111 protein-coding genes, 1 other RNA gene, 1 pseudogene and 2 other annotated features (2 of these 115 running past the window's edge) are annotated in these 115,343 nt (G+C 38.8%); of the genes and pseudogenes, 82 read left to right on the top strand and 31 right to left on the bottom strand.

Annotated features, from left to right (window positions below):
* Positions 1–375: the end of an asparagine synthase (glutamine-hydrolyzing) gene (asnB, locus tag AC3A54_RS04545; RefSeq protein WP_335544161.1), read on the top strand. The gene continues 1,530 nt to the left of window position 1, outside the view; only the last 375 of its 1,905 coding nucleotides appear in the window; the start codon falls outside the window, past its left edge; its stop codon occupies positions 373–375.
* A gap of 244 nt (positions 376–619) precedes the next feature.
* Here the strand turns inward: asnB and AC3A54_RS04540 are convergent, their stop codons facing one another.
* A complete protein-coding gene (locus AC3A54_RS04540; protein ID WP_335544160.1) occupies positions 620–1,132 on the bottom strand; it encodes a gamma carbonic anhydrase in 513 nt (170 codons plus the stop codon).
* A gap of 139 nt (positions 1,133–1,271) precedes the next feature.
* Between AC3A54_RS04540 and AC3A54_RS04535 the strand changes: the two genes are divergently transcribed.
* Together AC3A54_RS04535 and AC3A54_RS04530 are read left to right on the top strand one after the other, a co-directional pair.
* Positions 1,272–2,075: a lysophospholipase gene (locus AC3A54_RS04535; protein WP_487653462.1), complete on the top strand. Its 804-nt coding sequence runs from the start codon at positions 1,272–1,274 to the stop codon at positions 2,073–2,075.
* Between the two features lie 18 nt (positions 2,076–2,093).
* Positions 2,094–3,176, top strand: coding sequence for a tetraprenyl-beta-curcumene synthase family protein (locus tag AC3A54_RS04530; RefSeq protein ID WP_487653461.1), 1,083 nt, complete (start codon positions 2,094–2,096; stop codon positions 3,174–3,176).
* Positions 3,177–3,201: 25 nt separating this feature from the next.
* Here the strand turns inward: AC3A54_RS04530 and mnmM are convergent, their stop codons facing one another.
* Both mnmM and mnmL read right to left on the bottom strand, forming a co-directional pair.
* A complete protein-coding gene (gene mnmM, locus AC3A54_RS04525; RefSeq protein ID WP_487653460.1) occupies positions 3,202–3,774 on the bottom strand; it encodes a tRNA 5-(aminomethyl)-2-thiouridylate-methyltransferase MnmM in 573 nt (190 codons plus the stop codon).
* A gap of 3 nt (positions 3,775–3,777) precedes the next feature.
* A complete protein-coding gene (gene mnmL / locus AC3A54_RS04520) occupies positions 3,778–4,737 on the bottom strand; it encodes a tRNA modification radical SAM protein MnmL/YtqA (RefSeq protein ID WP_487653459.1) in 960 nt (319 codons plus the stop codon).
* Positions 4,738–4,947: 210 nt separating this feature from the next.
* Here mnmL and AC3A54_RS04515 point away from each other — a divergent pair, with 210 nt between their 5' ends.
* From AC3A54_RS04515 to AC3A54_RS04475, 9 genes are all read left to right on the top strand, one after another.
* Positions 4,948–5,211 (top strand): YtzC family protein, encoded by a 264-nt coding sequence (locus tag AC3A54_RS04515; RefSeq protein ID WP_308082832.1) that lies wholly within the window; start codon positions 4,948–4,950, stop codon positions 5,209–5,211.
* 14 nt (positions 5,212–5,225) lie between these two features.
* Complete coding sequence (locus AC3A54_RS04510) at positions 5,226–5,405, top strand: glycogen biosynthesis protein GlgD (RefSeq protein ID WP_308082833.1); 180 nt, start codon at positions 5,226–5,228, stop codon at positions 5,403–5,405.
* Between the two features lie 353 nt (positions 5,406–5,758).
* Positions 5,759–6,583 (top strand): hypothetical protein, encoded by an 825-nt coding sequence (locus AC3A54_RS04505; RefSeq protein WP_487653458.1) that lies wholly within the window; start codon positions 5,759–5,761, stop codon positions 6,581–6,583.
* Between the two features lie 60 nt (positions 6,584–6,643).
* A complete protein-coding gene (locus tag AC3A54_RS04500) occupies positions 6,644–7,156 on the top strand; it encodes a NapC/NirT family cytochrome c (RefSeq protein WP_308082835.1) in 513 nt (170 codons plus the stop codon).
* A gap of 2 nt (positions 7,157–7,158) precedes the next feature.
* Positions 7,159–8,607 carry an ammonia-forming cytochrome c nitrite reductase subunit c552 gene (locus AC3A54_RS04495; protein WP_487653457.1) on the top strand — a complete coding sequence of 483 codons (1,449 nt, stop codon included), beginning with the start codon at positions 7,159–7,161 and terminating at the stop codon, positions 8,605–8,607.
* A 407-nt stretch (positions 8,608–9,014) separates the two neighbouring features.
* Positions 9,015–10,205: an MDR family MFS transporter gene (locus tag AC3A54_RS04490; protein ID WP_487653456.1), complete on the top strand. Its 1,191-nt coding sequence runs from the start codon at positions 9,015–9,017 to the stop codon at positions 10,203–10,205.
* 444 nt (positions 10,206–10,649) lie between these two features.
* Positions 10,650–10,870, top strand: a binding site (T-box leader).
* A gap of 235 nt (positions 10,871–11,105) precedes the next feature.
* Complete coding sequence (gene leuS / locus AC3A54_RS04485; RefSeq protein ID WP_487653455.1) at positions 11,106–13,526, top strand: leucine--tRNA ligase; 2,421 nt, start codon at positions 11,106–11,108, stop codon at positions 13,524–13,526.
* 70 nt (positions 13,527–13,596) lie between these two features.
* Positions 13,597–13,902, top strand: coding sequence for a rhodanese-like domain-containing protein (locus tag AC3A54_RS04480; RefSeq protein ID WP_487653454.1), 306 nt, complete (start codon positions 13,597–13,599; stop codon positions 13,900–13,902).
* A gap of 118 nt (positions 13,903–14,020) precedes the next feature.
* Positions 14,021–14,296 carry a hypothetical protein gene (locus AC3A54_RS04475; protein ID WP_487653453.1) on the top strand — a complete coding sequence of 92 codons (276 nt, stop codon included), beginning with the start codon at positions 14,021–14,023 and terminating at the stop codon, positions 14,294–14,296.
* An 81-nt stretch (positions 14,297–14,377) separates the two neighbouring features.
* Here the strand turns inward: AC3A54_RS04475 and AC3A54_RS04470 are convergent, their stop codons facing one another.
* From AC3A54_RS04470 to AC3A54_RS04455, 4 genes are all read right to left on the bottom strand, one after another.
* Positions 14,378–15,919 (bottom strand): IS200/IS605 family accessory protein TnpB-related protein, encoded by a 1,542-nt coding sequence (locus tag AC3A54_RS04470; RefSeq protein WP_487653452.1) that lies wholly within the window; start codon positions 15,917–15,919, stop codon positions 14,378–14,380.
* A 177-nt stretch (positions 15,920–16,096) separates the two neighbouring features.
* Entirely contained in the window at positions 16,097–16,423 is a 327-nt protein-coding gene (locus tag AC3A54_RS04465; protein ID WP_487653451.1) for a ferric reductase-like transmembrane domain-containing protein, read from the bottom strand.
* A complete protein-coding gene (locus AC3A54_RS04460; RefSeq protein ID WP_487653450.1) occupies positions 16,410–16,769 on the bottom strand; it encodes an FAD:protein FMN transferase in 360 nt (119 codons plus the stop codon). The genes AC3A54_RS04465 and AC3A54_RS04460 overlap by 14 nt, the downstream gene beginning before the upstream one ends.
* 158 nt (positions 16,770–16,927) lie before the next feature.
* A complete protein-coding gene (locus tag AC3A54_RS04455; protein ID WP_487653449.1) occupies positions 16,928–17,170 on the bottom strand; it encodes a hypothetical protein in 243 nt (80 codons plus the stop codon).
* A gap of 147 nt (positions 17,171–17,317) precedes the next feature.
* Here AC3A54_RS04455 and AC3A54_RS04450 point away from each other — a divergent pair, with 147 nt between their 5' ends.
* The 4 genes from AC3A54_RS04450 to AC3A54_RS04435 all read left to right on the top strand — a co-directional run bounded on the left by AC3A54_RS04450 (position 17,318) and on the right by AC3A54_RS04435 (position 21,766).
* Complete coding sequence (locus tag AC3A54_RS04450) at positions 17,318–17,503, top strand: sporulation protein Cse60 (RefSeq protein ID WP_308082843.1); 186 nt, start codon at positions 17,318–17,320, stop codon at positions 17,501–17,503.
* Positions 17,504–17,857: 354 nt separating this feature from the next.
* Positions 17,858–19,411: a spore germination protein gene (locus tag AC3A54_RS04445; protein WP_487653448.1), complete on the top strand. Its 1,554-nt coding sequence runs from the start codon at positions 17,858–17,860 to the stop codon at positions 19,409–19,411.
* A 33-nt stretch (positions 19,412–19,444) separates the two neighbouring features.
* Entirely contained in the window at positions 19,445–20,650 is a 1,206-nt protein-coding gene (locus tag AC3A54_RS04440; protein WP_487653447.1) for a Ger(x)C family spore germination protein, read from the top strand.
* Complete coding sequence (locus AC3A54_RS04435; protein WP_487653446.1) at positions 20,651–21,766, top strand: GerAB/ArcD/ProY family transporter; 1,116 nt, start codon at positions 20,651–20,653, stop codon at positions 21,764–21,766.
* Positions 21,767–21,839: 73 nt separating this feature from the next.
* Here AC3A54_RS04435 and AC3A54_RS04430 read toward each other — a convergent pair whose 3' ends face one another.
* Positions 21,840–23,114, bottom strand: coding sequence for a BaiN/RdsA family NAD(P)/FAD-dependent oxidoreductase (locus AC3A54_RS04430; protein ID WP_487653488.1), 1,275 nt, complete (start codon positions 23,112–23,114; stop codon positions 21,840–21,842).
* 218 nt (positions 23,115–23,332) lie between these two features.
* Here AC3A54_RS04430 and AC3A54_RS04425 point away from each other — a divergent pair, with 218 nt between their 5' ends.
* Complete coding sequence (locus tag AC3A54_RS04425; protein WP_487653445.1) at positions 23,333–24,961, top strand: putative polysaccharide biosynthesis protein; 1,629 nt, start codon at positions 23,333–23,335, stop codon at positions 24,959–24,961.
* The gene (locus AC3A54_RS04420) at positions 24,958–25,677 is read left to right on the top strand and encodes a pseudouridine synthase (RefSeq protein WP_487653444.1); all 720 of its coding nucleotides are present in this window, start codon (positions 24,958–24,960) and stop codon (positions 25,675–25,677) included. The genes AC3A54_RS04425 and AC3A54_RS04420 overlap by 4 nt, the downstream gene beginning before the upstream one ends.
* Positions 25,678–26,058: 381 nt before the next feature.
* On the opposite strand, the gene AC3A54_RS04415 is transcribed toward AC3A54_RS04420, so the two are convergent.
* A complete protein-coding gene (locus tag AC3A54_RS04415) occupies positions 26,059–27,318 on the bottom strand; it encodes a TolB family protein (RefSeq protein WP_487653443.1) in 1,260 nt (419 codons plus the stop codon).
* Between the two features lie 155 nt (positions 27,319–27,473).
* Between AC3A54_RS04415 and speD the strand changes: the two genes are divergently transcribed.
* A complete protein-coding gene (speD, locus tag AC3A54_RS04410; RefSeq protein ID WP_308082853.1) occupies positions 27,474–28,280 on the top strand; it encodes an adenosylmethionine decarboxylase in 807 nt (268 codons plus the stop codon).
* A 33-nt stretch (positions 28,281–28,313) separates the two neighbouring features.
* Here speD and AC3A54_RS04405 read toward each other — a convergent pair whose 3' ends face one another.
* Positions 28,314–29,060, bottom strand: a complete 747-nt coding sequence (locus tag AC3A54_RS04405; RefSeq protein WP_487653442.1) for an AAA family ATPase — start codon at positions 29,058–29,060, stop codon at positions 28,314–28,316.
* A gap of 135 nt (positions 29,061–29,195) precedes the next feature.
* Here AC3A54_RS04405 and AC3A54_RS04400 point away from each other — a divergent pair, with 135 nt between their 5' ends.
* From AC3A54_RS04400 to AC3A54_RS04390, 3 genes are all read left to right on the top strand, one after another.
* Positions 29,196–29,621 (top strand): DUF2935 domain-containing protein, encoded by a 426-nt coding sequence (locus AC3A54_RS04400; protein WP_335529946.1) that lies wholly within the window; start codon positions 29,196–29,198, stop codon positions 29,619–29,621.
* A 172-nt stretch (positions 29,622–29,793) separates the two neighbouring features.
* Positions 29,794–30,219, top strand: a complete 426-nt coding sequence (locus AC3A54_RS04395) for an SRPBCC family protein (protein WP_487653441.1) — start codon at positions 29,794–29,796, stop codon at positions 30,217–30,219.
* Positions 30,220–30,549, top strand: a complete 330-nt coding sequence (locus tag AC3A54_RS04390) for an ArsR/SmtB family transcription factor (RefSeq protein WP_487653440.1) — start codon at positions 30,220–30,222, stop codon at positions 30,547–30,549.
* 53 nt (positions 30,550–30,602) lie between these two features.
* On the opposite strand, the gene AC3A54_RS04385 is transcribed toward AC3A54_RS04390, so the two are convergent.
* Complete coding sequence (locus tag AC3A54_RS04385) at positions 30,603–31,946, bottom strand: amino acid permease (RefSeq protein WP_487653439.1); 1,344 nt, start codon at positions 31,944–31,946, stop codon at positions 30,603–30,605.
* Between the two features lie 213 nt (positions 31,947–32,159).
* Entirely contained in the window at positions 32,160–32,381 is a 222-nt protein-coding gene (locus tag AC3A54_RS04380) for a DeoR family transcriptional regulator (RefSeq protein WP_307286019.1), read from the bottom strand.
* 642 nt (positions 32,382–33,023) lie between these two features.
* Between AC3A54_RS04380 and pepV the strand changes: the two genes are divergently transcribed.
* The gene (gene pepV, locus AC3A54_RS04375; protein WP_487653438.1) at positions 33,024–34,445 is read left to right on the top strand and encodes a dipeptidase PepV; all 1,422 of its coding nucleotides are present in this window, start codon (positions 33,024–33,026) and stop codon (positions 34,443–34,445) included.
* Between the two features lie 23 nt (positions 34,446–34,468).
* A complete protein-coding gene (gene dat / locus AC3A54_RS04370; protein ID WP_487653437.1) occupies positions 34,469–35,341 on the top strand; it encodes a D-amino-acid transaminase in 873 nt (290 codons plus the stop codon).
* Between the two features lie 48 nt (positions 35,342–35,389).
* On the opposite strand, the gene cysK is transcribed toward dat, so the two are convergent.
* Positions 35,390–36,319, bottom strand: a complete 930-nt coding sequence (gene cysK, locus AC3A54_RS04365) for a cysteine synthase A (RefSeq protein ID WP_487653436.1) — start codon at positions 36,317–36,319, stop codon at positions 35,390–35,392.
* Positions 36,320–36,484: 165 nt separating this feature from the next.
* On the opposite strand from cysK, the gene thpR reads away from it, so the two are divergent.
* The 4 genes from thpR to AC3A54_RS04345 all read left to right on the top strand — a co-directional run bounded on the left by thpR (position 36,485) and on the right by AC3A54_RS04345 (position 41,177).
* Entirely contained in the window at positions 36,485–37,054 is a 570-nt protein-coding gene (gene thpR, locus AC3A54_RS04360; RefSeq protein WP_487653435.1) for an RNA 2',3'-cyclic phosphodiesterase, read from the top strand.
* A 24-nt stretch (positions 37,055–37,078) separates the two neighbouring features.
* Entirely contained in the window at positions 37,079–38,032 is a 954-nt protein-coding gene (locus AC3A54_RS04355) for a diacylglycerol/lipid kinase family protein (protein ID WP_335544248.1), read from the top strand.
* A 15-nt stretch (positions 38,033–38,047) separates the two neighbouring features.
* Positions 38,048–40,183 (top strand): type I pullulanase, encoded by a 2,136-nt coding sequence (gene pulA, locus AC3A54_RS04350; protein ID WP_487653434.1) that lies wholly within the window; start codon positions 38,048–38,050, stop codon positions 40,181–40,183.
* Positions 40,184–40,403: 220 nt separating this feature from the next.
* The gene (locus AC3A54_RS04345) at positions 40,404–41,177 is read left to right on the top strand and encodes a phosphotransferase (protein WP_335544250.1); all 774 of its coding nucleotides are present in this window, start codon (positions 40,404–40,406) and stop codon (positions 41,175–41,177) included.
* Between the two features lies 1 nt (position 41,178).
* Here the strand turns inward: AC3A54_RS04345 and AC3A54_RS04340 are convergent, their stop codons facing one another.
* Positions 41,179–41,457, bottom strand: a complete 279-nt coding sequence (locus AC3A54_RS04340; RefSeq protein ID WP_308082865.1) for a YtzH-like family protein — start codon at positions 41,455–41,457, stop codon at positions 41,179–41,181.
* A 160-nt stretch (positions 41,458–41,617) separates the two neighbouring features.
* On the opposite strand from AC3A54_RS04340, the gene trmB reads away from it, so the two are divergent.
* Together trmB and AC3A54_RS04330 are read left to right on the top strand one after the other, a co-directional pair.
* Positions 41,618–42,265, top strand: coding sequence for a tRNA (guanosine(46)-N7)-methyltransferase TrmB (gene trmB / locus AC3A54_RS04335; RefSeq protein ID WP_487653433.1), 648 nt, complete (start codon positions 41,618–41,620; stop codon positions 42,263–42,265).
* 100 nt (positions 42,266–42,365) lie between these two features.
* Entirely contained in the window at positions 42,366–43,202 is an 837-nt protein-coding gene (locus AC3A54_RS04330) for a YtnP family quorum-quenching lactonase (RefSeq protein ID WP_335544252.1), read from the top strand.
* Between the two features lie 48 nt (positions 43,203–43,250).
* On the opposite strand, the gene AC3A54_RS04325 is transcribed toward AC3A54_RS04330, so the two are convergent.
* A complete protein-coding gene (locus tag AC3A54_RS04325) occupies positions 43,251–43,562 on the bottom strand; it encodes a PepSY domain-containing protein (RefSeq protein ID WP_487653432.1) in 312 nt (103 codons plus the stop codon).
* 309 nt (positions 43,563–43,871) lie between these two features.
* On the opposite strand from AC3A54_RS04325, the pseudogene AC3A54_RS04320 reads away from it, so the two are divergent.
* From AC3A54_RS04320 to murC, 9 genes and pseudogenes are all read left to right on the top strand, one after another.
* Positions 43,872–44,003: pseudogene (locus AC3A54_RS04320) on the top strand (transposase); the annotation flags it as partial.
* Positions 44,004–44,018: 15 nt separating this feature from the next.
* The gene (locus AC3A54_RS04315) at positions 44,019–45,503 is read left to right on the top strand and encodes a nuclease/transposase family protein (RefSeq protein WP_487653431.1); all 1,485 of its coding nucleotides are present in this window, start codon (positions 44,019–44,021) and stop codon (positions 45,501–45,503) included.
* Positions 45,504–45,848: 345 nt separating this feature from the next.
* Positions 45,849–46,922, top strand: a complete 1,074-nt coding sequence (locus tag AC3A54_RS04310; protein WP_487653430.1) for a M42 family metallopeptidase — start codon at positions 45,849–45,851, stop codon at positions 46,920–46,922.
* A gap of 54 nt (positions 46,923–46,976) precedes the next feature.
* Complete coding sequence (locus AC3A54_RS04305; RefSeq protein ID WP_487653429.1) at positions 46,977–47,489, top strand: DUF84 family protein; 513 nt, start codon at positions 46,977–46,979, stop codon at positions 47,487–47,489.
* A gap of 81 nt (positions 47,490–47,570) precedes the next feature.
* A complete protein-coding gene (locus AC3A54_RS04300) occupies positions 47,571–48,128 on the top strand; it encodes a hypothetical protein (RefSeq protein ID WP_487653428.1) in 558 nt (185 codons plus the stop codon).
* A 15-nt stretch (positions 48,129–48,143) separates the two neighbouring features.
* Positions 48,144–48,458 carry a thioredoxin family protein gene (locus AC3A54_RS04295; protein WP_335544257.1) on the top strand — a complete coding sequence of 105 codons (315 nt, stop codon included), beginning with the start codon at positions 48,144–48,146 and terminating at the stop codon, positions 48,456–48,458.
* A gap of 276 nt (positions 48,459–48,734) precedes the next feature.
* Positions 48,735–49,529, top strand: a complete 795-nt coding sequence (locus AC3A54_RS04290) for a DUF1444 domain-containing protein (RefSeq protein WP_487653427.1) — start codon at positions 48,735–48,737, stop codon at positions 49,527–49,529.
* Positions 49,530–49,690: 161 nt separating this feature from the next.
* Positions 49,691–52,099, top strand: coding sequence for a DNA translocase FtsK (locus AC3A54_RS04285; RefSeq protein WP_487653426.1), 2,409 nt, complete (start codon positions 49,691–49,693; stop codon positions 52,097–52,099).
* Positions 52,100–52,335: 236 nt separating this feature from the next.
* A complete protein-coding gene (gene murC, locus AC3A54_RS04280) occupies positions 52,336–53,637 on the top strand; it encodes a UDP-N-acetylmuramate--L-alanine ligase (RefSeq protein WP_487653425.1) in 1,302 nt (433 codons plus the stop codon).
* 201 nt (positions 53,638–53,838) lie between these two features.
* Here murC and AC3A54_RS04275 read toward each other — a convergent pair whose 3' ends face one another.
* Entirely contained in the window at positions 53,839–54,954 is a 1,116-nt protein-coding gene (locus AC3A54_RS04275) for an aminopeptidase (RefSeq protein WP_309860092.1), read from the bottom strand.
* Positions 54,955–55,175: 221 nt separating this feature from the next.
* On the opposite strand from AC3A54_RS04275, the gene AC3A54_RS04270 reads away from it, so the two are divergent.
* The 5 genes from AC3A54_RS04270 to ccpA all read left to right on the top strand — a co-directional run bounded on the left by AC3A54_RS04270 (position 55,176) and on the right by ccpA (position 59,164).
* A complete protein-coding gene (locus AC3A54_RS04270; RefSeq protein ID WP_487653424.1) occupies positions 55,176–55,640 on the top strand; it encodes a DUF948 domain-containing protein in 465 nt (154 codons plus the stop codon).
* A gap of 18 nt (positions 55,641–55,658) precedes the next feature.
* Positions 55,659–56,141, top strand: coding sequence for a YtxH domain-containing protein (locus AC3A54_RS04265; RefSeq protein ID WP_487653423.1), 483 nt, complete (start codon positions 55,659–55,661; stop codon positions 56,139–56,141).
* Between the two features lie 119 nt (positions 56,142–56,260).
* Entirely contained in the window at positions 56,261–56,593 is a 333-nt protein-coding gene (ytxJ, locus tag AC3A54_RS04260; protein ID WP_335529874.1) for a bacillithiol system redox-active protein YtxJ, read from the top strand.
* A gap of 224 nt (positions 56,594–56,817) precedes the next feature.
* Positions 56,818–57,939 (top strand): bifunctional 3-deoxy-7-phosphoheptulonate synthase/chorismate mutase, encoded by a 1,122-nt coding sequence (locus tag AC3A54_RS04255; protein ID WP_308082878.1) that lies wholly within the window; start codon positions 56,818–56,820, stop codon positions 57,937–57,939.
* Between the two features lie 226 nt (positions 57,940–58,165).
* Complete coding sequence (gene ccpA, locus AC3A54_RS04250; RefSeq protein WP_487653422.1) at positions 58,166–59,164, top strand: catabolite control protein A; 999 nt, start codon at positions 58,166–58,168, stop codon at positions 59,162–59,164.
* Positions 59,165–59,192: 28 nt separating this feature from the next.
* Here ccpA and AC3A54_RS04245 read toward each other — a convergent pair whose 3' ends face one another.
* From AC3A54_RS04245 to AC3A54_RS04235, 3 genes are read right to left on the bottom strand one after another with little or no spacing between them, the layout of a single operon-like run.
* Positions 59,193–60,374, bottom strand: coding sequence for an acetoin utilization protein AcuC (locus AC3A54_RS04245; protein ID WP_487653421.1), 1,182 nt, complete (start codon positions 60,372–60,374; stop codon positions 59,193–59,195).
* Positions 60,371–61,018, bottom strand: a complete 648-nt coding sequence (locus AC3A54_RS04240) for an acetoin utilization AcuB family protein (RefSeq protein WP_335544740.1) — start codon at positions 61,016–61,018, stop codon at positions 60,371–60,373. The genes AC3A54_RS04245 and AC3A54_RS04240 overlap by 4 nt, the downstream gene beginning before the upstream one ends.
* A gap of 39 nt (positions 61,019–61,057) precedes the next feature.
* On the bottom strand, positions 61,058–61,690 hold the full coding sequence (locus AC3A54_RS04235; RefSeq protein WP_308082883.1) for a GNAT family N-acetyltransferase: 633 nt from the start codon (positions 61,688–61,690) through the stop codon (positions 61,058–61,060).
* 343 nt (positions 61,691–62,033) lie between these two features.
* Here AC3A54_RS04235 and acsA point away from each other — a divergent pair, with 343 nt between their 5' ends.
* Positions 62,034–63,752, top strand: coding sequence for an acetate--CoA ligase (gene acsA, locus AC3A54_RS04230; RefSeq protein ID WP_487653420.1), 1,719 nt, complete (start codon positions 62,034–62,036; stop codon positions 63,750–63,752).
* A 225-nt stretch (positions 63,753–63,977) separates the two neighbouring features.
* Here the strand turns inward: acsA and AC3A54_RS04225 are convergent, their stop codons facing one another.
* Positions 63,978–66,752 (bottom strand): transglycosylase domain-containing protein, encoded by a 2,775-nt coding sequence (locus AC3A54_RS04225; RefSeq protein WP_487653419.1) that lies wholly within the window; start codon positions 66,750–66,752, stop codon positions 63,978–63,980.
* 146 nt (positions 66,753–66,898) lie between these two features.
* Positions 66,899–67,122, top strand: a binding site (T-box leader).
* A gap of 41 nt (positions 67,123–67,163) precedes the next feature.
* Here AC3A54_RS04225 and tyrS point away from each other — a divergent pair.
* Positions 67,164–68,420: a tyrosine--tRNA ligase gene (gene tyrS, locus AC3A54_RS04220; RefSeq protein ID WP_487653418.1), complete on the top strand. Its 1,257-nt coding sequence runs from the start codon at positions 67,164–67,166 to the stop codon at positions 68,418–68,420.
* A 92-nt stretch (positions 68,421–68,512) separates the two neighbouring features.
* On the opposite strand, the gene rpsD is transcribed toward tyrS, so the two are convergent.
* Positions 68,513–69,115 carry a 30S ribosomal protein S4 gene (gene rpsD, locus AC3A54_RS04215; RefSeq protein ID WP_308082887.1) on the bottom strand — a complete coding sequence of 201 codons (603 nt, stop codon included), beginning with the start codon at positions 69,113–69,115 and terminating at the stop codon, positions 68,513–68,515.
* A 400-nt stretch (positions 69,116–69,515) separates the two neighbouring features.
* On the opposite strand from rpsD, the gene AC3A54_RS04210 reads away from it, so the two are divergent.
* Both AC3A54_RS04210 and megL read left to right on the top strand, forming a co-directional pair.
* Positions 69,516–70,919 carry a sensor domain-containing diguanylate cyclase gene (locus AC3A54_RS04210; RefSeq protein WP_487653417.1) on the top strand — a complete coding sequence of 468 codons (1,404 nt, stop codon included), beginning with the start codon at positions 69,516–69,518 and terminating at the stop codon, positions 70,917–70,919.
* A gap of 100 nt (positions 70,920–71,019) precedes the next feature.
* A complete protein-coding gene (gene megL / locus AC3A54_RS04205; protein ID WP_487653416.1) occupies positions 71,020–72,204 on the top strand; it encodes a methionine gamma-lyase in 1,185 nt (394 codons plus the stop codon).
* 28 nt (positions 72,205–72,232) lie between these two features.
* Here megL and AC3A54_RS04200 read toward each other — a convergent pair whose 3' ends face one another.
* Positions 72,233–72,715: a GAF domain-containing protein gene (locus AC3A54_RS04200; RefSeq protein ID WP_335549226.1), complete on the bottom strand. Its 483-nt coding sequence runs from the start codon at positions 72,713–72,715 to the stop codon at positions 72,233–72,235.
* A 157-nt stretch (positions 72,716–72,872) separates the two neighbouring features.
* On the opposite strand from AC3A54_RS04200, the gene refZ reads away from it, so the two are divergent.
* The 7 genes from refZ (at position 72,873) to rarD (ending at position 80,946) form a co-directional block, all read left to right on the top strand.
* Complete coding sequence (refZ, locus tag AC3A54_RS04195; protein ID WP_335549227.1) at positions 72,873–73,505, top strand: forespore capture DNA-binding protein RefZ; 633 nt, start codon at positions 72,873–72,875, stop codon at positions 73,503–73,505.
* A 169-nt stretch (positions 73,506–73,674) separates the two neighbouring features.
* Positions 73,675–75,363, top strand: a complete 1,689-nt coding sequence (gene ezrA, locus AC3A54_RS04190) for a septation ring formation regulator EzrA (protein WP_487653415.1) — start codon at positions 73,675–73,677, stop codon at positions 75,361–75,363.
* A 119-nt stretch (positions 75,364–75,482) separates the two neighbouring features.
* Positions 75,483–76,625 carry a cysteine desulfurase family protein gene (locus AC3A54_RS04185; protein ID WP_487653414.1) on the top strand — a complete coding sequence of 381 codons (1,143 nt, stop codon included), beginning with the start codon at positions 75,483–75,485 and terminating at the stop codon, positions 76,623–76,625.
* Positions 76,626–77,840 (top strand): tRNA uracil 4-sulfurtransferase ThiI, encoded by a 1,215-nt coding sequence (gene thiI, locus AC3A54_RS04180; protein WP_487653413.1) that lies wholly within the window; start codon positions 76,626–76,628, stop codon positions 77,838–77,840.
* Between the two features lie 101 nt (positions 77,841–77,941).
* Positions 77,942–78,148 carry an alpha/beta-type small acid-soluble spore protein gene (locus AC3A54_RS04175; RefSeq protein ID WP_335529817.1) on the top strand — a complete coding sequence of 69 codons (207 nt, stop codon included), beginning with the start codon at positions 77,942–77,944 and terminating at the stop codon, positions 78,146–78,148.
* Between the two features lie 147 nt (positions 78,149–78,295).
* Positions 78,296–79,882: an acyl-CoA synthetase MbcS gene (mbcS, locus tag AC3A54_RS04170; protein ID WP_487653412.1), complete on the top strand. Its 1,587-nt coding sequence runs from the start codon at positions 78,296–78,298 to the stop codon at positions 79,880–79,882.
* Between the two features lie 131 nt (positions 79,883–80,013).
* Positions 80,014–80,946 carry an EamA family transporter RarD gene (gene rarD, locus AC3A54_RS04165; RefSeq protein WP_487653411.1) on the top strand — a complete coding sequence of 311 codons (933 nt, stop codon included), beginning with the start codon at positions 80,014–80,016 and terminating at the stop codon, positions 80,944–80,946.
* Between the two features lie 232 nt (positions 80,947–81,178).
* Here the strand turns inward: rarD and AC3A54_RS04160 are convergent, their stop codons facing one another.
* A complete protein-coding gene (locus tag AC3A54_RS04160; RefSeq protein WP_487653410.1) occupies positions 81,179–81,982 on the bottom strand; it encodes an NAD kinase in 804 nt (267 codons plus the stop codon).
* A gap of 239 nt (positions 81,983–82,221) precedes the next feature.
* Between AC3A54_RS04160 and AC3A54_RS04155 the strand changes: the two genes are divergently transcribed.
* The 7 genes from AC3A54_RS04155 (at position 82,222) to AC3A54_RS04125 (ending at position 88,264) form a co-directional block, all read left to right on the top strand.
* Entirely contained in the window at positions 82,222–82,914 is a 693-nt protein-coding gene (locus AC3A54_RS04155; RefSeq protein WP_487653409.1) for a DUF2953 domain-containing protein, read from the top strand.
* Between the two features lie 17 nt (positions 82,915–82,931).
* Positions 82,932–83,426 (top strand): GerW family sporulation protein, encoded by a 495-nt coding sequence (gene ytfJ, locus AC3A54_RS04150; protein ID WP_487653408.1) that lies wholly within the window; start codon positions 82,932–82,934, stop codon positions 83,424–83,426.
* A 157-nt stretch (positions 83,427–83,583) separates the two neighbouring features.
* Entirely contained in the window at positions 83,584–84,084 is a 501-nt protein-coding gene (gene tpx, locus AC3A54_RS04145) for a thiol peroxidase (protein WP_430114619.1), read from the top strand.
* A gap of 106 nt (positions 84,085–84,190) precedes the next feature.
* Positions 84,191–85,174 carry a class I SAM-dependent methyltransferase gene (locus AC3A54_RS04140; RefSeq protein ID WP_335543988.1) on the top strand — a complete coding sequence of 328 codons (984 nt, stop codon included), beginning with the start codon at positions 84,191–84,193 and terminating at the stop codon, positions 85,172–85,174.
* A 430-nt stretch (positions 85,175–85,604) separates the two neighbouring features.
* Positions 85,605–86,792 carry an acetate kinase gene (locus AC3A54_RS04135; protein ID WP_487653407.1) on the top strand — a complete coding sequence of 396 codons (1,188 nt, stop codon included), beginning with the start codon at positions 85,605–85,607 and terminating at the stop codon, positions 86,790–86,792.
* A 120-nt stretch (positions 86,793–86,912) separates the two neighbouring features.
* Positions 86,913–87,755, top strand: coding sequence for an EcsC family protein (locus AC3A54_RS04130; protein WP_487653406.1), 843 nt, complete (start codon positions 86,913–86,915; stop codon positions 87,753–87,755).
* Entirely contained in the window at positions 87,752–88,264 is a 513-nt protein-coding gene (locus AC3A54_RS04125; RefSeq protein WP_487653405.1) for a MogA/MoaB family molybdenum cofactor biosynthesis protein, read from the top strand. Before AC3A54_RS04130 ends, AC3A54_RS04125 begins: the two co-directional genes overlap by 4 nt.
* 36 nt (positions 88,265–88,300) lie before the next feature.
* Here the strand turns inward: AC3A54_RS04125 and AC3A54_RS04120 are convergent, their stop codons facing one another.
* Positions 88,301–88,615 (bottom strand): hypothetical protein, encoded by a 315-nt coding sequence (locus tag AC3A54_RS04120; RefSeq protein WP_487653404.1) that lies wholly within the window; start codon positions 88,613–88,615, stop codon positions 88,301–88,303.
* A gap of 136 nt (positions 88,616–88,751) precedes the next feature.
* Positions 88,752–89,198: a universal stress protein gene (locus AC3A54_RS04115; RefSeq protein WP_309860153.1), complete on the bottom strand. Its 447-nt coding sequence runs from the start codon at positions 89,196–89,198 to the stop codon at positions 88,752–88,754.
* Between the two features lie 107 nt (positions 89,199–89,305).
* Between AC3A54_RS04115 and AC3A54_RS04110 the strand changes: the two genes are divergently transcribed.
* The 3 genes from AC3A54_RS04110 (at position 89,306) to ald (ending at position 91,480) form a co-directional block, all read left to right on the top strand.
* Entirely contained in the window at positions 89,306–89,494 is a 189-nt protein-coding gene (locus AC3A54_RS04110; protein ID WP_487653403.1) for a hypothetical protein, read from the top strand.
* Between the two features lie 353 nt (positions 89,495–89,847).
* Positions 89,848–90,165: a hypothetical protein gene (locus AC3A54_RS04105; RefSeq protein ID WP_487653487.1), complete on the top strand. Its 318-nt coding sequence runs from the start codon at positions 89,848–89,850 to the stop codon at positions 90,163–90,165.
* Between the two features lie 193 nt (positions 90,166–90,358).
* Positions 90,359–91,480 (top strand): alanine dehydrogenase, encoded by a 1,122-nt coding sequence (gene ald / locus AC3A54_RS04100; protein WP_487653402.1) that lies wholly within the window; start codon positions 90,359–90,361, stop codon positions 91,478–91,480.
* 395 nt (positions 91,481–91,875) lie between these two features.
* Here the strand turns inward: ald and ssrS are convergent.
* Positions 91,876–92,072, bottom strand: a non-coding RNA gene (gene ssrS, locus AC3A54_RS04095) — 6S RNA.
* A 56-nt stretch (positions 92,073–92,128) separates the two neighbouring features.
* Complete coding sequence (locus AC3A54_RS04090) at positions 92,129–93,226, bottom strand: M24 family metallopeptidase (RefSeq protein ID WP_487653401.1); 1,098 nt, start codon at positions 93,224–93,226, stop codon at positions 92,129–92,131.
* A 172-nt stretch (positions 93,227–93,398) separates the two neighbouring features.
* Between AC3A54_RS04090 and AC3A54_RS04085 the strand changes: the two genes are divergently transcribed.
* From AC3A54_RS04085 to AC3A54_RS04075, 3 genes are all read left to right on the top strand, one after another.
* Positions 93,399–94,082 (top strand): metal-dependent hydrolase, encoded by a 684-nt coding sequence (locus AC3A54_RS04085; protein WP_335543994.1) that lies wholly within the window; start codon positions 93,399–93,401, stop codon positions 94,080–94,082.
* A gap of 88 nt (positions 94,083–94,170) precedes the next feature.
* Positions 94,171–94,407, top strand: coding sequence for a hypothetical protein (locus AC3A54_RS04080; RefSeq protein WP_308082911.1), 237 nt, complete (start codon positions 94,171–94,173; stop codon positions 94,405–94,407).
* A gap of 124 nt (positions 94,408–94,531) precedes the next feature.
* Positions 94,532–95,851, top strand: coding sequence for a DRTGG domain-containing protein (locus tag AC3A54_RS04075; RefSeq protein ID WP_335543996.1), 1,320 nt, complete (start codon positions 94,532–94,534; stop codon positions 95,849–95,851).
* Positions 95,852–95,921: 70 nt separating this feature from the next.
* On the opposite strand, the gene AC3A54_RS04070 is transcribed toward AC3A54_RS04075, so the two are convergent.
* The gene (locus AC3A54_RS04070; RefSeq protein WP_308082913.1) at positions 95,922–96,233 is read right to left on the bottom strand and encodes a YtpI family protein; all 312 of its coding nucleotides are present in this window, start codon (positions 96,231–96,233) and stop codon (positions 95,922–95,924) included.
* A gap of 87 nt (positions 96,234–96,320) precedes the next feature.
* Between AC3A54_RS04070 and AC3A54_RS04065 the strand changes: the two genes are divergently transcribed.
* Complete coding sequence (locus AC3A54_RS04065) at positions 96,321–97,265, top strand: DHH family phosphoesterase (RefSeq protein WP_487653400.1); 945 nt, start codon at positions 96,321–96,323, stop codon at positions 97,263–97,265.
* A gap of 37 nt (positions 97,266–97,302) precedes the next feature.
* On the opposite strand, the gene ytrI is transcribed toward AC3A54_RS04065, so the two are convergent.
* Positions 97,303–97,803, bottom strand: a complete 501-nt coding sequence (gene ytrI / locus AC3A54_RS04060) for a sporulation membrane protein YtrI (protein ID WP_487653399.1) — start codon at positions 97,801–97,803, stop codon at positions 97,303–97,305.
* On the bottom strand, positions 97,800–98,138 hold the full coding sequence (gene ytrH / locus AC3A54_RS04055; protein WP_308082916.1) for a sporulation membrane protein YtrH: 339 nt from the start codon (positions 98,136–98,138) through the stop codon (positions 97,800–97,802). The genes ytrI and ytrH overlap by 4 nt, the downstream gene beginning before the upstream one ends.
* A gap of 170 nt (positions 98,139–98,308) precedes the next feature.
* Here ytrH and dnaE point away from each other — a divergent pair, with 170 nt between their 5' ends.
* The 8 genes from dnaE (at position 98,309) to AC3A54_RS04015 (ending at position 109,513) form a co-directional block, all read left to right on the top strand.
* Entirely contained in the window at positions 98,309–101,671 is a 3,363-nt protein-coding gene (gene dnaE, locus AC3A54_RS04050) for a DNA polymerase III subunit alpha (RefSeq protein ID WP_487653398.1), read from the top strand.
* A 122-nt stretch (positions 101,672–101,793) separates the two neighbouring features.
* The gene (ystJ, locus tag AC3A54_RS04045) at positions 101,794–103,032 is read left to right on the top strand and encodes an NADP-dependent malic enzyme (protein ID WP_487653397.1); all 1,239 of its coding nucleotides are present in this window, start codon (positions 101,794–101,796) and stop codon (positions 103,030–103,032) included.
* A 56-nt stretch (positions 103,033–103,088) separates the two neighbouring features.
* Entirely contained in the window at positions 103,089–103,667 is a 579-nt protein-coding gene (locus AC3A54_RS04040; protein WP_487653486.1) for a FadR/GntR family transcriptional regulator, read from the top strand.
* Positions 103,668–103,861: 194 nt separating this feature from the next.
* Positions 103,862–104,740, top strand: a complete 879-nt coding sequence (gene accD / locus AC3A54_RS04035; protein ID WP_308082919.1) for an acetyl-CoA carboxylase, carboxyltransferase subunit beta — start codon at positions 103,862–103,864, stop codon at positions 104,738–104,740.
* A complete protein-coding gene (accA, locus tag AC3A54_RS04030) occupies positions 104,734–105,711 on the top strand; it encodes an acetyl-CoA carboxylase carboxyl transferase subunit alpha (RefSeq protein WP_487653396.1) in 978 nt (325 codons plus the stop codon). The genes accD and accA overlap by 7 nt, the downstream gene beginning before the upstream one ends.
* Before the next feature lie 546 nt (positions 105,712–106,257).
* On the top strand, positions 106,258–107,217 hold the full coding sequence (gene pfkA, locus AC3A54_RS04025; RefSeq protein WP_335545667.1) for a 6-phosphofructokinase: 960 nt from the start codon (positions 106,258–106,260) through the stop codon (positions 107,215–107,217).
* A gap of 41 nt (positions 107,218–107,258) precedes the next feature.
* Positions 107,259–109,022 (top strand): pyruvate kinase, encoded by a 1,764-nt coding sequence (gene pyk, locus AC3A54_RS04020; RefSeq protein WP_487653395.1) that lies wholly within the window; start codon positions 107,259–107,261, stop codon positions 109,020–109,022.
* Positions 109,023–109,126: 104 nt separating this feature from the next.
* On the top strand, positions 109,127–109,513 hold the full coding sequence (locus AC3A54_RS04015; protein WP_487653394.1) for an FxsA family protein: 387 nt from the start codon (positions 109,127–109,129) through the stop codon (positions 109,511–109,513).
* A 40-nt stretch (positions 109,514–109,553) separates the two neighbouring features.
* Here the strand turns inward: AC3A54_RS04015 and ytvI are convergent, their stop codons facing one another.
* A complete protein-coding gene (gene ytvI, locus AC3A54_RS04010) occupies positions 109,554–110,669 on the bottom strand; it encodes a sporulation integral membrane protein YtvI (RefSeq protein WP_487653393.1) in 1,116 nt (371 codons plus the stop codon).
* 210 nt (positions 110,670–110,879) lie between these two features.
* Between ytvI and AC3A54_RS04005 the strand changes: the two genes are divergently transcribed.
* The 5 genes from AC3A54_RS04005 to AC3A54_RS03985 all read left to right on the top strand — a co-directional run.
* Complete coding sequence (locus AC3A54_RS04005; RefSeq protein WP_487653392.1) at positions 110,880–111,341, top strand: DUF441 domain-containing protein; 462 nt, start codon at positions 110,880–110,882, stop codon at positions 111,339–111,341.
* A gap of 349 nt (positions 111,342–111,690) precedes the next feature.
* The gene (citZ, locus tag AC3A54_RS04000; RefSeq protein ID WP_308082925.1) at positions 111,691–112,809 is read left to right on the top strand and encodes a citrate synthase; all 1,119 of its coding nucleotides are present in this window, start codon (positions 111,691–111,693) and stop codon (positions 112,807–112,809) included.
* A gap of 146 nt (positions 112,810–112,955) precedes the next feature.
* The gene (gene icd / locus AC3A54_RS03995; protein ID WP_335545661.1) at positions 112,956–114,224 is read left to right on the top strand and encodes an NADP-dependent isocitrate dehydrogenase; all 1,269 of its coding nucleotides are present in this window, start codon (positions 112,956–112,958) and stop codon (positions 114,222–114,224) included.
* A 93-nt stretch (positions 114,225–114,317) separates the two neighbouring features.
* Positions 114,318–115,256 (top strand): malate dehydrogenase, encoded by a 939-nt coding sequence (gene mdh / locus AC3A54_RS03990; protein ID WP_335545659.1) that lies wholly within the window; start codon positions 114,318–114,320, stop codon positions 115,254–115,256.
* Between the two features lie 80 nt (positions 115,257–115,336).
* Positions 115,337–115,343, top strand: partial view of a MaoC/PaaZ C-terminal domain-containing protein gene (locus tag AC3A54_RS03985; RefSeq protein ID WP_335545657.1) — the start only. 470 nt of this gene lie beyond the right edge of the window; the window shows 7 of its 477 coding nt (coding positions 1–7); its start codon is at positions 115,337–115,339; its stop codon lies off the right edge, out of view.

Genomic DNA, 115,343 nt, shown 5'->3' with positions numbered 1-115,343 from the left:
AAAATTCCGACAAGCTTGAAAACTGCTAATGGCACAACGAAGTATATCTTGCGCAAGGCAGCTGAAGGTGTTGTTCCAGAGCATGTTCTTAACCGTAAGAAGCTTGGATTCCCTGTTCCAATTCGTCATTGGCTAAAAAATGAGATGAACGATTGGGCGAAAAAAATAATCCGTGAAAGTAATACGGATCATTTAATCAATAAAACGTATGTATTGCAATTGCTTGAAGACCACTGTCAAGGTAAGGCGGACAACAGCCGTAAGATTTGGACGGTTCTTATGTTCATGGTGTGGCATCAAGTGTACGTTGAAGATGTTTATTCTTTTCAACGTGACTTTGCACAGAAAAAAGTATTAGAATCACTAAAACATTAATATTTAGAGGCTGACTCTTGAGCATCGAGTCAGCCTCTTTTTATTTTTAGGCTCTGTTAAACTTGCCTGTTGATTTCCGCTCCAGGCACTTCGCTTTCCGTGGGTGTTTCGGCGAGCCTCCTCGGCGCTTGCGCCTGCGGGGTCTCCCCTGAACCATACTCCCACAGGAGTCTTCGTGCCTTCCGCTCCAATCAACAGGGTGTAAATATCAACACTGTTCTTTAACGCAGCCTATTTTTAAAATTTATGATTGAAGTGACTTATAATATTGGGCCTTTTCTGCATATTCTGTATAGATTCTTGTCATATCTTTTATATCTTCTTCTGTTAATTCTCTAATAACTTTTGCTGGTCTGCCAAATGCTAAGGTATTAGGTGGAATTATTTTACCTTGAGGAACAAGGCTGCCTGCACCTATAAAGGCACCTTCACCAATTTCCGCTTGATCGAGGATAATGGAGCCCATGCCAATTAAAGCTCGTTTTCTAATGATGCAGCTGTGAAGGATGACCTGATGACCGATGGTTACCTCATCTTCTAAAATTAGCGGGTTATTAGGGCTTTGGTGTAAGATAGAGTTATCTTGGATATTTACCTTATTACCAATTCGGGTGGGGGCAACATCCCCTCTAATCACTGAGTTAAACCAAACACTGGACTGCTCACCAATTTCAACATCACCAGTTATCGTTACATAATCGGCAATAAACGCGCTTTCAGCAATTAATGGATATTTATCTTTATAAGGGTAAATCATTCTGTTCGCTCCTTTTACAATGATATCTCTATTGTAGCGAATGCTCGAACAGAAATTCAAAAAATTCATCTTTTTTAATGACTATAGTAAAATAAACTTTTCAACAAATAGCAATTACATTTTTCTAGGGGGAAAATATATGTGGAAATGGGAAGCGGAAGGGGAGGCAAAAGCAGTCATCGTGATGGTTCATGGTGCAATGGAACATCACGGGCGATATGGCTGGCTGATTGAAATGTGGCGTTCATCGGGCTTTCATGTAATTATGGCCGATCTTCCCGGTCAGGGTATGACAACGAGGGCGAACCGTGGCCATATCGATTCCTTCGACGAATACATTTATGAGGTAAAGGATTGGATTCAGGCGGCTTACCGATATGATTTACCTGTATTTTTATTAGGACATAGTATGGGGGGATTAATTTCTATCCGTTTATTACAGGAAGAAAAGCTAAACATTGCTGGTGTCATTTTGTCATCACCATGTTTGGGCCTGGTTAAATCCCCATCTAAAGTTTTAGACATTCTATCTTACGGTTTGAATGTAGTATTCCCGTCTTTACGGATGAATTCAGGCTTAACCGTTCAAATGGCGACTAGAAATGAAGATGTTCGTGAAGCGGATTCCAATGATACCCTATACGTTACAAAAGTCTCTGTCAGATGGTATAGAGAGTTAGTTGCTGCCATGAAGCAGGCATTCTTGACTATGGATCAAACACAGGATATTCCCATGCTGGTGATGCAGGGTGGGGATGACTTGATTGTCAATAAGGCAACCGTTAAGGAATGGTTTAACCACGCCCCATTATCTGAAAAAAGATTTAAGGAATGGCCAAAATGCTATCATGAAATCTTTAATGAGCCAGAGCGGGAAGAAGTATTTGAATATGCCAAGGATTTTGTAAACAGTCAACTAAAAGCAATTGGCTATATCGTATAGAAAGGTGGATGTTTTTTCATGATGCCAATCACCCTCATGTCCAGGGTTTATCGCAAAGTACTTCCAGCAGTCCATCAAGAATTGGCCTATTGGAAAAGCCGAGCTGAGAAAATCCCGAATCCTGAACTAAGGACACAGGCCCTGGCAAGTATAGAGCATAAAACCTTCCACTGTGAAGGAGGAGCTATCCTTGCTCTAACTGCCAAAGAAGAATATAAAAAAGCAATAAAATTCATTGTGGCCTACCAAACGATTAGTGATTATTTAGATAATCTTTGTGACCGAAGTACGTCTCTTGATCCTATCGATTTTGCTGCCCTTCATGAGTCCATGTCAGATGCGCTGGTTTTACACGCTGAGGATAAAAACTACTACCGGTTCCGTGAAGACCAAGACGACGATAATTATTTGCATGATTTATCGGAAACCTGCCGTTCAGTATTACGGGAATTAAAACATTACGACAAGATCAAGGATTATCTACTTGAACTATGTCAGTATTATTGCGACCTACAAATAAATAAACATGTGGTTCAGGATGAACGTGTTCCACGCCTAGAAAAATGGTTTCATCATTACCAACAGCAACTTCCTGAAATGGAATGGTATGAATTCTCGGCATGTTCAGGTTCTACATTGGGGATCTTTTGTTTAGTCTCCTATGCCATGCGCGACGATTTTAAGACCAGCGATGCTGAGAACATTCGCAAAGGGTATTTCCCTTATATTCAAGGCTTACATATCTTGTTGGATTATTTTATTGATCAAGAAGAGGATATTGCCGGGGGTGACCTGAATTTTTGTGCTTACTATGAAAATCAGGAAACACTGTTTAATCGTTTAAACCATTTTGTTGTGGAAGCTGATAGGCACACAGAGTTTCTCCCTCATAAAAAATTCCACCAGCTAATCAATCGTGGTCTGCTAGGGATCTATTTATCAGATGAGAAAGTACGAAAGCAAAAAAATGTCCGTAAGCTGGCAAGAGGAATGATTAAATCTGGTGGGTGGGTTAGTTATTTCTTTTATTTTAATGGACTTGCCTATCGGTCGATTCAAAAATCTGTACCATCCTTTGTGATGAGATTGATGACAAAATAAAGAGGCGACTTTTGAGTCAGCCTCTTTAGCGTTTTTCAATAGCCACAATAAATGGCGGGTTATTTTGCTGATTGATGAATTGGTATTGGAGGACATGCGCCTTTTTTTGATCTAATTGCTGGCAGTAATGGAGCAAGGAATCCCGTTCTATTGCTCCTTCCACATGACCATGGTAAATAACAAGTACAATGATGCCTTCTGGAGTCATCATTTCTAATAATTGCTCAATTGCTGAAATGGTTGTTTCAGGACGGGTTACAATGGATTTATCGCTTCCTGGTAAATAGCCTAGGTTAAAAATAGCTCCAGTAACCTTACCATGATGGATAGTTGGGATGAGTCGGGAAATATTCTCATGACCTTCGTGAAAAAGCTCTACTCGTTCGGAAAGACCATGCTGTTGTATGCGATCTTTACTCGCAGCAATCGCCTCTTCCTGTACATCAAACCCGTACACTTTTCCACTATCTCCAACTAGACCTGCTAAAAAAACGGTATCATGGCCATTACCTAATGTGGCATCTATCACGATATCACCAGGTTTTACAGCTTTTTTAAGTAAGTTTCTGGCAAAAGGTAAAATACGATCCATCTTCATATTTTATTCCTCCGCCTGCCCGTGATAATACTTTCCTTGCCAGCTATCTCTCTTTTTTAACTCCGCATCAATGCTATTTAACACTTCCCACTTATTCACGCTCCACATTGGACCCACCATTAAGTCAATCGGACCGTCACCTGTGATACGGTGAACAATCATTTCCGGCGGTAAAATCTCCAATTGGTCACATACTAATTTTATATAATCTTCCTTGGAAAGAAACTCGAGCATTCCTTTTTCGTATTGCTTAACCATTGGTGTGCCTTTTAAAAGGTGAAGCAAGTGGATCTTAATCCCTTGTACATCAAGTTTTGCAACTTCACGTGCCGTTTCCATCATCATGTCATACGATTCAAGCGGCAGTCCATTTATAATATGGGAACAAATACGAATCCCGTGCTTCCTTAATTTATTAACGCCATCGATATAACATTGGAAATCATGGGCTCGATTTATAAGAGATGCAGTTCGTTCATGGACCGTTTGTAAACCAAGCTCCACCCACAAATAGGTTCTTTGATTTAATTCCGCTAAATATTCTACTACATCATCCGGGAGACAATCTGGACGAGTGGCGATTGACAAGCCAACGACACCCTCCTGCTGTAGTACTCTTTCAAATTTTTCACGGAGAACGGCAACGGGTGCGTGGGTGTTAGTGTAAGCCTGAAAATAGGCCATATACTTGCCGTCTTTCCATTTAGTGTGCATTTTCTCTTTGATGTCAATGAACTGTTTCTCAAGGTCATCCGCACGGTTTCCAGCGAAATCACCAGATCCAGAAGCACTACAAAAAGTACAACCGCCATGGGCAACGGTACCATCACGGTTTGGGCAGTCAAAGCCGCCGTCTAGTGCCACTTTAAATACCTTGTGCCCGAATTGGTTTCGCAGGTGGTAATTCCATGTATGGTATCGCTTATCATCAACAGCATAGGGAAAAGGTTTAGTCTGAATCATATCAGTAAACCTCCTTGTTAAAGAATTTCCACTCAATAAATTGAATAAGATAGAAAAATTTTATCATGAATGCTAGAGCATATCCAATTGAAATTCTTTCATGCAAATTGCCAGCATTTATCAAACTGGTTGTGTTATAGGAAAAAGAAACAAGAACAAAATAAGAAATGAAGCAGTGTGCTTGCTTCAAAATAAAGGGGGTTCTTTTACATGGCTACTCGTGAATCAATGGATAATCTAATGCAGCAGTGTGAGGATGCGCTTCGATATGCTGAGGATCAATATAAGCAAAGCAGCCTTCAAGAGCATTATAATGACGATGATTACACAAAAGCATTACAACAGCTAGAAGAAACCTATCAGGACATTGCAAAAATGGCACATAGTGCGAATTCACAACAGCGTGAACAACTCCATCGAATGAGATTGCAGCTACAGCAGATTCAAAACTCAATGATCCTTGAAAGTCATTAAGAGGAGGAGAAATCTTGAAAAAACGTTCAAAACAACAAAACCCTGAGCAAAAAACTCGAAATGGAGTAAATAATCAAGACGTTGAGCTTGGTCAGGATTTCGATGTGGTTAAACAATCCAAAAAGAAGTACGAAAAAACTGGCGGCCAGCCAGTGAAGTCTAAATTCCACCAAGAAAAAAATCAATCCTCCTAAAAAAAAAATAAGAAGAGGCCGACAAAAAAGTCTGCCTCTTCTTTTCGTTAAAAGAGCCCCTTAAACCCCTTCTATATAAATTTTTCAACGAAAACACCTTGAAAATAGAAGAAAAATCCCGTTCACACATTAGAAACAACTGGGTTTTGATGTGTGATGTAGGTCACAGATTGGGTGTGTTTAACATGGTTTAAATAAGGTATGGATTATAAGATTCCATTCCAAAACTTCCACTTTCTGTTAGGAGACCAAAGAGTTTGAGGACGGTCACCTAACAATTTTTCAAACATACCATGTGAACATGTTCACAATTTATCCATATTTTTTACCAACCGATCCTGAGAGGAGTAACAATGAAAAAGTATCTATTTTTCCTAAGTATGTTCTTCGTCCTAATGTTTCCAATGAATGGCTATGCAGAAAATCAAGGTGTATTAAGCATGGAAGAACTGTCGATACATATCATGCCGGAGTATGCGTATCACCCAAATGATCAAAAAAAGAACCATGCCCCACTATTAATCGGCTATCAAGGGACTATGGTAAACAACTCAAAAGGGCTACAAAAAGGTCAAATCGAAATTCCGCTGCCAACTAAGGAGAAGAATTTTCGAATTGGCTACGTGGCAGATTACTCAAGTAATTTAAGCAAGGCGTATGAGATTGAATATGTGCTAGATCGTGAAAAAGGAACCATTTCCTGGACTACAAGTGAAGAAATAGGTCCAAATGAACGATATAAATTCGTAATTGAATTTTTTACGGATAGCTTAATGGTTAAAAAAGAAAAGAAGTCATTAGCGTATGACTTTAAAAGTTTTGCTGATATTGGACTTCTTAACATTTCCTTTACCCAGCCCGAAAAAGCAAAGAATATGAAGCTTACGCCAGCTCCAGAAGAGAATCAGAATCATGCTGAAGGAGATAAAACGTTATCTTATCTTTTCCAAGATGTGAAAGCAGGGGCCGGGAAAGAATTCAAAATGAAGTATGACCGTAAAGAAACGAAACCAACAACAGAACTAAATGATAATGCAGTAAACATAGATGAAAAGAAAGAGACGAAGAATGCCACACATCTGGCCGTTGGCACATTTGGTGGAGTAACTGTCCTTTCAGCAGGGATCTTGGCCATTCTTTTAAAGAAAAGAAAAAGAAAACAATCTACCGGGAATTAAGGTACGTAAGTACTTTAATAAATAAAAAAGAGAAAAAAGAATTCTATGGGAGGTGAAGAGATGTTCAAAAAGCTTTTAAAAATCAACAAAAAATTTCTATTTGTAGTCGTACTTCTAATCGGTGTCCTTCTATCACTCACAACAGTAAAGACCATGGCATATCTGGATTCACCAGGTTTCTGTCAAAACTGTCATACGATGAAGAATGTATACACATCATTCATGGACTCTACTCATGCAGAACTTCAATGTAATGACTGCCATTTACCGCACAAGAGTGAAGTAGGAAAGTTATTTTTTAAAGGTCGAGCAGGGATGACTCATGTGTATTACAACTCACTAGGAACAGATGATATCCCGAATGTCATTGAGGCAACAGACCGTACGATGAAAGTAATCAATGAAAACTGTGTTTCCTGTCACAAGAGTACCATTACTAATGTGTCTCATGACGCGAAGGATAGTTGTGTCTCCTGTCACAAAACAGTACCACATGGGAAAGGCTTTAAAGATGACCACTATAATAAGCCACCTAAATCAGGAGAATTATTAGAAAATAAGGGAGGATTTTAAGAATGGGAAGGTTCCGATATGGGGCATATCTTTTCCTGCTTGCATTTGTACTATTGATCACTGGCTGTGGCAATGAATCCAGTGATCAAACAGCAACCGCTGCAGGTAAAAAGACAACTGGCCTCACCGCAGATGAAATTAGTAATGAAGCATTCAAAGACTTATTTCCGCTACAGTACAACAGTTATAAGAAAAATGAAAAGATGGAAGATACAACATACGGTGGCTCTGTTAAACGCAGCAAGTATGATGAGGATAAAGAGCCATTGCTACCGATTTTGTTTAATGGTTATGGATTTGCAACCGAGTATAACGAAGAGCGTGGGCATACGTATGCATTAGAAGATATTCGTAATATTAAACGAATTACTGATAAATCTGTAGGTTCTTGTTATACATGTAAATCAACGGCTGTTCCAAAAATGATTGAGGAAATGGGCGATAGCTATTGGGGGGCCAATTTTAACAAGGATATTTGGCCAAAGGGTGAAGCGATGGGACACTCTCCAATTGGCTGCTCTGATTGCCATGACCCAAAAACGATGGACTTGCGAGTGACACGTCCTAGTTTTTATAAAGCTTTAGAAGCTAAGGGAGTAGATGTATCAAAACCAACGAAAAATGATATGCGCAGTTATGTATGTGGACAATGTCATGTGGAGTATTACTTTGCCTCAAAGAATAGTGAAGTAACTTTCCCTTGGACAAAAGGCTTTAAGCCGGAAGAAATGTATGAATACTATAATACGATTGCAAAAGAAAACGGTTTTGAGAAGGATTGGGTAAGTAATATTTCTGGTACTCCTATGTTAAAAGCACAACATCCTGAATATGAAACGCACTCATCCGGTACACATGGTAAAGCTAATGTTTCCTGTGCAGATTGCCACATGCCGTATGAACGTGTCGATGGAAAAAGAAAGATTACATCACACTGGTGGACGTCTCCACTTAAAACAATGCAAACCTCTTGCGGCCAGTGCCACGGCGACCGTGATTTAGACAAATTAAAAGATCGTGTCCTTGAGATTCAAGAGGCAAATGTTAGTGCATTACACGAAGCACAGGACGTTTCAACCATCTCTCACTATTATGTAAACAAAATGATTACTACTGGGGTAAGCCAAGAGAAAATTAAACAAGCACAGGAATTTGTACGCAAGGGACAATGGTTCTGGGATATTATTGCAGCTGAAAACTCTGCAGGCTTCCATAATCCACAAGGATCGATGGATTCGTTACGCATCTCTATTGAGCAGTCCAATAAAGCCATTCGCTTAGCTACTGAAGAACTTGTGAAAAAAGGCGTTAACATGGATGAGCTGGATAAGGAAATTGAAAAAGTGAAAAAAGCAGTCCTGGATGAAAAGGTAAATGAGAAGAAAAAAGATAAGGCAGTAAATAGTTATTTCCCTGCTCAAGCACCTGTTGTACCGCCTGTAAAAAAATAGACTCCTTCCATTAATCATCTTATTCGTCCCGCCAAGAAGGAATAAGAATGGAAAGAGCCTTAGGTAACGTTGTAGAAAACACTGTTTCTTCGTGAGAAACAGTGTTTTCTTGCGTTTATTTTGTCAAATTAATTGTGGTGAGTCAATTTTAGAGTTCTAATTTATAGGTCGGCGGAATAAAGTGCAAAGTTGGCGGAATTCCATTCGAAGTTGGCGGAATAAACTGCAAAGTTGGCGGAATAAATCTCAACTTTGGCGGAATCTATCGAAATTCAGTGAATTGACTAGAAATCCAGCGAACATTTACCCGGTGCTGGCAATGAAAAATAATTGCACTTCCGCTGAAAAAGGAATAATATATTTCTTTGGGAATTGAAATAATAGCTAATTGTAAAGGAGCGTTTTTCATGCCACGTGCCTTATGGCTCTTAATCATCGGGATGGCAGTGAATGTAACAGGCTCTTCTTTTTTATGGCCTTTAAATACAATCTATATTCACGATCATTTAGGTAAATCTTTATCCGTTGCTGGTGTTGTCTTGATGCTTAACTCGGCAGCCAGTGTCATCGGAAACCTTTATGGCGGCAGTCTATTTGACAAAATAGGCGGCTATAAATCTATCATTTTGGGAATTGGTATTACGCTCGCTGCACTGATAGGCCTGACGTTTTGGCATGGCTGGCCAGCATATATTGTGTTTTTAACCATCATTGGTTTTGGTTCTGGGGTGGTATTTCCAGCAATGTACGCGATGGCGGGCACCGTTTGGGTAGAGGGCGGTCGCAAAGCATTTAACGCAATCTATGTGGCTCAAAATCTTGGGGTAGCAGTAGGAGCAGCTTTGGGCGGGATTGTAGCAGATTATTCCTTCCAGCTCATCTTCCTTGCCAATACGATCATGTATATCATCTTTCTTCTCATTGCTGTTTTTGGCTATAAAGGAATCGCTACCGCTTCAGCTAAGCCAATAAGTGACACAGATGGACCAGTTGTAAAAAACAGAAATAATCTGCAAGCATTGTTAATTCTGTGCATAGGGTACTTACTTTGCTGGGTCGCATACGTTCAGTGGTCAACAACGATTTCATCTTATACACAGGAAATCAACATTTCGTTAAGTCAATATAGCTTGTTATGGACAATCAATGGTGCCATTATCGTTTTAGGGCAGCCACTCTTAAATGGGGTATTGAAGCGACTATCATCCTCACTGAAGCTTCAAATGCTTATCGGGATTGGTATTTTTATCGTTTCGTTTATTGTTGCAGGAAAGGCAAATGCTTTTTCTGGACTTTTAGTTGCTATGATTATCTTAACAATCGGAGAAATGTTTATCTGGCCTGCTGTACCGACCGTTGCCTTTAACCTTGCACCTAAAGGACGCGAAGGCTTCTACCAAGGAATCGTCAACAGCACTGCCACCGGTGGAAGGATGATTGGTCCTCTGCTAGGAGGAATAATCGTAGATGTGTACGATATCTCGGCTCTATTTATTGTTCTTATAGGACTATTCATCATCGCAATCGTAACCACTTTAATCTATGACCGCACTTTAAAAACAAAAATGGTGTCAGGCACCATCCGTGGACAAATGTAGGGATTTGTCCATTCCACACGGACAATTGGACAAAGGAGCTGGTCTCCTTTGTTCTTTTTATATAATTCTGTCCCATCACATTCCGTGATAGTGTGGTTTTTTTATGGAGAATTGGGTGTAGTTTAGTAGTTGGCGAGTAAAATGGGGATAGTGACGAGTAAAGTGAGAAGATTGACGAGTAAAATGAGAAATAGACGAGTAATCATGAATTTAGACAAGTAAACCTCCGAAAGTGACGAGTAAGAAAGGAAGAAATAAAAAAAGGTAACTTTAGAGGTACTTCAAGAGGCAATCAACACATAATTTGAAAAGGAATATACCTGATCCAGGCCTAAATGTCTTTTTATAGTTTAAATTGGTGGGATTTGGTCAATTCTGAAATTAGGCTATGTTTACTTGCATACTTATGATAAATTTAATACAATAACCGTAATACTTCATATTGAAAAGACAGTGACTAGGAGTAGTAGTGGTCCATACCCGTACGAAGAGAGTTGACGGCTGGTGAAAGTCAACCGGGTACATCATGAACTCGCCTTTGAGTTGCAAACATGAAGGAACAGTAATGTTTGCCGTATTCCGCGTTAAGGATGAATGAAGTGAGTGCATAAGCACTAATGTGGGTGGTACCGCGGGAAGATACATACAATCCTCTCGTCCCTTTTGGGATGAGGGGATTTTTTTATTTTTTGGCTGTGTTAAAGAACAGTGTTAATTTTATACACCCTGTTGATTGGAACGGAGGGCACGAAGACTCCTGTGGGAGTATGGTTCAGGGGAGACCCCGCAGGCGCAAGCGCCGAGGAGGCTCGCCTAAACACCCACGGAAAGCGAAGTGACTGGAGTGGAAATCAACAGGCAAGTTTAACAGAGCCTATTTTTTACTAGGAGGAAACAGACATGAGTTTCGATCATCAACAAATCGAAAAGAAATGGCAAAAGAAATGGGAAGAAGAAAAAACATTTAAAACAAGTGAAGAGTATGATAAACGCAAATTCTATGCGTTAGATATGTTTCCATATCCATCAGGCGCTGGCCTACACGTTGGACACCCTGAAGGTTACACAGCAACCGATATTCTTTCACGCTTAAAGCGTATGCAAGGCTATAATGTCCTTCACCCAATGGGCTGGGATGCATTCGGTCTTCCAGCAGAACAATATGCATTAGATACAGGGAACGATCCAGCCGAGTTTACGACAAAAAATATCAATACCTTCCGCAGACAAATCAAAGCATTAGGATTCTCCTATGATTGGGACCGTGAAGTGAATACGACTGACCCTGAATACTATAAATGGACACAATGGATTTTCTTAAAGCTTTACGAAAAAGGCTTAGCCTATATTGATGAAGTAGCCGTAAACTGGTGTCCTGCACTTGGAACCGTCTTGGCTAATGAAGAAGTCATCGATGGTAAGAGTGAACGTGGTGGTCATCCAGTAGAGCGCCGCCCAATGAAGCAGTGGATGTTAAAAATCACCGCTTACGGAGACCGCTTATTAGAAGATCTTGAAGAACTTGATTGGCCGGAAAGCTTGAAAGAAATGCAGCGCAACTGGATCGGACGTTCTGAAGGCGCTGAAGTAAACTTCCAAATTGACGGACACGACGAAATGTTTACTGTATTCACCACTCGTCCAGATACATTATTCGGTGCAACCTATGCGGTTCTGGCTCCAGAGCATTCCTTTGTTGATAAAATTACAACAGCAGAACAGCGTGCAGCAGTGGATGCATACTTAGATAAAGTGAAAACGAAGAGTGACCTTGAGCGTACAGACCTTGCGAAGGAAAAAACGGGTGTCTTCACCGGTGCCTATGCCATCAACCCAGCGAATGATGAGAAAATGCCTATCTGGATCGCCGATTATGTATTAGTAAGCTATGGAACAGGTGCGATCATGGCAGTCCCTGCACATGACGAGCGTGATTTTGAATTCGCGAAGGAGTTCAATTTACCAATTAAACCAGTAGTAGCAGGCGGCGATGTGGAGAAAGAAGCATATACTGGTGACGGTGAACACATCAATTCTGAGTTCTTAAATGGTTTAAACAAAGAAGAAGCCATTTCAAAAATGATTGCTTGGTTAGAAGAAAAAGGAATCGGAATCAAGAAGGTAACCTTCCGTTTACGCGATTGGTTGTTCAGCCGTCAGCGTTATTGGGGTGAGCCGATTCCAATTATCCACTGGGAAGATGGCACAATGTCTGCTGTTCCGGAAGAACAGCTTCCATTGACATTACCAAAAACAACAGATATCAAACCATCTGGTACAGGAGAATCTCCATTAGCCAATATTGAGGATTGGGTAAATGTAGTTGACCCAGAAACAGGTAAAAAAGGCCGCCGCGAAACGAATACCATGCCACAATGGGCAGGCAGCTGCTGGTATTACTTACGTTATATTGATCCTAAAAATGATCAGGCACTAGCTTCCCAAGAGAAGTTAAACCACTGGCTTCCTGTTGATATCTATATTGGTGGTGCCGAGCATGCCGTACTTCACTTGCTTTATGCGCGCTTCTGGCATAAGTTCTTGTATGATATCGGAGTAGTACCAACAAAAGAACCATTCCAAAAGCTATTTAACCAAGGAATGATTTTAGGCGAAAATAATGAAAAAATGAGTAAATCAAAAGGAAATGTTGTGAATCCGGATGATATTGTAAGCAGCCATGGTGCAGATACACTTCGCTTGTATGAAATGTTTATGGGACCACTTGATGCTTCGATTGCGTGGTCAACAAATGGTTTAGACGGTTCACGTCGTTTCCTTGACCGTATTTGGCGTTTGATGGTAGAAGAAAATGGAGTGTTGAATCCAAAAATCCAGCCAAATGAAGAAGCATCTAATTTGGAAAAAGTTTATCATCAGACCGTGAAAAAAGTAACTGAGGATTACGAGGGCTTACGTTTCAATACTGCTATTTCTCAAATGATGGTATTCATCAATGAAGCCTACAAAGCAACTGTGCTTCCAAAGGATTATATGGAGGGCTTTGTTAAAATGCTATCACCAGTTGCTCCGCATATCGCGGAAGAGCTTTGGGAAAAGCTTGGTCATAGCGGCGGAACTATTTCGTATGAGGCATGGCCAGCCTATGATGAAGCGAAGTTAGTAGATAACGAAGTGGAAATTGTAATCCAGGTAAATGGTAAGGTAAAAACAAAGCTTATGGTACCAACTGATGCTAGTAAGGAAGCGTTGGAAGGAATTGCGATGGATGATGATCGAGTGAAAGAGCAAATCGAAGGAAAAACCATTCGCAAGGTGATTACCGTTCCGGGTAAACTTGTAAACATTGTTGCAAACTAAATGAAATGAAGAGGCTGCCTCCAAAGCGAAAGGGGTAAGCCTCTTTACTCTTAAAAAGGGGATGGATGACATGGAAGAAATTCAAATTATTACACCTGAAGAGTTACAAAAGAAGCTTGAAGCGGGGGAAAAGCTTGAGCTTGTAGATGTAAGAGAAGATGAGGAAGTAGCAGGAGGAATGATTCCAGGGGCAAAGCATATTCGTATGGGCGATATTCCTGCTAACCTTGATTACTTTGACAAGGATAAAGAATATATTTTTATTTGCCGCTCAAGTGCCCGAAGTGGGAATGTCTGCTATTATTTGCAGGAACAGGGCTACAAGGTACGCAACATGATTGGCGGAATGCTTAATTGGTCAGGTGAAACAAAATAATAAACAAAAAACCGATTCGTCCTTTTGGAGAATCGGTTTTTTGTATCAATAAGTTGCTTCAAGAGTCGGCTTATCTCTAAAAAGCAAGCTACCTATTGGCAAGGCTGGAAGTATATTGATGACTAAAAGGACAACCGTTCCTAAAAATATAGACATTTATGGATATCACTATCTATCTGTTCTAAATGAATCTACCTACTCATTTAGCACGCAAAACGAACAGAGCTTTTTGCGGATCGCGTTAGGGGATCACACCCTAATTCCAGAATGGAAACATCCGTACAATAGGAGTTTTACAACCACTAAACACTTCATCGTTTCCATCACACAGCCATGTTCACGGCCGTGGATACCTTGCGATACTCTAGAAAGGCTGTTAGCCACGCTGGTTTAGCACATACAATCTACACATTGAAGTACGTGGTCCTTTTCTTCCTTACAGGTAAAAAGGAAGCGTTGCTCCAATTTTTCTTCTTTAAATATCTGCTTTCAAAAGCTCGATTTTATCTTGGAATGAATACTGTTTTTTTACATGATGGGTAATTGTACACCAATTGCTAAAATTGGATCGATGCTTATCAAAATTTTTTGGTAATGACAGGATGGTATCATACTTTGGCTTTTCCATTTTAAAGTGGTAGCCTCTTCTCGCGATCATGCACGCGGCTGACGCATGGGAGCTTAACCCATATCGTGCCATAAATTTCATTTGCCCAATTTGACTGGTATAAGCTGGGTTGACCTGCCTTACTTTTACGCCTACTTTTTTCGCTTTTGTCTCAATTAACTGCTGGAAGGTCGAATAAGCAAAACCCGAAAGCATCCGGGCATAAGCTGGCCCTTTTTCCCGCAGTTGTGTCTTTTTCTTTAAAAAATTTAGTTTCTCAATCATGACATCTTTTTGAACCAAGACGGCGTATTCGAGGATCTGCTTGATGGCATCACTCATGGAAGCAGTGACCTGTTCTTTTCTTCTGGAATACATGGGGACGTTCATTTTCCAACTTTTGATAGGATTTCCAAACCGGTCAATTTCACAAATTGAGAGAAATCCGGCATTGAGATCGATTCCGATCAGTCCATTTAGATTTGATGTTCCCACTTTGGGTATTTCCCGTTCAACTGTTGCGTTTACGTACCATCCTTTTTCCTGCTTAAGAAAGCGATACGTAATAGATGTATAATACTTTTGCGGCCGTCCGCTCCGGGTATGCCCCATGTAAGGAACCTTTGCCTTGTTTATCCACTCTTGCCCATAAGGGAACAGCACGTCATTGAACTCTATATACTTCCCATAGTTTTGAGAAAAGTGATTGGCCACACGGAGCCTTAATGTGTTCTTCAAATTATACGCTGCCGACTGGTTTCCGAAAGTTTCATCCTTAGAGCCAATTATCAAAAATTGTGAACCTCTGGCCTCCCGCCAGTCCTTCTGCCACTCTTGGTGATCCTTGTATTGATTTTCTTCCAAATGGAATTGTTTTTGAAATAATTTCTTCGAACCAAAGCAGATGTGAATCTTATGATTCGTCACGTCTACTTGCAGTTGATCTAATTTTTGTTTGAGATTTCTCAGTCGGCGCTTTTTTTGATGAAGGTAAAACTTGAGGTTACGATAGTTCTTTACCTTTTTCGAGAATAACGGATGGGTTTGTGGTAGTTCCTGGAGTTTTTGATGAAGTTGTTCTTTTTGCGTGGATTTCTTGTCAATGAATTTTTGTAAGTAAGTCGTTTTTGCTTCAAGCTCCTGGATCTCCCGTTTTCTTTTTTCGATAAAGGAGGAGACCTTTCCGTCCAGCTGCATTCTCAAAGAATTGAATTGCCGAGCTGTGATTCCAAATTGAGTTAGAAAGGTCTTTTTTAGGCTAGAGGACGAAACACCTTTTATGTGAGATTGAACAAAAAGCTTTCGTTCCAGCCTGCCAAAGTATTCTGCATACTCATGAAGGTACATGATTGATGAGAGTCCATTATGTAGTGTGAAGTTTATTAGTTTCGTTTGGTACGTTTGTATCATTTTGCACCTCCAAACACCTTTCGGAACATTTGTTCGTAATTATATTATCTTATATATCAATCACTTTTTCAAGTATTTAATGTAAAGATACATAAAATATTACCATTGTCTAGTGTTGTCTACTATTGTCTACTATTGTCTACTATCGTCTACTATCGTCTACTATCGTCTACATTTTTATAAACTGTTATAAACCCCTTGGAAGTCTGTACCGATGATTAGTCCATGCAGTGTCACTAGAATATAAAGAATCGGATTCAAGGCATGAAATTTCCGCCATTTTTGATAGCCCATCTTTTTTCGTGCCTTTGAGGTGACAATCGTCATGATTAAAAAATACAATGACACTGTCCCCATTGCCATTGAAAGAGGCTTATAGTCTGTATTAAAAGGTTTTAACACTTCAACCCATTGAAAGGAAATATACGAGTCAATAAGCAAAATTCCAACATGGCCTAAGACAAGAATCAGTGCCCAGTTGGAAAGCGCCTCATGTAAAAACAAGGAAACGGTAACTCTTTGTTTTCTCTTTTTTTGAACCTGAGAATACAGGCCGAGAAGGACAGAAAGGTTCTAATGCCGTTAATACACAAGGATTAAAGATGCCTTTTGTTTCCTTATAAAAACGAAGGGCATCGGTAAGAATGGACAACATTTCACTAGAAATCGTGACTCCTTTTCCTACCTGCTGATTTAAACGACAAAGTTCACTATCTTCACGAAACCGGCTGCACGTGGACTCTATTAATTCAAATAGTTTATAGATGGGCATCATATCATTTGCAAACAGTTCATGATTGATAGAAATTTGAACAATCGTACTCATAGAGTTGAATCGATAGGAGTACATCAGGTTCCACCAGTAGTAGTATGAAATCCGCCATGATGGCCCATCTCAGGACTGCCACCATTTGAGAATTGATCTTGCTGATTACTATTGTCAAAGGATTGATCATTATTACCCGAAAATTGATCACTATTATCTGAACTTTGGTCATTTTGATTAAATTAAGAGGAACGATCCCAGCGAAAAGAATGATTAAACCCTTGATTTGATTCCTCCTGCGCTTGAAAATTAAAATTATCTTGTGACTTCTGATTGGAATTATTGTTAGAAGGTTGCCCCTGATTTAATGCTAATGAATTGTTTGCTTGATCTCCATTTGATAATCCCAGATAGGACACCATTCCTGCCACTAAAGCTAAACTACCAAAGCTAACACCCCATGAGATTTTTTGTTTTTTATCCAATTGTAGTGCTCCTTTCCTCTTTCAAATGTCTTACATTTAGGAGTTTACAAGTTAAACCTTAATATAAACTTAAATTTTTACAGACTTTAATTTATAAAATTCAGAAAAATGGTAAATAATGATAGTAAAAAGGAGAGGGAGAGTACAGTGATTCAGGTAAAGTTATTTGACCGGGAGCATGAGAAGGATTTAGAAAAAGAAATGAATCGCTTCTTAAGAGGAATTGATGAGCAGAGTCTGCTCGATATTAAATATAACGTTGCTGCCATGACAGAAGAGGAAGAGGAAGAACAAATTTATTGCTTTTCAGCGATGATTATCTATCGCTCGTGACAGTGAAACTCTCTTTATAGGAAATGTAAAACCTAGCTTAAGCAAGTTTATTGTTTAAGACAAGGTTTTTCTTTTTGATTCTTTTTGGATTTTCCCTTGCCTGTCATCACCAGCCAAATAATCACAGGCCCCGAAAAGTTTAATACTATCACGCCACCAACAATTATCCATAAAAACCATATCGTGTTTATCACATATTGGTATAGCCAAAAATGATAAAAATCCATTGCAAACACCTCAATGTTATTGTCGACGGCCTATACACCATTCATACCTTAGTAGGGGTTATTTTATAAGTGGTTTGGATATAAAGAGAATAGATTCAAATGTTCATTACACGGAGAGGGTAAAGTAATGGAAAATAATCTAGATCAGCACCTAAAAAAAGAATTAACAACAAATTACGAGGAAAATAAATTATTAATCCAAAAGATTCTTACTGATAATGGAGATTTAATTGTACGAGAATTTTTTTTTCATCAGAAAAAGAACATAGCCATTGTTTGTTTTTATATTGACGGTTTAGTAAACACCAATATCATTGGCTCCGTCATTGATTCCTTTATTTATCAGGCACCGCGATTATTAAGAGACATGGATATAAATACTCTTTATACGAATCTTCCGGATAAAATCAATAAGCATATCCTTCATGCACACAGTGTTAAATTAATTTCCAAGGTAGCAGATGTGATTGATGCCATTTTATCGGGTGATTCCGTATTTATTATTGAAAAATGTGATCAAGCCATCCTTGTTTCGACTAGAGGTTGGGCGGACAGAGCTGTCAGCGAACCACAGACAGAGCAAGTAGTTATTGGTCCTAGAGATGGCTTTACTGAAAATTTGCGCACAAATACTGCTCTCGTTAGAAGGAGAATAAAGGATCCGCTTCTTTCTATTAAATCGACTGTAGTTGGAAAGTCATCTAAGACCACGCTTAACATTGCCTACCATCGAGGGACTGTAAAAAAGGGCTTGGTTGAAGAGGTAATGAAGAGATTGGACAATATTGATATTGATGGAATTATCGACTCGGGCTATATATCGGAATTAATAGAGGATGCGCCACTTTCTCCGTTCACTACCGTGCAGAGCACGGAACGCCCTGATAAAGTGGCAGCGTCTATTTTAGAGGGTAGAGTAGCAATCTTTGTTGATAATTCCCCTTTTGTGTTGATCGTTCCAACTTATTTTTGGCAATTTTTACAGGCAAGTGATGATTATTATTCTAGGTACATGGCTGGTTCATTCTTTCGTCTCATTCGTTATTTTGCGTTCATTATCAGTCTTGTCCTAACGTCTATTTATGTTATGTTGGTAAGCTTTCATCAAGAAATGATTCCAACAGCTTTAGCGTTAACGATTGCGTCTGGGAGAGAAGTAGTTCCATTCCCGGTCTTGTTAGAGGCGCTCATCATGGAAATAAGTTTTGAACTGATGCGTGAGGCCGGGCTAAGGATGCCTAAACCTGTAGGTCAGGCTGTGAGTATCGTTGGTTCTCTAGTCATCGGACAAGCAGCCGTACAAGCCGGTTTGGTTTCTCCTTTTATGGTTATTATCGTTGCAATTACTGGTATTGCTTCATTTGTTATGCCGAATTATGCAGCCTCCTTTTCCATAAGGCTAGTCAGATTTCCTTTATTAATTGCTTCAGGAACGTTAGGTTTATTAGGATTTTCAGTTGTTTTTTCTCTTATCGCTATTCACGCGTTATCTTTAAGGTCCTTTGGGGAGTCATATCTAGCTCCGGCCACTCCTTTTCAGCCTTCTGATCAGAAGGATATGATAATAAGGTTTCCGTGGTGGTCAATGGAACGACTGCCACACCTGGCAAAGCAAAGACAACGTGCAAGTGATAGTCAAAAACCTAAAAACCCACAAGAAAACAATAATAATGAAGGTTAACGGAAAAACCTATCGAAAAAGGAGTGAACGATAGTGTTTCCTAAATATATCATTCTCTTTTTATCTTGTTTATTACTATTGAGCGGTTGTAAAACAGGAAAAAGAGAATTAAGCGATCTAGCACTAGTTATGGCAGTAGGTCTAGATAAAGGAGAGAAAGAAGGAACTATAAAAGTAACCACCCAGATTGCAAGGCCAGCAGATGCAAGAGGTTCCACAGGGGCTCCTTCCGGGCAAACGGGAGATCCTATTTGGTCTGCTTCCGCAGAAGGTGAAACGATTTTTCAGGCCATAAGAAACTTATCCACATTTTCCAGTCGAAGGGTATTCTGGGCTCATAATCTCATTATTGTTATTAATGAAGACCTGGCAAAGGAAGGAATAAGTGACATTATTGATTTCTTTACACGAAATCCAGAACTTAGGATGAGAACTTGGGTTGTTGTCACACCAAATCCGGCAAAACAAGTAGTGAGTACGATGACGGGATTAGAAGTGGTTCCAGGAGAAGCGTTAGATAAGTTATTCAGGTATACCCCTATTTCAGTACAAGCGCCACGGACACAAATGATTGATTTGCAGTCTGCCTATCTAAATGAAAGTACTCAACCTATATTGGCAAGAGTCCATTTTGTAAAACGAGGTGTATCCAATAAAAAGGCGGGGCAGGCCGGTTCCTACAATCAGGTTGAATTAGCAGGGGCGGGTATCTTTCGGGAGGATAAGCTTGTAGGAACTTTAAAGCCTGTGGAAGTGAGAGGGATGATTCCTTTTATTGAACCAATTGATACAGGTGTACATATCCTGTCTTGCCCTGATGATAAAAGTAAAAAAATGACAGTGGAATTAAAGAACCAGAAGTTCAGTGTGACTCCTTCTTATCAAGATAATAAACCGTCGTTTAAGATATCCTACCAAACCACAGGAAGTGTAGTGGAGGCAGCTTGTCCCTTTGCGTTAGAGGAAAGAGACAAGGTAAAAGCACTAGAAAAAATGATAGAGAAAGAAAAGAAAAAAGAGTTTGAGAAGATTGTAAAAAAAGCCCAGATTGAATTTAAATCTGATTTCCTTGAACTTGGAAAAGTGTTTAACAATAAATATCCGGTAGAATGGCGGAAAATTGGGCCCAGTTGGGAAACGATTTTTCCGACAGTAGCAGTTGAGGTTCATACGAAAGCAACAATAAATGATACTGTTTTATTAAAAAAACAGACCAAGCCAGGAAGTGTGAAGAACTAAATGAAAGTACAGATTTCAAATGGGATTTTTATGGCACTCATAATTAATATGGTATATGCAAAAGCCATTGGTTTAACACAAGGATCGATTGCCCGAGAGGTAGGTGGGGATATGTGGATTTCCACATTATTTTCTACCATCCAGGGTTGTTTAATGATGCTAATAACGGTATATCTAATACGCAAAACTCCAAGTCTCAATATAATTGAACAAAGTGAAGTGCTATTAGGTAAATGGTTTGGGAAAATAATTAGTTTACTTCTCTTCTTCTTTTTTGTAGGTGCAGCTGGGGCGGTATTTACCACATTTGTTTACCATCTTAAAGATTATTTCTTGCCTGAAGCCCCCACGTTTTTATTTATTTTAGCCGGCATGGTGATTGCTGTTTTTGCTCTATATCATGGAATTGAGGTCATCGGAAGAATGGCCCTTATCGGTGTGTTTTCCATTTTAATGCTCAATATTTTAATCATTATTGGGTCTATGTCTGACTTCGATATCAAGGAACTGTTACCTATTTTTGATGCAGGGGTGATTCCAGATGTTTGGGCAAGCAGGCATAATAATACAGACTGGGCACTGGCCACCATGATGGCCGCGATTATTTTACCGAAAGTAAAAGAAAATAAAACATGGAGTAAGTCGGGAGCATACGGCATTCTCTTAGGGGGAGCCTTCGTTGTCTTGTGGCCGATTCTTGAGTCAGGTGTTTTATCGGCAGAAGTAACTGGGCAGTACATTATTTCCTGTATGCAAATGGCAAGAAGCGCAGAGATCGGGTTGTTTATTCATCGGTATGAAATGATTATGATTGCATTCTTTGCTCTTTCGTCTATTACTCAAATCATTATGACCTTTTATTGTGCAACGATTTCCATTCAACAAATATTTGGTATAAAAAAGTTCAATCGAACGATTATTCCTGTGAGCTTTGTACTAAGTGCTTTTGGGTATTGGGTGGTACTTGATCACCACCGGGCCATCAATTATATCGAGTCCTACTGGGTCATGCTCGCGATGTCTATCAGCGTTGGTGTGCCTATAATTTTGTTATTACTAGGGCTTCTATTTAAAAAGAAACTGAAAAGCGCTAGTACTGAAAATCTGGGTACATAAGTAATCCCGCAAAAAAAGAACCCTATTAATAAGCAATGAAAAGTCACTTAATAGGATTCTTTTGCTCTTATATTCAATGATAACTAGTTTTTGCGAAGAGGGCGGCGTTCGTCCCAGCGAGTCTTCCGGTTACGAGGGCTGAGGTTATATTATAGCCACCTGTATACCCGTGAATATCAAGAATTTCCCCGCAAAAATATAAGCCGTTCATTAGCTTTGAGCCCATGGTTTGCGGTTCAATTTCCTTAACTGAGATCCCACCACCAGTTACAAAGGCTTTTTCAAGTGGAAGAGTGCCATTTACCTTTATGAGAAATTGCTTACAGCTTTTAGAAAAACTTCTGATTTTTTCATTAGAAATGGTACCACCCTGCTCGGATGGGTCGATGCTATTTTGTTCTAAGAGAAATAGTAAATACCGTTCAGGGAGCAACCCTTTTAGTGTATTTTTAATACTCTTTTTAGGTTCGCTTTTTACTAGTTTAATGATTTCTTGAAAAATATCTTCTTCCTTTTTATCGGGTAGAGCATCTAGACTCATGGTAACCTCTTTTAAGTTCCATTTCTTCATCGCTTTTACAACAAATTGACTGCAACGTAATACAGCGGGGCCGCTAACGCCAAAGTGAGTGAACAGCATGTCCATTCGATGAGAGATGATCGGTTTCCCTTTTGGATTTAAGACGCTTAAGTCAATGTCCCGTAAAGATAAACCCTGCAGCGATTTATTTTTGATAAAAGGTTCGCTAGACGTGACAGGTACCTCAGTAGGAAACAGTTCCGTAATGGTATGCCCCGCTTTTTCCGCCCATGCATACCCATCACCTGTGGAACCTGTATGGGGAACAGACTTGCCGCCAACAGCAATCACAATGGATTTGGCTGATAGACGTTGGCCATCCTTTAACAAGACAGCGGATACCTGACCATTTTCATACATGAGATCCTTTACAGGGCTATTTTTGAACACTTTTACATTGAGTTTTTCTAATTGATGTAAAAGTGCGTCCACGACCGATTGTGCTTTGTCGGAAACAGGGAACATACGCCCATGGTCTTCTTCCTTTAATTCGATTCCTAGCTTTTCAAAAAATCTAATTATATCTTCATTACTGAAGATGGAAAAAGCACTGTATAAAAACCTGCCATTTCCTGGCAAGTGCTTAATGATTTCTTCAACTGGCAGGCGATTCGTCACATTACAGCGTCCGCCTCCAGAAATAGCAAGTTTTCGGCCAAGCTTGTCGCCTTTATCTATTAAAAGTACTTTCGCGCCTTTTTCACCAGCGGCAATGGCAGCCATTAAACCGGATGGGCCCCCGCCGATGACAATCACATCATATTCCATAATTACACCAACTTTATATTCATTCAAAGATTTCATGTCACTTCATTATAAACATTTCTTGCCGAATTAAAACAAATAGGCGGGATTTTAATAAAATTAACTTGATTTGTTAGTAGCATCGAAGGGAAAAGAGTTGTAAACTACTAATAGTGTGCAAAAAAAGTCGACATGTACTTTGTGAAAACACGCACGTATTTCTTCGGGTAGGAAGGGATTTTATGCAGTCTAAGCTTTTAAGAGGAACATTTATATTAACTTTTGGAACGATACTTTCCAAAATTCTCGGCTTAATTTACGTTATTCCATTCTTTCAAATCGTCGGTCGTCAAGGGACGGTCCTTTATCAATTTTCTTACGTTCCTTATACCATTTTTATTAGTGTCGCTACAGCAGGTGTACCGTTGGCGGTCTCCAAATTTATTTCTAAATATAATGCACTTGAAGAATACGCTGTTGGCAGGAAGCTATTTAAATCTGGATTAATGATTATGCTCATCACTGGATTTGTTGCCTTTTTAGCCATGTATTTTGCTTCTCCTATGTTAGCTGAAATGAGTACACAAGGTGAAAAAGCGAATTTAAAAGATGTCACAACCGTGATGAGAGCAGTTAGCTTTGCTTTAATTGTTGTACCGTTTATGAGTTTGATCAGAGGATATTTTCAGGGCCATCAATCGATGGGGCCATCGGCACTCTCTCAAGTAGTAGAACAAATAGTACGAATTCTATTTACACTATTAGGTGCTTATGCAGTTTTAAATATTTTCCATGGCAAAATGGTAACGGCTGTTAGTGTGGCTACCTTTGCTGCTTTTATTGGAGCCATTGGAGGCCTTGCCGTTTTATTTTGGTACTGGTATAAAAGAAAGCCATATTTAGACGAATTGCTTGAACATGATAAGGGTACGATGGATATCTCGCTCAAGGAAATCTATAAAGAAATATTTATCTCTGCCTTTCCATTCGTTTTAGTAGGTATTGCGAATCCATTATTTCAGGCGATTGATCAGTTTACCTTTACAAAGGCAATGGCGGAAATTGGGAAATCGACGAAAGTCGCTGAATCTTTCTTCTCCATGTTGAATTTCGAGTCGCATAAGATTGTCATCATCCCAGTATCACTCGCGACTGCTTTTTCACTAACCTTAGTTCCTAGCATCACGAAGTCTTTTGTTGAGAATGACAGGAAAAGTATGAATCGTCAATTAAATCAAACCTTTCAGGTCTTATTATTCTTAACGCTCCCAGCTTCGATTGGTCTTTCCTTGCTGGCTGAACCTATTTACACCGTCTTTTATCAGCATGACTTACTTGGAGCAGAAGTATTAAGGGCCTATGCACCGGTTGCGATTCTATTTTCTCTTTACTCAGTTACAGCTGCCATTTTACAAGGCATTAATGAACAACGATTTACAATCTTAAGTCTCCTTGTAGGATTATTAATAAAATTATCGTTAAACATTCCTTTAATAAAAATGATGGAAACAAAAGGGGCTGTACTCGCTACCACACTTGGGTACCTTGCAGCCATTATTATCAATATCATCGTTATAAAAACGTATTCTCGTTACCCATTCCGACTTGTTTGGCGAAGGGGTTTATTAATCGTGATCTTTGCTGGATTAATGTGGGCAGGGACAGAGGCCGTCTATAAGTTCCTATCATTATTCCTATCTCCAGCATTGAAAGGGCAATCTATTTTGTTAATTTTAGTTAGTGCAGGAGTAGGGGCAGCTATCTATTTTTATTTAGGCTTAAAATCTGGTCTTGCCAGCCGCTTATTTGGAACTAGGCTTGAGCGTTTAATGACAAAGTTAAAATTGCCAAGAAGGAGGGGTACTGCTTGAGAATTGATAAAATGCTAGCTAACCTTGGTTTTGGTAGCCGAAAAGAAGTAAAGCAACTTCTAAAAAGCGGTTCTGTTAAAGTAGACGATGTAGTGGTTAAAGATGCGAAACAGCATGTTGATCCTGAAAAGCAAACCGTCACTTTAAATGGTGAGGTCATCGAATACAGAGAATTTATCTATCTAATGATGAACAAGCCTCAAGGGGTTTTATCGGCAACAGAGGATAATAATACAGAAACAGTCATTGATCTATTGGAACTTGAAGACCAAGTCTATGAGCCGTTTCCTGTTGGAAGATTGGACAAGGATACAGAGGGCTTATTGTTAATCACCAATGACGGTCAATTGGCTCATCGATTGCTGGCACCGAAAAAACATGTTCCAAAGACCTATTTTGCTGTGATTGAAGGGGAAGTAACCGAATCGGATATTACAGCCTTTGCTAATGGTGTAACATTGGATGACGGCTACGAAACCAAGCCAGGTGAATTAAAGATATTGAAATCGGGTATTCGTTCCGATATAGAGTTAACAATCACCGAAGGAAAATTTCATCAAGTAAAAAGAATGTTCGAAGCGGTAGGAAAAAGAGTCGTATACCTCCAACGTATTTCTATGGGACCACTTTCATTAGACGAAACCCTAGAGTTGGGAGAATACCGGGAATTAACCGACGAAGAAATCGAACTCTTGATGAATTATCAAGTGAAATAGAGGAAAAGCAGCTTTACATGAGCTGCTTTTTCTATTTATTTTAAAAATTGTTGGGGCAATGAGCGGATTTTAGCTGTTAATGAGCGAATTATTATGGGATATGAGCGGATTTTACATTTTATGAGCGAATTCGTGTGGTTTATGAGCGAATCAGCGTCCTGTTTAAAAATTCCAATACAAACTGGGAAAAATGGAAGAACGTAGACGCTGAGTGGTTGATAAATCTTGAAAAGTGGTCGATAAAATGTAAAAGCGGACGATATATCACGCGAAGTGGTCGAAAAAAATCCAAACCGGTTGATATCCGACAAAAAGTGGTCGATAAATGAAATTCACGCAAAAAACAGGCCACCTTCACATGAAAAGGAGGCCTGCCATCATCTATTTCCCTTGATAAAAATCATAACCATCCACATTTTTAATCCATACCCGAGCATTTTCCCCATTTGAATCAGCAATCCACAAATCTCGTTGCATTTCAGCCAAATCCTTTTTCCTGACCCAGGTTAATTTACGCGCAGAAGGAAGATAAATAGGGTGGTAATCACCAAAACCTTTTGGAGGATGGGTCAATTGCAATTGCGTTTGCTCCCCCATTGTTATTGAAAATAAAGAAGGATCGGGCCTCTGCTTAGGATCATTTGACCATTCGCTCTCATTAACTCTAGAGACAATTACTGACTGATCATCTCTCCATGTAAAACCTAACTCCGCAAAGTGAGGGGGAGTCAAGCTGATTGACTTGTAAGCCGGAAGTTCCGTGACCTTCATTTTTTTATTCTTAAAACCCATAACAATTCTTCCCCCACCCGCAATATAACCTAACCGGTTTTGATGGAAGGCCCACTTAGGAGAGTCAACTTCCCAAATCATTTCATCTAAAACCTCGAAGGTTTGTTCATCAGATGAGATCACACACATCATATTGCTGTCCATTGACCAGGAAGCAGTTGGGCTGACCATAAAAGAAATCCACTTACCATCAGGGGAAAATTGAAAATTAGTTGCATCAATGGCAAGTAAACTAATATTCCCTTTTTTTAATTCACTTGGAATGGTGTACAATTTCTTCACATTTTTTGTTAGACTCGTGATTTTTGTAAAATCTTTATCAAGTCCGATTTTGTAAAGAACAGGATTTGTCCAGCCATCGGGTCTTAGTGAAGCGCCTGACGCGGTGATAAAGGCCCTTCCATCCGGGAACCAATTATAATCTCCTACACCTAACGCAATATTATAAAACTGATCCAGGTTGGAGATATTTAAGACACCACCACTTTTGAAGGCTAGGATATCCTCAACCGGTGACCATTTTGGGTTTGAACCGTCATAAGTAATCCGTTTGTGTTTTCTTGTCTCTAAACTATACACCCAAATCTCAGTTTGGGACTCTAAGTTCGGACTAAGTTTCTCTTTTGGTTCTACACCATAAACAATCCACTTTCCATCATGAGACCATAGGGGTGGCTCGTTATACTTGGTAGGTTTGTGCGTGATTTTTTCTTCCATGCCATTCATTTTCGTCCAAAGAAAGCCGTCTCTAACAAATGCCACTTTTACCTTTTCCGGTTCAGGTTTCGCTATTGCTAGGTTAGGAAGTAATAATAGGAAAATCAATATAAGAAAAAACTTTTTCTTCATCCTTTCACCTCTTAAGAAAGTCCTTCGATTATTGTTCTCAAGATGGAAAGAATTATCAAGGTCAAAAAGTTTTTAAAAAATAAGTAACTGGGTATAACAATGGGTATCTTAATAATATTTACTTTCGAATGTTATTCTTACAAGGGGGAATTGCCATGAGACTTACGCACGAGCAGGCAATTGAATTACACGGCTTTAATAATTTGACGAAGTCACTAAGCTTTAATATGTATGATATTTGTTATACAAGAACAAAGGATGAGCGTGAAGCCTATTTGAAATATATTGATGAACAATACAGCGCGGAGAGACTGGAAGCTATTCTAAAAAATGTTTCAGATCTTATTGGGGCTCATGTATTGAATGTGGCTGCGCAAAACTTTGAGCCTGCTGGAGCGAGTGTGACGCTATTAGTTTCAGAGGGGCCGCTTACCAATGCTCCTTCTGAGTCGTTTGAGGAATCTCCAGGCCCACTTCCGGAATCAGTGGTGATGCAGCTTGATAAGAGTCATATCACGGTTCATACATATCCGGAATTTCATCCTGATGAAGGAATCAGCACCTTTAGAGCAGATATTGATGTTTCCACATGTGGGGAAATCTCACCGCTTAAGGCTCTTCACTATTTAATCCGTTCATTCGAAACGGATGTCATGACTATTGATTACCGTGTTCGCGGTTTTACTCGGGATAAAACGGGGCATAAGCTGTTTATTGACCATGAAATTAACTCGATTCAAAATTACATTCCTGAAGATGTCGGGGAGCTATTCGATATGATTGATGTGAACGTCTATCAGGAAAACATTTTCCATACAAAATGTAAGCTTCGGGAATTTGACTTAAATCATTATTTATTTGGCTATACAAAAGATAAATTGACCCCTGATGAACATATTGAAATCACTGAAAGACTCAAGCTGGAGATGGATGAAATTTTTTACGGGAAAAACATGGTGTAACAAAAAAGCTCGGATTACCGAGCTTTTTGCGTTTTACTCATCTAATAAATGATGCAGCATACGATTTTTATCGTCAAAGAACTGCTTCATAATCCTGTAATGGTTGGTTTCTTCAAGCTTACTTTCTATTAAACCCTCATCTGTAAATTCAAAGATTTTTGCATGGGGATAGGCCATGATAATCGGTGAATGGGTAGCGATGATAAACTGGGATTGTTCATTGACTAAATCATGGATCCTCGTTAACATCGACATCTGCCGCAAAGGGGAGAGGGCCGCTTCAGGTTCATCTAAAATATAGATGCCATTTCCCCTAAAACGATGAAGAAACGTGGCAAAGAAGGCCTCACCATGTGATTGCTCATGAAGGGAAACACCGCCGAAAGAATCAATGACTTTACGACCGCCGCCTCCCTTATCAAGCTCTTCAATGTTTGAAGCTACATTATAAAAACTTTCCGCTCTAAGGAAAAATCCATCTTGAGGTTTCTCTACACCTTTGATTACCTTCAAATGGTCAGCTAACGAAGAGTGAGAATCATAAGTGGAGAAATTAAAATTAAAGGATCCACCTTCTGGATTAAACCCTAATGCAACTGCAATTGCCTCCAATAAAGTGGATTTACCCATTCCATTTTCACCAATAAGAAACGTAACTTTAGGATGAAACACGAGCTCATCAAGTGTCTTTATAGCTGTCAGTTTAAAAGGATATTTGTTAAAAGAGGGAATCTCCTCCCTTTTTAAATGGATCCTTCGTAAGTATTGGAAATTTAACATATAACTACCTCGAAAGTAATCTATTTGAAGAATATTGTATCATTCATAGCTTAAAGAAAATAGGTAGTAAAACCTTTAGCATATTTTAACAGCATATCCCATACATTGAAGTGAATTAAGTATGGGGGGATGTCTATGCAATTTTATTATGGGCAACAAATGCCTTTACGTATCTTGGATGAAGCAGAATTTTGGAAGCACCAGGAAGAGGAGCATACGGTTGTGATTCGTGAGCTAGTTTCTGGACTGGAACAGGAATTTGTTGATGCACTTAAAAAATGGGAAGCTGCTCTTGGAGAAACGCATCAGCATGTGGTCCGTTATATAGAGTCAGTAGTCCGTTCGGGCTATCAGATTTCAGACCAATTGTATCAGCATGTGCTTCAGTTGGTTTCATATTGTTTAGATCAGAGTCTATCATTTATAAAACTATGCGAGCAAATTAAAACACACAGCGTAGCCGTCAGTAGCAACCCCACTGCAAAGGTGGTATTAAACCATATCATTCGCGAATCAGAATACTTCGTTGGAATTGCGCAAGCGCTCCTTTATAACCAATAATTTAATTGTTTATGGTGTCTTTACAAAAAGTAGAGTCACCATATTTATTTTAATAGAACTTGACGCGAAACCAAAAGGTGTTATATTATTTGATATGTAACCAGATGGTTTCGTATTAAAAACAACCAATAAATGAAACATTAAACATAGCTCAATTTTAGGAGGAAATCTAATGACAAACGAAGCACAACCAAAATTAGAAGATATCAAATACACGGAAGTATACAATGCACCAATTGATAAAGTTTGGAATGCAGTAGCTACCGCAGAAGGGCTTTCCGGATGGTTCATGCCAAATGATCTGAAGGCTGTTGAAGGTCATGAATTTCATATTAACGCAGGCCAATTTGGTATGTCTCCATGTAAAGTGACACAAGTGGATCCGCCAAACCGCCTCTCTTTTAATTGGGGGAAGGATTGGACACTAACGTTTGAGTTAAAGGCACTAGAAGATAAGACAGAATTAACACTAATCCATGGCGGTTGGGATGTTAATAAGGTTACAGAGTTTGGTGTTCCACATACACCAATTAGAGACAACATGAATCAAGGCTGGGCAGGGCTGGTTAAAAAATTACAAGCATATGTTGAGGCGTAAATGGTCGCTTCTTCTGCTAAGCATGATGTTTTCCAAGCGATTGCTGATCCAACCCGACGTCGTTTATTAAAGCTTTTAAGCAACCAAGAGATGCCTGTCACAGCAATCAGTGAAAAATTTCCAATTAGCCGTACGGCTGTATCTAAGCATTTGCGCGTATTAGCAGATGCAGGATTGGTAAAAGAACGGAAAGTCGGCAGAGAAACTCGGTACAAGCTCGAGCCTGAACCTTTAATGGAATTAAAAGATTGGCTGCAGTATTTTGAATTATTTTGGGAAAATAAGCTGACTGCACTAAGATTATTTGTTGAGTCAGATGAAAATGAGTAAATCTGTAATACAAAAAAGTGATACCCAAATTTTTCGGGTATCACTTTTGTATATTATTTGGAACCATTTTTCCTAACAAGTAAGGAAAGGACAATTAGCACACCAACTGTCACAAGTGCTACGGACGAACCAATCAGATTGCTTGGACTTGTTAAGAACCCAATAAAAATAACACTTAAGCTGACAATAGCGAAAATCGTTGTATACGGAAATCCTTTTACCTGAAAATGTGGTTTTTCTTTGTACGTAGGACGTAACTTCAATTGTGCTGCACAAATACAAATCCAAATTAACATAATGGTAAAACCAGGGATCGTCATGAGGTAATTAATAATTTTACCTGGTGTAATATAGGCTAAATAAACTCCAGCCAAAATACACACAGTTGTGATCATGATTCCTACTAACGGAATGCCTTTTTTTGATGTCTTTGCCAATCCTTTTGGTGCAACGCCACTCTGAGCCATCGAAAATAGTGTTCTAGATGTAGCATAAATCCCTGAATTGGCTGCTGAAAGTACAGCTGTCATGAGTACAAAATTCATGATGTGTGCAGCCCCTGGTAACCCAGTAGTACTGAAAACTTGTACAAATGGACTATCGACGCTTGATACCTTATTCCAAGGCATAATCCCACAAATAATAAGAATTGGTAAAACGTAAAAAATAATAACCCGCCATACTGCCCCTTTAATAATTTTGGGCAATACTTTGTCAGCATCTTTTGTCTCAGTAACAGCGACCCCAATTAATTCTGCTCCGCCGTATGAAAACATTACGACTAAAAAGGCACTCAACATCCCGCTGATTCCATGAGGGAAAAATCCACCGTGCCCAGTGTAGTTTGAAATAGGGTTTTCAACATCACTTGGAATGAAACCAAGTAATAGGAAGAATCCTAAAACGATAAAGGCCACTAGTGCAAGAATCTTAATTCCAGCGAACCAAAATTCCATTTCTCCATAATATTTTACTTGAAATAAGTTAATTCCAATAATAACAAATGCGCAAATTAAGCTTAATAGCCATAATGGGGTATCTGGAAACCAAAATTGGAGGAAACTTCCTGCAGCAAGTAGTTCTACTACTGTTACCAGGATCCAGTTAATCCAATAGAGCCAGCCTACGATAAAGGAAACGCGAAAACCAAATGCTTTATTAACTAAATGCTGAACATTGAAGTTAGGAAACGCAAGAGCCATTTCCCCTAAGGCTGCCATAACGATAAATAATAGTAAGCCGCCCATTAAATAGGTAAACACAACACTAGGTCCAGCAATATTTAATGTGTCAGAGCTGCCTTTAAAAATCCCTGTTCCAATCATCCCTGCCAAGGCAATAAATTGAACATGCCGCGGTAAGAGACCCTTCTTTAAGTTCTGCTGATTATTCTCCATGATGAACCTACCAATCTTCTTTTTTACATAAACGCTTTTAAGTGCTAAAGAATTTTATATTAATATATCATATTTATCAAAACTGTCAATTAAATTTAGAGAATTTCATTGGATATTCTCTATAGTATGATTAGAAAAATTATATACGAAACAAATAAAAGCACACGAAGATTTCGTGTGCTTCCTAGATTATTTTCTATGGTTTCACTGATATTAAGATGACATCTTCACTTTCTTCTCTGTTGTTGTCCATTTTCCGCGGCTTGGGCTAATTACCAAGTCATTATAGGCTAAGACATTTAAATCTCGTTGTATGGTGCGAGGAGTGATACCAAATTCCTCTACAAGTTCCTGCGTTGAAACAGTGCCTTTATTGCGAATAAACATGTAGATACATTTGATGCGGTTTAACATCCGGTTAGTTGAAGGTTTCAAAGAACCACTCCCTATCCTTTTTTCAAACCTTATGGCTTTAACCCTGCTACCGACAGCCTCTTTGAAGATTACTCTTCAATCATATGTAGTTTCTTTTCCGCGCAGACATCTCCTTTTTTTTGGAGTAGTGAGACTTAGATGTCATACATCTACGTTTATTGTACCCATAATTTCTGAAAATTTCTACCACTATAGTAAAGTTTACAAAAATATCATCAAAAAGTTACAAAAATCGTCTTTTTGTCCTACCTCCTTATTTATTTTATACTCTAAGATATGGTAAATATAGCTGGGTTTATGCTAAGTTTTTTGAATTTTTAGTAAAAATGTAAAATTTATTCTAACATAACGCGTTAAGCAGAAACGTACTTCTTTTTAAAAGGCTTTGTTAAACTTGCCTGTTGATTTCCGCTCCAGGCACTTCGCTTTCCGTGGGTGTTTCGGCGAGCCTCCTCGGCGCTAGCGCCTGCGGGGTCTCCCCTGAACCATACTCCCACAGGAGTCTTCGTGCCTTCCGCTCCAATCAACAGGGTGTAAAAATCAACATTGTTCTTTAACACAGCCTTTTTAAAAAGCAAAATTGCTAAGATATTTACAAAAATGATATTGTAGAAGAAATAGTATAGAGGGGGGTAAAGAATATTGACACAGATTAATTGGATGAACGAAGTAGAAAAAAGAAAAGAAGAACTAATTAAAGCCACACAGGGATTATTACATATTAAAAGCCTGCTAGATGAAGAAAATACATCACCTGAAGCACCACTTGGAAATGGTGTGAAGGAAGCATTAGATTTTATGCTAAACCTTGGGGAAAGGGATGGTTTCATTCCGAAAAACGTGGGCAATTTAGCAGGACATCTGGAGTTTGGCTCAGGAGAAGAATTGTTAGGCATTCTTTGCCATGTGGATGTAGTTCCAGAGGGAGACGGCTGGACAAGTGATCCATTTGGAGCGGAAATCAGAGATGGTAAAATTTTTGCTCGTGGTGCACTTGATGATAAGGGGCCTACAATGGCAGCCTATTATGCAATGAAAATTGTAAAAGAATTAGGTTTGCCATTGAGTAAACGTGTTCGAATGATTATTGGAACAGACGAAGAAAGCAACTGGCGCTGTGTAGACCATTATTTCAAGCATGAAGAGATGCCGACACTCGGGTTTGCACCGGATGCAGATTTTCCGATTATCAATGCAGAGAAGGGCATTGCCGATTTCGATATGGTTCAAGAGCAATCTTCCGTTGACACGAAGGAAGCCTTGATTGAAGTGGAGAACTTTGTTTCTGGGAAGAGATACAACATGGTTCCTGATTTAGCAAAAGCGACTATCCTAGTTAAGGAAAACGAAGAAGAAATTGTCCGTCAGTTTACTGAATTCATGACAAAGTACGAGTTAGAGCACAGTCATCAACTAGGGGACGGGGCACTTTACTTAGAAGTAAAAGGTATTTCAGCCCATGGAATGGAGCCTAAAAATGGGAAGAATGCCGGTTTGTTTTTAGCAGAGTTTCTGTCTAAATTGAATGTAGATGCAAAAGCTTCACATTATTTCCAATTTGTATCCCGCTATTTCTTTGAAGATTCACGGGGTGTGAATCTTGGTGTTGCTTATTCAGATGACATTTCAGGAGAATTAACCATTAATCCTGGTAAGCTTTCTTACTCAAAAGATACAAATGGAAGAATTGGAATGACGTGCAGATATCCTGTCACAAATAAAATGGAAGAAACAAAGGCGAAATTAGAGGAGCTTTTACAAACGGAAGGATTTGTTCTTGATAACTTCTCAGACTCTAAACCACATCATGTCGATGAAAAAGAGTTCCTAATCCAAACGTTGAAAAAGGTATATGAAGAGCAAACTGGTGAAAAGGCTGAATTAATTGCCATTGGTGGAGGAACGTATGCCCGTTCTTTAAAGTCCGGTGTTGCCTTTGGACCATTATTTCCAGGGCGCCCCGACATTGCCCATCAAAAGGATGAATATATGTATATTGAAGATTTACTGAAGGCCACAGCTATTTATGCACAAGCAATTTATGAGTTGGCAAAGAGTGAATAGATAAACAAAAGGGGACAGGGAGAATGAACTTTGCAATTATAAATGGAAAATTGGTCAATCGATCGGAAGCAAAGGTAGATATAGAAGACCGCGGCTATCAGTTCGGGGATGGAGTATATGAAGTCATCCGTGTCTATAATGGAAAAATGTTCACGGTAAAAGAACATTTGGAGCGGTTTGTGAAAAGTGCTGACAGTATTGGGATTACGTTACCTTATTCCATTGATGATTGTACAGCTTTGTTAGAAGAACTAGTTACAAAAAATAATTTGGTTGAGGGAACCATTTATATGCAAATTACGAGGGGAACTGCTCCGCGTAATCATGTTTTTCCAGGAAAGGATGTCGTTCCTACACTTGTAGCCTATACGAAAGAAGTGGCACGTCCTGTTGAGAGCCTTACGAATGGTGTGAAAACCATTCGTACGGAGGATATTCGCTGGCTTCGTTGTGATATCAAAAGTTTAAATTTATTGGGCAACTTATTAGCCAAACAAAAGGCTGCGGAACGGGGATGCTTTGAAGCGATTCAGTATCGTGGGGATCAAGTCACAGAAGGTAGCAGCTCTAATATTTTTATTGTGAATAACGGTGTGGTTATTTCGCATGAATCTAATCATCTTATTTTAAAGGGGATTACTAAAGATGTAATCTTACAGATATGCTCACAAAACAACATTCCATTTGAAGAACGCTCCTTTACCTTGGCTGAACTGGCTGCGGCTGATGAAGTATTCTTGTCTAGTACGACTTCAGAGGTTATGCCAATTGTTGAAATTGACAAAGATCAGGTTAAGGAGGGTTTACCTGGCCCTATTACAAGAAAGCTACAAAGCTTATTTACTGAAGAAATAGAGAAGCAATGTGGGGATTTAAAAGAAAAGATTTCTTCATAACCAAAATGAGAGGCTGACCCCTAACGAGTCAGCCTCTCTACTTACTAATTAATACTGAAACAAATCGCTTGATAGGTATCTTTCCCCTGTATCACAAGCAATGCAAACCACTACATCATCAGGAGACAGACGCTTGGCAACCTCCAAAGCAGCGTAGCACGCTCCACCAGAGGATGGGCCAACAAGAATTCCTTCTTCTTTCGCTAACCTGCGAGCAATATCATATGCATCTTCATCTTCAATCGCATGAATTTCATCATACACATCTTGATTTAGAATTTCAGGGATAAAGCCAGGGCTTGTCCCTACAAGCTTATGTTTACCAGGCTTGCCACCTGATAGAACAGGCGAACCTTTAGGCTCCACAACATGTACAGTTAATCCCTCAAAATGCTCTTTCAAGGTTTCACCGGTACCCGTAATGGTACCTCCTGTTCCTGCTGTAGCAACAAATGCGGATAATGGTTTGCCGATTTCTTTCATTGCCTCAATAATTTCCACAGCAGTAGTGTACCGATGCGCATCGGGGTTGGCTTCATTTTCAAATTGCATTGGAACGAAGCTATTTGGTATCTCACTTGCTAATTCCTGTGCCTTTCTTATGGCACCAGGCATTTTTTCATCCCCGGGAGTAAGGACAACCTCTGCCCCGTAGGCTTTTAAAATATTAATCCGTTCCTGAGTCATTGTATCAGGCATAATAATAATGGATTTATACCCTCGTGCAGCCGCATTCATGGCTAGGCCAATTCCTGTGTTTCCACTAGTTGGTTCAATAATGGTAGAGCCCTCTTTTAATAAACCAGCTTTTTCTGCCTCTATAATCATATTAAATGCAGCGCGGTCTTTTACACTTTTGCTTGGGTTATAAAACTCAAGCTTCAAATAAACAGAGGCCCCGCCTTTAGGAGCTAAGCGATTAAGTTTGACCAGTGGTGTTTCACCAATTAATTCAGCAATATTATTGACTACTTTCATGGGGACCCATCCTTTCTATCTTCTGTAACATCTACAATTTTCCTATACACTCTATAATCATAAATAAAAAAAGGCGGCTTGTAAAAAATATCGATTATTCTTCTGCCACAAATAGATACAATCTGGGGAAAATAAACTAAAATTGAGTAAAGGACTGAATAAACAATGGAACAGAAAACGCATTTCTTCTTTGCTGTTAGGATGCCCGAAGAAACAAAACTAATGATGAAGGAACATATTGAAAAAATAAAAGCTGTGATTCCTTTTAGCCGCTGGGTACATTTTCAAGATTTACATATCACCTTGGCTTTTTTGGGTGCAGCATCCCCAGAAAAACTAGCAACAGCTGCTAGCAATGTGAAAGATGCCTTAAATAATGCAAAGCCATTCCAATTAAAAATAAATAGACTTGGTTTTTTCGGAAGTAGTCACTCTCCACGTGTTTTTTGGGCAGATACAGAGGAAAGTAATGAACTAAATCTTTTAAGGAATAAGGTGTTTTTGGCTTGTGAAGAAGCCGGATTTGAACTGGAGACAAGGCCTTTCCGTCCCCATATTACCTTAGCAAGAAAGTGGATAGGCGAAAAAGCATTTCAACAGACACTTCTCGAAATATGGAATGAGCTCCAATCAGAGCCGCTCGCTTTTCAAGTGAATGAGGTGGTTTTATATCAAACACATCTCCATAAAACACCAAAATATGAAGCAATCCAGGTATTTCCACTGACAGAATGAAAACAAATAAAAAAGGTTGGTATTATGAAAGAAATTTATTTTATTGTCAATCCAAAGGCAAAAAACGGTTACTGTCTTAAGATATGGGAGAGAATTGAAAATCAACTTAAAGAAAAGCAAGTTAGTTATCTTGCTGTTTTTACAGAATATCAAGGACATGCAAAAAAACTGGCCAGCCAGATCGCCCAAAAAAACTGCGAAGAAAAGATCATCATTGCGGTAGGTGGAGATGGGACCATTCATGAAGTAATGAATGGTGTAGTAAAAAAAAATAATATTACCCTTGGCTTTATCCCAGGAGGGTCAGGAAATGACTTTTCAAGAGGCTTCCAAATCCCTTCAGAGCCGGTGGCAGCCTTAACGGTTATTCTTCGCTTGATGAAGCAGGAGGCACTAGCTATTGATATTGGTAAAATTAAAATGGCAAATCAACAGGAATATAATTTTATTAATAATATGGGTGCTGGATTTGATGCTGTCATATCATACGAAGTCAATCAATCACGGATGAAGGCACTGTTAAATAAGCTTTCGTTAGGCAGGCTTGTTTATGTTTATTTTCTACTAAAAAAGCTATTTACTTATAAAACTACAACAATTGATTTATCAATTGACGGTCAAAAGCATATATTTGAACAAACATGGTTTGTTACAGTTTCCAATCAGCCCTATTATGGCGGTGGGATGAAAATAGCTCCTGTTGCAGTGCCAGATGACGGGCTGTTTGATATTACTGTCGTTCATCAGTTATCAAGGCTAAAATTGCTGCTTGTTTTCGTTAGTGTTTTTTGGGGAAAGCATATTCATTTTAAAGAAGTGAAAACGTATAAAGGAAAAGCCATTTCTATTCATTCTACTGATTCACTATTTGTTCATGCTGATGGGGAGCATGTTGGGCATACACCACTGACTATTCAGCTTCAAGATAAAGCGGTTGAAGTGTTAACGCGAATACGTTCTAAAAGGAAGTTGAGCTGAAAGAGAGGGATAGGAATGAATGGTACTGACAGAAAATTTCTTGCCTATTTAGATGAGCTCCATATCATTACGATTCTTCTGCCACTTTCCTATCATGGAGGAGTGTCATCCACTTTCTATCTTGTTAATGATGCAGGAAAGTGTCCATTGGACATTATTGCAAAGAGTGAAATAGTCGATCATCATAAATATATTTGTAGGTTTTCAGGAGATTATTCCTTTGAAAAGCAATATTGGGTAGTAGATGAGCATGGAGGGAAAACAGACCTTCAAATTGGTGCAGTGATTCGGACAAAGAGTTTTGACGAGAGATTTTACTATGATGGAGATGACCTTGGTGTGACCCTGTGTGCAGAAGAGACTCGCTTTAAGCTTTGGGCACCCACGGCTATCCAGGTCAAGTTAAAAATTACTCCTCCAGAGAGCAGTTTTTCGGAAATCATCAAGCTGAAGCGGGGGGATAGAGGCATATGGTCTGTTACGGTTCCGCGGGTTTTAGAGCTCTATCACTATAGTTTTCTGGTCTTAATCAATCAAGAATGGCGCGAGGCTGTTGATCCATATGTGAAAGCTGTAACGGTAAATGGAGAATTGGGTGTAGTCGTAATGCCAGACAACCCTCCAAGACCTAGGCCTGATTTGCCTCCCTTAGAAAACCCTGTCGATGCAGTTATTTATGAAACCCATATAAGGGACTTTAGTATCCATCCCCATAGTGGAATAAAGAATAAGGGATTATATCTAGGAGCAGGTGAATTGCATACAAAAGGAAAAGACGATGAACCGACAGGGTTATCGTATGTAAAAGAGCTAGGGATTACGCATCTTGAGTTTCTGCCTTTTCATGACTTTGCAGGTGTAGATGAGTTGACGCCCAATAAGGATTATAACTGGGGATACAATCCTCTCCACTTCAATGCACCAGAAGGTAGCTATTCGACCAATCCTGCCGACCCTTACACTAGAATTAAAGAGTTAAAAGAACTAATTAATCGAGTCCATGAAAGTGGTCTAAGGGTCATTATGGATGTAGTGTATAATCATGTATTTATTCGGGAGGATTCCCCCTTTGAAAAAATCGTTCCAGGTTATTATTTTCGTCATAACGAATTAGGATTGCCTTCAAATGGAACAGGTGTAGGAAATGATATCGCATCCGAGCGGAAAATGGTTAGGAAATTTATCATTGACTCTATTCGCTATTGGATGGAAGAGTACCATATTGATGGATTTCGCTTCGATCTAATGGGGATTTTAGATGTGGAAACGATGAGAGAAGTGCGAAAGGCGTGTGACAGTATGGCAGACGACATACTGATCCTTGGAGAGGGATGGAATCTGAACACACCCCTTCCCACAGAACAAAAAGCGACCATTTCTAATCAAGCAAAAATACCCCAGATTGCTCAATTTAATGATAAATTTCGTGATGCTATTAAGGGAAGCACTTTTAATATATTGGATAAGGGATATGCACTTGGGAATGACCATTACTTGGATGCAGCATTGGAGGTAATAACGGGGAGCATTGGGTTTAAGAAGAGAAATTTGCGACTTTTTAATGAACCCACCCAATCAGTAAATTATGTTGAATGTCATGATAATCATACCCTTTGGGATAAACTTCAATCCTGCCTTCCACACGTTGATGATACCACACGCGCACAATTTCATCGTCTGGCAACCGGAATGGTTTTGTTGTCACAAGGAATTCCTTTTCTTCATAGTGGGCAGGAATTTTTCCGAACCAAGCAAGGCGAAGGAAATAGTTACTGTGCTCCTGAGCAGATTAACCAACTTGATTGGGAGAGAAAGAGTCAATTTATAGATAATGTAAATTACATTAAAGGTTTGATTGAGATCCGCCAAGCCTTCCCTTGTTTTCGAATGAGAACTTCTGATGAAATTCGAAGCAATATTCGTTCCCTCCCATCTTCACCTCCTACCCTAGCGTGCATCTATCAAATGGTTCACGACGAGGTAATTCTAATCATTAATCCGTCAACTAGGGAACAAGGATTTACTCTTCCAAAGAGAGATTGGTCCATTTTGGTTGATAAAAATCAGGCGGGAATTTATTCCAAAGGAGTGCTACATGGTGGCGATGTCAAGATACAACCTATATCTTTAAATGTTTTACTAAAAAAATAGTTTCTCGAGATTACTTGACGAAAAAAGGCAATTGGAGATAAAATTTATTAAGATGGCTATTGTGTGCAATGGTTTCAATAGCTTTTTTTTTGTTTTATTAAAAATAAAAGCTGTTGAATGAACTCTGGTTATTTTAAACCTTCCAGCAGCACAGGTTTTACCTCCGAATAATTTGGGGGAATAAGCCCAATAGAACGGCATAAATTGAAGGTGAACGATTTTGGAACATATACTAGGACAAGAGTGGGAAATTACCCCTGCCGGAGGCGCTACTGGTGAAGCCTTTTATGCAGAATATGAGGATCAAAGGCTTTTTTTAAAGCGTAACTCCTCTCCATTCCTTGCGGTTCTTTCAGCAGAAGGCATTGTCCCAAAGCTTGTTTGGACCAAACGGTTGGAAAATGGAGATGTAATAACAGCACAACAATGGCTTCCAGGTAGAGAATTAACACCGGCGGAAATGAATCAAGAGCTTGTTGCCAGGCTTCTCAAGAAAATTCACCGCTCAAAGCCAATGCTTGGAATGTTAAGCAGGATAGAGAACTCGCCATTACACCCGGAAACCATTTTTCAATCAGTGGTCAATGAGTTAGACGATCAAGTTCGATCCTTAGAAGAAACACAAAAAGCAATAAACTTTTTAAAAGATGAAGCATTACATGTCTATTGTGATGAAAAAGTGGTTTGTCATGGAGATGTCAACCATAACAACTGGCTGTTAGCAGAAGACAACCAGTTGTATTTGATTGATTGGGATGGAGCCAGGATTGCAGACCCTGCTATTGATCTTGGATTACTCTTATATTGGTATATCCCACAAGAAAATTGGCAGGATTGGCTAATCATGTACGGAAAAGAGTTAACAGATCATCTAAAGTTAAGAATGAAGTGGTATGTGACCGTGCAAACCTTATCTTCCATTCAGTGGCATAAAAATAAAAACCGTCTGGAAGAGATGAACAAATGGATTCATTTTTTACATGAAATTCTATAAATTATGAAAATTCATCAATATCGTTAACCCATTGTGATAAGTTATTTTGATTAGATAGAATATGTTGATCTAAATCAGCTGTTTGTGCACCATTTTGGCTATACTGGTACACTTCCTGCAGAATGTTCTTAACATTTTGATCAACTTGTGTGTTGACCATTAGAGATTTCACTAAGCGTTCTAGCTGTTCACATTCCGCTACGGAACCACAGCAATCGGACTGATGGTTGTTCAATATATCTTTTAATAATGTTACTTGGTCACCATGACTTAATGGCATAAAGGACACCCTCTCAAGTGGTATTTAAAAAGAATTCACACAGTTAGGTTGTGAATTCTTTTTCTGTTTATGCGTTTTCTTATTTTCCAACAAGAACTGCTTGCATGCGAAGGTCTTGCATGATATGGTTTGAACGAAATTATTTTTTAGGAGTGTCGTAATGAGACTTAGACATAAACCTTGGGCAAAGGATAAATTAGATCAACATCCTCAATTTGTTGTAGCAAATCCCGAAATGCACAAGGGTAATTGGCATAATGTGTTTGAAAAAAAACAGCCACTTCATATTGAAGTTGGTACAGGTAAAGGGCAATTCATTACAGGAATGGCAAAAGCAAATCCTGATATAAATTATATTGGTATTGAATTACATGTCAGCGTCATTGTAGCAGCCTTGGATCGTTTAATTGAAGCAGATTTACCAAATCTAAAACTTTTAAATGTGAATGCAGCTGATCTAGGTAAATATTTTGCGAAAAATGACGTAGACAGAGTGTATTTAAATTTTTCTGATCCATGGCCGAAATCCCGTCATGAAAAGAGAAGGTTGACCTATAAAGATTTCTTGAAGCTATATGAGGATATTTTGGTCGATGGTGGGGAAATTCACTTTAAAACAGACAACCAAGGATTATTTGAATATTCCTTAACGAGCTTTTCTGCTTATGGATTATTACTAAAATATGTAAGCCTCGATTTTCATAACAGTGGGTATGAAGGAAACATCATGACTGAATATGAACAGAAGTTTTCTGAAATGGGACAGCGAATTTACCGTAGTGAAGTTAAATACCAAAATGAAAAGTAGGTCTTTTAGGGCAGTTCATTCCATGAACTGTCTTTTTGTTTCGCTACCCACCTTCCGAATGTTAAAATATAGAAAAATGAGGGAAGAGGAGGAATGGTAAATGGAAACATTAAAGATTGGTCGTGTTTCATTTACATGGTTATCAGGCGGCGTTACAAATTTGGATGGTGGGGCCATGTTTGGAGTTGTCCCAAAAGGATTATGGTCGAAAAAGTATCCGTGTAACGATAAAAATCAAATTGAGCTCCCTACCGATCCCATTCTTATTCAAATGGATGGGAAGAATATACTGGTCGAATCAGGATTGGGAAAAGGAAAATTAACCGAAAAACAATTAAGAAACTTTGGTGTCACACAGGAATCTGAGCTTGATTCATCTTTGGAAGAGTTAGGATTGAGTACAGATGATATTGATTATGTTCTAATGACCCATCTGCATTTTGACCATGCAGGAGGATTGACGAAGCTTGTGGATGACCGTTATGTTTCAACTTTTCCTAATGCGAAAATCATCACGTCACAAGTGGAATGGGATGAAATGCGAAATCCTAATATACGTTCAAAAAATACATATTGGAAAGAAAACTGGGAAGCTGTTGAAACCCAAGTTGTATCATTTGAAGGTGAATGGTCTTTAGGAGCTATTAGGATGATTCATACCGGCGGGCATAGTAACGGTCATTCTATTGTTATTGTTGAAGATGGTGGAGACATCGCTATTCACATGGCAGATTTAATGGCGACACACGCCCATCAAAATGTATTATGGGTAATGGCATATGATGACTACCCAATGGACTCTATATTCGCAAAAGAGAAATGGCTCCCTTTTGGGTTAAAGAAAAATGCCTGGTTTACCTTTTACCACGATGCCTACTACAGAGCAGTAAAATGGGACAACGAAGGTAAATTAGCTGAAGTGATAAAAAGAAAATAGAGACAAAAAAGTCGTACCCACTGAGGATACGGCTTTTTTGTTATTATTTTATAAGGGTGTAATGTCTATAAGAGTACCGGTCTGCGCATCAGCAATAAATTCATATTGCTCAGTAGAACCATCATTATTTTTTGAAATACCGCCTTTGTATACACGATAGTGTATATGCTGCTTTTCATATGGTTCGGTTTCCATATGTATCCAAGAGCCGCTGATGGGTCCATTTTGTTTAAACTGTCTTTTTACTTGTTCCAGTACCTTTTCGGGTGACACATTCGTTTTTTGATCAATTACTTCTTTTACCACATAACCGCCAATTAAACCGACCGCAGCTCCAACGATGAAAGATTTCCAGTTCATAGCCAAGGACCTCCAAAAAATAAATTGGAAAAGATTACGTATAAGGATTCTCCTCTCAGTATATCGTATTTAGCAGTAAGAAGGTAATATTACTGATTTTCCGAACGAGAAAGCCCATGCAGGGCGTTAGCCCGTCTTTAGACATGGGACGATAGTGAGGTCAAATACGGAGTATCACATAAACCGAAAGTTTGTGGTGCTTCAAGCATTTGAAAGTATCACGTCCTTTTTTGATTCAAAGGTTGCAGTAATAATAGTAAATCAATAAAATGTAATTATGGAACATGATGGAAAGAATAAAAGGAGTGATTGCGTGAAGAATTTCCGCATTTACAACACTTGCCGAGTTTGTGGACACGTTCTTATTTTGTTTCGACTGCTGGAAATGTATCGAGTGAAACGATAAAACGATACGTTGAAAATAAGAAAAAGCGTAACTAGAAAGGAGTGATACCTTTGGAAAGAAAGACTACACCGACTTATACACTCGAACTCCCATTAATTATTCCAGTTTGGCAACAACACCGTTTGGAAAAGAAATTGAAGATTGCTCGGTACGTCTACAATTCTTGTCTAGGTGAAGCTCTTAAACGTCATAAACGTGTCAAAGCTGATAAAGAGCATCGTGCTTTGCTTCGGGACCCTAAGTCTAAAGGACGTGACATACTGCTTTCAGAGATACGTTTAGCCTACGGCTTTTCTGAATATGGTTTGCACGATTTCGTGAGAAATGTTCAGCACAAATTCAAGGAAAATATCGGTAGCTTTGAAGCACAAAAGCTTGCTACAAGGGCTTTTCAAGCTGTCGAGAAACTCCATTTTGGAAAGGCAAAAAAAGTGCACTTCAAAGCGTATGATGATGATATTTCTGTTGAAAACAAATCAAATGCTACTGGCTTGCGGTATGCAGATGGCAACATCCTTTGGGGAGAAAACCCAACAAAAAAACAGCCTAAGCCTAAGAGCCGGCTTTGTATCCCTGTTGTACCAAAAGCTAAGGATGAATATGCATACCTAGCCTTAATGGATAAGACAAAGTACGTGCGGATCTTGAAGCGTGAAGTGCGTGGCAAGGTTCGCTTTTTTGTCCAACTTGTTCAAGAAGGCTATCCTCCAACAAAACGAAATCGTAAGGTGGCCGATGATGAAACCCAACGCGTAGGGATCGACATTGGTTCATCTACAATCGCCATTAGTAGTGAAAAAACCGTACAACTTCGAGAACTAGCCCCAGAATGCCATGCTGACGAGAAGAAACTTCGTTGTATTCAGCGAGCAATGGACCGATCACAACGGTCCACTAACCCTCAAAACTATAACGAGAACAGCACTACTAAAAAAGGGAGAAAGACGTGGACGAATTCCAAGCGTTATCTCCAACTTCGCCGAGAGCGAAAAGAGCTGTTTCGTAAAATAGCTGTCCACCGAAAACAGTCCCATGAGAAGTTAGCGAACGAAATATTAGAACTTGGTTCGGATGTACGAGTGGAAACCATGCGATTTCAATCGCTACAAAAACGAGCGAAGAAAACGACTCGAAATAAGAAGAACGGCAAGATTAACCCTAAGAAACGGTTTGGTAAATCCATCGCGAATCATGCTCCTTCAATGCTGCTAACGATTATTGACCGAAAACTAAGGTATCAAGGACGGTCAATTAAGAAAATTGATACCTATGCTACAAAGGCTAGTCAGTTCAATCATTTGACTGGTGAGTATACGAAGAAGCAACTTTCAGAACGTTGGAACGACGTGGGAAAATTTCGGATTCAACGTGATTTATATAGTGCTTTTTTAATCGGAAACACAACGGAAACGCTCAATACGGTTAACGTGGAATTATGTAACGCACAATGGGACATCTTTGTTGAACTACATAACCGTGAGATTGCACGTCTAAAACAATTATCTAGTAAAATTTTGCGTTGGTTTGTAGCATAAACAAAAATCAGATTGGTCGTGACAACGCCCAAGAGAAGTCGGAATGATAAGCACACAAGGGGTCTAAGGCCTGCTTGGAGAAGTGCCTTGCTATACGCAATACGTCCGTTAATGTTCTAGGAGAATGTACACCAGTGTTTCGGTAGAAACTCTTTCCGTAAGGCAAGATAAGGGTACCGTTGAGAAGTGTACGAGGTAAAATTTTCCCCTATACCCTAGAACCCCACTGCTTTAGTTGTGGGAGTTGTCAGTTATATCGGATGAAATATTGGTAAGAGACACGAAATTTCTGTAAAATGAAATTATACATAAGAGCACAGAATCTATTTCTGAAGGAGTATCAAAATGAATGAACAAACATTAAAGCTTTTTCAAACCTTAACGGAGCTTCCAGGTGCACCGGGAAATGAGCATTTAGTAAGAAAGTTTATGAAGGAGCAATTAGCTCTATACTCAGATGAAATTGTTCAAGATCATTTAGGTAGTGTTTTTGGCCTGAAAAAAGGACATGGTCAGGGACCGACAGTGATGGTTGCGGGCCATATGGATGAAGTGGGTTTCATGGTAACTTCCATTACTGAAAACGGAATGGTTCGTTTTCAGCCGCTTGGAGGTTGGTGGAGTCAAGTGCTACTCGCCCAACGGGTTCAGATTATGACAAATAATGGTCCTGTCATTGGCGTAGTAGGGTCGATCCCGCCTCATCTTTTAGATGAGTCAAAACGAAACAAACCAATGGAAATTAAGAATATGCTGGTTGACATTGGTGCAGATAACCGAGAAGATGCAGAGAAAATCGGAATTAAACCCGGTCAGGCTATTTTGCCGATTTGTCCATTCACTCCGATGGCAAATAAGAAAAAAATCATGGCAAAGGCATGGGATAATCGGTATGGCTGTGGCTTAGCGATTGAACTTCTACAAGAATTAAAGGATGAAACATTGCCAAACATCCTTTATTCGGGTGCTACAGTCCAAGAGGAAGTAGGTTTACGCGGTGCTCAGACAGCTGCAAATATGATTAAGCCTGATATCTTCTTTGCACTTGATGCAAGTCCTGCAAATGACATGAGTGGAGACAAACTAGAATTCGGCCAATTAGGCAAGGGTGCATTGCTTCGAATCCTTGATAGATCCATGGTTACGCATCGTGGGATGAGAGAGTTTGTTCTTGATACTGCGGAAACACATCAGATTCCATATCAATATTTCGTTTCACAGGGTGGAACAGATGCAGGACGTGTTCATCAATCCAATGAGGGCGTTCCAAGTGCAGTAGTGGGAATTTGTTCACGCTACATCCATACCCATGCGTCGATCATCCATATTGATGACTATGCGGCAGCGAAAGAATTAATCGTAAAACTTGTTAAAGCATGTGACCAAACTACGGTCGATACCATTCGATCAAACAGCTAATATTTCGGGAGGCATGGTTCATGCTTCCTTTTTACATCGATAGGAGATTTAGAAATGAAAATTATTATCGGTTCTAAAAACCCAGCCAAAATTTTAGCAGTAAAAAATAGTTTCATTCATGAGGAAGTGGAGTTTTTAGTGTTAGATATTCCATCGAATGTGAGCGATCAGCCCTTTTCTGATGACGAAACAATCCAAGGGGCAATCAATCGAGCTGTAGGGGCTTTAAGGCAGGGGAATGGTGATATAGGTATAGGTCTAGAAGGCGGTGTACAAGAAACATCCCAGGGTCTGATGCTATGTAACTGGGGAGCATTAGCCTCTCGAAATGGGGAGCCTATTATTGCAGGTGGGGCAAGATTTCTTCTTCCTGAAGGAATTGCTGTAAGGCTTAGAGCGGGAGAAGAACTTGGTCCAGTCATGGATGATTATGCGAAAATGAAGAACGTAAGGAAACATGAGGGAGCAGTAGGGATTTTCACTTATGGTGTAATTAATCGGGTAGATATGTTTACACACCTTACAAATCTTTTAGTGGGTCAATATTACTATCGAAAAAGCAATTAACAGAACAGATTAGCTTTTTTTCGACAACCTCATTCGACAAAAGTCTTGTCTTTTGAATATTCTGGCAGGTATGATATATTTATGGGACTTTATTCGTATGAACGGGAGGCGAAAAAGCTGAAATTTTTAAAAACCATTACTATATTCATACTATCGCTGCTTTTACTAAGTGCATGTAGCAACAATGCTTCGATAAAAGAAGAAAGTATAGCTGCAATAAAAACAGCGAAAGCAACGTTTACTGAAAAAGAGAAAAAGCCAAATAAAATGAGTGGAAAGATTCACTTTTTCTTACCTGCAGGATATGTTATAAAAAGTGAATCAGCTAATAATATTATTTTAAGAAACGGTTCAGATACGTATATTCTTTTCTTTAACCCAAAGGAAAGCACAACAAGTGATGTTGTGTACAAAGCAACAGTCGATCAACATAAGGAATTATATACAAATGAGAAATTTGCTTCTACCGACAACAAGCTTGGGTTTATAACCATTGATCAACTTAAGGACGATGGTTTAAATGAATTAACAATTGGAGTGGGCGGGGCAAAAATAACGACGCAATCAGAAACTAGTGATTTGGTACAAAATACGAAAATGATGATGCAAATAGTTAATTCAGTCAAGTTCACAGAATAAATGGAGGCGTTAATTATGAAGAATTTAGAATCAATGGAGCAATTTGAACAACTTCGGGACCAAGGGAAAACCATTTTTATGTTTTCTGCAGGCTGGTGTCCAGATTGTCGGGTAATTGAACCAATCCTTCCAGAGATAGAAGCAAAATTTAATGAATACACCTTTATTCATATAGACCGGGACGACTACATTGATTTGTGTCAGCAATTAGATGTATTCGGCATTCCAAGCTTTATTGCTTTCGAAAACGGAAAGGAACTCGGCCGCTTCGTAAGTAAAGACCGGAAAACACAAGAAGAAATCGAACAATTCATCAATGGTTTAAAATAATAGGCTATGTAAAAGAATAATGTTTGATTTTATACCCTGTTGATTGGAGAGGAAGGCACGAAGACTCCTGTGGGAGTATGGTTCAGGGGAGACCCCGCAGGCGCAAGCGCCGAGGAGGCTCGCCGAAACACCCACGAACCGCTCGTGCCTAGAGCGGAAATCAACAGACAAATTTAACAAAGCTAAATAATAAGTTCCGGGGCTGACTCTTTGCTTTTGAGTCAGCCTCATTTTTATTGTACAATGGATTAGCAGCCCTTGAAGGGAGGATCAAACATGAAAATGGACAGTAAAAAAATGAGAAGAGAATTAGAAACTCGTTTAGCAAATGAGGAACGAGCCATTTCCTATGACCGAGATAAAGACACTCTCAGATTTGAAAATAAAGCAACAGGTAAGGGGATTACCGTCACAATACCTGGAATTATAGCCAAATGGCATGATGAAAAAGAAAAAGCGATTGATGAAGTCGTTTATTATGTAAATGAAGGTCTGCAAGCAATGGAGGATACCGTTCAGTTAACCGATCATGAAAAGAATATTTTTCCGGTTATTCGGTCTACGTCTTTTCCTAATGAATCAGAAGAGGGAAACCCGTTCATGAGCGACGAACATACGGCCGAAACGAAGATCTATTACGCATATGACATGGGGAAGACGTACCGGTTAATTGACCGTCGAATCATGGAAAAGGAAGGTTGGGAAGCGAACAGAATTAAGGAAATTGCCTTATTCAACGCAAGATCCCTGTCAACTCCTCTTAAGGAAGATCAGGTCGCTGGGAATAGTTTTTATTTTCTCAACACCAATGATGGATATGATGCAAGCCGAATCCTAAATAAAGGCTTCCTCAATGAAATGCAGAAACGAATGGTTGGGACGATGGTTTTAGCCGTTCCTCACCAAGATGTATTAATCATGGCGGATATTCGTAACGACAGAGGATATGATGTTATGGCCCAGATGGCTATGAGCTTTTTTGCGAATGGTCGTGTTCCAATTACAGCTTTGTCATTCATCTATGAAAATGGGGAATTAGAACCCATTTTCATTTTAGGAAAAAATAAATAAAATGAATGAAAAAGGATCACATCAAGTGGTCTTTTTTCATTACTTCTTTGGGGGATATATCCAATTCGAATATATTTCGACTTATTCTGAGAAATTATCTCGAAAAAATATCAAATACTGATAAAATAGAATGATAGATGAAAGTAGAAAGAGTGATAGTTTTGAGCTGGATCCAAAACTTTTTTCAAAAGTTTAAAAAAGATGAGGAAGAGGAATTAAACGAATTTGTTGTACATAACCATAGAAACGATGAACTTCCACATCTAAACCAATACGAAAGTTTAAAGGATTTAGATACGAGAATTTCCTATCAATATCCAAAAGGTGGCCTGCGTTCTTCCACTACACCTTTATCTGAGGTCAAGCCCAAAGTTAGGGAGAATGTCCGACAGCAAAGGATTTTAGAGAAACAGCCTGAAAAGAGAAGCAGAAGGGAACAAAAAGAAACTCAACCTGTAAAAACGGAAGTCCCAAAACCAATCAAAGAGCCAAAGCAACAACCGAGAATGAGGGGCCCATTTCACCCAACAGAAATTCCTTCTCCTATTTTCGGGTTTAACAGGCCAAAGAAGACAGAGATGGTTGTAGAGCATGAGTTGAGCCACTTTTTAAACGAAGAGGATAAAGATCAGCTTAACCATTCAGCAGTATTTGAAGAGATAATTGCTGAAGCGTCTCTTATTACGAATGAGGAATCTAGTATTGAATTTGAATCCTTGCAAGAAAATGTGTTAGAGGCGATTGAATATGAGCCTGAACCAATGGAGATCGAACCGAATTTACCGGTTGAAACTTCTGTCGAACTACAAGCTGAATCTGAGAATGTAGCCGAACCCCAACCCGAGCAGCCTGAGACCAAGCGTTCTCGTTTGCCATTTAATGTAATGATGTTAAAGCAGGATAAACTAAAATGGGAAGAAAATATACAAAGAAGAGAACGTGAGCAGCCTATTCAGGTACGGAAGAACACTTTAGTAGAAAAAGAAGTTGATACTTCATTAGAAAGACTACTAGAAAGAGCTATGGTGGAGCCAAAAGATAGTACGATAGAAAAACCAGTAGAAAAGCCCATTGAAAAACCAACTGATAAGCCAATTATTCAGAAGGTTGTTTCCTCTCCAACCGTGGCGGAGAAAGTTGAACAGGTAACGTCCAATGGAACTTATATGCTCCCTCCATCAAGTCTATTACATCCGCCCGTTAAAGAAGATAAAGATATTGGTTGGTTGTTAGAGCAAGAAGAACTCCTAAATATTACATTGAAAAACTTTAATGTTGGTGCAAGTGTGGTCAACGTGACCCAAGGTCCATCTGTTACCCGCTTTGAGGTACAACCCGAACCAGGGGTAAAAGTAAACAAAATTACTAATCTAAGTGATGATATTAAATTAAGTCTAGCAGCAAGGGATATTCGGATTGAAGCACCTATACCGGGAAAGCATACGATTGGTATTGAAGTACCAAATCAAAAGTCAAGACCCGTTTTAATAAATGAAATCATTCAAAGTAGTGTGTTTCAAGAATCTACGTCTCCTTTAACAGCAGTAATGGGGCTAGATATTGCAGGGAAACCGATTGTAACTGACTTAAAGAAAATGCCACACGGGCTAATTGCTGGGGCAACAGGTTCAGGTAAAAGCGTATGTATTAATACAATTTTAGTTAGCCTGTTATGTAAAGCCAGTCCAGAAGATCTAAAGCTATTGCTGATTGATCCAAAAGTGGTAGAACTTGCACCGTATAACCGAATTCCACACCTTGTTAGCCCTGTCATTACCGATGTAAAAGCGGCAACAGCTGCATTAAAGTGGGCTGTGGATGAAATGGAAAGGCGATATGAGCTTTTCGCTCATGCGGGTGTTCGTGATATCAACCGATTTAATGAACTTGCAATAAAGCATAAGCGCTATTCTGATAAGTTGCCTTTTATTGTGATAATCATTGATGAGTTAGCTGATTTAATGATGATGTCACCAGCAGATGTGGAAGAAGCAATCTGTAGAATAGCTCAAAAAGCAAGGGCATGCGGTATTCATCTTATTGTAGCCACACAAAGACCATCGGTTGATGTTATAACTGGATTAATAAAAGCCAATATTCCAACCCGAATTGCTTTTTCTGTCTCTTCCCAAGTGGATTCACGTACCATTATTGACATTAGCGGGGCGGAAAAATTACTCGGCCGTGGCGATATGCTGTTCTTAGAAAATGGATCATCGAAACCTGTAAGATTGCAGGGAACGTTCGTATCGGATGAAGAGATTGATCTTGTAGTTGCCCATGTAAGGGATCAACGCGAGCCAGAATATTTATTCGAACAAGAAGAGCTGCTGAAAAAGGCCCAAGTAACAGAGGAAGAAGATGAACTCTTTTATGAAGCTTGTGAATTTATTATTGAGCAAGGGGGAGCATCCACTTCAAGCCTGCAACGGCGCTTTAAAATTGGCTATAATAGAGCAGCAAGATTAATGGATATACTTGAACAAAATGGATATATTACAAGTGCAAATGGGAGTAAGGCTCGTGAGGTCTTAATAACAGGAGCTGATTTAGAGGCCATTCAAGAATAATATAAATCAATAATCCACCGTATTCTTTCTAGGTACGAACAAATAATAATGAATGCCAATTCGGGGTGGATCGCAAAGATAATTGACACTAATAGTTTTTACGCGAAAACAATGTTATAATAATTAAATGATTTTAAATAAGTAAGCTTACTTGTTCAGTAATTCTATAAACAATGTCAAATACAGACAGATGTCATATACTGTTTTACAGATAGACGTTGGTTGGAGGTTCTTCTATGACTATTTACCATTTTGTAGGTATTAAGGGGTCTGGGATGAGTGCATTAGCACAAGTTCTGCATGATATGAAATTTGAGGTTCAAGGCTCCGATGTCGAAAAGCGCTTTTTTACTCAACTTGCCCTTGAACAATCCGGTATAAAGATATTTCCCTTTCAAAAGGAAAATATCAAGCCTGGAATGACGATTATTGCAGGAAATGCCTATCCAGATACGCATGAAGAGATTCAAGAGGCAATGAAACTTGGACTTCCAGTAATAAGGTACCATCGTTTCTTAGGCGATTTTATGCAGAATTTTACAAGTGTTGCGATTACAGGTGCACACGGAAAAACCTCTACGACTGGTTTACTGGCTCATGTTATTAAAGGAGCTAAACCTACGAGCTTTTTAATTGGCGATGGAACTGGGAAAGGACAAGAAGGGGCAGAATATTTTGTTTTTGAGGCGTGTGAATACAGAAGGCACTTCTTATCGTACTTCCCTGATTATGCCATTATGACAAACATTGATTTTGATCATCCAGATTACTTTGCCAATATTGAAGATGTATTCTCAGCCTTCCAAGAGATGGCTGTTCAAGTGAAAAAGGGAATATTTGCTTATGGTGATGATGAGCAGCTTCAGAGAATCCAGGCGAAGGTTCCTGTATTGTTTTATGGATTTGGCGACGAAAATGATTACCAGGCAAAAAATCTTGTCAAATCCACCAATGGAACAACCTTTGATGTATTTATACGTAATACTTTTTATGACACATTCTCAATCCCTACATTTGGGGATCACAGCGTGTTAAATGCGCTTGCAGTCATCGGTTTATGCCACTATGAAGAGATTGATGTTACTATCGTGAAAGAACAATTGCTAACATTCCAAGGTGTGAAAAGAAGATTTTCTGAAAAGAAAATTGGAACGCAAATCTTAATCGATGATTATGCCCATCATCCGACTGAAATCAAAGCAACCATTGATGCTGCAAAGCAGAAATATCCTGATAAAAGAATTGTCGCTGTATTCCAACCACATACTTTTACACGTACCCAAGCCTTTTTAGAAGATTTTGCTGAGAGTCTTCGTCAAGCTGATAAAGCGTACTTGTGTGAAATTTTTGGGTCAGCTCGTGAAAATCATGGAAAGCTGACAATTAAGGACCTACAGGAAAAAATTGATGGGTCTGAGATTCTATCAGAAGAAAATACTTCAGTATTAAATGAATACGACAATAGTGTAATTATATTTATGGGTGCAGGGGATATTCAAAAGTTCCAGGAATCTTATGAAAAACAAATCAATCAATAAACAAAAGAGAGGCTGACACAAATAAGTGTCAGCCTCTATTGTTTACATTATAAGAAAGTATAAAATCCGACTTTGAGAATTGTCCAGCTCCAGCGCCTAGCCCCTCGGGTCAAATAACCTTCTGCAATAAAAGTCAAAGAGCAACTTTTCTTGCAGAAGAACATTTGCCTGTCGGGGCTGATCAAGGCGCTTCCGCTTTTCTTATTTTAAATTGTCAGGATTTAATACTTCTAATTCTGGTAGCACGAAAAGACCATCTTTTCGAATGAGTACATCGTCAAAATAGATTTCCCCTCCGCCATACTCGGGACGCTGAATGTTTACCATATCCCAATGAATATTAGAGTGGTTTCCATTAAACGCATCATCATAGCATTGTCCAGGAGTGAAGTGGAAGCTGCCGGCAATCTTTTCATCAAATAAAATATCCTGCATCGGATTTAAGATGAAAGGGTTCACTCCAATTGCAAACTCTCCCACGTAGCGTGCTCCCTCATCTGTATCAAAGATTTTGTTAATACGACTAGAATCATTAGACTCAGCCTCAACAATTTTTCCATCTCTAAAAGTGAGCTTAACATTTTCAAAGGTAAAGCCTTGGTAAGGAGACGGTGTGTTATAAGTGATGACTCCATTTACTGAATCACGAACTGGAGCTGTGTATACTTCACCATCAGGAATATTTAGTCTTCCTGCACATTTAATCGCAGGTATATCTTTTATAGAGAAGCTTAAATCTGTTCCAGGTCCAGTAATGCGAACCTTGTCTGTTCGATTCATCAGTTCAACCAAGCTGTCCATGGCTTGATCCATTTTTCCGTAATCCAGGTTACACACATTAAAATAAAAGTCTTCAAATGCTTCTGTGCTCATCTTGGCCAATTGCGCCATTGATGACGTAGGATATCGAAGAACAACCCATTTTGTTTTTGGTACACGAATATCACGGTGTACCTTTTTTCCAATTGTAGAGCCGTGAATTTTCATTTTTTCATCAGGAACATCAGCTTGTTCATTGATGTTATCTCCAGAACGTAGCCCTATGTATGCATCCATTTTACTCATGACGTTTGCTTCAAAATCAGCCATCATATTATATTGCTCTTCTTCGGCACCAAATAATAGCGCACGGTCAACCTGATGATCTTTTAATAGAACAAATGGATATCCACCTGCAGCATAGGCTTCCTTCACCAACGCGGTAACAAGTTCACGTTGCAACCCAAAATTCTCAATTAACACCTTTTCACCTTTTTGTAGCTGCACAGAATAATTAATTAAATTCTTTGCCAGTTTCTCGATACGAGGATCTTTCATGGTAGCGCCTCCAAACAATTATGTAAGTACAATACTATTGTAACCGAATAATGACTGAAAGTTGAAAAATAAAGTAATTTCTTCCGTATGAATAGTGAATTTTTTTAAAGGAATAGCAGGAAAACAAGACAAATGAATGGAAGTAGTATAAGATATTAGCGAGGTTTATATCCATGATGGATGGGTAATACATATTGATATAGTTAAGGCGGAGGTGCACGATGCAAATTATTTTATACTTAAGCGTAGCCTTGATAGCCATAGCGTTTTTTGTGCTAGTTATCTACTTATCAAAAACGCTTAAATCACTTCAGGGTACACTTACAAGCGTTTCAAAAACGCTGTCAGGATTAGAAAAACAGTTGGATGGGGTTACAAGCGAAACGACAATACTTTTACAAAAGACCAATGCGCTTGCTGAAGATATTCAGCAAAAATCCGAAAGTTTAAATAGTGTGGTGGATTCTGTAAAGGACGTTGGGGTGACCGTTTCCAAATTCAACGGAACGTTACTGAACTTAACCAATACTGTTGATCAGCAAGTAGAAGATAGTAAAGAAAAAATCTCACAAATAGTTCAATGGAGTAATGTGATCCTTGAATTGAAGGATAAATGGCAAGCTAGAAAGCAAATAAAACAAGAAAAAGAATCAGAGCAAATGATTAAAAGGGTAAGATCTCATTAGAATTAAGGAGGAACGAAGATGTCTAATAGAGAATATGAGTCAAGGGAAGCGAATCAAAATCGTAACGACGAATCTTCCAGCAGCTTTATCCTAGGAGCTTTTATTGGAGGGGTAGTTGGAGCTGCAGCAGCTTTACTTTTTGCACCTAAGACAGGGAAAGAGCTCCGTTCAACATTAACGAATCAAGCAGGTTCAATTATGGACAAGAGTGGTTCATTACGGGAGAATGTAGTTAGTAAGAGCAATGAATTAGCATCTAAAACAGCATCCCTTTCCCAGGGGATTGTGCTTCAATCCTCCGAACTAGTAAATAAGGTAAAGGGAAAGCAATCTCCCAAAGAAGAATCTGAGTTAACTTATATTCCAATCCAGCATGGAAAGGAAAAGGGAACTGTAAAAAAGTCGAATGAATCAGTGCCACATGACAGTGAAGAAATTCGAAAAAAATTAGAAGAAGCTCAAAAAGCTTTTGATGAAGAAGAGAGCAAGGTAAAACTTTAATAGTTATATTATTTGTGATACAAACGGTGAAGTGATAAAATGACTTCACCGTTTATTTTTATTTAAGTAGGTCGTGTTCATTGCTGACAGTATGCTTTTTTTAATGGAGGAATGTAAAGATGCTAGAAAAAATTGATTCAATTGAACAGTTTGATGAAATAGTAAAAAAAGAAAGTAGATTTTATTTGTTAAAGCACAGTTTAACATGCCCGATCAGTCATGCTGCGTACAAGGAGTACGAAAAATATGCAAATGAAAATCAGAATATGCCAACATATTTCATAGCGGTACAAGATTCACGGCCACTTTCTAACGAGGTTGCAGAAAGATTTCAAATTAAACATGAATCACCGCAAGCAATCCTATTTTCGAATGGAGAAGCAACTTGGAATGCTTCACATTGGAAAATTACCAACAAGGCACTACTAACTGCAAGTAATGTAACTCAATAAGTAATACTAAAGAGGATGAACGTTCATCCTCTTCTTTATAAAAAATTTAGACACGTATGTTAAGTAGGTAACATACAATACTTTTATATACCTAATGATACTTTAATGCTTAAAAGCGTTTAATTAATAAAGAAAAAATGAGTGACAAAGAAATATATTTCCGCTATAATAAAGCCTAATTATTGAAATATTATAAAATTAAAAAATTTTAAGTGTAAATCATTATGAGTTTAGTAAGATTTGCAAATGAAAGGACGGGGACGAATATGGGCAAAAAGGTTGAATTGGATCAATTAAGAACACGTGTCGATGAGTTAAACTTGGAATTATTGAGGCTAATTAATGAAAGAGCTCAGCTCGTCCAAGAGATTGGACGGGTAAAAGAAAATCAAGGTGTGTACCGTTACGATCCAGTCCGTGAAAGAAAAATGCTTGATATCATTAAAGAGCATAACGATGGACCATTTGAAAATTCTACAATCGACCATATTTTCAAAGAAATTTTTAAAGCAGGTTTAGATCTTCAAAAGGATGATCATGAGAAAGCCCTGCTTGTATCTAGAAAGAAGAAGCCTGAAAATACGATTGTAAACCTAAAGGGAGAAACTATAGGTGATGGCAAGCCACATTTTGTGTTTGGTCCATGTGCGGTTGAATCCTATGAGCAGGTAGCGACGGTTGCTAAGGCGATGAAGGAAAAGGGCTTAAAGCTTCTCCGTGGTGGTGCATATAAACCAAGGACATCTCCTTACGATTTCCAAGGATTAGGTGTGGAAGGGCTAAAAATCTTAAAGCGTGTAGCAGATGAATACGATATGGCAGTAATTAGCGAAATCGTAAACCCAGCCGATATTGAAATGGCTTTAGATTATATTGACGTTATCCAAATTGGTGCACGGAACATGCAGAACTTTGAACTATTAAAAGCTGCAGGGGCAGTAAATAAACCTGTATTGTTAAAAAGAGGGATTGCTGCCACGATTGAAGAGTTTATCAATGCAGCAGAATACATTATGGCACAAGGGAATGGCCAAATCATCCTTTGTGAACGAGGTATTCGGACATACGAGCGTGCTACTAGAAACACACTTGATATTTCGGCAGTTCCAATTCTTAAACAAGAAACCCATTTACCAGTAATGGTAGATGTTACTCATTCTACTGGTAGAAGAGACTTGTTATTACCTGCTGCAAAAGCGGCGATTGCCATTGGTGCTGACGGAGTCATGGCTGAAGTTCATCCAGACCCGGCAGTGGCCTTATCCGACCAAAAACAACAAATGGACCTTGACCAATTTGACAAATTTTATAATGAATTACTAGCATCAAACTTTGTAAGGATTTAATTTTGGTTAAAAAAACCTCCTGCACATGCTTGCAGGAGGTTTTTTAATGACTTTTAGAAAAATATACGAAAAATGTTGACAAATGCAATTGCGGCTTTAATATTCTTATCGTATCATTAAATACATACTAAGATTGTTTATTATCTCACAATCAATATTATGACTAGGTTTTTAATAACAGATGTAAAATAAAGAAAACAATGTACGTTACAGGAGAGTGTTATAAGTGAATATAACGATTTATGATGTGGCTAGGGAAGCAAATGTATCAATGGCGACAGTTTCCCGTGTAGTAAATGGAAATCCAAATGTTAAACCAATAACCCGGAAAAAGGTGTTAGAAGTTATTGAAAGATTAGGGTACCGCCCAAATGCCGTAGCAAGAGGATTAGCTAGTAAAAAAACAACAACAGTTGGAGTAATTATCCCAGATATATCTAATATCTTTTTTGCAGAGTTAGCTCGAGGCATAGAAGATATTGCAACTATGTACAAGTACAATATCATTTTGAGCAATTCTGACCAAAACATGGACAAGGAATTACACTTACTTAATACGATGCTAGGGAAGCAAGTAGATGGAATCGTGTTCATGGGAGGAAATATTACCGCAGACCACGTGGAGGAATTTGAGAAATCTCCAGTACCGATTGTTCTTGCGGGTTCTATTGAGGAGTCAAAAAAAATTCCGTCAGTAAACATTGATTATGAAGAAGCAGTATATGATTCCGTAAAGGAATTCATTGAAAAGGGCCATAAGAATATTGCCATTGTGGTGGGACCACTTCATGAACCGAAAAATGCCCAGAAAAAACTTAAAGGGTATCAAAGGGCACTTCAAGAAGCCGGGCTTCCTTATAATGAAGAGCTCATAGTTGAAGGAGATTATACGTACGATTCAGGTATTGAAGCCTTTGATAAATTACTCGAGGCATCAGCAAGACCAACAGCCATTTTAGTTGGAGCGGATGAAATGGCACTAGGAGTCGTTCATGGTGCCGAGGATAAAGGTTATAAAATTCCTGAGGATTTTGAAGTAATCACATCAGATAATACCAGATTATCACTAATGGTTCGTCCACAGCTTACAACCATTGTGCAGCCGTTATATGATATTGGCGCTGTTGCAATGCGACTCTTAACGAAATTAATGAATAAAGAAGGCGTTGAAGAACAAATTGTCGTACTTCCTCACCGCATTGAGCATCGTGATTCAACTAAATAACTAATAGATGAAAAAAAAGGGCTTGCCATTAAGATGGCAGGCCCTTTTGGCTTTTTTGTTGAGTACGAATTGGGTATAGAGCTTTTTCTAACGTAATTTCATTCTTCTCTGTAATCTCAGCTTTTCTTGGGATAGGTGTATATAAGTTGTCAGGGTCGTCCCATTCCCTCGGTAAAGTAACGGGCGACTCTTTTTGCCACTGCTCAATCCATGCATCAGGTAGATTCCCTGAACAATTTGAGTTTTCTGTCATCTCAAGCCAGATGAGTGCCCATGCTCTTGGAACCACTCGCCAAATGTCATACCCACCGCCGCCAACTGCAATCCATTTTCCATTACAGTATTGATGAGCAATTTCATGAGCAATCTTGGGGATTTCACGATAAATTTTCATCGTTGCCGATAAGTGTGTTAACGGATCAAAATAATGGGAATCAGCTCCGTTTTGAGTAAGTATTACATCAGGCTTAAAAAATTCAGCCACTTCTTTTATGGAGTTTGTATAGGCATGGAGCCAGGAATCATCTTCTGTAAAAGCATCCACAGGTATGTTAAAAGAATACCCATAACCAGGGCCCTGGCCTCTTTCATTGATATTTCCGGTACCTGGAAATAAATATCGTCCGGTTTCATGAATGGAAAGGGTGCAAACATTGGGGTCATCGTAAAAGGACCATTGGACACCATCCCCATGGTGGGCATCAGTATCTACATATAACACACGTGCATGATATTTTTCCTGAAGGTACTTAATAGCAACCGAACTATCATTATATACACAAAATCCAGACGCTTTTCCGCGGAACCCATGGTGTAAACCGCCTCCAAGGTGAAGAGAATGGAGAGACTTACCTGTCATAACCTGGTCAACTGCGGCTAAGGTACCGCCTACTAATAAGGCGCTAGCTTCGTGCATATTCGGGAATATGGGTGTGTCTTCTGTACCTAATCCATAATTTTCAGCGATTTCTTTTGAAAGCTCTCCGTGTCCTGCTTTCTTAACCGCTTCTATGTAACTTCGATCATGTATAAGGGCTAACTCTTCATCCGTTGCCATCTTTGGGGAGATGATATGCGCAGGATCTAACGCATTCATCTTCTCTAACAAGTCAACAGTTAGTTTAAGCCTAAATTGGTTAAAAGGATGATGACTGCTGAATTTATAATTCAACAGTTCTTCTGAGAATACAAAGGAACACCGATCACTCATATGGAAATCCCCGGTAGGTTCGGCCATAGGACATGATGCCCGGCTTGCTTAAGATCCTGAATAAGGGCTGTTGGATTCATTGTCTGAACTCTAATGACCAGGATTTTAAAATGTTCATCTGTCTTATCTGGATAAACGAGAACACTCAAAATGTTAGCCTTTCGATTTTTAATCACATTTGTAATGTCGCTAAGAATACCAGCGAGATTTGGAACCTTTATTTCGATCTGAGACCCCGGCTGATGGGCCCCTGTTAATTCAACCAAGGTTCGGAGTAGATCGGTTTCTGTAACGATTCCCACTAGTTTACGGTCATTAATGATGGGAATACAACTGATTTTATGTTCATAAAATAGGCCAGCCACTTCTTCGACGAAATCCAGTGGATGCCCTGTAATCATATCTCTTTCCATAATCGTCTCAAGCGGCTTTTTCAAATCTTCGGGATGCTCATTTGCATGAAAAATGGAGGGCGTTGCTTCCCTTATTTTAGCGACAGTGATTAACCCCATAAGATGTCTTTGATTATCAATGACGGGTATATGACGGATTTTTTTTGTTTCCATTAATTTCATAGCATCAGCAATGGTGTCTGTTGGTAAAAGTGTGGCCACATCTGTTTTCATAATTTCTTCCACTATCATAAAATCACCTCAGGTCTCAAGTGAATTTCAGCTAAATATTTAATACATAAACCGGTTCATAAACCGAAGACGGTCAAATCTTTGGATGGATTCCATATCGACTCTCTTGCCCATTCGAGCCATCAGGCAGTTAGCTGGATGGGAGCAAATTTCCGGATCATCCGTCGCATACCATTCAAGCCCACCGGCATTCATCATTTTTTCCATTACTTTTCGATAATCCCACACATTTAGCTTGGTACCTTTTAGATCCCAATGCCAATAGTACTCTGTTGTGATCGTAATATAATCTTCCATTGCATCATCCATCATGGAAACGATTAACAGGTTTTTTCCTACAGAGCAGCCTCTAAATTGTGGAATTACCTCGATGGCACCCAATTCAATTAAATTATCCATTTTCCCTTCAGACCATCTTTCAAGGGGGTCTGGATATAAATAAGTAACGTAACCTACAATGGTGTGCCTATGTCTAGCAATAATAATTCTACCTTCTGGAAGATTGGCAATACCCACTAAAGCTTTATGCTGTTGTACAGGAGGACGAAAAGCAACAAGGTCTTCGTGAAATTCATAACCTGCTAATTTATCAGATGGAATAGGGCCTTCGATGATTAAATTCCCATGAGGTGTTTTCAATTCTTTTGCATTGTATGTTTTCTTGTGTTCCATAAGGTCACCTGCCTTAAAAAATCGTTAGTACATTAATTCTATTATACATAAAATCTAGTAAGAGAAAGCGATTTCACGAAATTTTCTGTTTTATATGTCTGTTATCCTTGTATGTTGATTTCCGTTCCAGGCGCTTCGCTTTCCGCGGGCGTTCCGGGAGCCTCCTCGTCGCTCACTCCTGCGGGGTCTCCCGTGACCGCTACTCCCGCAGGAGTCTTCGCGCCTTCCACTCCAATCAACATAGCAATAAATCTATTATTTATGAATAATAATATTTAAAAAATTGTGAATAGTTCCTATTTGTACTATAATAATCTCTATAAAGCATGAGGGGGAGATAGTAATGAAAGTGGAAGCGCTACCAGTTGTGCAAGGAGACCATAATCTAAGTAATTATGATGAAATGTACAAACAATTTGACTGGAAGGAAACAGAAAAGGCATTCTCCTGGAGTGAAACAGGGCTTGTTAACTTGGCATATGAGGCCATTGACCGCCATGCAAAGACCTTCCGAAAAAATAAAATTGCTCTTTACTATCGAGACGGTTTTCGCAATGAAAAGTACACATTTAAGGAAATGAAGGATCTCTCAAGCAAAGCCGGTAATGTGTTAAAGAATTATGGAGATGTAGAAAAAGGAGACCGCGTATTTATTTTTATGCCTCGTTCTCCAGAGCTTTACTTTACTGTTCTTGGTGCTATTAAGCTTGGAGCCATCGTTGGTCCTTTATTTGAAGCCTTTATGGAAGGCGCGGTTCGTGACCGCCTGCAGGATAGTGAAGCTAAAGTTCTAGTAACTACACCTGAATTATTGGATCGTGTACCTGTAGAAGATTTACCTGCCTTAAAGCATATTTTCCTTGTTGGAAAAAATGTGGAGGAACAAGGTCAATACATTGACTTCCTTGGGAAATTTGAGAAGGCAAGTAAAGAACTTAAGATCGAATGGGTAGACAGAACAGATGGCTTAATTTTGCATTACACATCAGGTTCAACCGGCAAGCCTAAAGGGGTTTTGCATGTACATAATGCAATGATTCAGCATTATCAAACGGCAAAGTGGGTCCTTGATTTAAAAGAGGATGATGTGTATTGGTGTACGGCAGATCCAGGCTGGGTAACAGGAACGTCGTATGGCATTTTTGGACCGTGGTTAACGGGAACGTCTAATGTCATTGTGGGAGGACGTTTTAGCCCTGAAACCTGGTATCAGATGATTGAAGACTTTGGGGTTACCGTTTGGTATAGTGCTCCTACTGCCTTCCGGATGTTAATGGGTGCGGGAGATGAACTCGTAAAGAAATTTGATTTAAGCAGCCTGCGGCATATTCTAAGTGTGGGTGAGCCATTGAACCCAGAAGTGGTCAAATGGGGTGTAAAGGTATTTAACCATCGTATTCATGATAACTGGTGGATGACAGAAACAGGTGCACAACTGATCAGTAACTATCCATGTATGAAAATTAAACCTGGTTCGATGGGTAAGCCAATTCCAGGTGTGCAGGCTGCAATTGTCGATAATCAAGGAAACGAATTGCCGCCATATCGAATGGGGAATCTGGCTATTAAAAAGGGCTGGCCTTCCATGATGCATACCATTTGGAATAATCCTGAGAAATTTGAATCCTACTTTATGCCAGGTGACTGGTACGTATCCGGGGATTCGGCTTATATGGATGAGGATGGCTATTTCTGGTTCCAAGGTAGGGTGGATGATGTTATTATGACATCAGGAGAGCGTGTAGGACCATTTGAGGTGGAAAGCAAGCTTGTGGAACACCCAGCAGTAGCAGAGGCAGGCGTAATTGGTAAACCAGACCCTGTACGTGGTGAAATCATTAAAGCGTTTGTTGCGCTACGTGACGGCTTTGAGGCTTCTGAAGAACTGAAAGAGGAAATCAGACAATTTGTCAAAAAAGGATTAGCAGCCCATGCTGCACCAAGAGAAATTGATTTCCGAGATAAACTGCCAAAAACAAGAAGTGGTAAGATTATGCGACGCGTTTTAAAGGCGTGGGAGCTTAATTTGCCGACGGGTGATCTTTCAACTATGGAAGATTAATTGAAACAAAAACCGCACCGACATTTCGGTGCGGTTTTTACTATTGTTTAGGAAAATTATAAAAAGGTCCGAGTGTGGATAAATAAACTAGTTGTCTGAATCTAGCTCCAGCGCCTAGCCCATCGGGTCAAATAACCTTCGGCAAGAAAAGTCAAAAGGCGGACTTTTCCCGCCGAAGAACATTTGCCTGTCGGGGCTGAACAAGGCGCTTCCGCCTTTTGTTTTTTACGGTGAGGTTGTTTCAGATGGAGGTGGTACTGCTGCTCCTACCTCCACTAGATTAGACGGAGCGGATTCATTACCGGCTATATCTACTGCTGTTACATAAAATGAACCATTTCCTACCGTGTAGGAAAGCTTTGAGCCATTAATAATACTAGCTACCTTGGTCGATATTAGCCCGCCTTGATATACTCGGTAACCAACCACATCATTGTCCCCTGAGGAAGACCAAGATAATGTATTACCGGAAATACTTAAGCTTACAGCATTAGGTCTTTTTCCGTTATCCACCATTTTGGCTGTAGGTACAAGAATTTTACCCCATCGGTCCTTTTGTGGAATGAGTTGGCTATAGTCTTTAAACGTTTTTCCAACCATACGTGTAATAAAGTCCGGGTTTAATATTAAGCCATATTGAGCAAATTCCTTTGGAGTAGAATCCAATGCTAAATACTTTTTGTCGCTAATAGTAACGAAATTTCCTTCAATCAAGCTATCGTCCACTTTCGTTGGCACATCATTCACATTAAAATAATCACTTTCGATCAGTCCGGCCTTCGAGCAAGCATTTGAAGGAAGCATCCCTGAAACAGCACAATATGAACGCTTAACAATTCCACTTGGCATTTGGAATGATTCCTTAGGATTGATTACATCAGGTTTAATTTTATAAGCTGCATTGATTAATTCAGCCCAAAGATTATTTGTTCGTTGACTATACGACATACCTGAAATCTTTAATGATTTGGGCGTATCATACCCTGTCCATATACCGAATGTAATATTAGGATTGGTCGCAACGAACCATGAGTCCTTATATTCATTTCCTGTTCCTGTTTTACCAGCCCAATCTGCTCTGAAATTTAATTTGCTATTAATTCCAGCTGCAGTCCCCATTTTGATAACATCACGCATCATATCAAGTGTTAAATAAGCTGTTTGTGGTTTGAAGACATCGACAGGTGTTACTTCGTGCTGATAGATCACTTTGCCGCTTTTATCTACGATTTTATCAATCATATAGGCATCGATGAATTTCCCACCGTTTGAAAATGTGCTAAACGCATTTGTATTTTCCTCAACCGTTACACCATAAATGGAACCGATGGCAGCTGAAAGGTTTGTATGATCATCCTTCGTTAGTGAAGTAAAGCCCATCTTTTCTAAATATTTTGCTGGGTTTTGATTAACAATTTCGGAATATACCTTAACCGCTGGAACGTTATACGATTTTGCAAGTGCATAACGAGCAGACACAATTCCGCTGTAGCGGTAGTCGTAGTTTTGTGGCCAAGGCTTACTCCTACCTGGAATAAAATTCAACGCAACATTTGGTATTGGCGTTCCAGGTGCTGCTTTTCCCAATTCAATCGCTGGTCCATAGACGAGAAGCGGTTTCATGGTAGAGGCATTAGGCCGTAGAGCAGTTGTGGCATGATTCATTTGTTGGTTTTCATAGTTTCTTCCGCCAACAAAACTGATAATCCTACCCGTTTTATTTTCAATTAACTCGGCTCCGACTTCAACAGGCTCCATCACGGTTTTTATTTCACCCGTTTCTGGATCCTTTTTTTCCTGTGCTTTAGCAGGGCCGTAGTTCTTATAGCTATCTTTTACCTTTTGCATCGCATCGTAAATATCTTTGTTGATGGTTGTGTGAATTTCATAACCATTTTGGTGTAAATCACGGGTTGCTAAAGTTTTATATTTGTAAAAAAGTTGGTCATCATTTTTTAATTCTTTCTCGGTGTAGCCGTCTTTCTTTGCAAGTACGGTAGTAAGGACCTCGACAGAACGTTTTTCAATTTCGTCTGTAAGGAAAGTATTTGTTTGAGAATAAACAGTAGGTTTTAGAAAATCTTTTCTAATGTCATAGGATGATGCCTCGGCATACTGTTTTCCATCTATGTAGCCACCATCATACATTCTTTTTAAAACCGTTTTCATCCGTGTGAGACCTGGTTCAAGATTATTCTTTAAAACCGGTTTTCCATTGTCATCCCTTGTAAAAGGAGTATAACCAAACGGGCTCTGAGGCAAGCCAGCAATGAACGCTGCTTGTGGGAGTGTTAACTCACTAGCCTTTACACCAAAAATCCCTTTTGCTGCTGCCTGAACACCAGCTATGTTTTGCGCGGAAGCATTTCTTCCAAATGTAGAAACATTAAGATAGGCTTCGAGGATTTCCTTTTTGTCGAAAAATTTCTCTAAACGGAGTGCAAGTAGAATTTCATTCGCTTTCCGTTGGAAGGATACCTCATTGGTTAAAAGTTGATTCTTAATTAATTGCTGTGTTAAGGTACTTCCACCTGATTGGACAGAAGAATTCGTTACTTCTTGGAAAAGGGCCCGGAAAACTGCCTTGGGAACCACCCCTTTATGCTGATAGAAGTACTCATCTTCAGTCGCCACTACGGCATTAATTAAATTTTCTGAAACTTGATCCAACTTTACTTCTTCGCGTATAAGGTCACTGCGAAGTCTGCCGAGGTAAACATTATCAGCATAGTATAAATCAGATGTCTCCGTGTAATTATAAATATCCTTTTTCATACTCTCGTAAGGACGGACCGGTTCATCTTTCACAAGGGAGGCAAAATACCCAGCTCCTACACCTGTTGCAAATGAACCCCCAAGAATGACAACCGTCATTACAAGGAGAAAAAGGTTCCAAACTACTTGATAGGTAATTCGTGCACTTTTTACGGTTTTTTTATGGGTAAACAAATTGAGTATGGACTTTGCTTTTTCCATCCAGGCTTGCATTTTTTCATTCATCAATAGCATCACCTCATCTAAAATCACATACATTATAGCATATAGAAGGTATAAAAACTGACAACCTTCTACATTTTTCTGAAATTTCCAGTGGATGTTTGACATGTTACTTGAAATGTGATAAAAAAAGCTATAGTTAAATTTAATAAAAAGCTTTGAAGGGAACCAACTGTAGTTCTTCTATCCCTGTTTCTAGAGAGTCAGCGGTGGTGCAAGCTGACACAAATAGAAGAATGAATTACCTCCTCGAGCTTTCTCTGTGAACACACTGATTAGTAATGGAGAACGGTTAAAACCGTTATTGTTTTTCAAGTTGGAGGAATAGTAAGTCCTCAAGCTGGGTGGTACCGCGTATTTTTACGTCCCTGCATTTTGCAGGGGCGTTTTTATTTTTTAATGGAGGGGATTGGAATGGATTTATTGCAGGATTTAGCCTGGAGAGGCATCATCTACCAGCAAACGGATGAAGAAGGATTAAAGGACTTATTAAGTAAGGAAAGTATTTCTTTATATTGCGGAGTTGATCCAACAGCAGATAGTATGCACATTGGTCATCTACTTCCGTTCTTAACACTAAGAAGATTTCAGAAGAACGGACATCGTCCGATAGTCTTAGTCGGCGGTGCTACAGGACTAATTGGTGACCCTAGTGGAAAAAGTGAGGAGCGTAAGCTATTAACTCTAGAAACGGTTCAAGAAAACGTTGCAGGCATAAAAAAACAGCTTGAAACTATTTTCGAATTTGAAGGCGAAAATGGTGCGATTATGGTTAACAACTATGATTGGGCCGGGAAAATGGACGTAGTTACCTTCTTACGTGATATCGGAAAACATATTGGTGTAAATTACATGCTTGCAAAAGATACCATTGCATCTCGTCTTGAAACAGGTATTTCGTTTACTGAATTTACTTACACAATCTTACAAGCTATGGATTTCCATCATTTATACGAGAACCATAACTGCAAATTGCAAATTGGCGGGAGTGACCAGTGGGGAAATATTACGTCAGGCCTTGAGTTAATTCGCAAAATCCAACCAGAAGGTTCAAAGGCATACGGCTTAACGATTCCACTTGTTACAAAAGCTGATGGTACTAAATTTGGTAAAACAGAAAGCGGGGCAGTCTGGTTAGACCCTGAAAAGACAACGCCTTATGAGTTCTACCAATTCTGGATTAACACAGCAGATGCCGATGTTGTTAGATACTTGAAGATTTTTACTTTCCTATCACATGATGAAATTGACCAATTAGAAAAGGCTGTTCAAGAGGAACCACACTTACGCAAAGCGCAAAAAGTGTTAGCAGAAGAAATGACTCGTCTTATCCACGGTGAAGAAGCTTTACAGCAGGCGATTAAGATTTCCCAAGCGTTATTCAGTGGTGATGTTACTAGTCTTACAGCAGCGGAAATTAAGCAGGGCTTCAAAGATGTTCCGTCCTTTAATGCCAGCGAAGAAGAAGGAAATCTTGTCGATTTACTTGTAGCTGCAAAAATCTCACCTTCCAAGCGTCAAGCGCGTGAGGATATCACCAATGGAGCAGTTACGGTAAACGGTGAAAAGGTAACTGACACAGTGTACGTCCTTCAGGAAACTGACCGAATCGAAGGCCAGTTTACCATTATTAGAAGAGGGAAAAAGAAATACACATTAATTAAATATTAATAGATATTGGGCTTTGAGGAATCAGAGCCCTTTTTCTTGAAGAGAAATATAAAAAAAATCCCCATACCAATGGTATGAGGATTTTCTTACTATTAACGTGAGTAGAACTCAACGATAAGAGCTTCGTTAATTTCAGCAGGTAACTCAGAACGCTCAGGTAAGCGAGTGAAAGTACCTTCTAATTTGTCAGCATCAAATGTTAAGAAATCAGGAACGAAGTTTGTCACTTCGATTGCTTCTTTAATAACATCTAGGTTGCGTGACTTTTCACGAACGCTGATTGTTTGACCAGCAGTTACACGGTAAGATGGGATATCTACGCGTGATCCATTAACTAGGATGTGACCGTGGTTTACTAATTGGCGAGCTGCACGACGAGTGCGAGCAAGACCTAAACGGTAAACAACGTTATCAAGACGTGACTCAAGTAACGCCATGAAGTTTTCACCGTGGATACCAGATAATTTGCCAGCTCTATCGAAAAGAGTACGGAATTGGCGCTCGTTAACACCATACATGTGACGAAGCTTTTGCTTCTCCTGTAATTGTAATCCGTATTCAGAAAGCTTTTTGCGTTGGTTTGGACCGTGTTGTCCAGGAGCGTAAGGACGCTTTTCTAATTCTTTACCTGTGCCGCTTAGAGAGATTCCAAGACGACGAGATAATTTCCAGCTTGGGCCAGTATATCGAGCCATGAATGACTCCTCCTTAGTGTTTTTATTTTGGTAAAATAAAAACCGGTATGAGAATCGTTGACAGTCATTTTGTTTTCATGCACCTTCGCCCTAGCAGCTAAGGGTTACAAGATACACCATCAAATGAGATAGCAAAACTCTCATGAGGAACAAAATGAGACTATTCAAGTGAACTCAATAGGCTGCAATATTTTACACAAAGAGTATTATATTATTTTTATTACTCTAAAGTCAAGTATATTTTTGTTAACTCAGAGTTCGGGGAATGATATTCAAACATGTTTGTAAAAAAAATTAATAAATTATTCAAAAAAAGTATATCAATTGCTAACATAAATTAACTATAATTAGGTTGCGATGTATATATTTGGGATTTTAGCTAAAGAGGAGAACAAATATTTTGGATATAGTTGATTTTAGAAAATTATATGGAATATCAGAAAAGCTACATTCGTTTTTAGATGAAGAAGGTCTTCTGAGCGAACTATTGGTTATTCTTAAAGAAGAATATCCAAACTTTTCATATTTCCTGTTATTGTCACAGACTACCTACAAACATAGCGACCTCCCAGTCATTGACCTGGAATATGATAGTGAAAATATTGCAGCAACAAAAGCGTATTTATCAGGTAATGTTCAATATGAGTTTTCTCATACGGAAAAGAGTACCATACTTTATGCACCTTTAAAAGGCAAGCAGGGGGTTTATGGGGTATTACAGATTATTGCACCTAATGCTCAGGATATTCCGACTAAAGAAGTAGAATTTATGACCTTGTTGGCAGAAAGTGCAGGAGCCGCTCTCGAAAATGCCCACCACTATCAGCAGTCAAGAAAGACCATTTTAGAGCTTCAATTAATTAACGAAACTTCCTATCGTTTAAATTCTAACCTGCCATTAGCTGATACATTGACATTTATGGCAGAACAAATTAAATCTTCCTTTAATGCAAAAGAGGTTGGTTTCTTTTTAGGCTCTACTGAGAAAGCCAAGGTCAAAATACTCCCTGGTTCCACACCCTTCTTTTTTTCAACAGCTGCTCAAACCTATATAGAATACATAAAAGGAAAATTAAATAATGAAAATGATCCACTATTATTTGGGGATATAAGTCTTCCGCTTACCAATCCAAGTACATGCTTTCATTCCATTATGGTTGTACCATTAGTACTTGGTAAGAATTTAAAAGGTTTTTCGATGATCATGCAGGAAAAACCCTATTTCTTTTCTTTTGAGACATTTCAACTTCTTCAGACATTAGTACATCATTTATCGCTTTCCCTAACCAACTCCATGTTGAGAGAGGAACTCAAGAAATTAGTTACCACTGATCATCTAACAAAGCTCCATTCACGTAATTATTTAGATGAAAAAATTCAGACTTCTATGAAAATAGATAATGAAGGAACCTTTATTCTTATTGATATTGATAATTTCAAGGAAATCAATGATACCTACGGTCACCAAATAGGCGATGAAATACTTATACAAGTCGCAAATTTCATTAAAGGAAATATCAGGGGGAATGATGTGGGAGCACGCTGGGGCGGAGAAGAACTCGCCATCTATCTCCCCAAAGTTCCTTTATCATCCGGAGCGGCTATCGCTGAAAGATTAGTGACAAAGGTATCTGAGAGTTCTAACCCTCACATTACTGTGTCGTGTGGTGTTTCCTATTGGAATAGCGAAAAATCTGATACGTATCAATATCTATTTAAAAGAGCAGATGAAGCATTGTACCACGCAAAAGGCACGGGGAAAAACAAAGTAGTTACACAAGTTGACAATAGTAAAGCAAGTTAAGGGGCTGAAACTTGACAGAATTCAGCCCTTAACGATTTTTACATATCCATCATAGTTTATAAGTAAAAATGATAACGCTTACAATTAGGAGGAGTCTTCAGTGGAGGATAAAAAACCTCGTTTTGAAACAGAAGTCATTCATTTTGGCTATCATGCGGAAAATCATCAAGGAAGCTTAGTTCCCCCGTTATATCAAACATCCACCTTTACCTTTGAGAGTGCGGAGCAAGGGGAAAGAAGGTTTGCTGGGAAAGAAGAGGGATATATTTACTCAAGATTAGGAAATCCCACCGTAAAAATTCTGGAAGATAGAATGGCTGCACTTGAAAAGGGGGAAGCCGCTTTAGCTTTTTCGTCAGGCATGGCTGCTGTGAGTGCAGTGTTAATTGCTTTAACAAAATCAGGTGACCACATTCTATGCTCTCAGGGTGTTTATGGTTGTACATTTGGATTGCTAGAATTATTACAGGAGAAGTATCATATTGAACATGATTTCTCACTAATGGATACAAGGGAGACCCTTGAAAACCAAATCAAACCAAATACATCCTGTATCTATATTGAGACTCCCATTAATCCAACAATGAAGCTTGTTGACCTTCAAATGGTTGCAGATGTGGCGAAAGAAAAGGGAATTCCCGTAGTAGTGGACAATACGTTTTGCTCTCCTTATTTACAAAATCCAATTTCAAATGGCTGCGATATTGTCATACACAGTGCAACAAAATATATTTGCGGACATGGCGATGTCATCGCTGGAATCGTGGTTGGAGGAAGAGAGACTATTAACCAAATTTCAAGGACAACTCAAAAGGATATAGGGGGAATTATCTCGCCATTCGATGCGTGGCTTTTGTTACGGGGGTTAAAATCGCTTCCGGTACGGATGGATCGCCATTGTGAAAATACAACTGTCCTATTTGACTTTCTTAAACAACATCCGAAGGTGGATGCTATTTATTATCCTGGGGATTCAGAGCACCCTGATTACGCAATAATGAAAAAACAAATGGAAAAACCAGGAGGGCTTATATCATTTTCGATTAAGGGAACGAAAGAAACGGCTCAAATGTTTATGAATCAGCTCAACTTAATTAAAATTGCGGTCAGTCTTGGGGATGCAGAGACATTAATTCAACATCCGGCTTCCATGACACATGCCGTTGTTCCGGAAGAGGAACGGTTAAAAATGGGGATTAATCAAACCTTGCTTCGTCTTTCAGTGGGCCTTGAAGCCTGGGAGGATATTAAAGAAGATTTAGAGCAGGCATTTGATAAAATCTAAAAAAACTCGCCTTAGCGAGTTTTTGTTTTTAAAGATAGGAAACGAGAATTTCTACAAATTCTTCAAGTTTTTGTTGGTCGAGCTTATCAAATCGGTTTAATTCAGGAGAATCAATATCTAAAACGCCGATTAATTGCTCTCCTTTTAGCAGTGGAACAACTATTTCTGATTGTGAAGCAGCATCACATGCAATATGACCTGGGAACTGATTCACGTCTTCAACAAGAAGGGTTTCCTTTTTTAATGCAGCAGTACCGCAAACACCCTTGCCAAGAGGGATCCGAATGCATGCTGGGAGTCCTTGGAAGGGACCCAACACTAGTTCGTCATTCGTATCTAGTAGATAAAATCCTACCCAATTAACACGGTCTAGAAATTGGTTCAATAAGGCAGAGGCATTGCTAAGATTGGCAACTTGATTTTTCTCATCGTGAAGGAGAGCCTGTAATTGCTTCTTAACAAGTTCATAATTTTCTTCTCGATTTCCAGTGTACATTTCGACGTTAAACACGGTATTTCACCTTTTTCTCTTATAATTTATATTTTATTTTATCAAAAATGAGAGAAAATGAGCATACTTTGTCGATATTTTCTTAAAGGAATCAATTGTGACACCAAGAATCATTATGATAAGGGGATTATGGGAATTACCTGAAGGGGGAGAATGGATGAAGAAAAATGCAAAAGAAGCAATTGTTAAGGCCGCTATCACGTTATTTAATTCCAATGGGTACTCAGGAACGTCAATAAGGGAAATTGCTCATGCAGCTAATGTAAATACCGCAACGATTGCCTATCATTTTAATAATAAAACAGGTCTCTTAGAATATTGCTTTATGCATTTTTTTGAACAGTACACCCGAAAGATGGAAGCTGCTTATGCATCTATTGATAGAGGGGCAAAAGAGTGCTTAAAACGCGTGGTATCTGATTTGCTCCATTACCAATGTGAGAACTACCAGCTTGCCAGTTTCATTTACAGGGAGATGTCGATGGATTCCCAAGTAGTAAGGGAAATCATGTCCACCTATTCTTTAAAAGAAAAATATTATTTTCAAAAAATATTTGAACGGGGTTTTGAATGGCATGAATTCAGACCACATTCCATTCCTTATTTAATTATACAGCTAAAAGGATTAATCATGATGCCGTTTATGAATAGCAATTATATGAGAGAAGTACTATATGTATTTCCGAATGAGCCATTTTTCGAGCAGAAATATCTTAAGGATCTTCACTTATGGATTGATAAAACACTATGTTCAGACATACCTATCAAAAAGGGAGCAGCACTAAAATAGCGGTAATCGCTATTTTTTTTTTATTTTACAAAAAAATTGAAAATAATAGTCAAAAAATGTCGTTTACATGGTATCATAAAAGCATTGAATTGAACTTAATGAGTTTTTCTAAAATAGATGATTTGAATACATAGTGGAATCAATGTTGTTTGAAATAGGGGGCTTACTTGTGAAATTTATCATTGGATTTTTCATCCTATTATTAGCCTTATTTATAGTGGGATATTTAATAAAGAAAAAGTATTTTAAAGAAATGGATCGATTGGAAGCGTGGAAAATCGATATTATGAATCGTCCCATATTAGATGAAATGTCGAAAGTTAAACAGTTAAATATGACGGGTCAGACTGAGGAACTTTTTGAGCGTTGGCGTAGTCAGTGGGATGATGTGGTAACGGTTCAGCTTCCTGATTTAGAAGAAATGCTTTTTGATGCAGAAGAATATATAGATCGCTATAGATTTAAAAAGGCAAAAGAAGCCCAACAGGCGATTAATACGAAGCTAATGGAAACAGAGGAACAAATTAAAAAGGTACTAGAAGAGCTGCATGAACTAGTGGGCAGTGAAGAAAAGAACAGAGTGGAAATTGAGGAACTTAAGGAACTTTATAGAGAATCAAAAAAAATGTTACTTGCTCATCGTCATAGTTTTGGTAAGTCTGAAAAGCACTTAGAAGCAAAACTAAATGAAGTGGCACAGAAGTTCCAGGAATTTAATGAAAAAACGGAGCTCGGTAATTATCTTGAAGCTCGAGAAGTAGTTTTACTTATTCATAGTCAGCTTGGAACAATCAAGAACCAAATGGATTTAATTCCTCAGCTTTTAATTGAAAGTCAATCTCTTCTTCCAAATCAGCTAGCAGATTGTCTTGAGGGCTATCGAGAAATGACAGAGCAGGATTATCACTTAGAGCATTTAAATGTAACCACTGAAATACAACGCCTTGAAGAGAAAATTACTGAAAATATTCGCTTGATTGAAACCACCGAAATTGACAAAGCAGAAGAGGGCATCAAGGAAGTAAAGGATCGAATTGATATTCTTTTTGACCTCTTGGAAAAGGAAGTACACGCAAAGCATTATGTCATGAAAAATAATAAGGTTGCTGCTGAACAACTTGCTTCTGCTCAAGAGGAAAATAAGAATCTTTCAAATGAATTAATTCATGTTCAAGCGAGCTATCAATTATCAGATAGTGATTTAGAGGTTCAAAATAATCTAGAAAAAGAACTTTCAACGGTGTATAAGCATTATGAAATTTTGGTTGAAAAGTTAAAGATGAATGAAACGGCTCAATCAGCGATTAGTGAAGAATTAAGTGAGTTAAAAGACCAACTGGATATGATATGTGAAGGGCAGCAAGCTTTTGCCCAAAAACTTCAAGCCTTGAGAAAGGACGAACTTGAAGCAAGGGAAAAAATTAAGGAACTTACAAAGAAAGTAGCAGAAACTGTTCGTCTTGTTTCAAAGAGTAACGTTCCTGGGTTGCCTGAGGATTATAAATATCTAATAGAAGATACAAACGAAAGCATCAATAATGTCCGATACCAGCTTGAAGAAAAGCCTCTAAATATATCTGCTCTAAATCAGTATTTAGAAATTGCTGTACTGACAGTTGAAAAACTTGTAAATTCAACGATTGAGCTTATTGAGAATGTCACTTTAGCTGAAAAAGCAATTCAATATGGAAATCGTTATCGTAGCCACCATCCATCAGTTGCAAAAGGATTAGCTGATGCTGAAACGGCATTCAGACAGTATGATTTTCAAGAAGCTTTAGAACAGGTTGCGGCATCTTTGGATGGGGTTGACCCAGATGCGTTAAAGAAGATAAAGGCTACAATTGAAATGGAATAAAATGACAAACCGATTTAGCAGCAGCTAGGTCGGTTTTTTGTATAATATTTTTCAAATGTTTCGGTTTTTATGTTAAGATTTTATTTTGTAAGTTCGTCTTCTTATGGAGGGGAAAGTTAGTGATTTATTTAGATAATAGTGCAACGACAAAGCCATATAAAGAAGTACTTGAATCTTATGTAACTGTTTCAAGTGAATATTTTGGAAATCCCTCTTCATTGCATGGATTGGGAATACAGGCAGAGAAGCTTTTAACTCAAGCAAGGGAGCAAGTGGCAAAGCTTTTAACTGTAGAACCTAATGAAATTTACTTTACCTCAGGTGGAACAGAAAGTAATAATATAGCGATAAAAGGTGCGGCATTATTAAATAAAAAAAGAGGTCGCCACCTCATTACTACGAGTGTGGAGCATGCCTCCGTTCGTGCAGTTATGGAGCAGTTGGAACAGAATGGTTTCGATATTACCTATCTCCCTGTCAATCATCAGGGGAGGGTGAGTGTTGAAGATGTTGAAAAGGCCATTCGCAAGGACACCATCTTAATTTCGATCATGCATGTTAACAATGAAGTGGGTACTATTCAACCGATTAAAGAGGTAGGAGAAATGTTGAAAAAATACCCAACCATCCTTTTTCATGTTGACGCTGTCCAAGGTGTGGGAAAGGTTCCTCTAGCTATACACCGAAACAGAATCGATCTTTGTTCCTTTTCTGCTCATAAATTTCATGGACTTAAAGGGACAGGTGCTCTTTTTATTCGAGAAGGGGCCAAGCTTGCCCCTTTATTATCGGGTGGGAATCAGGAAAGAACCATTCGAAGCGGGACAGAAAATGTGGCAGGTGCTGTAGCAATGGCAAAAGCACTTCGGATGACCTTGATGAAAAGCGAAGCAGGTATAGCAAAAATGAAGACCACCCTGAGCATGCTAAGAACAGGGTTAACTAACATAGAGCAAGTAACTATTCATACCCCTGTAGAGAATGCAGCTCCACATATATTAAATATATCGTTAAAAGGATTGAAGTCTGAGGTATTAATTCATACCCTTGAGCAGGAAGAAATATTTGTTTCAACAACGAGTGCGTGTTCGTCAAAGAAGAAATCACCAAGTGGTACATTGCTTGCCATGGGTGTGCCAGAAGAGAAGGCAGACAGTGCGATTAGGATAAGCTTATCCTTTGAAAATACGCCTGAGGAGGCGCAGGCAGCGATTGAAGCTATAAATAAAGCTGCTAAACATATACGAAAGGTTATGAAATAAATGAAATATGATCGTATACTCATACGTTATGGAGAAATCTCAACCAAAGGACGGAATCGTCATAAATTTGTAGAAAAACTTAGAAGAAGTGTTGTTAATTCACTTACTTCCTTTCCAAATATTAAAGTTGAAGCAAGTCGCGACCGGATGTATGTCATTTTAAATGGTGAAGACGGAAAGGAAATAATTGAAAAGCTAAAGGGGATATTTGGGATTCAATCCTTTAGTCCTGCGATTAAGGTAGGAAGAGATGTAGAGAACATCAAACAAACCACTTTGGAGCTAGTAAGTTCAATATTCCGTGCAGGGCAGACCTTTAAGGTTACTCCTAAGCGTTCTTCTGACAAGACCTTTGAATTAGACACAGACGGAATTAATCGAGTAATAGGGGCACATCTGCTAAAGAATTTCCCAGGTCTCAAAGTGAATGTAAAAGAACCCGATATCAATGTGAGAATCGAGGTTAGACAAGAAGCCGTTTATTTATCTTGTGAAACCATACAAGGTGCGGGGGGACTGCCTGTTAAATCAGCTGGCAAAGCAATGCTGATGTTATCTGGTGGGATTGATAGTCCAGTTGCAGGTTATTTATCGATGAAACGGGGATTAGAAGTGGAAGCTGTCCACTTTTTTAGTCCGCCGTATACAAGTGAGAGATCAAAAGAGAAAGTAATCGACCTAACTAAAAAACTAGCGGAAATTTATGGATCGCTGACACTTCATATTGTACCGTTTACAGAAATTCAGCAGGTCATTAAAGAGCAAGTCCCTGAAAACTATACTATGACTACGATGAGAAGAATGATGTTGCGTATTACGGATGAAATTCGAAAACAACGAGAAGGTTTAGCGATCATTACCGGAGAAAGCCTAGGTCAGGTAGCTAGTCAGACGTTAGAAAGTATGTATGCCATAAATGAAGTAACAAATACCCCTATTTTACGTCCCTTGATTTCGATGGACAAAACCGATATTATAAAAATCGCGCAAGAAATAGATACTCTTGAGATTTCTAATCGGCCGTTTGAAGATTGCTGTACCATTTTTGTACCAGCTTCACCAAAAACGAAGCCAAGAAGAGAAAAGGTCCATCGTTATGAAAGCTTTGTTGATTTTGAAAAACTGATTGAGGAAGCTGTACAAAAAATTGAAACTCTTAATATAACTATGGATGATGCTTATAATTTACACTCAGAGTTTAATGCATTATTCTAATAAAGGAAATTAAGAATTTTTTGTGAACATTTACCATTTGTAAGATAGAATGAAGAACCTCACTTCTACACATTCTATACTCACAAGGAGGTGAATATCACATGGCAAACAACAATAGCTCAAATCAATTGCTAGTACCTGGTGTACAACAAGCTCTTGATCAAATGAAGTATGAAATTGCTACTGAATTTGGTGTTCAACTTGGTGCTGACACTACTTCACGTGCTAACGGTTCTGTTGGTGGTGAAATTACTAAGCGTTTAGTCGCTATGGCTGAACAACAATTAGGCGGCGGATTTGCTCGTTAATCCAAAACAAAATACGATGGCTACAGAGAGTGGGATTTATCCCGCTCTCTTTTTTGTGGAAAATTACGTTTAGGGGAATAATAATTTTAAATTTTTAAATAATTTTGTATAATAAGGTTTGTGGGATATTTGTAAAGGGGGAGAACGATGAAAAGGGAAGATTTGATTGCACCTGAAAAGTATAATCTTGTTTCTGAAGTAGAACGTTTTGCAAAAGATCCAAACAAAGTAGCATTGAAATGGGAAAGTGAGTTTGGGGAGACAAGGCAGGTTACATACGAGAATTTATTGAAGCAAGTAAATCAAGCAGGCAATGTTTTTATCGAAAATGGCTTAAAAAAAGGCGATGTTGTTCTTGTTATTGTACCGCGTCTCATTGAAGCCTACGTAGTCTATTTAGCTGCATTAAAAGCAGGAATGGTTGTTATTCCAAGTTCTGAAATGTTAAGGGAAAAAGATTTGCAATACCGAATTACACATGGCGATGTGAAGGCGGTGGTCAGCTATTATCCATATGTAGACCAATTTAAGAACATAAACGAAACACAACCAATTGTAAAGTTTACAATTGGGGCAGAGGAAGAGGGCTGGATTCATCTAGATGCAGAAATGAAACAGGCAAATGATGATTTCCTACTTGCTGATACATTAAGTGATGATATGGCGTTTTTATCTTATACTTCTGGTACAACGGGAAATCCGAAAGGTGTTGTCCATACCCACGGTTGGGCGTTTGCTCATTTAAAGACCGCTGCACCAAAATGGCTTGCTATTGAAGAAGGGGATACCGTTTGGGCGACGGCAGGTCCTGGCTGGCAAAAGTGGATATGGAGTCCGTTTTTATCAGTACTTGGTTCAGGGGCAACTGGGTTAGTATATAACGGAAAATTCGAGCCAAAAAAATATTTAAGCCTTTTACAAAAATATGCAGTTAATGTATTATGCTGTACACCAACTGAGTACCGCTTAATGGCGAAGGTAGATAATTTAACTGATTATCAGTTACCAAACCTTCATAGTGCGGTATCTGCTGGGGAGCCATTAAATCGTGAGGTTATTGATACGTTTAGGAAATATTATAACGTTGAAGTTCGTGATGGTTATGGTCAAACGGAAAACACATTGCTTGTAGGTGTAACAAAAGGAATGGAATTGAAACCAGGATCAATGGGAAAACCAACGCCTGGAAATAGGGTGGAAATTATTAACGAAGAAGGCCTGGTGTGTGCCGTTGGAGAGGTTGGAGATATTGCTGTCCACGTAGAAACACCTGCATTATTTAAAAATTATTACAAAGATCCTGAAAGAACTGCTATGCAATTCCGTGGGGATTATTATGTAACTGGTGATAAAGCTAAAATGGATGAAGATGGATATTTCTGGTTTGAAGGACGCGGGGATGATATTATTATAAGCTCTGGCTATACCATTGGACCATTCGAAGTAGAGGATGCTCTAGTAAAGCACCCATATGTTAAGGAATGTGCAGTGGTGGCTAGCCCAGATGAAATTCGGGGATTCATTGTTAAAGCATTTGTTGTCTTAAAAGAGGATGTAGACCCTGCTGACCCAGAATTAACAAAGAACCTGCAGGAGCATGTAAAAACATTAACTGCACCATATAAATATCCTAGAAAAATCGAGTATTTAACTGAGCTTCCGAAAACGACTTCAGGAAAAATTCGTCGTATAGAGCTCAGGCAAAAAGAGTTTGCAGCGGCTAAACAGATTTAAAGTAATTAAAGAGCAGGCGGTTGCTACCGTCTGCTTTATTATTTTCAAGTCAAATTAATCCCCTATTTTAAGTTATTCGGGTTATAATAAAGATTATTTCGATACTAGAAAGAATAGGGGCTCGAGAATATATGAAACGGACGGAACTTCAGCAGGGAGCCATCCATGCCGGCTTTTCCTATTTACTTTGGGGATTATTGCCGATTTATTGGAAGTTTTTAGATAATGTTAATGCACAGGAAATACTGGCGAACAGAGTATTTTGGTCATTTATTTTTATGATTGTAGTGTTGATTTTTACAAAAAAGTGGGAACTGTTTGTCCAAACGTTTAGAGGGTTTGCTCAAAACAAAAAACAGCTGTATGCATTAACGATTGCTTCACTACTAATAAGTGTCAATTGGTTTGTTTATATTTGGGCAGTTAATAGTGGGCATATGATTGAAGCGAGTTTAGGGTATTATATTAATCCACTAGTTAGTATTCTTTTAGGAATGGTGGTTTTGAAGGAGAAATTAACGATTTATCAATATATCTCCTTTGTTCTGGCTGCCGTTGGGGTTGTCATTTTAACAGTAGCGCATGGTGCATTTCCTTGGATTGCAATTACCTTAGCTGTATCGTTTGGCTTGTATGGATTAGCAAAGAAGCTGATTAATGTTGAATCTGCAGTGGGATTGACTTTAGAAACCATGGTGGTTGCCCCAATTGCTGCTATTTATATGATGATCTTATTTAGTCGTGGTGCGAATACTCTTTTCTCTTCAACTTTGGGAACGGATTTACTTTTAATTGGAGCAGGAGTAGCAACCGCAGTGCCTTTGCTTTATTTTGCAAAAGGAGCCCAGAAAATCCCATTATCCCTATTAGGATTTTTACAATATATTGCACCTACACTTACTTTGATTTTAGGTGTTTTTGTGTATAATGAACATTTCTCGAAGGTTCAGCTTTTGTCATTTATGTTCATTTGGTCAGCGTTAACTATTTATTCGCTTTCTAAATCAAAGCTGATTTCAGAAAAGGGTTTGAAATGGCGAAGAGAAAAGAGAACAAGTATGTAATATAAGGGGCAGACTCATATAAAATGAGTCTGCCTTTTATTATTATGACCATGTTAAACTTGCCTGTTGATTTCCGCTCCAGGCGCGAGCGGTTCGTGGGCGTTTCGGCGAGCCTCCTCGGCGCTTGCGCCTGCGGGGTCTCCCCTGAACCGTACTCCCACAGGAGTCTTCGCGCCTTCCGCTCCAATCAACAGGGTGTGAAAATCAACACTGTTCTTTAACACAGCTATTATTATAAATAGGTTCTTTTTACTTTTTCCCAGAAGGAGTTGTCTTTTAGTTTTAATGTTTTTAGATTTTTATCACTAATTTTTACTTGGATTTTATCAACATGGCGGATGCTTAAGGCTTCGTTATCCATGCCCATGGTTGGGTGATCATTTCCTTCAGAAATGACTTTAAGTGTCAGGGTACGCTCACTTCCTAAAATAAAGGAAGCGCCGAGTGTCCGGTAACGATTGGTATTCACTGACGCAACCTCGCTTACTTGCATACAAGATAAAAGAGGATCGACAACTGAACCATTTACTGATTTATTATAGGCTGTACTTCCTGTTGGTGTTGCAACGATTAAACCATCTCCGCGAAAGGTTTCGAAATGTAATTGGTCGACAAATACATCCAAAACAAGTGTTTTAATGATAGAAGATCGAATGCTGAATTCATTCAAACATGGGAACGTCCCTTGGCCATCAACAGTTACTTCAATGGTTGGATAACGACGGACCTCAATATGTTCATTAGTTGTAATTGCTTCTATCATTTTCGAGGTATCACTGATTCGAAAATCACAATACATACTTAAACTATTTTTAGTGGAGATTCCCATATAAAGACAATCATCACGAAAGCCTGTTTTTCTAACAGCTTGCAGAAAGGTCCCATCATCGCCAATACTGGCAATAATATTCGCTTTCCGATAATCATTTACCATGGTAAAACCGTAGCGGTCAGCCAATTCAAAAAGTGGAGCGGCTTTTGAAAGCATGTCTGCATCACGCTTATGATAAAAATAGATGTTACGTCTTGATTCCATAAATTATGCCTCCTGTAAAATGTTGGTGAAAATATTTATTATTAAAAATTAAACACTGATAAAATTAGGTTAATCTGAAATTAGTTTAGCATTTTTTAGAGACATTATGAAAGCAGTTACATCCTATTAAATAAAGAAAGAGGGGAAAAGAACATTGTAATGACCTGTCAACAACAAGTTGGCAGGTTTATTTTTTTACGATAAGCGAATAATAATAGGCTGAAAGGTGGTGAAGGAGTTTGGTTTGGGTCCTGATCATTGTATCAATACTAATGCTCTTATTCGTCCTACTTATTTTTTCTAAATTAACGATTCTTTTAAATTACTTCCATTTTAATGACAATGATGATTTGAAGGTAGAGTTACAGTTATGGTTCGGCTTAATTAAATACAAAATAGATGTTCCCTTAATAAAGATTGATGATAATTCCCCTAGCATTATTGTTAAGAGGAAGAAGAAAAAGGGGAATGAAAAAACGAAAAAAGACAATGTGTCAGTGAACCAGATTGATAAAAGTGATGTTATGACAAGTTTCAATAATACAAAAGAACTGCTCGAGCATGTGTTTAAGTTGCATCTGATTGTTAGGAAGTTTTTTAAAAAGGTATCTATTAAAAAGCTTGAATGGCATACGATGGTTGGAGTAGGTGATGCAGCGTATACGGGTATCATAACTGGAGGGCTATGGGCGGTTAAAGGAAGTATAATAGGACTTCTCAGTCATTACCTTGCCATGAAACAAATTCCGGAATTATCAGTTACCCCTCATTTCCAAGCTGCTGTCATTCAAACACGATTTACAGGTATTTTTCAGTTCCGAATCGGGCATGCTATTCTCGCAGGATTAAAGCTGATTAAATTCTGGAAGGGCGGTAAACCGCACTTAAAAAGTAAAGAAAAGTATGAAAATGAAAAAACTAATTCTGTTTGAAATAGGAGGAAAGATCCATGTCCGACCATCCAATTCAAGGTTTGATGACAACTGCAATGGAAAGTTTAAAAGAAATGATTGATGTAAATACCATTATTGGGGATCCTGTTGAAACCCCTGATGGTAGTGTTATTTTAACAGTTTCTAAAGTAGGGTTTGGATTTGCTGCTGGTGGTAGCGAGTTTAAATTAGACAGCGGGCAGTCTCAAGGGCAGAGCCAGGGTCAGGGTCAAAGTCAAAGTCAAGGCCAACCGAAGCTTCCGTTTGGTGGAGGAAGCGGGGGTGGTGTATCCATTACTCCAATCGCCTTTTTAATTGTTAACTCAAATGGGGTTAAGATGCTTCACCTGGATGAAAGCACTCATTTATACGAGAAAATATTGGAGCTTGCTCCACAAGCAGTTGATAAGATTCAGCAAATGTTCTCGAAGAAAGATGAGAACAAACAACAGCAACAAAATCATCAACAGACCCAACAGTCACAGCAACATAAACAAGAGCTTGAGTTTTAAATGAATGGGTTAATCTTCTCTTTAGGGAAGGTTAACTTTTTTCTTGATGCTCAATTATTGCAAAACAGGGTTTGAAAAGATATATTTACACTGTACATATTAAAGCAAATTCATCTTTTTCATGTATTGCTTTAACACGACAAAGGAGGATGTAAGGATGGCAAATGTAACTTTTAAGGGTAATGCAGTAACATTGTTAGGGAATGAAGTGAAGGTAGGAGATAAGGCTCCAAATTTCACAGTATTAGCTAATGACTTATCACAAGTGACTTTAGACGATACGAAGGGACAGGTTCGTTTAATCAGTGCAGTACCTTCTCTAGATACTGGTGTTTGTGATGCGGAAACACGCCGTTTCAATGAAGAAGCTAATGGTTTAGGGAATGTTAAAATCTTAACTGTAAGCGTGGACCTACCATTTGCTCAAAAACGTTGGTGTGCAGCAGCAGGAATTGAAAACGTTCAAACCTTATCTGATCACCGTGATCTTTCATTCGGAGAGGCATATGGCGTTGCAATTCAAGAATTAAGACTATTAACTCGCGCTGTGTTCGTAGTAGATTCTACAGATACAGTGACATACGTAGAATATGTGAGTGAAGCAACGAATCATCCTAACTATGAAGCAGCAATTGAAGCTGCTAGAAATGCAAAATAAAATAGGAATAACAAGGCCTCGGCATTATGGCGAGGCCTTTATACTTGTTTAAAAAATACATACTCGTATAAAATGAATAAGGAAATTTAGTAACGGAGGGGAATAGATGAAAATTTCTCCAATAGAGCAACTATTTACTGTATTTAATGAAACGGCACTTGTTTTACAAGAGGAATTGTCTTGTAGTTATCTGGAGGCATTAGCCGAAACAGGAGAAAACATGTTCCAAGGCACAATTCTACAGGATGAGTTAAGTGAACTAACTACAAAAAGGTTAAAAAAGCAGTACGAAGAAATCCATTTAGACAAGTATTCCAAGGAAGATATACGTAAAGCCTACCAGCTAGTTATTTTAAAAGGGATGAAGGAAAATGTTCAACCCAATCACCAAATGACTCCTGATACGATTGGACTACTGGTAGGATACTTACTTGACCGATTTGTAAAACAATCCACGTTTAGGCTTCTCGATCCGGCGGTCGGAACAGGGAATTTACTAACGACTGTTTTAAATCATGTGCCTAAAGAGATAACCTCAATAGGAGTAGATGTCGATGATATTCTCATTAAACTTGCCTATGTAAATGCGAATTTACAGGAACATCCAATTCAGTTATTTAATCAGGACGCCTTAGAGCCTTTATTTATTGATCCAGTAGAGGCTGTAATAGCTGATTTACCTGTTGGATTTTATCCAAATGACGTACGGGCAGCAGATTATCAATTAAAGGCAAATACTGGACACTCGTATTCGCATCACTTATTTATTGAGCAAAGTGTACGACATACAGTACCTGGTGGATATTTGATTTTCCTAGTTCCAAGTGGTCTTTTTGAAAGTGAACAAGCAGCACAGCTTCATGAATTCTTAAAAGAACATGTAATCATTCAGGGTCTTCTACAATTGCCTGAAACGATGTTTAAAAATAAAAGTGCAGCTAAAAATATTTTCATTTTGCAAAAAAAGGGTGACGGGATTCAGCCTCCGAAGCAGGCTATGCTCGTGAACTTACCGAGTCTGTCAAAGCAGTATGAAATGGACCGAATCTTATCACAAATTGAAAAATGGTTCCAAGAAAATAAAGGATAAAATCGGTGAGATTTCCCGATTTTATTCTTTTTTAGTTTTGGATGTGTTAAAGAACATTGTTGATTTTTATACCCTGTTGATTGGAGCGGAAGGCGCGAAGACTCCTGTGGGAGTACAGTTCAGGGGAGACCCCGCAGGCGTAAACGCCGAGGAGGCTCGCCGAAACGCCCACGAACCGCTTGTGCCTGGAGCGGAAATCAACAGACAATTTTAACAGAATTATCTTTAGTTAAAAATAGAGAAAAATTAGAATATAATTACATTTGCTCTGTAACCGTTGTCAAGCAATTTATTCCTTGTAATGTCCTAAATTCAGTGATTAAATGAGGAATTGAGGGAAATAAACAAGGTCGGTTTGCGCAAAATAAAAGTGTACTAAACCAAAATTGCATATTCACGACGTTGTTATATAAAAGGAGCGGTTAGCTAAATGGCAAAAATTATTGCAATCAATGCGGGGAGTTCTTCCTTAAAGTTTCAATTATTTGAAATGCCAAGTGAAGAAGTAATTACAAAAGGTCTTATCGAAAGAATCGGATTGAGCGATTCAATTTTTAATATTACAGTTAACGGTGAAAAAGTCCAAGAAATAACCGATATACCTGATCATGAAATAGCAGTAAAAATGTTATTAGATAAATTAACTACACTAGGTATCATTCAATCACTTGATGAAATTGAAGGAATTGGTCATCGTGTTGTACACGGTGGTGAAGCATTTAATGACTCTGTAATGATTACAGATGAAGTTTTAAATAAAATCGAAGAACTTTCGGAGCTTGCACCACTGCATAATCCAGCAAACTTAACTGGAATCCGTGCATTCCAAAATGTACTTCCAAATGTACCAGCGATTGCTGTGTTTGATACAGCTTTCCATCAAACAATGCCGGAAAGTTCTTTCCTTTATAGCCTTCCATATGAATACTACAAAGAATACGGTATCCGTAAATACGGCTTCCATGGAACATCTCACAAATATGTTTCACAACGTGCAGCAGAATTACTAGGTCGCCCAGTTGAACAACTTCGTTTAATTTCTTGTCACTTAGGAAATGGTGCAAGTATTGCAGCTATCGAAGGTGGAGAATCTATCGATACATCAATGGGCTTTACACCACTTGCAGGTGTAACAATGGGTACACGCTCAGGTAATATTGACCCTGCTTTAATTCCATATATCATGGAAAAAACGAACCAGACTGCTGATGAAGTTCTAGATGTATTAAATAAGAAGAGCGGTATGTTAGCTGTTTCTGGATTCTCAAGTGACCTAAGGGATATTGAAATTGAAGCCAAGAAAGGCAATGAGCGTGCACAGCTAGCATTAGATGTATTTGCAAACCGAATTCATAAATATATTGGTTCATACGCGTCCCGTATGTATGGTGTAGATGCGATTATCTTTACTGCAGGTATTGGTGAAAATAGTGATACCATTCGTGAAAATGTGCTAAAAGGTCTTGAATTTATGGGTGTATATTGGGATCCTGCTCTTAACAAAGTAAGAGGGGAAGAGGCTTTCATTAACTATCCTCACTCTCCAGTTAAAGTTATTATTATCCCAACTAATGAAGAAGTAATGATCGCGCGCGACGTTGTTCGCTTAGCACAATAACTCTCTTCAACTTAAATCTCCAAAGAGGCAAAAGCTAACAATAAATGGCTTTTGCCTTTTTAACGTTCTCTCGCTTTATGCTATACTGTTAGGAGAAGCATGTTGGAGGAGGTTCATACGATGCCATATACAGACCGGGAAACTAAAGTATGGAATGAAATAAGCGAATGGGAAAAGAATCTATTCAATTACGAACCAAATGACTTTCAATTAACTTATGAAAAATATTTGGAGCGTTCTTTCTCCTTATTGCCTGAAACGGTTCAGAAGCAATTTTTTTCCCTTGTTGATACATGGCTGTTCCATTTGCATGGTATGATTCAAGGCTCTCAGCTTCAAATGGATGCAAAAGAAAGAATTCTTTCATCTGGAAGGGTTTTTATCCCTAATTTAGAAAATATATCAGACTTAAAGAATTTGGATATTAATCAATTACAATACATAGCAGAACAGCACATTGCTAGGCATCGCCTTTATTCCTTAGCTCAAGGAGGATTAGCGGGAACCGGGAGTTCCTTGCTTTTGGGGATGGATATCCCAGCAATGGCCGTTATTAATTTGAGGGTTGTCCAATTAATCGCCATGACTTATGGATATGAAGTTAACACTCCTTATGAAATGATGACATCCCTTAAGGTATTTCATATAGGTACCTTGCCTCCTAGAATACAAAAAGAAGGCTGGATCATGTTAAAAGATGAATTAGAAAAGTACGATAATTCGTATTTTTATGAGGGGACAGAAGAGATTTCCAATATCACCTGGCTTGAACAACCCTTGCAACAAGTATTTAAAGCGATGGTTATTGCCTTGTTTCGAAGAAAGATGATTCAAGGGATGCCGCTCGTCAGCATAGCCATTGGTGCAGGAGCAAATTATCAGTTAACGAGGAAAGTAACGGAATTAGCTCATAAATATTATCAATACCGCTATCTAAAAGAAAAAGAGGAGTTTCAAATATGAGCACGCAGGAACATAAACGGGAAGCCCCTAAGAGTATTAATTGTAAGATAATCACAGTCAGTGATACAAGAAATAAGGACACAGACAAAAGTGGTAAGCTGATGATTGAATTGCTTGAGCAGTCCGGACATCAAATTTCTGATTATGTGATTGTAAAGGATGAAGCAATCCCAATTCAAGATGAAATTTTAAAAGCCTGTAACCGGGAAGATATTGACGCTATTCTTATTAATGGCGGGACGGGGATAGCCAAGCGGGACGTCACAATTGAAACAGTAAAAAGCCTGCTTGATAAAGAAATTGTTGGCTTCGGAGAATTGTTTAGGATGTTGAGTTATCAAGAAGATATCGGTTCTGCAGCAATCCTTTCAAGAGCAATTGCTGGTGTAGTGAATAATAGGGCGGTATTTTCTACCCCTGGTTCCACTGGTGCGGTAAAGCTTGCGATGAATAAATTAATTTTGCCCGAATTAGGGCATGTGGTAAGAGAAATAAAGAAAGATTTGTAATAGAGAGAAAGAGGATGACGTAGTGTCATCCTCTTTTTAATGATGAGCTTTTGTGGAAAGTGTTTGGTTTGCTCTATACCAAAGCCATAAGTCATTGATGATGGACGCAAGTTCTGCAATTTCTTTGTTCAGTTGACAAGAACGAATGAAGTCACTTTCATCAGAAAGCTCTGCTTGTTTATGATTAATTTGATCTTCTAGGTCTACAATTCGATCAGGAATTGAGCCGCGTATTTGTTCCCAATGAAAAAGAATATCTTGTTGAGTATCTTTGCTATGTTGATCCCAATCTATTGTTAAGTCAGGAAGAAAGATACCTAGTCGCTGATTGAAAGAAAAGTGGTCCTTCATTTGGCTGCCTCCAAGCTGTGTAATAATTTTTATTTTACTACAAATGGTTGTTTCCTACCTATCATAACTCTTTTCCAATGGAATAAGTGAAAAAAGGACATGCAGTAAAATTCTGCATGCCCCTGTTATTTATTGTTTATTCTTTTTCAGTTCGGACTACTAGAACATCACATGGTGCATATCGTGTAATATGTTCTGATACACTACCGATAAAGAATCTTTCTACTACATTCATTCCTGTGGCACCACAAATTATTAAGTCAACATTATGTTTTTTTGCCACATCTCTAGGAATTCGAACCTTAGGAGAACCGAATTCAATTTCATACTGAACCTCTTTTACACCTGCATCAACAGCTTGCTTTTGATAGTTATCTAGCATGTCTTTTGCCAGCTTTTCTGCTCGATCGCCAATAACGGTGTCATAGGCTTCGATTAACGCGAATGACCGAGTATCTATTACATGAACTAGAAGTAAGGCAGCATCATTTCTTTTCGCGATTTCAATACCCTTTCGTAAGGCCCAATCTGCTTCTTTCGACCCATCAATAGCGACTAAAATATTTTTATATTTGAGTCCCATGATTATCATCTCCTTACCTAAATTATACATTATTTAACAACGAATAACTGTTGCAATTTTTCGAACAATAATGGAGTAGTAGCTTAGAATGAAAGGAGATTTGTGGGATGGAAAAAAGAAATCCAAATAACCAATATTCATTTGAATTCGATGAACAAGGTTCGAATGAAGTAAGTCAACAGATAATGAATTCCTATAATAGCGGTTTTATAGGAGAGGGAGCGGCAGTAGCCGACCAAGCTGATTTTAACGCTGCCACTGCATCAGTAGATACTGACGGGTACACAGAAAACTAGGCAATAAGATGTTCGAACGAAGGCTGTCCATAATAGGATGGCCTTTTCTTTGTTCCAGGAAATTATAAAAAGGTCCGAGTGTGGATAACTGAACTAGTTGTCTGAATCTAGCTCCAGCGCCTAACCCCTCGGGTCAAAGGCGGACTTTTCCAGCCGAAGAACATTTGCCTGTCGGGGCTGAACGAGGGCATCCGCTTTTGTTCTTGTGGCAAAAGGAATTTAGTAGACATATATCTAGGAATTTCCTTTTAAGGGGCATTTACCCAAGAGTTTCCCGTTAGATATGCATATTCTTTAGTGTGTGAAGTAAATAAAATGAGGAGGAATAAACATTGAGTACTGAAATTTATGGAATGCCTGCGATGAACCAAGCGGATGAACGGATCCGTCCTGGTTTTGGTGGATTTGGACATTTTGGTGGTGGATTTGGTCGCCCTGGATTTGGATTTGGAGGCTTTGGCCGTCCTGGATTTGGGTTTGGTGGTTTCGGTCGTCCAGGATTTGGATTCGGTTTTGGCCGTCCATGGGGCTGGGGCTTTGGTGGATTCGGATTACCGTTCCTGGGTGGATTAGCTGCAGGGGCGTTATTATCAGCTCCTTATGGTTATGGATATGGATACCCTTATTATGGTTATCCTTATTATGGAGACCCATATTACCCTTATTATTAAATTGCTAGAAAAAAGCTTTGTCGTTAATTTAGCGTCAAAGCTTTTTTAAGATTAAGGGAATTTGTGGTTATTTCAAGAACTTATACTAGAATAAGTTTGGGTAACTCCTATTTTTTTGGTAAAATAAAATTGCTTTTACTTTCGGAATTATTCGAACTATTTTCTACTGCTTATATTAATTGGAGGTATGGACATGCGAATCGGAATACCTAAAGAGATAAAAAATAATGAAAACCGTGTAGCAATGACGCCTGCTGGAGTGGTCAACCTTGTGAAATTTGGCCATGAGGTCTTTATTGAGAATGGAGCTGGTTTAGGCTCTGGTTTTTCAGACGAAGACTATAGAGATGCAGGAGCAAAGTTAGTAGAAACACCAGCCGAAGCATGGTCCATGGAAATGGTCATGAAAGTTAAGGAACCACTTCCAAGCGAATATCAATATTTTCGCGAGGGATTAATCTTATTTACATATTTACATTTAGCACCGGAACCTGAACTGACTAAAGCATTAATTGATAAAAAAGTTGTAGGGATTGCTTACGAGACAGTTCAGCTTCCTAATCGAAGCCTACCATTATTAACGCCAATGAGTGAAGTGGCTGGGAGAATGGCGGCACAAATTGGTGCCCAGTTTCTTGAAAAAGTTCACGGAGGGATGGGGATTCTACTATCCGGTGTTCCCGGTGTACAAAGAGGGACTGTTACGATTATTGGCGGTGGAGTTGCTGGTACCAATGCAGCCAAAATGGCGATTGGATTAGGGGCAAAAGTGACCATTATTGATTTAAATCCAGATCGCCTTCGTCAATTGGATGATATTTTCGGATCTGATGTGACAACATTAATGTCGAACCCTTATAATATTGCAGAAGCAGTGAAGGAATCTGATCTAGTCATTGGAGCAGTTTTGATTCCAGGTGCAAAGGCACCAAAACTTGTTTCTGAAGAAATGATTAAGACCATGAAATCGGGGAGTGTTGTTGTTGATATCGCCATTGATCAAGGTGGTATTTTTGAAACAACAGATCGTATCACTACGCACGATAATCCAACGTATGTAAAGCATGGTGTCGTCCACTATGCAGTGGCCAATATGCCTGGAGCAGTACCGCGAACCTCAACAATCGCATTAACAAATGTAACCGTTCCATATGCGGTCCAAATTGCGAACAAGGGCTATTGTAAGGCATGTTTAGATAATGAGGCCTTGCTAAAAGGAATTAACACATTAAACGGCTATGTGACTTATGAAGCAGTCGCAGAAGCACACGGCCTTGAATTCTTAGATACAAAAACATTGTTAGAGAAACAATAATAAATTATGTTGCAGAAGAGGTGGGCCGGAAGCCCGCCTCTTCTTTGCTATATATCAGTTAGAATCTTTATAGAAGTTTTTTCCTACGTTCCCCAAAAGGCTGAAAGAGAGGGAGTCGGGTCACGTAGGAGAGCTCTACGTGACCCAGAAGGCGAAAGAGAGGGAGCACGGTCACGTAGGAGAGCTCTACGTGACCCAAAAGGCAAAAAAAAGAGACTCTGTCACGTAGGAGCATTCAACGTTTCCAAAAAGCCAGCAGGAAAGAGAACACGGCCATGTAAGAGCAGACAATTTAGGATCAGACATGACTAAAAAGATTAAAATAAGAATAGAGTTAAACAAAACATAAACAAAAAAAACCAGCTTCTAGTCAGAAACTGGTTTTGAGTGCTAAGTATGTAGCCGCCATTGCCGTAAGAAATATAAGAAAGTTTTAAACCACCACTCCTCAAAGTGGGTGTTTTCAGAAGCTTTTCTGCGTGTCCTCCATGTCTTTTAGACAGAGGCTTGTCATTCCAGCTTCAATGGTTAAACTCCCTATTACAGCTTAAAGGTTAAAACTTTATTATGATTACGTACAACGCAGCTTGTATTAGTATATTACCTCAATTAAAACGAAAATACAATGCTAAAATCATCCAAATCTGCCTACTTCACAATTTGCAGTTCTTTTGGAAATTTGGTTAAAATCTTTGCCCCATCAGCAGTAATAAACACATCATCCTCGATACGCACTCCGGCTACATTAGGGACATAGATTCCTGGTTCAATGGTATAAACCATTCCTTCTTCAATAATCAGCTGATTTGTCTCGGTTAATGATGGATATTCATGAACACTAATTCCTAGGCCGTGTCCAAGACGGTGTGGAAAATATTCACCGTATCCTGCTTCAGCGATAATACGACGGGCAGTAAGGTCAACGTCTGCTGCACTCACACCAGGTTTACTTGCTTCAATCGCTGCCAATTGGGCTTTTAACACTGTATCATATATTTCTTTTTGCTTGTCGTTAATGTCACCAAATGCAACGGTTCTTGTGATATCTGAACAATAGCGATCCACAACTACACCCAAATCAAATAAAACTAAGTCACCTTTTTGAATTTTAGTATTGCCTGGATTACCATGAGGAGAAGCAGCATTCGCACCGGTTAGAACCATTGTTGAAAAAGACATCTCAGTAACGCCTTTTTGCTTTAAGGCAAACTCTAATGCATTAAGAATTTCTAGCTCTGTTTTCCCTTCCTTGATTTCATTAACCCCGAATTCAACCGCATAATCAGCAAGTGCACAAGCCTCTTCGATAATTTTTAATTCGGAAGCATCTTTGACCATTCGAAGGAGTCTTAATTTTTCCTCACCTGAAACAAAAGTGGAATGAGGGAATAATCGTAAGAGCTGTTCATACCGCTCTACATTCATATGCTCTTTCTCGATAGCAACCTTTGACACGCGATCCATACTTTTATTGATAGAATTCAAAATCATTTCCCATGGATTATCAATGTCACTATAGCCGATTAATTCATGATCCCATCCAGATCGTTTAGCATCATGTACTTCCATCCCTGGGCAAACTAGGAACGGCTCTTCCTCTTGGAACACAGCGAGGGCGAGCAAGCGTTCATGTGGATCGGTATAGTAGCCGCTTAAATAAAATACATTTTCGGAAGAAGTAACAAAACTGACTTCAATGTCATTTTCCTTCATCCATGCTTGCAGTTTGTTCAATCTTTGATTCATCATTTCTCCCCCTAATTTCAAATCCAATTTGAGAGTAACAATATTAATTTGAAATGTAAACTATCTGAGATTATGATGTGCTAAAACAGGTGGTTTATGGGTATAAATGAGGAAGGAATTTCTATATTATTTATGGAAGTACTATTAAAAGAACTTTGGGAGGGTTACAAAAATGAAAGTATCTTATCATGGTCATTCAGTGGTAAAAATTCAAACCAATGGAAAAACAATTATCATTGACCCGTTTATTACTGGCAACAGTTTAACAGATTTAACAATAGACGAAGTGAAACCGGATGTTATTATCCTCACACATGGTCACGGAGATCACGTAGGTGATACGGTGGAACTAGCAAAAAGAAACAATGCCCTTGTCATAGCGAATGCTGATCTATGCGCATTTTTAAGTTTTCAAGGGGTAAAGACCCATGCCATGCATATTGGAGGGGCCTATCAATTTGAATTTGGTAAAGTAAAACTGACACAAGCTTTCCATGGATCGGGCTATGTCATTGCTGGCAGCCAGGAGATTATTTACTGCGGAATGCCCGCCGGTATTCTTTTTATGAATGAAGGCAAAACCATTTATCATGCAGGTGATACGGGGCTCTTCTCAGATATGAAACTAATAGGTGAACGTCATCCGATTGACTTGGCCTTCTTGCCAATAGGAGATAATTTTACCATGGGACCGGAAGACGCGGCCTATGCAGCCAAATTATTAGCAGCCAAAACAGTTGTACCGATTCATTACAATACATTCCCACCAATTAAGCAGGATCCAAATACGTTTTTAGAAATGCTCGATGATAAAAACGGTAAAATCCTTCAACCTGGAGAATCTATCGAAATTTAATCATCTTCTTTTGGAATCACCTACTTTTTTTCCCCTCTCTTGCATAAAGATGGAACAAGCAGTCTTTTTTATAGGGAGGAAATGAAAGATGAAAAAGAACCGATACTTACTTTGCCTGCTCCTTTGTGGCCTTATGCTTTATTTTGCTGTTCCTAGATTATCAATTCATGCAGATGGTCTTCAAGGCATATTCTCATTAGCTTGGTTGACCTTTGCATTGATGGTCATTGCGGGGAACTTAACAGGGTTGCTTTATAGTCCAAAAAGGCAAATACAAAAGTCTCAAGCTGGCCGATTAAAGAAAAAGTCCAGGTCTTTTCACTGAGATTTAGACAACAATGTGAGAAACCGCATTGAATCAAGGCTTTTAACACTTTATAATAAAATTTAGACTAATCTGGTCGTGTTGTAACCAGATAATGGGAATTCAAATATAAAGGGTGAAGGTCTTGGCTACTAAGCACGAACAAATTTTGCAATATATTGATGGACTTCCTGTGGGGGAAAAAATTTCAGTTCGCCAAATCGCCAAGGCGATGACCGTAAGTGAAGGTACAGCCTATCGAGCGATTAAGGAAGCTGAAAATAAAGGATACGTCAGCACCATTGAAAGAGTAGGAACAATTAGAATTGAACGTAAGAAGAAAGAAAATATTGAAAAGCTTACATTTGCGGAAGTAGTAAATATCGTTGATGGGCAGGTCTTAGGCGGAAGAACGGGCTTGCACAAAACACTGAATAAATTTGTCATTGGTGCCATGAAGCTTGAAGCTATGATGCGCTATACGGAGGCAGGGAACCTGTTAATTGTCGGTAACCGCACGCAAGCACATGAGCTAGCATTAAAAGCAGGGGCAGCTGTACTGATTACAGGTGGATTTGATTCTGAAGAACACGTGAAAAAGCTTGCTGATAGTCTTGAACTGCCTGTCATTTCAACTAGCTATGACACCTTCACTGTGGCTACAATGATTAATAGAGCAATTTATGACCAATTAATCAAAAAGGAAATTATTTTAGTCGAAGATATTCTAACCCCCTTATCTGAGACCTATTATTTAAAAACAATAGATAAGGTTTCTAAATGGCATGAGTTTAATCAGGAAACAAGACACAGTCGCTATCCTGTAGTCGATCAAAATATGAAAATTCAAGGTATGGTAACAAGCAAGGATATTTTAGGACAGGATATAGACACGTCGATTGATAAGATTATGACGAAGCAGCCAATGACGGTGAATGGAAAAACGAGTGTCGCTTCGACTGCCCATACGATGGTATGGGAGGGAATAGAAGTACTTCCAGTTGCGGACGACTCCAATCGATTAGAAGGAATCATAAGCAGGCAGGATGTATTAAAGGCATTACAAATGAATCAAAGACAGCCACAAGTCGGTGAAACAATCGATGATATTGTCACAAATCAAATGGCCCTCATTCAGGGTAAGGTTAAAGGAGAAGAAGTTTATTCCTGTGAAGTAACCCCTCAAATGACCAACCATCTAGGAACCATTTCATATGGTGTATTTACAACCATCGTATCCGAAGCAGCTAACCGGGTCATGCGAAGCTATAAAAAGGGAGATCTTGTAGTTGAGAATATGACCATCTATTTTATCAAGCCCGTTCAAATGGAGAGTACCTTAGAAGTATATCCGAGGATTCTTGAAGTCGGACGGAAATTCGGAAAGGTAGATGTCGAGGTTTTCAACGAAGGAATTTTGGTAGGAAAAGCGATGATGATGTGCCAATTGATTGATAGACAATAAGAAATGCTAGGCGCTTGAGCTGGACAATAATAAAAGAGGTTGACTCCTTTCCGAGTCAACCTCTTAATTATTATTTCTGCGCTTCGTATAGCTTAGCTTCCTCTACTGCGAATGGAAGGTAATGTTTATACTTTTTAAAACCTATCCAACTGAAAAATGCACCATAAATAATAAAAATAGCGGAAACAATAAGAGTTGAAGTAGATTCAGAAATAAATAGTAAATAATTTAAACCAAAGAAACAAACAAAAAGACCGAGTGCTATATTTGATTTTGCGGAAAGCCATTTCTTTTCTACTTCACGGTTGCTTCTAAAGTATTTTGTCTTATAAAATAAATAGAAAGCGAATAATATGAAAACTAATACAGCAAATACAAACATGATTGGATCCTCCAAGTCTTGAAAATCATTATTATTTTACCTTTTTTTTTATAAAAAAGCCATGATTGGTTCTAAGGAGCAGTGTTTATGATTGAGCAAATTTTAGCAACAATTGAACAATATGAAACCATCATTGTTCATCGACATGTCCGACCTGACCCGGATGCTTATGGTTCACAGGGTGGACTGGTAGCCATTTTACAAGAGTCGTATCCGGATAAAAAGATTTACGCAGTAGGCCAAGAGGAACCAACTCTTCATTTTATGCGCAGGCTGGATGTGATTGAGGATGTGATGTACAAAGGTGCCTTAGTCATTGTTTGTGATACAGCAAATGCAGCAAGAATTTGTGATGACCGATATTCATTAGCTGATAAGCTTATTAAAATTGATCATCATCCAAATGAAGATCCATATGGTGATTTATTATGGGTAGACACCAGTGCCAGTTCGTGCAGTGAGATGATTTATGAGTTTTATTTAGCCGGTAAAGAAAAAGGGTTAAAGATGAATGATGAAGCAGCAAGACTGCTATTCGCTGGTATTGTCGGTGATACAGGAAGATTCCTTTTTCCGAGTACCACAGAGAAAACCTTTGCATATGCAGGAGAACTGATTCATTATCATTTCTCTCGTACAGAAGTATTTGATAAGATGTATGAATTGGATGCTCATATCATCAAGTTGAACGGGTATATCCTTCAAAACTTTGAACTTCAGGAAAACGGAGTCGCATCCGTGATGCTTACGAAGCAATTGTTAAAGGAATATGGAGCAAGACCTGCAGAGGCTTCCTTACTAGTCGGCATTTTAGGGAATGTAAAGGGCATTAAAGCATGGGTCTTTTTCATTGAGGAAGAGGATCAAATTCGAGTTCGTCTTCGTTCAAAGGGGCCGGTCATAAATGGTGTTGCTAGAAAGTTTAAAGGTGGAGGTCATCCACTTGCATCAGGCGCTTCCATCTATTCTTGGGATGAAGTAGATCATGTCTTAAAAGAACTAGATGAGGTATGCAGGAATTATACAAAATAGAAAAAAAACGGCCCCAATGTGTGCGGGGCCGCTTTTCTTACTCAAATTGTATCTCAAGTTGTATGGATAGGTTAGTGTAGACTACCATTTCTTTTACTTTAAGTTTGTATCGTTTATCATTGATTTTAATCGGTTTATTTTCAATTATTTTTTTTAGGAGATCCTTACTTTTATAGACAGTATCTAAATCCTTTGCAAGCATCATACTGATATCATCTTTGACGGAGTCTTCTGTCTCGGAAACACTGAGTAAATCTAGCTTATATTTTTCCCAGTTTGTAATCTTTATATTTATTTTTTGAACAGTCAGCTGTTCGATATTCCGCTTATTCATTTCCTTATATTCTTCCTGCCAAATTTTTTTTTCTTCGTTTAGGTCAATAATCTTTTGTTGCTGTTTCCGTAATAATTCTGTGTTTTCTTCCTGCCATACCCCGTAAATATATAAAAAGATACACCAGCTTATTGCACCGCCTACTGCGGCACCTGCAAAAAAACGCTGCCAGGAGGGTCTTCGATAATAGGGTGGAATCCTCATGATGAAATATGCTCCTGTGTTAACCAATTGATAATTAGGGCACCTGTTTGCGCGCCGCCTAATGCGGAGAGAATTAATAAAAATTGTTTAAAAATATCTTTAGTATCTGCATTAAACAAACCTCTTTCGAAGGTATATACCGTATCGAATGTACCTCCTATTGCTGCTACGATTGCCCAAATTCTGAGTGCTGCAGATAAGCGATAGACGGTTGTTAGTGGGGGTTGGCCCGTTAAAAAAGAAGCAATACCGCCAATGAGCGACCCCCCAAGTACAACTCCTAAAGCAATAAAGTAGCTTTCAATAAATGTAGGAAAAAACCCAATTTCTTTCATCCCTTCAACCGCCTCTTTACATAATAAAGACCTATATATCATTTATATGGACAAGTATGTGCATTTATGTTTTTTGATTACCTTAATGGTAACAATGAGAACATATTTTCTTTTTTTGAGATTAAGTTTTATAATAATTAATAGATTAAGTTAAGGAACGGTGTAGTATTATGTCTTTTATTCACCTTCATGTATATAGTGCCTATAGTTTGTTGACGAGTACAGCGTCTGTCCCAGAGTTAATTAACACTGCACATAAAAAAGGGTTTACTGCGCTTGCATTAACCGATCGAAATGTGATGTACGGTGCTATTGAGTTTTATAAAATGTGTAAGAAGAAAAATGTAAAACCAATAATGGGATTAACTGTAGATGTGGAAAGTGAAATCACAACGAACGAATCCTATCCTCTCGTTTTACTTGCAGAAAATGATATAGGTTTTAAAAATCTCTTGAAAATATCCAGTGCTGTTCAAACAAAATCCAATCAAGGAATCCCGCAAAAATGGCTAAAACATTATGCGGAAGGGATTATTGCCTTAACACCTGGAACAGAAGGTGAAATTGAACAATCAATCATTAATGGCAACGTTGAATCGGCTAGGAATCTAACTAAAAAATTGGCTGGCATTTTCGGTAACGGAAACTTTTTTCTCTCCATCCAGAATCATGAGTTAGAGCAAGAAGCTGTAGTTAACAACCAATTGAGACAAATAAGTAACGAGTTAAATGTTCCGCTTGTTGCGACCAATCAAGTACATTACTTAGAAAAAGAGGATATGTTTGCTCATGAATGCCTGTTAGCTATTAAAAACGGAGATAAGCTACAAGACGATCATCGGGATAAATTAGAAGGTGACCAATATTATTTGAAAACGGCAGCGGAAATGGTTAATATCTTTTCTGAAATACCTGAAGCTTTGGAGAATACACTGCACATTGCCAATCGGTGTAATGTAAACATTGAACTAAACAAAACCTACTTACCTTCATTTCCAACCGAAAACAATCTGCCAGCAGATGAATATTTAGAAATGTTATGTAAGAAAGGATTAAGTGAGCGGTTCTCTTCACCCGAAAAGGGTTATTTTGAACGGCTAGCCTATGAACTTGCCGTTATTAAACGGATGAATTTTAGCAATTACTTTTTAATTGTTTGGGATTTTATGAGGTATGCACGGGAAAATGGAATTTTAACAGGTCCGGGAAGGGGCTCAGCTGCTGGTTCACTTGTTGCTTATGTTTTGTACATTACCGATGTTGATCCCATCGAACATCAGCTCCTTTTTGAACGGTTCTTAAACCCTGAACGAATTTCCATGCCTGATATTGATATTGATTTTCCTGATCATCGTCGTGATGAAGTCATTGAATATGTTGCCGAGAAATATGGAAAGCTGCATGTTGCTCAGATTGTTACCTTTGGAACGCTCGCTGCAAAAGCGGCGCTGCGAGATGTAGGCAGGGTTTTTGGATTGAATTCAAAAGAATTAGAGCAGTTATCCAGATTTATTCCATCCCGATTAGGAGTAGACTTAAAATCTGCCTATAAAGAATCTGAACCATTTAGAAGGTTTATTAATGAAAGCCCAATGAACCAAAGGCTCTTTCATGTTGCTGTGAAGCTTGAGGGGCTTCCTCGCCACACATCCACACATGCGGCAGGTGTGGTCATTAGCGAGAAACCGCTAATAGATTTGATTCCTATTCAACAAGGATCATCTGATGTTTATTTAACACAATACTCAATGGAATACCTTGAGGAAATCGGCTTGCTTAAGATGGACTTTCTAGGTTTACGAAATTTAACTTTAATTGAATCAATTTTGTCCTCTATCTATAGGAGCACCAAACGAAGAATCAATATAGGTTCCATACCGCTACATGACCCCGAGACCTTTCAATTATTAGCAAGGGGTGAGACAACTGGAATTTTCCAACTAGAATCAGAAGGGATGAGGAAGGTATTAACTCGTCTAAAGCCTTCCAGGTTTGAAGATATTGTTGCGGTTAATGCATTATACCGCCCTGGTCCAATGGAAAATATCCCACTATTTATTGAACGTAAACATGGCGATAAAACCGTAGAATATCCCCATCCAAATTTGAAGCCGATCCTTGAGAATACTTATGGTGTCATTGTGTACCAAGAACAAATCATGCAGATTGCCTCCATAATGGCGGGATTCTCGCTAGGAGAAGCAGATCTTTTAAGAAGAGCAGTTGGGAAAAAGCAAAAAGAGGTCCTAGACGAAGAGAGAAATCATTTTGTTCAAGGAGCACTTCAAAAGGGATATAATCAGTCCCTAGCCAATGAGATATACGATTTGATTGTTCGCTTTGCCAATTATGGATTTAACAGAAGCCATGCGGTTGCCTACAGTATGATTGCCTACCAGTTAGCCTATTTAAAAGCGAACTATCCATTGTTTTTTATGGCAGGACTGCTTACTTCTGCTATTGGTAATGAATCAAAAATAGCCCAATACATTATGGAGACAAAACAAAAAGAAATGACCATTCTGCCTCCCTCCATTAATAATAGCGTATTCTCCTTCCAAGTAGAAAAAGGGGGAATTCGTTATAGTCTGGCAGCTATTAAAGGCGTAGGAGCTGCAGCTTTAAAGGAAATCTTTCAAGCAAGGAAGCAGAAAAAATTTGATGACCTTTTTGATTTTTGTATACGAGTTTCTTTAAAAGCCATTAATCGAAAAACACTAGAATATCTTGTTCACTCAGGCTGTTTTGATGAGTTTGGTGAGGACCGTGCAGTTCTTCTCGCTAGTTTAGATGTAGCAATTGAACATGCACAAATTTTTAAACCTGATGATTCAAGCCAATTTGACTTGTTTGAAGATGAGCTCATGCTTAAACCAAAATATGTTCAAGTTGATTCTATCAATCTGGAGCACAAATTGTCCTTTGAGAAAGAGGCACTTGGCTTTTACCTTTCTGATCATCCTATCTCGATTCATGAAAAAGAGCTTAAGCGACGAGGAGCCACGGTATTATTTCATTTAAGAAATGATGATAAAAAAGTTTCATCTGGCGTGTATATTTCAGCAATGAAGGCGATTCGGACGAAAAAAGGAGATTCGATGGCCTTTTTAACTGTTAGTGATGGAAGCGGTGAAATGGAAGCCGTTGTATTCCCAAATGTATATAAAAAGTACCAAGCTTTTTTAGGACAAGGGAATTTTGTATTAATTGAAGGAAAGATGGAGGAACGAGAAGGAAAGTTGCAATTTATTATTCAACAAGTGTTTGATCTAGATCAATGGCTACAAACACAGTCGCTAAAACAGCCAATATTATATTTGAAAATTTCTGCAGAATTACAAGATGAGAACATTCTAAATAAAATAAAACTGCTTTTGACGGAATACAAAGGGGAAGCTTCCGTTATTTTACATGATGAAACGACTCGTAAAACCGTTAAATTAGGTGCTGAAAATCAGGTTCAGCCAACCCCAGAATTACAGCAAAAATTAAGAATGATCCTTGGGGAAAAAAATGTAGTACTGAGAGATTAATCTTTACAACTATGGCAGATATGTTATAGTGATAATGAGACGAGTGTGGTCTGACCACTATTGTTGGACTTGAATTTAGCAAAGTTATTATTCTATTGTAATCATTTAAGGGGTGACATATCTTGACTTTACGTGAAGAAGCATTGCATATGCATCGAATTAATAAAGGAAAATTAGAGTCGAAGTCCAAAGTTCCTGTTCGGAATGCTCATGATTTAAGTTTAGCTTATTCTCCAGGTGTGGCAGAGCCATGTAAAGATATTTATGAAAAACCAGAGATGGTTTACGAATATACCATGAAAGGAAACATGGTTGCTGTTGTTTCCGATGGTACTGCAGTGTTAGGTCTTGGAAATATTGGACCTGAAGCAGCCCTGCCTGTAATGGAAGGGAAAGCAGTATTATTTAAAAGCTTTGCTGGTGTAGATGCCTTTCCAATCTGTTTAAATACAACGGATGTGGATAAGATTGTTGAAACGGTTAAGCTGCTTGAACCGACCTTTGGGGGCGTAAATCTTGAAGATATCGCTGCTCCAAATTGTTTTGTTATCGAAGAAAGACTAAAAAAAGAAGCCAATATTCCTATTTTCCATGATGATCAGCATGGTACAGCCATTGTTACTGTGGCTGGCCTCGTTAATGCACTAAAATTAGTTGGCAAGAAGATGACTGAAATTAAAGTAGTCGCAAACGGTGCTGGTGCTGCAGGGATTGCGATTATTAAATTACTATATAGCTATGGTGTAAGAGACATTATTATGTGTGATACAAAGGGAGCCATTTACGAAGGACGCCCACAGGGAATGAATGTAGTAAAAGCAGAAGTAGCAAAATATACCAACCGGGATAGCTTATCAGGCAGCCTTGCAGATGTTATTAAAGGCGCGGATGTATTTATTGGTGTATCTGTAGCAGGAGCTTTAACCAAGGATATGGTCGCTTCCATGAACAATGATTCCATTATTTTTGCAATGGCTAACCCAGTACCAGAAATTATGCCGGATGATGCAAAAGAAGCCGGAGCAAAAGTAGTTGGGACAGGTCGTTCCGATTTTCCAAACCAAGTAAACAATGTACTTGCTTTCCCTGGTATTTTCCGTGGAGCTCTTGATGTTCGTGCTACACATATAAATGAAAAAATGAAAGTGGCTGCTGTTGAAGCGATTGCGGACTTAATCAATGAGGACGAGCTAAATGCAGACTATGTGATTCCAGCACCTTTCGACCCAAGAGTTGCCCCTGATGTAGCAGCTGCGGTAGCGAAAGCGGCAATGGAAACAGGTGTTGCCCGCCTAAAGGTTGACCCAGAAGATGTAAAAGAAAAAACACAGAGGCTCGCTATTATCGGTAAAAGTGAGTGATCAAGTAAGTGACGAATACAAAAGTATATATAGAGATTGTAAAGCAGCTTAGAGAAATGATTACAATGGATGGTCTAAAGACCGGAGATAAAATACCTTCTGAACGTGAATTGTCTGAGCGCCTGAATTTTGGGCGCTCTTCCGTTCGAGAAGCCCTTCGAGCATTGGAATTACTTGGATTAATTGAAACACGTAGAGGAGAAGGGACTTTTATTCGAGATTTTCGCGGACATCAGCTAGTACAGCTCCTCAGCACATTTATTCTGCAGGATGAAAAAGCGATACGAGATGTTTATGAGACAAAAAATTATATTGAGATGGACTGTCTCCGATTAGCAATTCAGCGAATGGACATTCAAACGATTGAGCATATGAAAGAATGGGTAAAAAAATCAAATCGTGTACAGGATGATGAGTTTTTTTATCGAATCATTGAAATGGCTGATAACCATCTATTTTTAAGATTGTGGGGAATATTAAAGGAATATTATTATTCTTTAGATTTTCCACATAGGGACTATAAGAAAGAAAACTATTTATTAATACTTGAAGCATTAGCTTTAAAAGATGAAGCAAAAACAGTGGCTGCTTATTATGAGCTTCGAAATTTGTCATGTTTTAACGACAAAAACTAACAGATTTTGAATTCTTTTTAATTTATAGTGAAAGTGATACAAGCCCTCTTATCAAGGGTATTTTTTACAAGATGGTGGTCTGACCACTTATGACAGATAGGTATGAAGTTGATGTAGGATAGAAAGACTTCTAGGATAGCATTCGATGGAGAATCTTGCTAAATGGCAGGAGCGTTCACAAGGGAGGTTTCATTTTGGCGCTTAAAGATCTTTTTTCAAAAAATCACACAAAGAAGAAGAAATATGCAACAATTCCAACAGAAACAGCTAAAAATGACGTACCTGAAGGGATTATGACAAAGTGTACTTCATGTAAAAAAATCATGTACACAAAGGAACTAGTAAAAAACTATAAGGTTTGTTTACATTGCGGTTTTCATTTTCAAATGAATTCGTATGAGCGGATTAATAGCTTTTTAGATGAAGGAAGTTTTGAAGAAATTAATGAGGACATGATTTCTGAAAACCCACTTGGTTTCCCAGATTATCTGGAGAAGCTAGAAAAAGACAGACAAAAAAGTAAGTTGAACGAGGCTGTTGTAACAGGTGTAGGAGCCGTAAATGGCAAAAAAATAGTTTTGGCGATAATGGATGCCTCTTTCCGCATGGGAAGTATGGGTTCTGTCGTGGGTGAAAAAATTACCCGTGCAATTGAGAAAGCAGATGAACTCTCCTTGCCTTTTATTATTTTTACCGCTTCGGGTGGTGCCCGAATGCAAGAAGGTGCATTGAGTTTAATGCAAATGGCAAAAACAAGTGTCGCGTTAAAGCGGTTTAGTGAAAATGGCGGTCTCATCATTTCTATAATGACACACCCAACGACTGGCGGGGTATCTGCAAGCTTTGCATCATTAGGTGATTTCAATTTTGCTGAACCAGGAGCCCTTATTGCCTTTGCCGGACGACGCGTTATTGAACAATCGATTAGAGAAGAATTACCTGAAGATTTTCAAACGGCGGAGTTCCTATTAAAGCACGGGCAGCTGGATGCCATTATTTCACGTGAGGACCTAGTAGAGAAAATCACAAACATATTAGAAATTCATCAACCTGGAGGTGAGCTCGAATGGTAGGCGAATTAGAATTTGAACGCCCAGTAGTGGAGTTAAGAAAAAAAATTACCGAACTAAAAGAGTTCACTAAAACAGCAGATGTCGATTTAAGTTCTGAAATTATTAAGTTAGAAGCTCGACTTGAAAAGCTTGAGCAGGATATATATGAGAATATTAAACCATGGGATCGTGTACAAATTGCCCGTCATCCAAATAGACCCACAACTCTTGATTATATTTCTTATCTATTTGAGGATTTCTTTGAATTACATGGCGACCGGACCTTTGCGGATGACGAAGCCATCGTAGGAGGAGTTGCCAAGTTTAAGGGATTGCCTGTAACAGTTATTGGTCATCAACGAGGAAAAGACACGAAAGAAAATATCCGCAGAAACTTTGGAATGCCGCATCCTGAAGGATATCGAAAAGCACTTCGTCTCATGAAACAGGCTGATAAATTTAAACGGCCAATTATCTGTTTTATTGATACGAAGGGAGCATATCCAGGTAAGGCTGCAGAAGAACGTGGCCAAAGTGAAGCCATTGCACGAAATTTATTTGAAATGGCGGGTCTTAGAGTTCCTGTGATTTGTATTGTTATTGGAGAAGGCGGAAGTGGCGGTGCTCTTGCGCTTGGAGTGGGTAACCGAATCTATATGCTGGAAAACTCTACCTACTCCGTTATTTCCCCAGAAGGAGCGGCAGCTATTCTATGGAAGGATGCATCCCTAGCTAAAAATGCTGCAGAAACAATGAAAATCACAGCTCCCGATTTGAAGGAACTGGGAGTAATTGATGATATAATCTCTGAAATTAAAGGCGGCGCACATAAGGATGTTATACTGCAATCAGAAGAAATTGAAAAATGTCTGATGTCTTCGCTTAAACAACTTCTTAAACTATCAGAGGATGAATTAATTGCCGATCGATATAACCGTTTTAGGACAATTGGCGAATACACAATAGTTAATGATTACATTGGTGCTAAATAAAAAATCGTGCTCCTAAGGGCACGATTTTTTCATTGTTTAGCGTAAATTATAAAAAATACGAATGTGGATAACTGAACTAGTTGTCCGAATCTAGCTCCAGCACCTAGCTAGTTTTCACCCTGAATAACCTACCTTGAGTATCTTGTAACAATCATGGCTTGATAAAGCGATGATTGTTACAGCTCGGGTCAAATAACCTTCGGCAAGAAAAGTCAAAAGGCGGACTTTTCCCGCCGAAGAACATTTGCCTGTCGGAGCTGAACGAGGCGCTTCCGCCTTTTGTTCCGTTCACATAATGTTCAAGGAAATTACTCTGAAAAGTTAATGATTACGCTTTCAATTGTAAATAAACCGCTTCCAGTTCACTAATTATTCCGTCTATTTTATTTACTACTATGAATCGGTTGTTATGGTGATTTCTTCGTGTTATTTTATAAATATTCGTAAGTTTTATGTTAATAATAAAGGAAGTACATCCTGAGATAATTTAATGTTATTAACATTCGTATAAAGAGGGTTTCTTAATCAATGATTGAGGTGATAGGTGTGAAAAGAATTGGGGTATTAACGAGCGGTGGAGATTCACCAGGAATGAATCCGGCCATCCGTGCCGTTGTGCGGAAAGCAATTTATCATAATGTAGAGGTTTACGGTATTTATGGCGGTTATGCAGGATTAATTTCTGGTAATATAAAGAAGCTTGAGCTAGGTTCTGTCGGAGATATCATTCACCGTGGCGGTACCATGCTGCATTCAGCTCGCTGTTTAGAATTTAAAACAAAAGAAGGACAGCAGCAAGGAATTGATCAAATGAAAGCTCTTGGAATTGAAGGGCTTGTAGTTATCGGTGGGGATGGTTCCTATCGTGGAGCAAAAGCATTAACAGAACAAGGTTTTCCTTGTGTTGGTGTACCTGGCACGATTGATAACGATATTCCAGGTACAGAGCTTACGATAGGCTTTGATACCGCGTTAAATACTGTAATCGATGCAGTAGACAAAATTCGTGATACTGCTACCTCCCATGAAAGAACGTTTGTAATCGAAGTAATGGGACGCGATGCGGGTGATATTGCTTTATGGGCGGGTCTTGCTGGTGGAGCAGAAACCATCTTAATTCCTGAAGAAAACTATGAAATGAATGAAATTGCCGAAAGACTTCGCAAAGGGCAAGAGCGTGGTAAAAAGCATAGTATCATCATTGTGGCTGAAGGAGTCTGCAGTGGAGTTGAATTCGCTAAGCAGCTGTCAGAAGCAACAAACTTTGATACAAGAGTTTCTGTGTTAGGCCATATCCAGCGTGGTGGTTCTCCAACTGCAGCTGACCGAGTACTTGCCAGCCGATTAGGTGCAAGGGCAGTAGAACTATTAATCGAAGGAAAAGGCGGCCGTGCAGTAGGTATTGAAAAGAATCAGCTTGTTGATTATGACATCATTGAAGCTTTAGGTAGAAAACATACATTAGATCTTGAACTGTTCAAGTTATCCAAGGAATTATCAATTTAAAGAATAGCGTTTGTCTTTTCTAAAATGGGAGGAAATAAAGCATGCTACGAAAAACAAAAATCGTTTGTACAATTGGTCCTGCTAGTGAAAGTGTTGAAAAGTTAACCCAATTAATAAATTCGGGGATGAACGTTGCTCGTTTGAACTTTTCACACGGTGATTTTGAAGAACATGGTGCTCGAATCAGGAATATTCGTGAAGCAGCAAAAGCAACGGGTAATACAGTAGCGATTCTACTTGATACAAAAGGTCCGGAAATCCGTACAAATAATATGGTAAACGGTGCAATTGAGCTTAAGGCTGGAGAAAATGTGATTGTCTCTATGACAGAAGTCGAAGGAACAGCTGAGAAGTTCTCTGTTACATATCAAGGTTTAATTGAAGATGTACATGTTGGTTCAAAGATTCTCTTAGATGACGGCTTAATCGGTCTTGAAGTAACGGAAGTGAATAAAGCCGCAAATGAAATCCATACAAAGATTTTAAACAGTGGAACATTAAAAAATAAAAAAGGTGTAAATGTTCCTGGTGTGTCGGTGAACCTTCCAGGAATCACTGAGAAGGATACAAAAGATATTCTGTTCGGTATTGAACAGGGAATTGATTTCATCGCTGCTTCCTTCGTTCGCCGTGCAAAAGATGTCTTAGAAATCCGTCAACTTTTAGAGGAAAACAATGCAACACATATCCATATTATCCCTAAAATTGAAAACCAAGAAGGCGTTGACAACATCGATGAAATTCTTGAGATTTCTGATGGCTTGATGGTTGCACGTGGTGACCTTGGAGTGGAAATTCCTGCTGAAGAGGTTCCTCTTGTTCAAAAAATGTTAATTAAGAAATGTAATGCCCTTGGTAAACCAGTTATTACTGCAACACAAATGCTTGATTCCATGCAACGTAATCCAAGACCTACGCGTGCAGAAGCTAGTGACGTAGCCAATGCTATTTTTGATGGTACTGACGCAATCATGCTTTCAGGTGAAACAGCTGCTGGTATTTATCCTGTAGAAGCAGTTCAGACTATGCATAATATTGCTTCAAGAGCGGAGCAGGCATTAGATCATAAAGAAATCTTATCTAGCCGCAGCAAAGACACTGGACATAATCTAACAGATGCAATCGGTCAGTCTGTTGCCCATACAGCTTTAAATTTAGAAGTTAATGCCATCATTACACCAACTGAAAGCGGACATACTGCTAGAATGATTTCTAAGTATCGTCCGAAGGCACCGATCGTTGCTGTAGCAGCAAATGACAAGGTTTCTCGACAGTTGTCACTTGTTTGGGGTGTCTATTCACGTATCACATCAATGTGCTCAACTACTGACGAAATGCTTGAGCTTTCCGTTCAAGAAAGCTTAAACAGTGGTATTGTAAAACACGGTGATTTAGTAGTTATTACTGCAGGGGTTCCTGTTGGTGAAGCTGGTACAACGAATTTGATGAAGATTCATGTTGTCGGCGATATTATTGCTAAGGCACAAGGAATTGGCCGTAAATCCGCATTTGGGAAAGTAGTTGTTGCCCATGATGCAAAAGAAGCTTTAGAAAATGTGAAGCAAGGTTCTATTCTTGTTACATTAGGTACCGATCGTGATATGGTTCCTGCACTAGAAAAATGTGCTGCACTTATCACACAAGAAGGCGGATTAACAAGCCATGCGGCTGTAGTTGGTCTAAACCTTGGAATTCCTGTCATTGTTGGAGTCGACAATGCATTAGAATTATTTAAAGAAGGTCAAGAGATTACTGTTGATTCTTCGAGAGGTGTTATTTACAACGGCCACGCTAGTGTCCTATAGGTAAAAAAGAAAAGAAGGGGAAACCCTTCTTTTTCTACATAATAAAACTAATTCAACACCAATCGTAATATAATGGAAACAAGCCGATTGGAAGGGGACAAAACATGCGGTATTTATTTTTGTTGATTATTGTAATTCCTGCTATTGATATTGGAGTTCTACTCTTGTCTGGGAAAACAATAGGGGTTTGGCCCACTATAGCGATCATTATTTTAACGGGTGTCCTGGGTGCCTATATGGCAAAACGAGAGGGGCTTCAAACCATTCGCAGGGCTAGGGAGCAGCTTCAATATGGGGAGATTCCTAGTGAAGCGGTTTTGGATGGAATATGTATAATTATAGGTGGAACCCTACTGATTACACCAGGTTTCGTCACTGATATAACTGGATTTCTTCTGCTTTTTCCACTAACCAGAAGTCCATTTAAATATTTAATAAAAAATCTGTGGCGAAAAAGAATTGATAAAGGAAATATAAAAATCATAAAATAGAAAAACGTCAGCTGCTACCATACAGTCTGACGTTTTTCTATTACGCTTCTTTTCCTTTGATGAATGTCCAGACATCATGAAACACATTGGCTCTGTAAAGCGTGCTGATTATAACTAGAGTAACAGGGCCGACAATTAAGCCTAAAAAGCCAATCGTTTTAAATCCAACAAATAAGGCAATTAGTGTGGCTAATGGATCTAGACCGATACTAGAAGAGAGGATTTTCGGTTCCATAATTTGCCTTTGAACAAGGACAATAATATAAAGTACACCCAAACCAATAGCTAGCCCCATATTCCCTGAAATGGCCGAGTAAATGATCCAAGGTACGAAAACTGCGCCAGTTCCAAGGTATGGGATTATATCGACAATCCCCGTAAGCAGCGCTATGGTTATGGCATAATCAACCCTTAGGATAAGCAGGCCAATTAGAATGATAACGGTAGTTATAGAAATCAGTGTTAATTGAGCTTTAATAAAACCAAATAAAGCCTTTTTTAAGTCAATAAAGACCTTTTGCCCGCTTGTTTTTGCTTTCTCAGGTAAAATCCTACCACCAAGTAAGGATAGTCGATACCAATCCTTACTGATAAAGAATGTTGCTAATAATGAGAAAATAAGGACTGTGGCTGCGTTAGGAAACCATGATAAAATATTTGGAATATTTCCGAACAAACCTTGGATAAATGATCCAACGGTGGTTCCGATTTTTTGACCAACATTTTGAATGTTACCAATGATTGTATCCTGTTGACCAGCTTCGAGCTTATTGAATACACTTGTTAACTGATTATAAAGAGGGATAATCTGACCAGTAAAATAATTCTCGATATATTCAATTAATGTATCAAGGTGTTCAGGTACGACTTTAGCTAAATAAGCTGCTCCAGAGACGATCTCTGCAACTAAAAGTGTGATCAACCCTGCAAAAAAAGCAAAGATAATAATGAGTGCAATTAAAACCGCAAGCGCTCGAGGCATTTTTGCTTTAAGTTCAAAAAAATTGACGAGCGGGTTAATTAAAAAGGCGATCGCAAGAGCAATTAAAAATGGATAAGTTACTTTTGACAAATAAAAAAAAGAGTACAGGGCCAGAACAACGGCTCCAATGACAAGAAGAAATCTAATTGTCCGATTTATGTACTTTGAATTCAAAGACAACCCTCCTTAAAATATAATTTATAGTTTTTAGTTTATCATTTTATGAATAAAACTGCATAATTTTCCAAAAAAATCATGTCTGTTTAATAGATTACTACGTAATTAAAATAGGAAAGGTTTCAGATATAGATAGAGAATATATGCCACATTTTTACTCCATTAAGTTATTATGGTACGATAATTTGGATAAAGGATGGTGAACAAATGGTTAGTGAGTCGTTGCTTTTTCTTTTATTGCTTCTAATCATTGGATTTATTGCAAAGAATAGCTCGTTATTGGTGGCTGTTGGGATATTACTTATATTAAAAGCCGGGGGCCTAGACGCGAAGTCCTTTTCCTTTGTGCAGTCTAAAGGAATCAACTGGGGAGTGACGGTTATTACGGTAGCTGTTCTAGCACCGATTGCAAGTGGGGACATAGGTTTTAAGGATTTAACAAGTGCATTTAAGTCCTCTTATGCCTGGATTGCCCTCATTTCTGGAATGGCTGTGGCATTACTCGCAAAAGGTGGAGTGAAATTACTAGCGGATGACCCACAAATTACAACCGCACTAGTATTAGGAACCATTCTATCTGTATCTCTTTTCAAAGGGGTGGCGGTAGGTCCGTTAATTGGTGCAGGGATTGCTTATGCAGCGATGAAAGTTTTTAGTTTTTTTAGCTAGATTTTTTTTGGAATAATATTTTTTTCGATTTTTCGACGCCTTTTCATTCACAAAAATCTGATAATTGTTTATAATAAGCTTGTAAGCGTATCCTTTTCTACATAAACCATATATATATGCTGAATTACTTGTAAAATAGTTTTTTTATTGTGATTGAAAGGGCATACATCTTTTTGTGACTATCCCGAGCAATCGCTCAGTCATTTTTTATGAATGAAGCAATAGGTAGAGTATTATACTCAGATAATACCATTTGTCATTATTACATCCGTGTTAATCAGTAAAGGGGTTTTATTTCTCTGTGTTTGTTTTCCAATGGGGATATTAAGAATGTGAGGAGAGATTTATTATGACAGTAACACGCGGTCTTGAAGGGGTAGTGGCAACAACTTCTTCCATCAGCTCTATTATTGATGACACGCTAACATATGTTGGCTATGACATTGATGATTTAGCAAAAAACGCAAGCTTTGAGGAAGTCATTTATTTATTATGGCACCGCCAACTGCCAAATGCTGAACAATTAGCTGAACTAAAACAGCAACTTGCAGAAAATGCTGCACTTCCACAGGAAGTGATTGAGCATTTTAAAATGTACCCTATTGATAAAGTACATCCAATGGCAGCGCTCCGTTCTGCTGTTTCCTTGTTAGGTTTATATGATGAAGAAGCAGATTTAATGGATTCTGAAGCCAATTATCGTAAAGCAGTACGACTCCAGGCAAAAATGCCAGCAATTGTTACGACATTTGCCCGAGTAAGAAAAGGTCTTGATCCAATTGCTCCAAGACAGGATCTAAGCTTTGCAGCAAACTTCCTTTACATGTTATCTGGGAATGTGCCTGAGCCAATTGCTGTTGAAGCAATTGATAAAGCGCTTGTCTTACATGCGGATCATGAGTTGAATGCTTCTACATTTACAGCACGTGTTTGTGTAGCTACACTTTCTGATGTGTACTCTGGAGTAACGGCTGCAATCGGTGCACTTAAAGGTCCTCTACACGGTGGTGCCAATGAAGCGGTGATGAAGATGCTTACGGAAATTGGTACAATCGAAAATGTTGAGCCATATGTTCGCGGTAAGCTTGAAAAGAAAGAAAAAATTATGGGCTTTGGTCACAGAGTATACCGTCAAGGTGATCCACGTGCGAAGCACTTAAAAGAAATGTCTAAGAAATTAACAGAACTTACTGGTGAGCCGCACTGGTATGATATGTCTGTTAAGATCGAAGGAATCGTCACTGGTGAGAAGAAGCTTCCACCAAACGTTGATTTCTATTCCGCTTCTGTATATCACAGCTTAGGAATTGATCACGATTTAATGACGCCAATCTTCGCTGTAAGCCGTGTTTCTGGCTGGTTAGCTCATATTTTAGAACAATATGAAAACAATCGGTTAATCCGTCCAAGAGCAGAATATACTGGTCCTGGAATGCAAAAATATGTACCAATCGAACAAAGAGTTTAATATTTTACTTTTTTTCAAAAAATTGATTCAATATGATAGAATGAATCAAAGGTTAGAGGTAAACACTCTAACCTTTGATTCAGCACTTTTTTCAATGTGAACGAACAAAGTTCAAAGTTTTTTACATAACTAGGAGGGGAACAACTATGCAAGGCGAAAAAATTACGGTTACAAATGGAGTATTAAATGTACCAAACAACCCAGTTATCCCATTTATTGAAGGGGACGGTATTGGACCAGATATTTGGGCTGCTTCAGAGCGAGTATTAAATGCAGCTGTTGAAAAGGCTTATAAAGGCGAGCGTAAATTAGTATGGAAGGAAGTTCTAGCTGGTGAAAAAGCATTCAACCAAACAGGCGAATGGCTTCCTAAAGAAACACTTGATGTAATCAATGAATACTTGATTGCAATCAAAGGTCCACTAACCACTCCTGTTGGCGGAGGGATTCGTTCCTTAAACGTTGCTTTACGCCAAGAGTTAGACCTATTTGTTTGCTTACGTCCGGTAAGATGGTTTGAAGGTGTTCCTTCACCAGTAAAGCGTCCACAAGATACAGATATGGTAATTTTCCGTGAAAACACTGAAGATATTTATGCAGGAATTGAATATGAAAAAGGTTCTGAAGCGGTTAAAAAAGTAATCGACTTCCTTCAAAATGAAATGGGAGTAAATAAAATCAGATTCCCTGAAACTTCAGGAATTGGTATTAAACCTGTTTCTGAAGAAGGGACAACTCGTCTAGTACGTGCAGCTATTAATTATGCAATTAAAGAGGGTCGCAAATCTGTTACACTCGTGCATAAAGGCAATATCATGAAATATACTGAAGGCGCATTTAAAAACTGGGGTTATGAGCTTGCAGAAAAAGAATTTGGCGATAAAGTCTTTACCTGGGCTCAATATGACCGCATTAAGGCTGAGCAAGGTGCAGACGCTGCAAACAAAGCACAATCAGATGCAGAAGCTGCTGGAAAGATCATTGTAAAAGATGCTATTGCTGATATCTTCTTACAACAAATACTTACTCGCCCACGTGAGTTTGATGTGGTTGCTACAATGAACTTAAACGGTGACTTCATTTCTGATGCACTTGCAGCACAAGTTGGTGGAATTGGAATTGCTCCAGGAGCTAACATCAACTATGAAACAGGACATGCTATCTTTGAAGCAACACATGGTACTGCTCCTAAATACGCTGGTCTTGATAAAGTAAATCCTTCATCTGTTATTTTATCAGGTGTGTTAATGCTTGAGCACTTAGGCTGGAACGAAGCAGCTGATATGGTAATTAAATCTGTTGAAAAAACCATCGCATCTAAAGTTGTAACTTATGATTTCGCACGTTTGATGGAAGGTGCAACTGAAGTTAAAACATCTGAATTCGGTGATGAACTAATTAAAAATATGGAATAAGCTAACTGGAATAGGCATAAACAAGAATAGTTGCAGGGTCTGTCTTTAACAGCCCTGCAAATTAAATAATCCTACATATAAGGGGAGAGTTACATGTCATTAAAACGTAAAAAGGTTTCAGTAATCGGCGGCGGATTCACTGGCGCGACGACAGCATTTTTGCTTGCACAAAAAGAACTTGGTGATGTAGTTTTAGTTGATATTCCTCAAATGGAAAACCCAACTAAAGGGAAAGCATTAGATATGCTTGAAGCAAGCCCTGTTCAAGGGTTCGACTCAAACATTACTGGTACCTCTAATTACGAAGACACACGCGATTCTGATATTGTAGTTATTACTGCGGGTATTGCACGTAAACCAGGCATGAGCCGTGACGATTTAGTGCAAACAAACCAAAAAGTAATGAAAAGTGTAACGCAGGAGATTGTGAAATATTCTCCAAACTGTACTATTCTTGTCTTAACTAACCCAGTGGATGCCATGACCTACACTGTATTCAAAGAATCTGGTTTCCCTAAAAACCGTGTAATCGGTCAATCAGGAGTCCTTGATTCTGCTCGTTTCCGTACGTTTGTTGCTCAAGAATTAAATCTTTCTGTAAAAGATGTTACTGGATTTGTTTTAGGCGGACACGGAGATGACATGGTTCCACTTGTTCGTTATTCTTATGCTGGTGGTATTCCATTAGAAACATTGATTCCTAAAGATCGTTTAGAAGCCATTGTTGAGCGCACTAGAAAAGGCGGCGGCGAAATCGTTAACCTTCTTGGTAACGGAAGTGCATACTATGCTCCGGCTGCATCACTAGTTGAAATGTGTGAAGCAATCCTTAAGGATCAACGTCGTGTATTACCTTCTATAGCTTACCTTGAAGGCGAGTTTGGCTACGAAGGCATTTACCTTGGCGTTCCAACTATCCTTGGGGCAAATGGTATTGAAAAGATTATCGAGCTTAACCTTACTGCTGAAGAAAAAGCAGCATTAGATAAGTCCGCTGATTCTGTTCGCAATGTAATGAACGTATTAGTATAATAGAAAACATAGGATTCGGGGTGCATGCCCCGAATTTTCTCTATATTTATATGAAATCGCTTACAATTGAGGTGTAATGGATGCTTT

Source organism: Neobacillus sp. Soil_C_43, from assembly GCF_057656715.1.
The sequence above is the reverse complement of the archived record's forward strand: the minus strand, read 5'-3'. Positions and strand labels throughout refer to the sequence as shown.

Excerpts from the sequence above, each read along its gene's own strand:
- AC3A54_RS04295 (WP_335544257.1), top strand. The coding sequence starts at position 48,144 with ATGAAGAATTTAGAATCAATGGAGCAATTTGAACAACTTCGGGACCAA.
- AC3A54_RS04140 (WP_335543988.1), top strand. The coding sequence starts at position 84,191 with ATGAAAATTTCTCCAATAGAGCAACTATTTACTGTATTTAATGAAACG.
- AC3A54_RS04125 (WP_487653405.1), top strand. The coding sequence starts at position 87,752 with ATGAGCACGCAGGAACATAAACGGGAAGCCCCTAAGAGTATTAATTGT.
- icd (WP_335545661.1), top strand. The coding sequence starts at position 112,956 with ATGCAAGGCGAAAAAATTACGGTTACAAATGGAGTATTAAATGTACCA.
- AC3A54_RS04325 (WP_487653432.1), bottom strand. The coding sequence starts at position 43,562 with ATGAACTGGAAATCTTTCATCGTTGGAGCTGCGGTCGGTTTAATTGGC.
- AC3A54_RS04540 (WP_335544160.1), bottom strand. The coding sequence starts at position 1,132 with ATGATTTACCCTTATAAAGATAAATATCCATTAATTGCTGAAAGCGCG.
- rpsD (WP_308082887.1), bottom strand. The coding sequence starts at position 69,115 with ATGGCTCGATATACTGGCCCAAGCTGGAAATTATCTCGTCGTCTTGGA.
- AC3A54_RS04265 (WP_487653423.1), top strand. The coding sequence starts at position 55,659 with ATGTCTAATAGAGAATATGAGTCAAGGGAAGCGAATCAAAATCGTAAC.
- AC3A54_RS04385 (WP_487653439.1), bottom strand. The coding sequence starts at position 31,946 with ATGGAGAATAATCAGCAGAACTTAAAGAAGGGTCTCTTACCGCGGCAT.
- citZ (WP_308082925.1), top strand. The coding sequence starts at position 111,691 with ATGACAGTAACACGCGGTCTTGAAGGGGTAGTGGCAACAACTTCTTCC.
- AC3A54_RS04475 (WP_487653453.1), top strand. The coding sequence starts at position 14,021 with ATGACTAAAAGGACAACCGTTCCTAAAAATATAGACATTTATGGATAT.
- dnaE (WP_487653398.1), top strand. The coding sequence starts at position 98,309 with ATGTCTTTTATTCACCTTCATGTATATAGTGCCTATAGTTTGTTGACG.
- ald (WP_487653402.1), top strand. The coding sequence starts at position 90,359 with ATGCGAATCGGAATACCTAAAGAGATAAAAAATAATGAAAACCGTGTA.
- AC3A54_RS04240 (WP_335544740.1), bottom strand. The coding sequence starts at position 61,018 with ATGATAGTGGAAGAAATTATGAAAACAGATGTGGCCACACTTTTACCA.
- AC3A54_RS04470 (WP_487653452.1), bottom strand. The coding sequence starts at position 15,919 with ATGATACAAACGTACCAAACGAAACTAATAAACTTCACACTACATAAT.
- AC3A54_RS04390 (WP_487653440.1), top strand. The coding sequence starts at position 30,220 with ATGGTCGCTTCTTCTGCTAAGCATGATGTTTTCCAAGCGATTGCTGAT.
- AC3A54_RS04080 (WP_308082911.1), top strand. The coding sequence starts at position 94,171 with ATGAAAAAGAACCGATACTTACTTTGCCTGCTCCTTTGTGGCCTTATG.
- AC3A54_RS04090 (WP_487653401.1), bottom strand. The coding sequence starts at position 93,226 with ATGAATCAAAGATTGAACAAACTGCAAGCATGGATGAAGGAAAATGAC.
- trmB (WP_487653433.1), top strand. The coding sequence starts at position 41,618 with ATGAGACTTAGACATAAACCTTGGGCAAAGGATAAATTAGATCAACAT.
- AC3A54_RS04300 (WP_487653428.1), top strand. The coding sequence starts at position 47,571 with ATGGGACTTTATTCGTATGAACGGGAGGCGAAAAAGCTGAAATTTTTA.
- rarD (WP_487653411.1), top strand. The coding sequence starts at position 80,014 with ATGAAACGGACGGAACTTCAGCAGGGAGCCATCCATGCCGGCTTTTCC.
- AC3A54_RS04040 (WP_487653486.1), top strand. The coding sequence starts at position 103,089 with ATGATTACAATGGATGGTCTAAAGACCGGAGATAAAATACCTTCTGAA.
- AC3A54_RS04495 (WP_487653457.1), top strand. The coding sequence starts at position 7,159 with ATGGGAAGGTTCCGATATGGGGCATATCTTTTCCTGCTTGCATTTGTA.
- AC3A54_RS04110 (WP_487653403.1), top strand. The coding sequence starts at position 89,306 with ATGGAAAAAAGAAATCCAAATAACCAATATTCATTTGAATTCGATGAA.
- AC3A54_RS04445 (WP_487653448.1), top strand. The coding sequence starts at position 17,858 with ATGGAAAATAATCTAGATCAGCACCTAAAAAAAGAATTAACAACAAAT.
- dat (WP_487653437.1), top strand. The coding sequence starts at position 34,469 with ATGAACTTTGCAATTATAAATGGAAAATTGGTCAATCGATCGGAAGCA.
- speD (WP_308082853.1), top strand. The coding sequence starts at position 27,474 with ATGAGACTTACGCACGAGCAGGCAATTGAATTACACGGCTTTAATAAT.
- AC3A54_RS04015 (WP_487653394.1), top strand. The coding sequence starts at position 109,127 with ATGCGGTATTTATTTTTGTTGATTATTGTAATTCCTGCTATTGATATT.
- AC3A54_RS04395 (WP_487653441.1), top strand. The coding sequence starts at position 29,794 with ATGACAAACGAAGCACAACCAAAATTAGAAGATATCAAATACACGGAA.
- AC3A54_RS04425 (WP_487653445.1), top strand. The coding sequence starts at position 23,333 with ATGCAGTCTAAGCTTTTAAGAGGAACATTTATATTAACTTTTGGAACG.
- thiI (WP_487653413.1), top strand. The coding sequence starts at position 76,626 with ATGAAATATGATCGTATACTCATACGTTATGGAGAAATCTCAACCAAA.
- AC3A54_RS04480 (WP_487653454.1), top strand. The coding sequence starts at position 13,597 with ATGGAAGAAATTCAAATTATTACACCTGAAGAGTTACAAAAGAAGCTT.
- AC3A54_RS04225 (WP_487653419.1), bottom strand. The coding sequence starts at position 66,752 with ATGAATGAAAAAATGCAAGCCTGGATGGAAAAAGCAAAGTCCATACTC.
- AC3A54_RS04305 (WP_487653429.1), top strand. The coding sequence starts at position 46,977 with ATGAAAATTATTATCGGTTCTAAAAACCCAGCCAAAATTTTAGCAGTA.
- thpR (WP_487653435.1), top strand. The coding sequence starts at position 36,485 with ATGGAACAGAAAACGCATTTCTTCTTTGCTGTTAGGATGCCCGAAGAA.
- AC3A54_RS04005 (WP_487653392.1), top strand. The coding sequence starts at position 110,880 with ATGGTTAGTGAGTCGTTGCTTTTTCTTTTATTGCTTCTAATCATTGGA.
- AC3A54_RS04120 (WP_487653404.1), bottom strand. The coding sequence starts at position 88,615 with ATGAAGGACCACTTTTCTTTCAATCAGCGACTAGGTATCTTTCTTCCT.
- ytxJ (WP_335529874.1), top strand. The coding sequence starts at position 56,261 with ATGCTAGAAAAAATTGATTCAATTGAACAGTTTGATGAAATAGTAAAA.
- AC3A54_RS04405 (WP_487653442.1), bottom strand. The coding sequence starts at position 29,060 with ATGTTAAATTTCCAATACTTACGAAGGATCCATTTAAAAAGGGAGGAG.
- AC3A54_RS04105 (WP_487653487.1), top strand. The coding sequence starts at position 89,848 with ATGCCTGCGATGAACCAAGCGGATGAACGGATCCGTCCTGGTTTTGGT.
- AC3A54_RS04255 (WP_308082878.1), top strand. The coding sequence starts at position 56,818 with ATGAGTTTAGTAAGATTTGCAAATGAAAGGACGGGGACGAATATGGGC.
- AC3A54_RS04130 (WP_487653406.1), top strand. The coding sequence starts at position 86,913 with ATGCCATATACAGACCGGGAAACTAAAGTATGGAATGAAATAAGCGAA.
- AC3A54_RS04530 (WP_487653461.1), top strand. The coding sequence starts at position 2,094 with ATGATGCCAATCACCCTCATGTCCAGGGTTTATCGCAAAGTACTTCCA.
- AC3A54_RS04535 (WP_487653462.1), top strand. The coding sequence starts at position 1,272 with ATGTGGAAATGGGAAGCGGAAGGGGAGGCAAAAGCAGTCATCGTGATG.
- refZ (WP_335549227.1), top strand. The coding sequence starts at position 72,873 with ATGAAGAAAAATGCAAAAGAAGCAATTGTTAAGGCCGCTATCACGTTA.
- AC3A54_RS04330 (WP_335544252.1), top strand. The coding sequence starts at position 42,366 with ATGGAAACATTAAAGATTGGTCGTGTTTCATTTACATGGTTATCAGGC.
- AC3A54_RS04235 (WP_308082883.1), bottom strand. The coding sequence starts at position 61,690 with ATGGAACACAAGAAAACATACAATGCAAAAGAATTGAAAACACCTCAT.
- AC3A54_RS04415 (WP_487653443.1), bottom strand. The coding sequence starts at position 27,318 with ATGAAGAAAAAGTTTTTTCTTATATTGATTTTCCTATTATTACTTCCT.
- accA (WP_487653396.1), top strand. The coding sequence starts at position 104,734 with ATGGTAGGCGAATTAGAATTTGAACGCCCAGTAGTGGAGTTAAGAAAA.
- AC3A54_RS04175 (WP_335529817.1), top strand. The coding sequence starts at position 77,942 with ATGGCAAACAACAATAGCTCAAATCAATTGCTAGTACCTGGTGTACAA.
- ytfJ (WP_487653408.1), top strand. The coding sequence starts at position 82,932 with ATGTCCGACCATCCAATTCAAGGTTTGATGACAACTGCAATGGAAAGT.
- AC3A54_RS04245 (WP_487653421.1), bottom strand. The coding sequence starts at position 60,374 with ATGAGTGATCGGTGTTCCTTTGTATTCTCAGAAGAACTGTTGAATTAT.
- AC3A54_RS04505 (WP_487653458.1), top strand. The coding sequence starts at position 5,759 with ATGAAAAAGTATCTATTTTTCCTAAGTATGTTCTTCGTCCTAATGTTT.
- cysK (WP_487653436.1), bottom strand. The coding sequence starts at position 36,319 with ATGAAAGTAGTCAATAATATTGCTGAATTAATTGGTGAAACACCACTG.
- mbcS (WP_487653412.1), top strand. The coding sequence starts at position 78,296 with ATGAAAAGGGAAGATTTGATTGCACCTGAAAAGTATAATCTTGTTTCT.
- AC3A54_RS04490 (WP_487653456.1), top strand. The coding sequence starts at position 9,015 with ATGCCACGTGCCTTATGGCTCTTAATCATCGGGATGGCAGTGAATGTA.
- murC (WP_487653425.1), top strand. The coding sequence starts at position 52,336 with ATGACTATTTACCATTTTGTAGGTATTAAGGGGTCTGGGATGAGTGCA.
- AC3A54_RS04135 (WP_487653407.1), top strand. The coding sequence starts at position 85,605 with ATGGCAAAAATTATTGCAATCAATGCGGGGAGTTCTTCCTTAAAGTTT.
- pulA (WP_487653434.1), top strand. The coding sequence starts at position 38,048 with ATGAATGGTACTGACAGAAAATTTCTTGCCTATTTAGATGAGCTCCAT.
- AC3A54_RS04340 (WP_308082865.1), bottom strand. The coding sequence starts at position 41,457 with ATGCCATTAAGTCATGGTGACCAAGTAACATTATTAAAAGATATATTG.
- pyk (WP_487653395.1), top strand. The coding sequence starts at position 107,259 with ATGCTACGAAAAACAAAAATCGTTTGTACAATTGGTCCTGCTAGTGAA.
- AC3A54_RS04070 (WP_308082913.1), bottom strand. The coding sequence starts at position 96,233 with ATGTTTGTATTTGCTGTATTAGTTTTCATATTATTCGCTTTCTATTTA.
- tpx (WP_430114619.1), top strand. The coding sequence starts at position 83,584 with ATGGCAAATGTAACTTTTAAGGGTAATGCAGTAACATTGTTAGGGAAT.
- AC3A54_RS04290 (WP_487653427.1), top strand. The coding sequence starts at position 48,735 with ATGAAAATGGACAGTAAAAAAATGAGAAGAGAATTAGAAACTCGTTTA.
- ytrI (WP_487653399.1), bottom strand. The coding sequence starts at position 97,803 with ATGAGGATTCCACCCTATTATCGAAGACCCTCCTGGCAGCGTTTTTTT.
- AC3A54_RS04275 (WP_309860092.1), bottom strand. The coding sequence starts at position 54,954 with ATGAAAGATCCTCGTATCGAGAAACTGGCAAAGAATTTAATTAATTAT.
- AC3A54_RS04310 (WP_487653430.1), top strand. The coding sequence starts at position 45,849 with ATGAATGAACAAACATTAAAGCTTTTTCAAACCTTAACGGAGCTTCCA.
- ytrH (WP_308082916.1), bottom strand. The coding sequence starts at position 98,138 with ATGAAAGAAATTGGGTTTTTTCCTACATTTATTGAAAGCTACTTTATT.
- AC3A54_RS04270 (WP_487653424.1), top strand. The coding sequence starts at position 55,176 with ATGCAAATTATTTTATACTTAAGCGTAGCCTTGATAGCCATAGCGTTT.
- AC3A54_RS04430 (WP_487653488.1), bottom strand. The coding sequence starts at position 23,114 with ATGGAATATGATGTGATTGTCATCGGCGGGGGCCCATCCGGTTTAATG.
- mnmM (WP_487653460.1), bottom strand. The coding sequence starts at position 3,774 with ATGAAGATGGATCGTATTTTACCTTTTGCCAGAAACTTACTTAAAAAA.
- tyrS (WP_487653418.1), top strand. The coding sequence starts at position 67,164 with ATGGATTTATTGCAGGATTTAGCCTGGAGAGGCATCATCTACCAGCAA.
- AC3A54_RS04160 (WP_487653410.1), bottom strand. The coding sequence starts at position 81,982 with ATGGAATCAAGACGTAACATCTATTTTTATCATAAGCGTGATGCAGAC.
- AC3A54_RS04355 (WP_335544248.1), top strand. The coding sequence starts at position 37,079 with ATGAAAGAAATTTATTTTATTGTCAATCCAAAGGCAAAAAACGGTTAC.
- AC3A54_RS04115 (WP_309860153.1), bottom strand. The coding sequence starts at position 89,198 with ATGGGACTCAAATATAAAAATATTTTAGTCGCTATTGATGGGTCGAAA.
- mnmL (WP_487653459.1), bottom strand. The coding sequence starts at position 4,737 with ATGATTCAGACTAAACCTTTTCCCTATGCTGTTGATGATAAGCGATAC.
- leuS (WP_487653455.1), top strand. The coding sequence starts at position 11,106 with ATGAGTTTCGATCATCAACAAATCGAAAAGAAATGGCAAAAGAAATGG.
- mdh (WP_335545659.1), top strand. The coding sequence starts at position 114,318 with ATGTCATTAAAACGTAAAAAGGTTTCAGTAATCGGCGGCGGATTCACT.
- AC3A54_RS04515 (WP_308082832.1), top strand. The coding sequence starts at position 4,948 with ATGGCTACTCGTGAATCAATGGATAATCTAATGCAGCAGTGTGAGGAT.
- AC3A54_RS04460 (WP_487653450.1), bottom strand. The coding sequence starts at position 16,769 with ATGTACTCCTATCGATTCAACTCTATGAGTACGATTGTTCAAATTTCT.
- acsA (WP_487653420.1), top strand. The coding sequence starts at position 62,034 with ATGAAAGTGGAAGCGCTACCAGTTGTGCAAGGAGACCATAATCTAAGT.
- AC3A54_RS04500 (WP_308082835.1), top strand. The coding sequence starts at position 6,644 with ATGTTCAAAAAGCTTTTAAAAATCAACAAAAAATTTCTATTTGTAGTC.
- AC3A54_RS04085 (WP_335543994.1), top strand. The coding sequence starts at position 93,399 with ATGAAAGTATCTTATCATGGTCATTCAGTGGTAAAAATTCAAACCAAT.
- AC3A54_RS04065 (WP_487653400.1), top strand. The coding sequence starts at position 96,321 with ATGATTGAGCAAATTTTAGCAACAATTGAACAATATGAAACCATCATT.
- AC3A54_RS04400 (WP_335529946.1), top strand. The coding sequence starts at position 29,196 with ATGCAATTTTATTATGGGCAACAAATGCCTTTACGTATCTTGGATGAA.
- AC3A54_RS04435 (WP_487653446.1), top strand. The coding sequence starts at position 20,651 with ATGAAAGTACAGATTTCAAATGGGATTTTTATGGCACTCATAATTAAT.